The sequence below is a fragment of the Halomonas sp. Y3 genome (genome assembly GCF_024137965.1).
In the GTDB taxonomy this organism is placed as follows: domain Bacteria; phylum Pseudomonadota; class Gammaproteobacteria; order Pseudomonadales; family Halomonadaceae; genus Halomonas; species Halomonas mongoliensis.
The window spans coordinates 3,993,643-4,087,866 of sequence record NZ_CP099975.1; the positions used below are offsets into that span (position 1 = coordinate 3,993,643).

General features: G+C 66.1%; 90 protein-coding genes and 1 tRNA gene. 28 read left to right on the forward strand and 63 right to left on the reverse strand.

Translation table 11 applies throughout. The annotated features are described in order from the left end of the window. Window positions 1-83: 83 nt before the first annotated feature. From NHL60_RS18930 to NHL60_RS18945, 4 genes are all read right to left on the reverse strand, one after another. Complete coding sequence (locus tag NHL60_RS18930; protein WP_367399339.1) at window positions 84-2,189, reverse strand: TonB-dependent receptor family protein; 2,106 nt, start codon at window positions 2,187-2,189, stop codon at window positions 84-86. A gap of 66 nt (window positions 2,190-2,255) precedes the next feature. Further along, window positions 2,256-4,355: a PQQ-dependent dehydrogenase, methanol/ethanol family gene (locus tag NHL60_RS18935; protein WP_253447082.1), complete on the reverse strand. Its 2,100-nt coding sequence runs from the start codon at window positions 4,353-4,355 to the stop codon at window positions 2,256-2,258. Window positions 4,356-4,408: 53 nt separating this feature from the next. After that, the gene (locus NHL60_RS18940; protein WP_253447085.1) at window positions 4,409-5,308 is read right to left on the reverse strand and encodes a transporter; all 900 of its coding nucleotides are present in this window, start codon (window positions 5,306-5,308) and stop codon (window positions 4,409-4,411) included. A 60-nt stretch (window positions 5,309-5,368) separates the two neighbouring features. Next, window positions 5,369-6,853 (reverse strand): aldehyde dehydrogenase, encoded by a 1,485-nt coding sequence (locus tag NHL60_RS18945; RefSeq protein ID WP_253447088.1) that lies wholly within the window; start codon window positions 6,851-6,853, stop codon window positions 5,369-5,371. Window positions 6,854-7,081: 228 nt separating this feature from the next. On the opposite strand from NHL60_RS18945, the gene NHL60_RS18950 reads away from it, so the two are divergent. Beyond that, on the forward strand, window positions 7,082-9,025 hold the full coding sequence (locus NHL60_RS18950) for a sigma-54-dependent Fis family transcriptional regulator (RefSeq protein WP_253447091.1): 1,944 nt from the start codon (window positions 7,082-7,084) through the stop codon (window positions 9,023-9,025). 85 nt (window positions 9,026-9,110) lie between these two features. Here NHL60_RS18950 and NHL60_RS18955 read toward each other — a convergent pair. Beyond that, a tRNA-Arg gene (locus tag NHL60_RS18955) sits at window positions 9,111-9,187 on the reverse strand. Between the two features lie 241 nt (window positions 9,188-9,428). On the opposite strand from NHL60_RS18955, the gene NHL60_RS18960 reads away from it, so the two are divergent. Next, on the forward strand, window positions 9,429-10,280 hold the full coding sequence (locus NHL60_RS18960; protein ID WP_253447094.1) for a cytochrome c5 family protein: 852 nt from the start codon (window positions 9,429-9,431) through the stop codon (window positions 10,278-10,280). A 145-nt stretch (window positions 10,281-10,425) separates the two neighbouring features. On the opposite strand, the gene rep is transcribed toward NHL60_RS18960, so the two are convergent. From rep to pyrE, 4 genes are all read right to left on the reverse strand, one after another. After that, window positions 10,426-12,489 (reverse strand): DNA helicase Rep, encoded by a 2,064-nt coding sequence (gene rep / locus NHL60_RS18965; protein ID WP_253447098.1) that lies wholly within the window; start codon window positions 12,487-12,489, stop codon window positions 10,426-10,428. Further along, entirely contained in the window at window positions 12,486-12,977 is a 492-nt protein-coding gene (trmL, locus tag NHL60_RS18970) for a tRNA (uridine(34)/cytosine(34)/5-carboxymethylaminomethyluridine(34)-2'-O)-methyltransferase TrmL (RefSeq protein ID WP_253447101.1), read from the reverse strand. Before trmL ends, rep begins: the two co-directional genes overlap by 4 nt. Window positions 12,978-13,062: 85 nt before the next feature. Beyond that, window positions 13,063-13,617 carry a YfaZ family outer membrane protein gene (locus NHL60_RS18975; protein ID WP_253447104.1) on the reverse strand — a complete coding sequence of 185 codons (555 nt, stop codon included), beginning with the start codon at window positions 13,615-13,617 and terminating at the stop codon, window positions 13,063-13,065. A 55-nt stretch (window positions 13,618-13,672) separates the two neighbouring features. Then, entirely contained in the window at window positions 13,673-14,353 is a 681-nt protein-coding gene (pyrE, locus tag NHL60_RS18980; RefSeq protein ID WP_253447107.1) for an orotate phosphoribosyltransferase, read from the reverse strand. 92 nt (window positions 14,354-14,445) lie between these two features. Between pyrE and NHL60_RS18985 the strand changes: the two genes are divergently transcribed. Continuing rightward, on the forward strand, window positions 14,446-15,213 hold the full coding sequence (locus tag NHL60_RS18985) for an exodeoxyribonuclease III (protein ID WP_253447110.1): 768 nt from the start codon (window positions 14,446-14,448) through the stop codon (window positions 15,211-15,213). Window positions 15,214-15,316: 103 nt separating this feature from the next. Here NHL60_RS18985 and rph read toward each other — a convergent pair whose 3' ends face one another. Then, window positions 15,317-16,054 carry a ribonuclease PH gene (gene rph / locus NHL60_RS18990; RefSeq protein WP_253447113.1) on the reverse strand — a complete coding sequence of 246 codons (738 nt, stop codon included), beginning with the start codon at window positions 16,052-16,054 and terminating at the stop codon, window positions 15,317-15,319. Window positions 16,055-16,180: 126 nt separating this feature from the next. On the opposite strand from rph, the gene NHL60_RS18995 reads away from it, so the two are divergent. The 7 genes from NHL60_RS18995 (at window position 16,181) to NHL60_RS19025 (ending at window position 21,880) form a co-directional block, all read left to right on the forward strand. Continuing rightward, window positions 16,181-17,044: a YicC/YloC family endoribonuclease gene (locus NHL60_RS18995; RefSeq protein ID WP_253447116.1), complete on the forward strand. Its 864-nt coding sequence runs from the start codon at window positions 16,181-16,183 to the stop codon at window positions 17,042-17,044. An 89-nt stretch (window positions 17,045-17,133) separates the two neighbouring features. Then, window positions 17,134-17,748 (forward strand): guanylate kinase, encoded by a 615-nt coding sequence (gmk, locus tag NHL60_RS19000; RefSeq protein WP_253447119.1) that lies wholly within the window; start codon window positions 17,134-17,136, stop codon window positions 17,746-17,748. Between the two features lie 138 nt (window positions 17,749-17,886). Next, a complete protein-coding gene (rpoZ, locus tag NHL60_RS19005) occupies window positions 17,887-18,147 on the forward strand; it encodes a DNA-directed RNA polymerase subunit omega (RefSeq protein WP_253447122.1) in 261 nt (86 codons plus the stop codon). A 65-nt stretch (window positions 18,148-18,212) separates the two neighbouring features. Continuing rightward, on the forward strand, window positions 18,213-20,345 hold the full coding sequence (locus NHL60_RS19010) for a bifunctional (p)ppGpp synthetase/guanosine-3',5'-bis(diphosphate) 3'-pyrophosphohydrolase (protein WP_253447125.1): 2,133 nt from the start codon (window positions 18,213-18,215) through the stop codon (window positions 20,343-20,345). 85 nt (window positions 20,346-20,430) lie between these two features. Then, window positions 20,431-20,820, forward strand: a complete 390-nt coding sequence (locus tag NHL60_RS19015; RefSeq protein ID WP_253447128.1) for a RidA family protein — start codon at window positions 20,431-20,433, stop codon at window positions 20,818-20,820. Between the two features lie 7 nt (window positions 20,821-20,827). Further along, window positions 20,828-21,343 carry an RNA 2',3'-cyclic phosphodiesterase gene (gene thpR, locus NHL60_RS19020; RefSeq protein WP_253447129.1) on the forward strand — a complete coding sequence of 172 codons (516 nt, stop codon included), beginning with the start codon at window positions 20,828-20,830 and terminating at the stop codon, window positions 21,341-21,343. Between the two features lie 27 nt (window positions 21,344-21,370). After that, complete coding sequence (locus tag NHL60_RS19025; protein WP_253447130.1) at window positions 21,371-21,880, forward strand: acyloxyacyl hydrolase; 510 nt, start codon at window positions 21,371-21,373, stop codon at window positions 21,878-21,880. A gap of 104 nt (window positions 21,881-21,984) precedes the next feature. On the opposite strand, the gene NHL60_RS19030 is transcribed toward NHL60_RS19025, so the two are convergent. Beyond that, on the reverse strand, window positions 21,985-22,857 hold the full coding sequence (locus tag NHL60_RS19030; protein WP_253447131.1) for an NAD-dependent epimerase/dehydratase family protein: 873 nt from the start codon (window positions 22,855-22,857) through the stop codon (window positions 21,985-21,987). A 67-nt stretch (window positions 22,858-22,924) separates the two neighbouring features. Here NHL60_RS19030 and NHL60_RS19035 point away from each other — a divergent pair, with 67 nt between their 5' ends. Both NHL60_RS19035 and recG read left to right on the forward strand, forming a co-directional pair. Further along, entirely contained in the window at window positions 22,925-23,845 is a 921-nt protein-coding gene (locus NHL60_RS19035; protein ID WP_253447132.1) for a hydrogen peroxide-inducible genes activator, read from the forward strand. Then, window positions 23,842-25,923 (forward strand): ATP-dependent DNA helicase RecG, encoded by a 2,082-nt coding sequence (gene recG, locus NHL60_RS19040; RefSeq protein ID WP_253447133.1) that lies wholly within the window; start codon window positions 23,842-23,844, stop codon window positions 25,921-25,923. Before NHL60_RS19035 ends, recG begins: the two co-directional genes overlap by 4 nt. A 61-nt stretch (window positions 25,924-25,984) precedes the next feature. Here recG and NHL60_RS19045 read toward each other — a convergent pair whose 3' ends face one another. The 3 genes from NHL60_RS19045 to NHL60_RS19055 all read right to left on the reverse strand — a co-directional run bounded on the left by NHL60_RS19045 (window position 25,985) and on the right by NHL60_RS19055 (window position 27,920). Next, entirely contained in the window at window positions 25,985-26,341 is a 357-nt protein-coding gene (locus tag NHL60_RS19045; RefSeq protein WP_253447134.1) for a hypothetical protein, read from the reverse strand. Between the two features lie 79 nt (window positions 26,342-26,420). Then, window positions 26,421-26,696 carry an HU family DNA-binding protein gene (locus NHL60_RS19050; protein WP_110069428.1) on the reverse strand — a complete coding sequence of 92 codons (276 nt, stop codon included), beginning with the start codon at window positions 26,694-26,696 and terminating at the stop codon, window positions 26,421-26,423. Window positions 26,697-26,759: 63 nt separating this feature from the next. Further along, entirely contained in the window at window positions 26,760-27,920 is a 1,161-nt protein-coding gene (locus tag NHL60_RS19055) for an FAD-dependent oxidoreductase (RefSeq protein WP_253447135.1), read from the reverse strand. Between the two features lie 83 nt (window positions 27,921-28,003). Between NHL60_RS19055 and NHL60_RS19060 the strand changes: the two genes are divergently transcribed. From NHL60_RS19060 to phoR, 4 genes are all read left to right on the forward strand, one after another. Then, the gene (locus NHL60_RS19060) at window positions 28,004-28,543 is read left to right on the forward strand and encodes a chorismate lyase (RefSeq protein WP_253452301.1); all 540 of its coding nucleotides are present in this window, start codon (window positions 28,004-28,006) and stop codon (window positions 28,541-28,543) included. Between the two features lie 44 nt (window positions 28,544-28,587). After that, window positions 28,588-29,481, forward strand: a complete 894-nt coding sequence (gene ubiA / locus NHL60_RS19065) for a 4-hydroxybenzoate octaprenyltransferase (protein ID WP_253447136.1) — start codon at window positions 28,588-28,590, stop codon at window positions 29,479-29,481. Window positions 29,482-29,575: 94 nt separating this feature from the next. Continuing rightward, the gene (gene phoB, locus NHL60_RS19070) at window positions 29,576-30,265 is read left to right on the forward strand and encodes a phosphate regulon transcriptional regulator PhoB (RefSeq protein ID WP_253447137.1); all 690 of its coding nucleotides are present in this window, start codon (window positions 29,576-29,578) and stop codon (window positions 30,263-30,265) included. A gap of 1 nt (window position 30,266) precedes the next feature. Continuing rightward, window positions 30,267-31,571: a phosphate regulon sensor histidine kinase PhoR gene (gene phoR, locus NHL60_RS19075; protein ID WP_253447138.1), complete on the forward strand. Its 1,305-nt coding sequence runs from the start codon at window positions 30,267-30,269 to the stop codon at window positions 31,569-31,571. Window positions 31,572-31,595: 24 nt separating this feature from the next. Here the strand turns inward: phoR and NHL60_RS19080 are convergent, their stop codons facing one another. From NHL60_RS19080 to NHL60_RS19110, 7 genes are all read right to left on the reverse strand, one after another. Continuing rightward, on the reverse strand, window positions 31,596-32,084 hold the full coding sequence (locus tag NHL60_RS19080) for a copper chaperone PCu(A)C (protein WP_253447140.1): 489 nt from the start codon (window positions 32,082-32,084) through the stop codon (window positions 31,596-31,598). Window positions 32,085-32,144: 60 nt separating this feature from the next. Then, window positions 32,145-32,876: a sulfate transporter CysZ gene (gene cysZ / locus NHL60_RS19085; RefSeq protein ID WP_253447142.1), complete on the reverse strand. Its 732-nt coding sequence runs from the start codon at window positions 32,874-32,876 to the stop codon at window positions 32,145-32,147. Window positions 32,877-32,889: 13 nt separating this feature from the next. After that, on the reverse strand, window positions 32,890-33,618 hold the full coding sequence (phoU, locus tag NHL60_RS19090; protein WP_253447144.1) for a phosphate signaling complex protein PhoU: 729 nt from the start codon (window positions 33,616-33,618) through the stop codon (window positions 32,890-32,892). 45 nt (window positions 33,619-33,663) lie between these two features. Further along, window positions 33,664-34,479 carry a phosphate ABC transporter ATP-binding protein PstB gene (pstB, locus tag NHL60_RS19095; RefSeq protein ID WP_253447146.1) on the reverse strand — a complete coding sequence of 272 codons (816 nt, stop codon included), beginning with the start codon at window positions 34,477-34,479 and terminating at the stop codon, window positions 33,664-33,666. Window positions 34,480-34,507: 28 nt separating this feature from the next. Continuing rightward, window positions 34,508-36,043, reverse strand: coding sequence for a phosphate ABC transporter permease PstA (gene pstA, locus NHL60_RS19100; protein ID WP_253452304.1), 1,536 nt, complete (start codon window positions 36,041-36,043; stop codon window positions 34,508-34,510). After that, entirely contained in the window at window positions 36,043-37,230 is a 1,188-nt protein-coding gene (locus NHL60_RS19105; RefSeq protein WP_253447148.1) for an ABC transporter permease subunit, read from the reverse strand. The genes pstA and NHL60_RS19105 overlap by 1 nt, the downstream gene beginning before the upstream one ends. Window positions 37,231-37,317: 87 nt before the next feature. Next, entirely contained in the window at window positions 37,318-38,226 is a 909-nt protein-coding gene (locus NHL60_RS19110; protein WP_253452307.1) for a PstS family phosphate ABC transporter substrate-binding protein, read from the reverse strand. 194 nt (window positions 38,227-38,420) lie between these two features. On the opposite strand from NHL60_RS19110, the gene NHL60_RS19115 reads away from it, so the two are divergent. After that, window positions 38,421-38,822 carry an acyl-CoA thioesterase gene (locus tag NHL60_RS19115; RefSeq protein ID WP_253447150.1) on the forward strand — a complete coding sequence of 134 codons (402 nt, stop codon included), beginning with the start codon at window positions 38,421-38,423 and terminating at the stop codon, window positions 38,820-38,822. An 83-nt stretch (window positions 38,823-38,905) separates the two neighbouring features. On the opposite strand, the gene NHL60_RS19120 is transcribed toward NHL60_RS19115, so the two are convergent. The 3 genes from NHL60_RS19120 to hexR all read right to left on the reverse strand — a co-directional run bounded on the left by NHL60_RS19120 (window position 38,906) and on the right by hexR (window position 43,294). Then, a complete protein-coding gene (locus NHL60_RS19120; protein WP_253447152.1) occupies window positions 38,906-39,994 on the reverse strand; it encodes a TRAP transporter substrate-binding protein in 1,089 nt (362 codons plus the stop codon). Window positions 39,995-40,154: 160 nt separating this feature from the next. Continuing rightward, a complete protein-coding gene (uvrD, locus tag NHL60_RS19125) occupies window positions 40,155-42,356 on the reverse strand; it encodes a DNA helicase II (RefSeq protein ID WP_253447154.1) in 2,202 nt (733 codons plus the stop codon). A gap of 80 nt (window positions 42,357-42,436) precedes the next feature. Further along, window positions 42,437-43,294 (reverse strand): transcriptional regulator HexR, encoded by an 858-nt coding sequence (gene hexR / locus NHL60_RS19130; RefSeq protein ID WP_253447155.1) that lies wholly within the window; start codon window positions 43,292-43,294, stop codon window positions 42,437-42,439. A gap of 246 nt (window positions 43,295-43,540) precedes the next feature. Between hexR and NHL60_RS19135 the strand changes: the two genes are divergently transcribed. Further along, window positions 43,541-43,750: a PA3496 family putative envelope integrity protein gene (locus NHL60_RS19135; protein WP_253447157.1), complete on the forward strand. Its 210-nt coding sequence runs from the start codon at window positions 43,541-43,543 to the stop codon at window positions 43,748-43,750. A 93-nt stretch (window positions 43,751-43,843) separates the two neighbouring features. On the opposite strand, the gene NHL60_RS19140 is transcribed toward NHL60_RS19135, so the two are convergent. From NHL60_RS19140 to argC, 25 genes are all read right to left on the reverse strand, one after another. Continuing rightward, window positions 43,844-45,187 (reverse strand): sodium-dependent transporter, encoded by a 1,344-nt coding sequence (locus tag NHL60_RS19140; RefSeq protein ID WP_253447160.1) that lies wholly within the window; start codon window positions 45,185-45,187, stop codon window positions 43,844-43,846. A 347-nt stretch (window positions 45,188-45,534) separates the two neighbouring features. Then, window positions 45,535-46,356, reverse strand: coding sequence for a DUF72 domain-containing protein (locus NHL60_RS19145; RefSeq protein WP_253452310.1), 822 nt, complete (start codon window positions 46,354-46,356; stop codon window positions 45,535-45,537). A gap of 41 nt (window positions 46,357-46,397) precedes the next feature. After that, complete coding sequence (gene glmS, locus NHL60_RS19150) at window positions 46,398-48,233, reverse strand: glutamine--fructose-6-phosphate transaminase (isomerizing) (protein ID WP_253447163.1); 1,836 nt, start codon at window positions 48,231-48,233, stop codon at window positions 46,398-46,400. 11 nt (window positions 48,234-48,244) lie between these two features. Beyond that, complete coding sequence (gene glmU / locus NHL60_RS19155; RefSeq protein WP_253447166.1) at window positions 48,245-49,642, reverse strand: bifunctional UDP-N-acetylglucosamine diphosphorylase/glucosamine-1-phosphate N-acetyltransferase GlmU; 1,398 nt, start codon at window positions 49,640-49,642, stop codon at window positions 48,245-48,247. After that, window positions 49,632-50,756 carry an FAD:protein FMN transferase gene (locus tag NHL60_RS19160; protein WP_253447169.1) on the reverse strand — a complete coding sequence of 375 codons (1,125 nt, stop codon included), beginning with the start codon at window positions 50,754-50,756 and terminating at the stop codon, window positions 49,632-49,634. The genes glmU and NHL60_RS19160 overlap by 11 nt, the downstream gene beginning before the upstream one ends. A gap of 37 nt (window positions 50,757-50,793) precedes the next feature. After that, window positions 50,794-51,594 (reverse strand): undecaprenyl-diphosphate phosphatase, encoded by an 801-nt coding sequence (locus tag NHL60_RS19165; protein WP_253447172.1) that lies wholly within the window; start codon window positions 51,592-51,594, stop codon window positions 50,794-50,796. Between the two features lie 118 nt (window positions 51,595-51,712). Next, window positions 51,713-53,086: a magnesium transporter gene (gene mgtE / locus NHL60_RS19170; protein WP_253447175.1), complete on the reverse strand. Its 1,374-nt coding sequence runs from the start codon at window positions 53,084-53,086 to the stop codon at window positions 51,713-51,715. An 82-nt stretch (window positions 53,087-53,168) separates the two neighbouring features. Beyond that, window positions 53,169-53,597, reverse strand: coding sequence for a F0F1 ATP synthase subunit epsilon (locus NHL60_RS19175; protein ID WP_253447178.1), 429 nt, complete (start codon window positions 53,595-53,597; stop codon window positions 53,169-53,171). Between the two features lie 24 nt (window positions 53,598-53,621). Beyond that, complete coding sequence (gene atpD, locus NHL60_RS19180; protein WP_253447181.1) at window positions 53,622-54,998, reverse strand: F0F1 ATP synthase subunit beta; 1,377 nt, start codon at window positions 54,996-54,998, stop codon at window positions 53,622-53,624. Between the two features lie 66 nt (window positions 54,999-55,064). Continuing rightward, complete coding sequence (gene atpG, locus NHL60_RS19185; protein WP_253447184.1) at window positions 55,065-55,946, reverse strand: F0F1 ATP synthase subunit gamma; 882 nt, start codon at window positions 55,944-55,946, stop codon at window positions 55,065-55,067. Between the two features lie 68 nt (window positions 55,947-56,014). After that, window positions 56,015-57,559 (reverse strand): F0F1 ATP synthase subunit alpha, encoded by a 1,545-nt coding sequence (gene atpA, locus NHL60_RS19190; protein WP_253447187.1) that lies wholly within the window; start codon window positions 57,557-57,559, stop codon window positions 56,015-56,017. 16 nt (window positions 57,560-57,575) lie between these two features. Next, window positions 57,576-58,112 carry a F0F1 ATP synthase subunit delta gene (locus NHL60_RS19195; protein WP_253447190.1) on the reverse strand — a complete coding sequence of 179 codons (537 nt, stop codon included), beginning with the start codon at window positions 58,110-58,112 and terminating at the stop codon, window positions 57,576-57,578. 11 nt (window positions 58,113-58,123) lie between these two features. Then, window positions 58,124-58,594, reverse strand: coding sequence for a F0F1 ATP synthase subunit B (locus NHL60_RS19200; RefSeq protein ID WP_253447193.1), 471 nt, complete (start codon window positions 58,592-58,594; stop codon window positions 58,124-58,126). 72 nt (window positions 58,595-58,666) lie between these two features. After that, entirely contained in the window at window positions 58,667-58,894 is a 228-nt protein-coding gene (gene atpE / locus NHL60_RS19205; protein ID WP_195861500.1) for a F0F1 ATP synthase subunit C, read from the reverse strand. Window positions 58,895-58,962: 68 nt separating this feature from the next. Then, window positions 58,963-59,790, reverse strand: a complete 828-nt coding sequence (gene atpB / locus NHL60_RS19210; RefSeq protein WP_253447197.1) for a F0F1 ATP synthase subunit A — start codon at window positions 59,788-59,790, stop codon at window positions 58,963-58,965. Between the two features lie 15 nt (window positions 59,791-59,805). Next, the gene (locus tag NHL60_RS19215) at window positions 59,806-60,243 is read right to left on the reverse strand and encodes an ATP synthase subunit I (protein ID WP_253447200.1); all 438 of its coding nucleotides are present in this window, start codon (window positions 60,241-60,243) and stop codon (window positions 59,806-59,808) included. A gap of 163 nt (window positions 60,244-60,406) precedes the next feature. Beyond that, on the reverse strand, window positions 60,407-61,315 hold the full coding sequence (locus NHL60_RS19220; RefSeq protein WP_253447203.1) for a ParB/RepB/Spo0J family partition protein: 909 nt from the start codon (window positions 61,313-61,315) through the stop codon (window positions 60,407-60,409). A 36-nt stretch (window positions 61,316-61,351) separates the two neighbouring features. Next, entirely contained in the window at window positions 61,352-62,122 is a 771-nt protein-coding gene (locus NHL60_RS19225) for a ParA family protein (RefSeq protein ID WP_253447206.1), read from the reverse strand. 31 nt (window positions 62,123-62,153) lie between these two features. Further along, window positions 62,154-62,804 carry a 16S rRNA (guanine(527)-N(7))-methyltransferase RsmG gene (gene rsmG / locus NHL60_RS19230; RefSeq protein WP_253447209.1) on the reverse strand — a complete coding sequence of 217 codons (651 nt, stop codon included), beginning with the start codon at window positions 62,802-62,804 and terminating at the stop codon, window positions 62,154-62,156. Next, window positions 62,801-64,705 (reverse strand): tRNA uridine-5-carboxymethylaminomethyl(34) synthesis enzyme MnmG, encoded by a 1,905-nt coding sequence (gene mnmG, locus NHL60_RS19235; RefSeq protein WP_253447212.1) that lies wholly within the window; start codon window positions 64,703-64,705, stop codon window positions 62,801-62,803. The genes rsmG and mnmG overlap by 4 nt, the downstream gene beginning before the upstream one ends. A 544-nt stretch (window positions 64,706-65,249) precedes the next feature. Continuing rightward, window positions 65,250-66,017, reverse strand: coding sequence for an amino acid ABC transporter ATP-binding protein (locus NHL60_RS19240; RefSeq protein ID WP_301271080.1), 768 nt, complete (start codon window positions 66,015-66,017; stop codon window positions 65,250-65,252). Between the two features lie 13 nt (window positions 66,018-66,030). Then, entirely contained in the window at window positions 66,031-66,702 is a 672-nt protein-coding gene (locus NHL60_RS19245; protein ID WP_253447215.1) for an amino acid ABC transporter permease, read from the reverse strand. 111 nt (window positions 66,703-66,813) lie between these two features. Next, window positions 66,814-67,602, reverse strand: coding sequence for a transporter substrate-binding domain-containing protein (locus NHL60_RS19250; RefSeq protein ID WP_253447218.1), 789 nt, complete (start codon window positions 67,600-67,602; stop codon window positions 66,814-66,816). Between the two features lie 117 nt (window positions 67,603-67,719). Beyond that, a complete protein-coding gene (gene erpA, locus NHL60_RS19255) occupies window positions 67,720-68,073 on the reverse strand; it encodes an iron-sulfur cluster insertion protein ErpA (protein ID WP_253447221.1) in 354 nt (117 codons plus the stop codon). A 102-nt stretch (window positions 68,074-68,175) separates the two neighbouring features. Continuing rightward, window positions 68,176-69,210, reverse strand: a complete 1,035-nt coding sequence (gene argC, locus NHL60_RS19260) for an N-acetyl-gamma-glutamyl-phosphate reductase (protein WP_253447225.1) — start codon at window positions 69,208-69,210, stop codon at window positions 68,176-68,178. 113 nt (window positions 69,211-69,323) lie between these two features. Between argC and NHL60_RS19265 the strand changes: the two genes are divergently transcribed. The 6 genes from NHL60_RS19265 (at window position 69,324) to NHL60_RS19290 (ending at window position 75,554) form a co-directional block, all read left to right on the forward strand. Then, complete coding sequence (locus NHL60_RS19265) at window positions 69,324-71,102, forward strand: chloride channel protein (protein ID WP_253447227.1); 1,779 nt, start codon at window positions 69,324-69,326, stop codon at window positions 71,100-71,102. A gap of 55 nt (window positions 71,103-71,157) precedes the next feature. Continuing rightward, window positions 71,158-71,589, forward strand: coding sequence for a protoporphyrinogen oxidase HemJ (gene hemJ / locus NHL60_RS19270; protein WP_253447231.1), 432 nt, complete (start codon window positions 71,158-71,160; stop codon window positions 71,587-71,589). Beyond that, the gene (locus tag NHL60_RS19275; protein WP_253447234.1) at window positions 71,589-72,443 is read left to right on the forward strand and encodes a hydroxymethylpyrimidine/phosphomethylpyrimidine kinase; all 855 of its coding nucleotides are present in this window, start codon (window positions 71,589-71,591) and stop codon (window positions 72,441-72,443) included. The genes hemJ and NHL60_RS19275 overlap by 1 nt, the downstream gene beginning before the upstream one ends. 108 nt (window positions 72,444-72,551) lie before the next feature. Further along, the gene (hemL, locus tag NHL60_RS19280) at window positions 72,552-73,841 is read left to right on the forward strand and encodes a glutamate-1-semialdehyde 2,1-aminomutase (protein WP_253447237.1); all 1,290 of its coding nucleotides are present in this window, start codon (window positions 72,552-72,554) and stop codon (window positions 73,839-73,841) included. Window positions 73,842-73,887: 46 nt separating this feature from the next. Further along, entirely contained in the window at window positions 73,888-75,150 is a 1,263-nt protein-coding gene (locus NHL60_RS19285; protein WP_253447240.1) for a bifunctional aminoglycoside phosphotransferase/ATP-binding protein, read from the forward strand. Window positions 75,151-75,191: 41 nt separating this feature from the next. Beyond that, window positions 75,192-75,554, forward strand: a complete 363-nt coding sequence (locus NHL60_RS19290) for a hypothetical protein (RefSeq protein WP_253447243.1) — start codon at window positions 75,192-75,194, stop codon at window positions 75,552-75,554. On the opposite strand, the gene NHL60_RS19295 is transcribed toward NHL60_RS19290, so the two are convergent. From NHL60_RS19295 to NHL60_RS19340, 10 genes are all read right to left on the reverse strand, one after another. Continuing rightward, window positions 75,499-75,867 carry a hypothetical protein gene (locus NHL60_RS19295; protein WP_253447246.1) on the reverse strand — a complete coding sequence of 123 codons (369 nt, stop codon included), beginning with the start codon at window positions 75,865-75,867 and terminating at the stop codon, window positions 75,499-75,501. The genes NHL60_RS19290 and NHL60_RS19295 overlap by 56 nt on opposite strands. Beyond that, window positions 75,857-77,107, reverse strand: coding sequence for a poly-beta-1,6-N-acetyl-D-glucosamine synthase (pgaC, locus tag NHL60_RS19300; RefSeq protein ID WP_253447249.1), 1,251 nt, complete (start codon window positions 77,105-77,107; stop codon window positions 75,857-75,859). The genes NHL60_RS19295 and pgaC overlap by 11 nt, the downstream gene beginning before the upstream one ends. Then, complete coding sequence (gene pgaB, locus NHL60_RS19305) at window positions 77,104-79,062, reverse strand: poly-beta-1,6-N-acetyl-D-glucosamine N-deacetylase PgaB (RefSeq protein WP_253447252.1); 1,959 nt, start codon at window positions 79,060-79,062, stop codon at window positions 77,104-77,106. The genes pgaC and pgaB overlap by 4 nt, the downstream gene beginning before the upstream one ends. Then, on the reverse strand, window positions 79,059-81,479 hold the full coding sequence (gene pgaA / locus NHL60_RS19310; protein ID WP_253447255.1) for a poly-beta-1,6 N-acetyl-D-glucosamine export porin PgaA: 2,421 nt from the start codon (window positions 81,477-81,479) through the stop codon (window positions 79,059-79,061). Before pgaA ends, pgaB begins: the two co-directional genes overlap by 4 nt. 100 nt (window positions 81,480-81,579) lie before the next feature. Beyond that, window positions 81,580-82,461 (reverse strand): hypothetical protein, encoded by an 882-nt coding sequence (locus NHL60_RS19315; protein WP_253447257.1) that lies wholly within the window; start codon window positions 82,459-82,461, stop codon window positions 81,580-81,582. A 158-nt stretch (window positions 82,462-82,619) separates the two neighbouring features. Beyond that, entirely contained in the window at window positions 82,620-83,126 is a 507-nt protein-coding gene (locus NHL60_RS19320) for a hypothetical protein (RefSeq protein WP_253447260.1), read from the reverse strand. A gap of 351 nt (window positions 83,127-83,477) precedes the next feature. Then, a complete protein-coding gene (locus tag NHL60_RS19325) occupies window positions 83,478-84,317 on the reverse strand; it encodes a CsgG/HfaB family protein (protein WP_253447263.1) in 840 nt (279 codons plus the stop codon). A 46-nt stretch (window positions 84,318-84,363) separates the two neighbouring features. Then, on the reverse strand, window positions 84,364-84,783 hold the full coding sequence (locus NHL60_RS19330; RefSeq protein ID WP_253447266.1) for a curli assembly protein CsgF: 420 nt from the start codon (window positions 84,781-84,783) through the stop codon (window positions 84,364-84,366). Window positions 84,784-84,847: 64 nt separating this feature from the next. After that, window positions 84,848-85,342 (reverse strand): curli production assembly/transport protein CsgE, encoded by a 495-nt coding sequence (locus NHL60_RS19335; RefSeq protein WP_253447269.1) that lies wholly within the window; start codon window positions 85,340-85,342, stop codon window positions 84,848-84,850. A 1-nt stretch (window position 85,343) separates the two neighbouring features. Beyond that, window positions 85,344-86,042, reverse strand: coding sequence for a response regulator transcription factor (locus NHL60_RS19340; protein WP_253447272.1), 699 nt, complete (start codon window positions 86,040-86,042; stop codon window positions 85,344-85,346). Window positions 86,043-86,350: 308 nt separating this feature from the next. Here NHL60_RS19340 and rdgB point away from each other — a divergent pair, with 308 nt between their 5' ends. The 4 genes from rdgB (at window position 86,351) to NHL60_RS19360 (ending at window position 89,845) form a co-directional block, all read left to right on the forward strand. After that, window positions 86,351-86,959, forward strand: a complete 609-nt coding sequence (gene rdgB, locus NHL60_RS19345) for an RdgB/HAM1 family non-canonical purine NTP pyrophosphatase (RefSeq protein WP_253452316.1) — start codon at window positions 86,351-86,353, stop codon at window positions 86,957-86,959. Continuing rightward, entirely contained in the window at window positions 86,956-88,131 is a 1,176-nt protein-coding gene (hemW, locus tag NHL60_RS19350; RefSeq protein WP_253447275.1) for a radical SAM family heme chaperone HemW, read from the forward strand. The genes rdgB and hemW overlap by 4 nt, the downstream gene beginning before the upstream one ends. A gap of 95 nt (window positions 88,132-88,226) precedes the next feature. Beyond that, window positions 88,227-88,904 (forward strand): OmpA family protein, encoded by a 678-nt coding sequence (locus NHL60_RS19355; protein WP_253447278.1) that lies wholly within the window; start codon window positions 88,227-88,229, stop codon window positions 88,902-88,904. A gap of 92 nt (window positions 88,905-88,996) precedes the next feature. Then, window positions 88,997-89,845, forward strand: coding sequence for a 23S rRNA (adenine(2030)-N(6))-methyltransferase RlmJ (locus tag NHL60_RS19360; protein ID WP_253447281.1), 849 nt, complete (start codon window positions 88,997-88,999; stop codon window positions 89,843-89,845). 16 nt (window positions 89,846-89,861) lie between these two features. Here the strand turns inward: NHL60_RS19360 and mnmE are convergent, their stop codons facing one another. The 4 genes from mnmE to rpmH form a co-directional block, all read right to left on the reverse strand. Continuing rightward, window positions 89,862-91,229 (reverse strand): tRNA uridine-5-carboxymethylaminomethyl(34) synthesis GTPase MnmE, encoded by a 1,368-nt coding sequence (gene mnmE / locus NHL60_RS19365; RefSeq protein WP_253447284.1) that lies wholly within the window; start codon window positions 91,227-91,229, stop codon window positions 89,862-89,864. Window positions 91,230-91,331: 102 nt separating this feature from the next. Next, window positions 91,332-93,020 (reverse strand): membrane protein insertase YidC, encoded by a 1,689-nt coding sequence (yidC, locus tag NHL60_RS19370; RefSeq protein ID WP_253447287.1) that lies wholly within the window; start codon window positions 93,018-93,020, stop codon window positions 91,332-91,334. Between the two features lie 180 nt (window positions 93,021-93,200). Next, on the reverse strand, window positions 93,201-93,620 hold the full coding sequence (gene rnpA / locus NHL60_RS19375) for a ribonuclease P protein component (protein WP_253447290.1): 420 nt from the start codon (window positions 93,618-93,620) through the stop codon (window positions 93,201-93,203). A 13-nt stretch (window positions 93,621-93,633) separates the two neighbouring features. Continuing rightward, entirely contained in the window at window positions 93,634-93,768 is a 135-nt protein-coding gene (rpmH, locus tag NHL60_RS19380) for a 50S ribosomal protein L34 (RefSeq protein ID WP_010626003.1), read from the reverse strand. Window positions 93,769-94,224 lie beyond the last annotated feature (456 nt).

A 94,224-nucleotide genomic window follows, 5' to 3' on the forward strand; every position in this document is an offset into this window, starting at 1 on the left:
AGCGTTCTACCGACCTTGAGACCGGCATCAAGCGACGCCTCCGTGTCGTCACAGGGGCAGGCGAGACGCTAGCAGGCCTGTACTCAAAATCTCACTTCCAGCCCGGCGTAGATGGTTCGGCCGGCGGCGGGCTCGAAGAAGCGTCCGCCGTTGGCGTTGATGCGTACGTTGGCGAAATGCGCCTCGTCCAGCAGGTTGCGCACCCCCAGGTGGGCTCCCAGCCGAGTGCCGCCGTTCAACGTCCAGCCCTCGCCAGCCCGCAGGTTGACCAGCCAGTGGCTCTCCACGGGCACTTGGCTGGCGTTGTCGGCGTAATACCCTCCCGTGTAGAGCGCCTCGGCGCTGGCGAATCGCTCGCCGCTGCCGTACCAGGTGAGACGGTTGTTCCATTGGCGGCGCGGCAGGCCCGGTAGGCGATTGCCTGCCAGATCGGCGTCGCCGTCGCGGAAGCGCTCGAAGCGATAGTCGGCCAGAGTCAACGCGCTGGCCACCCGCCAGGACAGTACTGGGCTCCAGTCCAGCTCCAGTTCGATCCCGTCTCGGGAGGTGCGCCCAGCGTTCTCGAAGAAGGTGCGGCCGTCGGTGGCCTCGAAGGGTACCAGCTCGTCATCCACCCGCACCGAGAAGGCGGCGAGGTCGTAGCGCAGCCCGTGGGCGAGGCGGCCGCGCAGTCCCAGTTCGCGATTAAGCGCCCACTGGGGCGCCACCTCGGGGTTGAAGCCGCCACCACCGTCCGGGCGGGCGAACTCGGTGAAGGTGGGAGTCTCGAAAGCGGTACCGAGGTTGGCGTAGAGCTGGTGGTCCTCGTGGTAGCGGTAGCTGCCCCCGAGGCTGCCGGTCCACTCCCTGAAAGTGCGCTCGCCGCTGTTGTCCCGCCCATCAGCAAGAAAGCGGTCATCGATGGTCAGCCGCACCCGATCGTGGCGCACGCCGGCAGTGAGGTCGAGGGTCTCGGTGAGGGCGAGCTCGCCGAGCAGGAAGACGCCAGCGGTGGTGGCGTTCTGCTGCTCGTCGGCGGTCTCGGCAGTGACCACCCCCTGGGGAGTCACCGAGCGTCGCCCGCGGTCGTCCTCCTGGCGCCCCACCTCGATGCCGCCGACATAGCGAAGCGGCCGCCCGCTCAGAATCTTGTAGCGTGTGTAGTCGACGCTGCCGCCATAGTAGCGGCGATCGTAGTCCACCAGACTATTGCCGGGAAAGGGCAACTGCTGCTCGAAGTCGCGGCGGCTGGCGAAACCGCGCAGATTGAGTTCGCCACCTGCGGCGCCAAGGTCCTGATAGTGCAGGCCCAGCAACTGTTGTTCCACCCGCTGACCCGCGTCGAGCGGGGTAGCAGCAGGAGCCGCCTGGCGGCGGTTCGCGGCAACCTCCTCGGCGGTTAGCCCGCCGGGGTCCTGGGCGGTGGACAGGTCGAGCACGTTGAGCAGAGCCGAGAGGGTGCGCTCATCGTCCAGACGGTAACCGAGCCGCGCATTGAGCAGCCGCTTCTCCACGGCGCTCTGCTCACGGTAGCCATCGAAGTCCAGCGCCGAGAGGCTGACACTGTGAATCCAGTTGTCGCGTTCACCGCCGGCCCTCACGGCCAGCTTGGTGTAACCATGGCTGCCCCCCTGGAGACGCACCACCGGCGAGCGACGGAGGTCGCTGCCATCGCCGGTGGTGATGTCCAGTACGCCACCGGCGGCGTTGCCGTAGAGCACCGAGGCGGGACCGCGGATCACCTCGATGCGCTCGGCACTGTCCAAATCCACGGCATCGACCTGGGCCTGGCCATCGGGCAGGGTGTAGGGGATACCATCGACGCGGATATGGATGCCGCGGATGCCGAAGGGGGCCCGAGCACCAAAGCCGCGGCTGGCGATACGCTGCCCCTGGGCGAAGTTGTCGCGATTTTGCAGGAAGAGACCCGGCACAGGCGCGAGAGCCTCGTCCAGGCGAACACGCTGCTGGGCTTGCTGGATCTCCGCGCGGTTCACCGCCGATACCGCCGCGGGGGTATCGTAAAGGCTGCGGGCCAGGCGCGGAGCGCTGATCGTGATCGCAGGGAGTGCGGCCTCATTCCGCGCGGATATGTCTGGCTCCACACTTGATGACGTAGCAGCGTGTATGGTTCCAGGCCTGAGAAGTGTGCTCAGCAGCAGCACCCCTAGAAGAGTCGGCAGTCGCTTCATGTCAGTCTCATTATCCATTCCGTCACACGTGACAAGGCCTTGGATTCGATGTGTACCCAAGGCCTTGTCGCGACTTTCTATTATTCAGTTGCCGTTAGCGGGACGAATGGCATCAGCCGTACCTAGGATAAAGGCCTTGATCTCATCCACCTCGTCTTTCGTGAGGCGACCTGTGAAATCTGGCATGCCCTGCTCGGTAAACGGACCACCCAGGACGAACCGCTCAAGATGCTCGATCACGGCGGCATTCGAGTAGCCTAGGTTGGGGATATTGCCGCCCCGGTCGACGCCCGGAACACCATGACAAAACACACAGTTGCTAATATAATGTGCTGTCCCGGCTTCGATATCACCCGGGTCATAGTCGACACCCGAGACCAGTGCTCCCAACTGATACTGTGTGAAATCCGGCAGCGGCGCTTCCCCCTCTAGTGAGAAGGTATAGACAGTACCAGGGATGTTCTTCTCTGATCCCCGCTGGAAGAGGCCATAGACGCCGCCCCAGCCCACAGCGATGGAGATGAACTGCCTGCCATCCACTTCGTAAGTCACTGGTGCGGCAATGACGCCTGTGCCCAGGGGGGATTCCCATAGTTTTTCCCCCGTGGTGGCGTTGAAGGCGATGAAGCGTGCATCAGCGGTGCCTTGGAACACTAGGTTGCCAGCAGTGACCAGGGTGCCACCATTCCAGGGCGAGACATACTCGTGGCGCCATGCTTCCTGCTGGGAAACAGGATCCCAGGCGACCAACCGGCCGAATGGCACCTCGGAGGGTGGCACCGGATTGACGTGCATGCCTAGGTTCCACCCTGTCCCGGACATAGGCTGCCCCGGGGTGACTTCTTCATACGACCAGTTGGCATCGGGCTGCAGGGAAATCGGGATATGCTGGGCAGGAAAATAGGCTAACCCAGTGGCTGGGCTATATGACATAGCGTGCCAGTTATGGGCGCCAAAGGGGCCGGGGATGGCATCGAAGGGCTCTTCTCCACGCGCCTCGGGCACCTCGATCGGTCGCCCGTTGTCATCGTAGCCGGTGGCCCAGTTGACCTCGACGAAGTTCTCGGCCGACAGGAACTCCCCCGACTCACGATCAACGACGAAGAAGAAGCCGTTCTTTGGCGCATGCAGCAGCACCTTACGCAGTTCTCCCTCGAGCTCGATATCCGCCAGGATGATGTCCTGGGTCGAGGTGTAGTCCCAGTTGTCGCCGGGTGTCTGCTGGTAGTGCCAGACGTACTCGCCGGTATCGGGATTCAGCGCGACGATGGAAGCCAGGAAGAGGTTGTCTCCTCCCGCGGGGCTGCGGAGCCGGTGCGCCCAGGGCGAACCGTTGCCGGTGCCCACATACAGTAGGTTCAGCTCGCGATCGAAGACCATTGAGTGCCAGGCGGTTCCGCCACCACCGACTTCCCAGTAGCGTCCGCTGGGGTCCCAGGTCTCGGCGGCCATGGCCATGGCCTCGTTCTCGAAGGGTTCGGAGGGGTCGCCCGGTACGGTGAACCAGCGCCACGCCTCGTCTCCCGTGTCGACGTCATAGGCGGTGATATAGCCCCGCACCCCATATTCGGCACCGCCATTGCCGATGATTACCTTTCCATTGACAACGCGCGGCGCGCCGGTGATGGTGTAGGGCCGTGAGCGATCAATGAGAGTGTCGACCTCCCATACGCGCTCACCACTCCTAGCATCAAGGGCGATCAACCGGCCATCGAAGGAGCCCACGAACACCTTGCTCCCATAGACGGCTACTCCACGATTGACGACGTCACAGCAGCCTTTTTCGCCATAGTTCCGAGGAACTTCGGGATCGTAGACCCAACGCTTTTCTCCGGTGCGCACATCGATGGCATGAACGACGCTCCACGGCGCCGTCACATACATCACGCCATCGACGACGATAGGAGTGGCCTCAACGCCTCGCGTTGACTCCAGGCTGTAGGACCACTCGAGGCCCAGCCCCTGCACATTGCTAGCGTTCACCTGATCCAAGGGGCTGAAACGTGTGCCCGCATCATCGAAGCCATGAGCCGGCCAATCCTTGCCCGTCTCGCGATTCTCGGCGATCGAGGCATTGTCGATATTAGCGAAGCTGGCATCTTCCGCATTGGACAGGGCCACGCCGGCCGATACCAAGCCCAGTATCACTCCGGTCGCTACCACTCTAAGACTTGTTATTTTCATCGTTCTTTTCCTGGCATTGTCTCTTTCTGGCGTTACGCATTGATCCCACGGCCTCAGAACACCTTCAACAGTCGCAGATTGACGCGATGCTCTTCCCGGAATCCGTTCTCCACCGAGAGGTCCTGGCCGTAGTTGGCGAGCACCTGCACGGTCGGGGTGATAAAATAGCCCGTCCCGATGGTGGCACTAAGCGTTTCGGTCTTGTCGTCCTGCCGCTGGCCATCGACCTTGGTTTCGCCACCGTAGGTATAGGACAGCCCGCCACGAACATCCCAAGTCTGGGTGAGGTTATGTCGGAGATAGCCCTGAAATTGATACAGGGGGTCCTGCTTGAGATCGGCGCTCTCGGCCCCGAAGTCGGAATTCTTGCCGTGCAGAGTGACATCGGCCGCCAGGTCAAGGGCTAGGGTCTCCGTCAGCCCCCGAATATAACCCGTCTGAAGCGAGAATGCCCAGCGATTTTCACCGAGATTAAGAGCCCGCTTGTTGTCATAGCTGCCGACGGGAACTTGCAGAAATGGAGTAATCCCGAGGTAATGATTGTTTTCGGGATCATTGACCAACCATACCGTGGCTGCAAGGATAGGGTCTGCGATGCCACTCGTGCTGCCCAACGGTGCCAGATCACCCTTGGCCTCGACCTGGCCGAAAGGAAGGAGGATTTGCGGATCAACTATATAACCTCCAACCTCCATGAAGTGTACGTACCGGAAGATGCCTATGTTAGTATCGAGCCCTGCATTCTCTGGCGCCCGCTCGCCGTTGGCGTAAAGCCTGTCATTGGTAGCATACTGGTAATAGAGCATGGCAAGGTTAGTGCCAGCTGGAAGAGCCGTGTAATCTCCCGGGTCGATATCGATGGCATGGGTAGTAGTGGCCGATGTAAAGCCCAGTGCCACCACCAAGGTTCTCAGTGAGTTCCTTGTTGGTTTGGCAAAGAAGAAGCACTTCATTTTGTTATCCTTTTTGTAGGCTAAGGTGGATTATATCTGTCGGCTGTTGAAGGCTTTGTTTCAAACGATCATCACGACCGACTTCTGCTCCGTGTAATGCTCGATCAGGGAGTCGCTGAGCTCGCGACCGATACCCGACTGCTTGAAGCCGCCGAAGGGCATGCAGGCGTCCAGCAGGTTATGGCCGTTGACCCAGACGCTCCCGGCCTCGATTTCCGGCACCAGGCGGTTGACCGCGGAGAGATCGTTGGACCAGAGGCTGGCGGCCAGGCCGTAGGGAGAGTCGTTGGCCAGCGTCACCAGCTCGTCCAGTTCGCGGAAGGTCTGCACCACCACCACCGGGCCGAAGATCTCCTCCTGAACGCAGCGGCTTGACTGGGCAAGGCCGGTAATCACGGTGGGTTCGACGAAGTAGCCGGTATCACTGCCCTTGCCGCCGCCGGTAACGATGATGCCGCCATCGCGGCGTGCCTGCTCGATGTAGTCAAGCACCCGACTCTGCTGCTTGGCGGAAACCAGCGGGCCCAGGGTGGTGGTGGGTTCCCAGCCCGGCGCCAGGGTCAGGCCGCGGGCCTGCTCGGCGAGCCGGGCGACGAAGGCGTCATGGATCGACTCGTGGACATAGATCCGTGAACCGGCGGTGCAGACCTGCCCCTGGTTGAAGAAGATCGCCTGAGCCGCGCCCGCGGCGGCGGCCTCGACATCCGCGTCGGCCAGCACCATCACCGGTGATTTGCCGCCCAGCTCCAGGGTGGTACGGGTCATGTTCTCCATGGCGGCGTGGCCGATCAGCTTGCCCACCGGGGTGGAGCCGGTGAAGGCCACCTTGTTGATGCCGGGATGGGCAGCCAATGCGGCACCGGCGGTGTGGCCCAGGCCGGTGACTACGTTGAGGGTGCCGGCGGGAAAGCCCACCTGCTCGACCAGCTCGGCCAGCAGCAGGGCGGTCAGGGGAGTATCCTCGGCGGGCTTGAGCACGATGCTGCAGCCGGCGGCGAGCGCCGGGGCCACCTTCCACGCCGCCATCAGCAGCGGGAAGTTCCAGGGGATGATGGCGCCCACCACGCCGATGGGTTCGCGGCGGGTATAGGCCACGATCTGCTTGTCCTCGGGCACGAAGGGCATGGAGGGGGTCATGCTGCGCCCTTCGACCTTGGTGGCCCAGCCGGCGGTGTAGCGAATGAAGTCGATGGCCAGGGCCACGTCCATATGCCGCGAGAAGGTGACCGGCTTGCCGTTGTCCAGGGTCTCGAGCAGGGCGAAGTCGTCGGCGCGGGCCTCCAGGGCATCGGCCAGGTCCAGCAGCAGCTTTTCGCGCCGGACCGGACGCGACTTGCGCCAGGTGTGGAAGGCCTCCCTAGCGGCGTCGACGGCGGCATCGATATCGGCGGCGTCTCCCGCCGGGACTCGGCTGATGACCTCGGCGGTAGCGGGGTTGTATACGTCCAGGGTCTCGCCGCTGGCAGCAGAGCGCCACTGTCCCCCGACGAAGAGGGCATGGCTCTTGTCCAGCCAGGACTGAATGGCGGCGGAGGGTTGCGTCATGGTTGTGCTCCTGTGGGGCTGATTTATGATTGTCGGGAGACCGCGCCTGGCGCCGCACGGCCCTGGAACTCTAACTGCAAGCCCCATGCCAGCCAGGCCGAGACATAATAATCACAACGATATCAGCATGTTGGTGAGCACCCCGATTCCTGCAACAGCCTTGTCGCGTCGCCAGACACGACGGCTGTCGCATCCTGGGACAATTCGCCAGCTTCGCTGGGAGGCCCCATGATCACCAGAGCCGCGCTGAGAACCCCCGACGTGATCCGCCAGGCCCGCGAGCATCTGCGCCGAGGCCAACTGCCGATGGAGCTGCTCGATGCCAGCATCGGCCGGTCCTGGCAGCGCTGCATGGAATACGGCCTACAGCTCGATACCAGACCCGAGCTGCCGCGGCTCGAGAGTAGCGAGCTCCGTCAGCAGCGCGAGACTCACCGCCGCCTGCTCGAACTGGCCGACCCGTTGGTCAGCCGGGTGGCCGCAGACCTGCACGGTTGCCAGTTGCTGCTGGCCACCCCGGATGCCACCGTCCTCAAGAGCTACGGTCGGAACTTCGTGCTCGCTGACCGTTTTAAAATCGAAGCTGGCATCAACCTGGACGAGCGCTGGTTTGGCACCAATGCGCCAGCCCTGGCGCTCATCGAGCGGGCACCAGTTTTGGTCAAGTCGTGTGAGCATCTGTTGTTCCCCGACAACCCAGTTTCCTGCGTGGCCGCCCCGCTGTTCGATCTCGACGGCGACTGTCTGGGCTTGATCGACCTCACCTTCGATGCCGATCACCCCCGGCCCGAGATCTTCCTGCGCCGAGTGCAACAGCTAACTGGCGCCCTGGAGCAACAGCTATTCCGCCAGCACTACCAGCAGCGCTGGGTGCTCCAGATGCACGCCTCACTGGCCGAATTGGATGGCGTGGCCTGCGGTCTGGTGGCCATCAACGACGCCGGTCTGATCCTGGCGGTGGACCCCCAGGCTACCCAATGGCTGGGGCACGCCCCAGCGTCACTGATCGGCCAGCACATAGAAGCGTTATTGGGTAATTCCTGGACGGAGATTCGTCGCCAGTGCGAGGGGCGCTCGGCCCTGCTGGGGCTGCCGCTCGCCGGCGGCCACCTGGTGGGGCGGCTCAACCCTCCCGAAGCGTGGCAACCATCGACACTCGACGGCGAAGCTACCGTCATGCCGATTTCTTCGCCGAAGCCCGCACGCTCCCGTGACCTGGAGACGCTGGTGGAGGGCTGGCCGATGGCACTGGCCAGGGAAGCACGGCGGGCCAGCCAAGCGCTTGAGGCGGGGCTACCGGTGCTGCTGCAAGGCGAGACCGGTACCGGCAAGGAACAGCTGGCTCGTGCCCTGCACGCCAGCCTTAACGAGCAGAGCCCCTTCGTTGCGCTCAACTGCGCGGCACTGCCCGAAAGCCTGATCGAGGCGGAGCTTTTCGGCTACGGAGAAGGCGCCTTTACCGGCGCCCGCAAGGGTGGCTACAGCGGGCGCCTGGTGCAGGCCAATGGAGGTACCCTGCTGCTCGACGAGATAGGCGACATGCCGCCGGCACTTCAGGCGAGGCTGCTCCGGGTGCTGCAGGAGCGAGTGGTGACACCCCTGGGCGACCACCGGGAGGTACCCATTGACTGCCGGGTGATCGCCGCCAGCCACCGAGACCTGGAAGACCTGGTGACAGCAGGTAACTTCCGAGAGGACCTCTTCTATCGCCTGGCCGGAGTCATCGTGGTACTCCCCTCTTTAAACGAGCAGACCAACCTCGAGGACCGCATTCGCGAACGCTGGGCATCGCTATGTCGCCGTCACAGCCGGAGCTTAACCTTGGACGATGCCTTGCTCGAACGCCTCGCTTCCTACCCATGGCCCGGCAACTGGCGAGAGATGGAGCACTGCCTCGAGGCAGCTCTGGTAGGAACGGAGCCTGAGTGTCAAAAGCTGACACTGGAGGGGCTCTCACCTCGCTGGCAGCGTAGGCTATGTGGAAGTGTGGCTGGCTACCCAACCAGGTTACGACAGGGCATGGCTGGCGAGCCCAAAGCGGAGCCACAAGAGCTGAGGCAACTCGAACAGATTCATATGGAGCGCGTCTTGCAGGAGCATGACGGAAACATGACCGCCGCAGCCCGCGCACTGGGAATCAGCCGCTCGACGCTGTATCGGCGATTAAGCTAGAAGGAGGCACTGGAGCCGAAGGCGCCCATCAGATAAACCTTCCAGAAAAAAGGGCCCGCGAGAGTGTCGCAGGCCCTTGAATTCGTGGCGCGCCCAGCAGGATTCGAACCTGCGACCCCTGCCTTCGGAGGGCAGTACTCTATCCAGCTGAGCTATGGGCGCGCATGCCTGGCGGTAACATCAGGCGGCCCACATCCTAAACCGCAAGGCGTCGCCTGTCCAGCGCCGACCGGCTCCACCATTCCCGGCTCTCATGCCAATGGCGGGGGGTGTTGCATTTTCCTGCCGTCGGGGATGTCGGTATACTAGCGCCCATTATGCGCGTCATGGCGTCACCCGGCCGCGCTGCCGCTCAGCCCGCGCCGCACATAACTTCCTACAGGACCGTCAAGAGGTGGTGAGAGTGAAATCCAGCAAGCTGATCATGGGGTGCCTGGCCACCCTCGGCATGACCGCCGGCGTGGCTACCGCCCAGGCCAATGTCGACCGTGACGCCATCGCCGAGCGTCTGAAGCCGTCAGGTACGCTCTGCCTCGTGGGCGACGACTGTGGCACTGCCGCTCCTTCCAACGGGGGGCAGGAAGTGGCAAGCAACGGAGCCAGCGATATCGACGGCGGCGCTATCTATAACCGCATCTGTATGGCCTGCCACGAGACCGGCGCCGCCGGCGCGCCGATCCGTGGCGATGAGGGCGCCTGGAGCGCCCGCATCGAGCAGGGCTGGGATACCCTCCTCGACCACTCCATCAACGGTTTCAATGCCATGCCGGCCCGTGGCGGCAACCCCAACCTCTCCGACGAGGAAGTCGCCGCCTCTACCGCCTACCTGCTCGAGCCGGTGATGGACGTGCCGGAGCTTGGCGGCGCCGCGGAAGAGGCACCGGCCGAGGAAGCCCCGGTTGAAGAGGCGCCGACCGAGGAGGCACCTGCAGAGGAAGAGGTCGCCAGCGACGACGCCACCGAGGAAGCTGCCGCCGAGGAAGCCGCCGATGGCGATGCTCCCTCCCATGCGGGCATCGACGGCGAGCCCATCTACAACCAGGCCTGCATGGCCTGTCACATGACCGGTGCCGCCGGCGCCCCGATCAAGGGCGATGCCGCCGCCTGGGGCTCGCGCCTGGAGCAGGGCATGGAGACGCTCTATGACCACTCCATCAACGGCATCGGCGCCATGCCACCCAAGGGTGGCTTTGCCAACCTCAGCGACGACGAGGTGAAGGCTGCCGTGGACTTCATGATCGACGCGCTGGACTGAGTCGACCGGATGACCCGACAGCCAAGCGGGGCGCCCAAGGGCGCCCCGCTTGCGTTTGTGCGTCTGCCTGCTCCAGCCAGCAGAGCCCTCAGCCCAGTAAAGAGCCCTCAGCCCAGTAAAGAGCTCTCAGCTCAGTAAAGAGCCCTCAGCCCAATAAAGAGCGCAGCCCGGCGATGGCATCCTTGCCGCGGGCCTGCTTCTTCTCCGGGTCCTCCCGGTCCGGGCGCCCCTCCCACTCCAGGTCCTCCGCCGGCAGCTCGTCCAGGAAGCGGCTCGGCGCGCAGTCCATCAGCTCGCCATAGGCCTTGCGCTGGCGGGCCAGGGTCAGGGTCAGGGTGCGCCGCGCCCGGGTGATGCCCACATAGGCCAGGCGGCGCTCCTCCTCCACGGTGCCCGCTTCGATGGCGTTGCGGTGAGGCAGCAGCTCCTCCTCGAGCCCCATCAGGTAGACGTGGGGGAACTCCAGCCCCTTGGAGGCGTGCATGGTGAGCAGCTGGACCCGGTCGGAGTCATCCTCCTCCGCCTGCTGCTCGAGGATGTCGCGCAGCACCAGCCGGGAGATGGCCGCCTCCACGCTGTCGGTCTCGGTCTCCTCGGAGGCGCTGCTCTCCTCCGGGTCCGCCTGCATCGACTTCTCGAGCTGGTCGATCAGGATCCAGACGTTGGCCATGCGCCGCTCGGCGATGGTGGGAGCGCTGGCGTTCTGGTAGAGCCAGGCCTCGTAGTCCATCTCGCGCAGCATGTCGCGGATGGCGGCGATGGCGTCGCCCTGGTCCATGCGCCGCCGTACCCCGTCGATAAAGTGGGTAAATCTCCCTAACCTTTCGACAGCCCTGACCGGCAGCTGCTCGGCCAGGCCCAGCTCGTGGCAGGCGGCAAACAGCGAGATGCCGCGTTCGGTGGCATAGTTGGCCAGCTTCTCCAGGGTGCCGGGGCCGATCTCCCGGCGCGGCACGTTGACGATGCGCAGGAAGGCGTTGTCGTCCGCCGGGTTGATCAGCAGTCGCAGGTAGGCCATGGCGTCCTTGATCTCATTGCGCGAGAAGAAGGAGGTGCCGCCGGAGAGCTTGTAGGGCACCTGATAGTGCTGCAGCTTGAGCTCCAGCAGCCGGGCCTGGAAGTTGCCGCGGTAGAGCACCGCGAAGTCGCGCCACTCGGCGCGCTCCTTGATGCGCCGGGTGAGGATCTCGCTGGCCACCCGCTCCGCCTCGGCCTCCTCATGGCGGTTGACCACCACCCGGATCGGCGCCCCCTCGCCCATCTCCGACCAGAGGGTCTTCTCGTAGACGTGGGGGTTGTTGCTGATCAGGGTATTGGCGGCGCGCAGGATGGTGCCGGTGGAGCGGTAGTTCTGCTCCAGCTTGACCACCTGCAGGCGCGGGAAGTCCTCGCCCAGGGTCACCAGGTTCTCGGGCCGCGCGCCCCGCCAGGCGTAGATCGACTGGTCGTCGTCGCCCACCACGGTAAAGGTCTGGCGCTCACCCATCAGCAGCTGCACCAGCTGGTACTGGCTGACGTTGGTGTCCTGGTACTCGTCCACCAGCATGTAGTGGATGCGCTTGCGCCAGCGGACCAGGGCCTCGGGGTCGTCGCGCAGCAGCACCACCGGCAGCAGGATCAGGTCGTCGAAGTCCACCGCATTGTAGGCCTTGAGGTGGCGGTTGTAGGCCTCATAGACCCGGGCGGCGAAGAGTTCGTCATCGTCCGCGGCGTGGGACATCGCCTGGCCGGGCAGGATCAGGTCGTTCTTCCAGGCCGAGATCTGCTGCTGCACCGAGTTGATCGCCTCGGCGTCCACCTGGGCATCCTTCTGCATCAGGTCGCGCAGCAGCGCCTTGGCGTCCTCGGGGTCGAAGAGCGAGAAGCCAGGCTTGTAGCCCAGCGCCTGGAGTTCGCGGCGGATGATATTGAGCCCCAGGGTATGAAAGGTAGAGACGGTCAGCCCGTGCCCCTCGCGACCCTTGAGCATCTGGCCCACCCGCTCCTTCATCTCCCGGGCGGCCTTGTTGGTAAAGGTCACTGCGGCGATGCGCCGGGCGCTCATCCCGCAGGCCTGCACCAGGTAGGCGATCTTGGTGGTGATCACGCTGGTCTTGCCGGAGCCGGCGCCGGCCAGCACCAGGCAGGGGCCGTCGATATAGCGCACCGCCTCCTGCTGGCGGGGGTTGAGCCGGCTCAGGCGCTGCTGGATAGTGGCAGGGGTATTCATCGCGCGAGCCTCGCAGGGTCCACCGCGGCCGCGCCGGGAAAGCCGAGCTGCCGCCAGGCCTCATAGACCAGCACCGCACAGGCGTTGGAGAGATTCAGGCTGCGGCTCTCCTCGCGCATGGGGATGCGCAGCCGCTGCGATTCGGGCAGAGCGTCGAGCAGCGCCTGGGGCAGGCCGCGAGTCTCGGGGCCGAAGACCAGGGCGTCGCCCTCACCGTAGGCCGGCTCATGATAGCCGGTGCGCCCCCGGGTCGACACGGCAAACACCCGAGCCGGTGCCGCCGCCTCCAGGTAGGCCTCCCAGCTGGGGTGAACCCGCACCGCCGCCCACTCGTGGTAGTCGAGCCCGGCCCGGCGCAAGCGCCTGTCGTCCAGCACGAAGCCCAGCGGCTCGATCAGGTGCAGGCGAAAGCCGGTGTTGGCGCAGAGCCGGATCAGGTTGCCGGTATTGGGCGGGATCTCGGGCTGGTAGAGAACAACATCGAGCATGGCGGCTCCAGTGGCGGCGGTAGAACGCAGGCGGGCCCCTTGACGGGGCCCGCTGGGCATCGGCGACGAGGCTGCGCCGGGGCGATCAGAAGCGCAGGCGCACGCCGACCTGGGCGCCACGGTCCAGGGTGCGAGTGCCGGTGTCGTTGTCGAAGTCGGCACCCAGCTGGCGCAGGCCGAGATAGCCGTCCACGTTGGGGGCGAAAGCGTAGCGGGCGCGCAGGCCGATCTCGTAGCCGTCGTCGAGGTCGCGGGTCGCGGCAACGCCGGGGGTATAGAAACCGTAGCCTCCCAGGGAGACCTCGGGCAGATTCGGCAGGTAGACATAACCGTAGCCGCCCAGGCCCAGGCCGCCCCCCTTGCCGTAATCGGTGTCGTACTGGGTCCAGCGTGCGCCGACACCCACCTCATGGTCGCGCGTGCGATTGGTCCCCATCAGCTGAGCGTGGAAGACGGTAGCATCCTCGCGATATTCGCTGTGCACTATCCCGCCGCCGAGGCTGATGCCGTCAACGATCTCTCCGGCCGCCTCGAACTGCACCGCATCCGGCCCCAGGTTGAGGTCCAGGCTGCCTCCCTGGGCCATACCTGTAGCGCCCAGCAGGGTCAGACCGGTCAGCACTGCCAGTGTGGATTTCATCTCGCTCTCCTTGTCATCGGCTCCCGTGGCGAACCCCGTTTCCATGAGGCCAGCGTCAGGCGCTGGCCACGCCGTAGCGGATGCGGTAGTCGCGAATGGCCTCGGCATGGCCGCGCAGCGCCTCGCCAGCATGCTCTTCAAGATAGGCCAGGACCATGTCCAGCGTCACGATACTGATGACCGGCATGCCGTAGGCCGCCTCGACCTCCTGGATGGCGCTCTGGGCGCCGCTGCCGCGCTCCTGGCGGTCCAGGGCGATCACCACGCCGGCGGCGCGAGCGCCGGCGGCCTCGATCAGGCCCATCACCTCGCGGATGGCGGTGCCGGCGGTGATGACGTCGTCGATGATCAGTATATCACCGGAAAGCGAAGCACCGACGATATTGCCGCCCTCGCCGTGGGCCTTGGCCTCCTTGCGGTTGAAGGCATAGGGCAGGTCGCGGCCGTGATGGTCGGCCAGGGCGACCGCGGCGGTGGCGGCCAGAGGAATCCCCTTGTAGGCGGGGCCGAAGAGCACGTCGAAGCCGGGGGCGCGGTCGACGATGGCCCGGGCGTAGAAACGCCCCAGACGGGCCAGGGCACCGCCGGTGCGAAACAGCCCGGCATTGAAGAAGTAGGGGCTGACCCGGCCCGATTTCAGGGTGAACTCGCCGAAGCGCAGTACGCCCTGCTCGATGGCGAACTCGATGAATTCACGCTGGTAGTCCTGCAGCGCAGGCGTGCCGGAATGCTCCACTTCAGGCTCCTATCATCTTTATTGGCGCGGGCCATTTACCCAAACGTCGAAACGTCGGGTATCATACACGCGCGACGGTAAAGGGACCACGTATGAAAATTGCCACCATCAATGTCAACGGCATCCGCGAGGCGGTCGGTCGAGGCTTTCTCGACTGGCTGGCCGGCCAGGATGCCGATGTCGTCTGCGTCCAGAACCTCAAGGCCAAGAGCTTCGAGCTGGACGACAGCATTCTCTATCCGGAAGGCTACGAGGGCTACTTCCTCGACGCCGAGCAGGACGGCTTCTCCGGAGTCGGGATCTACTGCCGCAAGATCCCCAAGGCCATCATGTACGGGCTGGGCTTCCCCCAGTGCGACCATGAGGCGCGCTTCCTGCAGGCGGACTACGACCGCTTCAGCATCGCCAGCTTCCTGATGCCCGATGGCAGCGACCTCGCCGCCAAGCAGGCCTTCATGGCCCAGTATCAGGAGTACCTGAGCAAGATGGCCCGCAAGCGCCGCGAGTACATCATCTGCGGTACCTGGCACATCGCCCACAAGACCATCGACCTGGAGAACTGGGCCGACAACCAGGACACCCCCGGCTTCAAGCCCGAGGAGCGCGCCTGGATGGACCAGGTCTTCGGCCCCACCGGCTTCATCGACTGCTTCCGGGAGATCAACCGCGACGCCGGCGAGTACACCTGGTGGCCCAAGCTTGACCAGGAGGTGCCGCGCTCACGCCAGGAGGGCTGGCGCATCGACTACCAGGTGGTGGGCCCCAACTTCCGGCGCCACGTGGTGGACGCCTGGATCGACTACGACGCCAACTTCTCCGAGTTCGCGCCGCTGATCGTCGAGTACGACCTGCCGATCTGACCCCCTCTCCGTCGCCGTTCCGGCCCTCCGGAACGCATCACGCCGGCCTTGATGGCCGGCGTGATGCGTTGGGGGAGCCTGCTCGGCGCCCTTCGCCTTCTGCTCAGCGCGGAATGCCCAGGGCCTCGCGCTGGTGGTCGAAGAGCTGGGCACCGGCATTCTCGGCCAGCTCCAGCATGGCGTTGAGCTCGGCGCGGCTGAAGGAGCCCTTCTCGGCGGTCCCCTGCACCTCGATCAGGCTGCCGTTCTCGGCCATCACCACGTTCATGTCGGTATCGGCCCCGCTATCCTCCGGATAGTCCAGGTCCACCACCGGCACCCCCTTGAAGAGCCCCACCGACACCGAGCTCACCAGCTGCTGGAAGGGGTCGCCCTTGATCAGCTTGTTGCGCTGCAAATAGCGGATGGCGTCCACCAGGGCCACGCAGCCGCCGGTGATGGAGGCGGTGCGGGTGCCGCCGTCGGCCTGGATGACGTCGCAGTCCACGGTAATGGTGAACTCGCCGAGCTTCTTGAGGTTCACCGACGCCCGCAGGGAGCGGCCGATCAGCCGCTGGATCTCCAGGGTGCGGCCGCCCTGCTTGCCGCGGGTCGCCTCGCGGCCCCCGCGGGTGTGGGTGGCCCGGGGCAGCATGCCATACTCGGCGGTCACCCAGCCCTGGCCCTTGCCGCGCAGCCAGCGCGGCACGCCGGGCTCGACGCTGGCGTTGCACAGCACCTTGGTGTCGCCGAACTCCACCAGCACCGACCCCTCGGCGTGACGGGTGTAGTCGCGGGTCAGGCGGATCTCGCGGGGCTGTTCGGGCGCGCGCCCGCTGGGGCGACGGAACTGAGTAGACATAACACCTCGTGGGCTTGGGTTCAGGAATCGATGGGGCCTCATTCTACACCCTCGGGCCGCCCTCCCGGCGAATCGGGTACACTGCTGGCCCGTTCGATTCTCAGCGCCACCTCAGGAGTCCTCGCCATGGTGCACAGCATGACCGCCTTCACCCGCCAGGAGCACGCCGCCGCCTGGGGCAGCCTGCAGCTCGAGCTGCGCTCGGTGAACCAGCGCTACCTGGAGCCCCACTTCCGCCTGCCGGAGAGCCTGCGCGACCTGGAACCGGCCTTCCGCGAGGCGCTCCGCGCCCGACTGGCCCGAGGCAAGGTGGAGGTGAGCCTTCGCTATGAGCCAGCCGGCAGCGCCTCCGGCCTCGCCGTGAACCCGGCGCGGCTGGCCGAGCTCGCCGGCGCCCTGGCCGAGGTGCGCCAGACCGTGGCCGACGCCACGCCCCCCGACGCCCTGGCGCTGCTCGACTACCCCGGCGTGCTGGAGAGCTCCGGCCCCGACCCGGAGGCGGTCAAGGCCGCGGCACTCGCCCTGTTTCAGGCCGCCCTGGACGACCTGGCCGCCGGCCGCGCCCGGGAGGGCGAGAAGCTCGCCGCCCTGATCCGCGAGCGGCTCGTCGCCATCCAGGCCCAGGTGAGCCAGGTGCGCGCCCTGCTGCCGGAGATCCTCGAGCGCCAGCGCGCCCAGCTGCTGGAGCGGCTGGCGAGCGTCAGGGCCGAGCTCGACCCCCAGCGCCTGGAGGCCGAGCTGACCCTGCTCGCCCAGAAGGCCGACGTGGACGAGGAGCTCGACCGCCTGGCTACCCATGTGGCCGAGGTGGAGCGCCAGCTGACCCAGAAGGGACCAGTGGGCCGGCGCCTGGACTTCCTGATGCAGGAACTCAACCGCGAGGCCAACACCCTCTCCTCCAAGTCGGTGGTGGCCAGCACCACCCGCTGCGCGGTGGAGCTCAAGGTGCTGATCGAGCAGATGAGGGAGCAGATCCAGAACATCGAGTAGGCCTGCAGTGCGCCGCGATTTCATGCGATACTTCGCGCTCTGCGACGGCCCATGCCGCTTCATCCAGCTGCCATACAGGGATGCCGACCATGCCACAGGGTACCCTCTTCATCGTTTCCGCCCCCTCAGGCGCCGGCAAGACCAGCCTGGTGCGCGAGCTGATCGAGAGCCTCGACGGCATCCAGGTGTCGGTATCGCACACCACCCGAGCCATGCGCCCCGGCGAGGTGGACGGCGTCAACTACCACTTCGTGGATGTGCCCGCCTTTGAGGCGATGATCGAGCGCGGCGAGTTCTTCGAGCACGCCCGGGTCTTCGACAACTACTACGGGACCTCCCGCCCGGCGGTACAGGCGGCGCTGGATGCGGGCCAGGATGTCATCCTGGAGATCGACTGGCAGGGGGCCCGCCAGGTGCGCAGCCAGATGCCCGACGCGGTCTCCATCTTTATCCTGCCCCCCTCCCGGGATGAGCTGGAGCGCCGCCTGGCCAGCCGCGGCACCGACGAGCACGCGGTGATCGAACGGCGCATGCGCGACGCGGTGAGCGAGATGTCCCACCACGACGAGTACGACTACCTGGTGGTCAACGACGACTTCACCACCGCCCTGCGCGAGCTGCAGGCCCTGGTGGTCGCCCAGCGGCTGAGCCGCGACCGCGCCAGCCAGTCCTACGCTCCCCTGCTCACGGCGCTGCTGGCCTGAATCCCCGGCGCTGCACCGCAGCGCTTGTCACGGCAAGCGGCGGTCGAGTAATCTATCAGGTCTATCCATAGGTGGAACCCGCCCACGCCCACGGCGTGATCGCAGCCGGGTTCCCGCAAGCTTTTCAGGAAGGCATCCATGGCGCGAGTCACAGTCGAAGATTGTCTGGAAAACGTCGAGAACCGCTTCAAGCTGGTGATGATCTCCACCCAGCGCGCCCGCCAGCTGGCACGCGGCTCCCGCGACGCCCAGCTGCCCTGGGAGAACGACAAGCCCACGGTGATGGCCCTGCGCGAGATCGCCGCCGGCCTGGTCGATTCGAGCGTGCTCGACGAGCCCGTCGAGGCAGCGGTGCGCCCGGTGCGTGAACCTCACTACGGCAGCCTCGCCGAGGAGTGATCCCGACGGCGCCCAGGCGCCGTCTTCCTTCTCAGGACACTCAGGCAGAATCAGGGGCGCGCCGCATGTTCACCATCGATGACCTCGCCGACCGACTCGGCGGCTACCTTCCTCAGGACGAGATCCGGCAGGTCAAGCGCGCCTTCTACTACGCCGAGCAGGCCCACGACGGCCAGCGCCGGCGCTCCGGCGAGCCCTACGTCACCCACCCCCTGGCCGTGGCCAATATCCTCGCCAACATGCACATGGACCATCAGAGCCTGATGGCGGCCATGCTGCATGACGTCATCGAGGATACCGGCGTCAGCAAGGAGGCCCTGGCCGAGCAGTTCGGCAAGCCGGTGGCGGAGCTCGTCGACGGCGTCTCCAAGCTGACCCAGATCGCCTTCGAGGACAAGGCGGTCGCCCAGGCCGAGAACTTCCAGAAGATGGTGCTGGCGATGTCCCGGGATATCCGGGTCATCATCGTCAAGCTCGCCGACCGGCTGCACAACATGCGCACCCTGGGCGCCCTGCGCCCCGAGAAGAAGCGCCGCATCGCCCGGGAGACCCTGGAGATCTACGCCCGCATCGCCAGCCGGCTGGGCATCAACACCATCCGCATCGAGCTGGAGGACCTCTCCTTCCAGGCCCTGCACCCCATGCGCGCCGAGCGCATCAAGCGCGCCGTCTCCAGCGCCCGGGGCCATCGCCGCTCGGCGATTCGCCAGATCCAGGACAACCTGCAGCGAACCCTCGACGACGAGGCGCTTCCGGGCACCGTGGTGGGCCGCCAGAAGCACCTGCTGTCGATCTACAAGAAGATGCGCGACCAGCGCAAGTCGTTCAACGAGATCATGGACGTCTTCGCCTTCCGCATCATCACCGAGGATGTGGACAGCTGCTACCGGATACTGGGCATGGTGCACAACCTCTACAAGCCGGTGCCGGGGCGCTTCAAGGACTATATCGCCATCCCCAAGGCCAACGGCTACCAGAGCCTGCATACCACCCTGTTCGGCGCCGGGGGCATGCCCATCGAGGTGCAGATCCGCACCCGGGAGATGGAGGCCATGGCCAACAACGGCATCGCCGCCCACTGGCTCTACAAGGCGGGCCAGACCCAGCACCCCATCGCCGAGGGCAGCCACGCCCGGGCCCGCTCCTGGATCAAGGGGCTGCTGGAGATGCAGCGCCACGCCGGGGACTCCCTGGAGTTCATCGAGCACGTCAAGAACGACCTCTTCCCGGACGATATCTACGTGTTCACGCCCAAGGGCGACATCATGGAGCTGCCCCAGGGCGCCACGGTGATCGACTTCGCCTACAGCGTGCACACCGATATCGGTAACAGCACCATCGCCTGCCGCATCGACCGCCACCTGGCCCCGCTCTCCACCCGGCTGGAGAGCGGCCAGACCCTGGAGATCATCACCGCCCCGGGGGCGCGCCCCAACCTCACCTGGCTCAACTTCGTGGCCACCGCCAAGGCGCGCTCGGCCATTCGCCACGCCCTCAAGCACCAGCAGCATACCGAGGCGGTCCAGCTGGGCCGGCGGCTGCTCAACAAGTCACTGGCGGAGTTCGAGACCAGCCTCGAGGAGCTGCCCGGCGAACCGCTGGCCTCCCTGCTGAAGGAGCTGGGCCTGAAGAACGAGGATGCACTGCTGGAGTCCATCGGACTGGGCGGCCGGGTGGCCCACGTGGTGGCCCGCCGCCTGCTCGACCTGCAGCATGGCGAAGCCGCCCCGGGCAAGGGCGAAGCGCGCGCCCATGGCCCCATCGTGATCAGCGGTGCCGAGGGGATGGTGATCAAGTTCGCCCGCTGCTGCCATCCGCTGCCCGGGGACCCGGTGCTTGGCCACCTCTCGGTGGGCAAGGGCATCGTGGTGCACCGCGCCGAGTGCCGCAACCTGGCCGAGCTGAAGGGCGACCCCGACAAGCTGTTCGCCCTGGAGTGGTCCGAGGAGATCGACGAGGACTTTCCGGTGGCGCTGCGCCTGGAGGTGGAGAGCCGCCGCGGCCTGGTGGCCGAGCTGGCCGGCCTGGTCACCGATGCCGACGCCAATATCGAGCGCATCGGCATCGAGGAGCGCGACGCGCGCCTGGCCACCGTCAACCTGACCCTGTCGGTACGCAGCCGCGTGCACCTGGCGCGCATCATCAAGCGGCTGCGCAACCTTTCCCACGTCGGGCGTATCACCCGCCTCGGCAACTGATTCCCCCACCGGCCCGGCCCTGCCCCCAGTGGGCCGCCGGGCCGCTTTTCGTCATCTCGCACCGCAACTCACGACGGAGCACACCATGAGCAACAAGGCCGTGATCAACACCGAGCTGGCGCCCGCCGCCATCGGCCCCTACTCCCAGGCCATCAAGGCCGGCAACACCGTCTATCTCTCCGGCCAGATCCCCCTGGATCCGGCCACCATGGAGATCGTCTCCGAGGACTTCGAGGCCCAGGCACGCCAGGTCTTCACCAACCTCAAGGCCGTCTGCGAGGAGGCCGCCGGCTCCCTGGGCGAGATCGTCAAGCTCAACCTCTATCTGGTGGACCTGGAGAACTTCGCCCTGGTCAACAAGGTGATGGAGGAGTTCTTCGAGAAGCCCTACCCGGCTCGCGCCGCCGTGGGCGTGAAGGCGCTGCCCAAGGGCGCCCAGTTCGAGGCGGAAGCCGTGATGGTCATCGGCGACTGATAGGGGCATGCGGCTCTTCCTGGCGCTGATGCCGCCGCCCTCGCTGCGCGGGCGGCTCGGCGCGCTGGCCGATGCGGCACAGGCCCGCTGCGGCGGGCGGCGCATGCCGGATGAGAGCCTGCACCTGACCCTGGCCTTCCTCGGCGAGGTGGATGATAAGCGGGCCGCCGCGCTGGTCGACTGGGTGAGCCGCCTGGCGGTGCCAGCCGGCGAGTGGCGGCTCAACGCCTGGGGCCGCTTCCAGCGCCCGGGGATCGTCTGGGTGGGCGGCCAGGCGCCGGATCCGGCCCTGGTCGCCCTGCACTGTCGTCTATGGGACGAGCTCGAGAACCAGGGGCTCCAGGGTCGCCCCTCGCGCTACGTACCCCACGTCACCCTGCTGCGCCGCGCCGAGCGGCTCGAGACCGAAGGGCTGCCGGTGCCGGCGCTGACCTGGCGCTATAATCGGTTCGAACTGATACAGTCAATTACCGACGCTCGGGGCAGCCGCTACGTCAGCCTGGCGCACTCTCCCGAACGCTGATTCTTCATCGCTAAGCGGGAGCAGGGAATGTCTCGTTCCAGGTGCCGAGCCATCACCCTCGGTCTTGCCTTGGCCGCCGCCTTCACGGCCCCTTCGGCAGCCGCCGATCTCACCCTTGCCGCCGGCGCCACCAGCGAATCCACCGCGGCCGTCCAGGTCACGCTGGATCGCCAGCTGCCTCTGGAGCGCTGGCATGAGCGGCTGTCGCTGCGGCTCGGCGGCGGCCTGCTGCTGCTATCGAGCGAAGAGACGGACGGCAACGCCGCCCTGACCCTGGCACCGGCGCTGCGCTGGACGTTCGCGGGCGACCGGGGGCTGTTCCTTGAAGGCGGCGTCGGCGCGGCCCTCTTCCTCAAGACCCGGGTGGAGGCGCGCCATCTCTCCACCGCCTTCCAGTTCGAGGATCGCCTGGCGGCAGGCGTGCCCTGGGCCAGCGGGGAGCTCTCCCTGGCATTGACCCACTACTCCAACGCCGGGATCAAGAGACCGAATGACGGCTTCGAGACCCTGACGCTGGGCTACCGCTTCGCGTTGTGAGCCCGCGGCGCCCAAGGGATCAAGAGACCGCTCTCAAGTCGGCGGCTTCGAGACCCTGATGCTGGGCTACCGCTTCGGGCTCTGATCCGATACACCCGTGGCGGTCAGGCCTTCTCGGGGAGGAAACCGCCCTCCCTGAGCACCTGGGCGTAACCCTCGCGGTAGCTGGGATAGCGGAACGCGTAGCCGCTGGCCAGCAGGCGGGCGTTGCTGCAGCGCTTGCTGGCACGCCGCCGCAGGGGAGACTGGATGATCTCTGTGGCTTCCACCTTGAGCTGCCTGGCCAACCAGCTCATCACCTCATGCAGCGGGGCCGGCTCGCAGTCGCTGGCCAGGTAGAGCGCCTCGACCTCCTCACCGCCCAGCTCCCGCTCGACCAGGTGGGCCAGCACCCCGACGCAGTCGTCCCGGTGGATGCGGTTGCTGTACATGGCGGGGCTCTCCGGGGCGATGCGCCCCTCGCTGACCTGGCGGATCAGGCGGTCGCGGCCGGGGCCGTAGATGCCCGAGAAGCGCACCGCCGTGCCCGGCAGGACGTGGTCGAAGAGCGCCTGCTCCGCCTCGCGGATCAGCATCCCGGCGAAGCCGGTGGGTTCGGCAGGGCTCGCCTCGTCCACCTCCTCACCGGCCTGCTGGGGGTAGACGCTGGTGGAGGAGACGAAGAAGACCCGCCTTGGCGCCTTCTTGCGGGCGCCGAACTCGGCAAGCACCGCCCTGAGCCCCTCGGCATAGACGGCCCGGTAGGCCTCCTCCTCGAAGCGGTCGGCGCTGGCCACATAGATCAGCACGTCGGCGTCCGGCAGGGCCGTGAGGGTGGCGGGGTCGGTGAGGTCCGCCGCCGCCGCCTCCAGCCCGCTGTCGGCCAGTGCCTGGACGTTGCGGCGCACGCCCACCACCCGCTGGCCCACCGACTTGAGCCGCTGGCCCAGCCCGATACCGATATCCCCACAGCCCAGAATCAGCGTTGTTGTCTTCACCTTTTCCCTGCCCCCTGATAAAAAGTCCCTATTGGATTTTCAAGAGGATGCCTGCAAGGCAACCAAGATGACTCTAACAGAACTGCGCTATATCGTGACACTCGCTCAGGAACGCCACTTCGGGCGCGCCGCAGAACGCTGCTTCGTCTCCCAGCCAACCCTGTCGGTGGCGGTAAAAAAACTCGAGGAGGAGCTGGGTGTTGCCCTGTTCGAGCGCTCCAAGTCCACCGTCCAGGTCACCCCCCTGGGGGAGAAGATCGTCGAGCAGGCCCAGCGGGTGCTGGAACAGACCAGCGTCATCAAGGAGCTGGCCAGCGCCGGCAAGGACCAGCTGGCCAGCCCCCTGCGGCTGGGTGCCATCTACACCATCGGCCCCTACCTCTTCCCACACCTGGTGCCCGAACTGCGCCGCGGTGCCCCCCAGATGCCCCTCTACATCGAGGAGGGGTTCACCGGCAGCCTGCGCCGCAAGCTGCGCAGCGGCGAGCTGGACGCCATCATAGTGGCGCTGCCCTTCACCGAAACCGACGTGCTCACCAAGGCGCTCTACGAGGAGGAGTTCGAGGTGCTGCTGCCGGCGGACCACCCCATGGCCGGGCGCGAGACGATCCACAAGGAGGAGCTGCTCAAGGAGCGGCTGCTGCTGCTGGGCGAGGGTCACTGCTTCCGTGACCAGATCCTCGAGGCCTGCCCGGCCATCAGCCAGAAGCTGGCCAGCCCCACCAATACGCTGACCGCCGAGGGCGGGTCCCTGGAGACCATCCGCCATATGGTCGCCTCCAAGCTCGGCATCACGGTGCTGCCGCGCTCGGCCATCGGCACCAGCCACTACGAGAGCGGCCTGCTGACCAGCGTGCCCTTCGCGCCGCCGGCCCCCACCCGCACCGTAGCCATCGCCTGGCGCGCCAGCTTCCCGCGCCCCAAGGCGATCGATGCGGTCACCGACGCCATCGCCCGCTGCCGCGAGGCGAGACCCGAGCCGGCATGAACGCACTCGATGCGCCGGTCACGTCGCTCAAGGGGGTCGGCGAAGCGCTGGCGCTGAAGCTCGCCCGGCTGCGCATCGAGAGCGTGGCCGACCTGCTCTTCCATCTGCCGCTGCGCTACCAGGACCGCACCCGCATCACCCCCATCGGCACCCTGCGCGCCGGCCACGAGGCGGTGGTGGAAGGAGAGGTGGTGGCCGCCGAGGTGGTTCGCGGTCGTCGGCGCAGCCTGCTGGTGCGCCTGCGTGACGGCTCGGGGCTGCTCAGCCTGCGCTTCTTCCACTTCTCTCCGGCCCAGCAGCAGCAGTTCCAGCCGGGCGGCTGGCTGCGCTGCTTCGGCGAGGCCCGGGCCGGCGCCACCGGGCTGGAGCTCTACCACCCGGAGTATCGGCTGCTCAAGGCGGATGCGCCCCCGGTGGAGGACCATCTGACCCCCATCTACCCGGCCACGGAGGGGCTCCACCAGAGCCGCCTGCGGGCGCTGATCGAGCAGGCCCTGGGGCTGCTCGACGCCCATCCCGAGGCGCTGCCCGACTGGATCACAGAGGACCTGCGCGGCCGCTTTCGCCTGCCCGAGCTGCACCACTGCCTGCACCTGCTCCATCAGCCCACCCCGGACGTGGACCCCGCCCAGCTCGCCAGCGGCCGGCACCCGGCCAGCCGCCGCCTGGCTCTGGAGGAGCTGCTGGCCCACCGCCTCAGCCTCCAGGAGGTCCGCCTGCGCATCCAGGAGGACGGTGCGCCGGCGCTGCCCAGCGGGCGCAGCCTCCAGGCGCGCTTCCTCACCCAGCTGCCCTTCTCGCTGACCGCCGCCCAGCGCCGCGTGCTCGACGAGATCGGCGCCGACCTGGCTCGGGAGGTGCCCATGCTGCGCCTGGTCCAGGGCGACGTGGGCTCCGGCAAGACGGTGGTGGCCGCCATGGCGGCGCTGGCCGCCATCGCCGGCGACTGCCAGGCGGCGATGATGGCCCCCACCGAGATCCTGGCCGAGCAGCACTACCGCGCCTTTCGCTCCTGGTTCGCGCCGCTGGGCATCGAGGTGGCCTGGCTCTCCGGCAAGCTCAAGGGCAAGACGCGCCTGGATACCAAGGCGGCCATCCTTGATGGTCGCGCCCGCATGGTGGTAGGCACCCACGCTCTCTTCCAGGGCGACGTGCACTTCCAGCGCCTGGGGCTCGCCATCGTCGACGAGCAGCACCGCTTCGGCGTGCATCAGCGCCTGGCGCTGCGCGAGAAGGGCGAGGCCGGCGGCCTGACGCCCCATCAGCTGGTGATGACCGCCACCCCCATCCCCCGCACCCTGGCCATGAGCGCCTATGCCGACCTGGACGTCTCGGTGATCGACGAGCTGCCCCCGGGGCGCACCCCGGTCAAGACGGTGGCGATGCCCGACGAGCGCCGCCCCGAGGTGGTGGAGCGCATCCGCCACGCCTGCGCCGAGGGGCGCCAGGCCTACTGGGTCTGCACCCTGATCGAGGAGTCGGAGGCGCTGGAGTGCCAGGCCGCCGAGGCGACCCGGGACGAGCTCACCGAGGCGCTGCCCGGGCTCGCCGTCGGCCTGGTGCACGGACGCATGAAGGCCGCCGAGAAGGCCGCGGTAATGGACGCCTTCAAGGCCGGCGAGCTCGACCTGCTGGTGGCCACCACGGTGATCGAGGTGGGGGTCGACGTGCCCAATGCCAGCCTGATGATCATCGAGAACCCGGAGCGGCTCGGCCTCTCCCAGCTGCATCAGCTGCGCGGCCGGGTCGGCCGGGGCTCCACCGAGAGCTTCTGCGTGCTGCTCTATCACCCGCCGCTGTCGGCCCACTCCAAGGAGCGCCTGGCGGTGATGCGGGAGACCAACGACGGCTTTCGTATCGCCGAGAAGGACCTGGAGCTGCGCGGCCCCGGGGAGGTGCTGGGGACCCGTCAGACGGGCCTGGCCCAGATGAAGATCGCCGACCTGGAGCGGGACGCGGACCTGCTGGAGCGGGTCGCCCCCCTGGCCCAGGCGCTGCTGGCCCTCCATCCGGAGGCGAGCCGGCCGCTGATCCGCCGCTGGCTGGGCGAGGAGGCGGGCCGCTACGGGCAAGTTTAGCGATAAGCCGTAAGCCGTAAGCCAGGAAGGCTTATCGCTTAAAGCTCCGGGCGAAGCCCGGTCAGAGGTGCCTGAGCAGCCTCTGCAGCTTCTGGAGATCGGCGGAGTCACCGACCAGGCGCACGCTGCCTGCCATCATGCCGTCCAGGAAGGCCTGCTGGGTGGGCTTCTTGAGCACCCTGAGCGCGGTGGCCTCGTCCTCGAAGCGCAGCTCCAGGTCGAGGTCCACCGGCAGGCCGCGACCGCTCTGGATGCCCCGCGGTGACATCCGGTAGTGGCGAGCCACGGAGAGATCCTCGGTGGCGATGCCCCAGTCGAGGCCGCGCATCTCGGTCAGCAGCTCACGAAAGCGCGCCTTGCGGCGCAGGGCGCGCTTGAGCAGAAGGGCCAGCAGCCAGAGCATCAGTCGCAGCTTCATGTCGTTGTCGCCACCGCATCCAGGGAGGAGAAAGCATCGCGGCCTGCCGGAGCAGGCCGCAGCTGTGGTAGCCGTGGGCCTACTTGGCCACGGCGTCCTTGAGCCCCTTGCCGGGCTTGAAGGCCACCGTCTTGCTGGCCGGGATGGTCAGCGGCTGGCCGGTCTGGGGGTTCTTGCCGGTACGCGCCGCACGCTCGCGCACGGTGAAGGTGCCGAAACCGATCAGCGACACGTCCTGGCCCTGGGCGACGCTTCCGGTGATCTCGTCGAGGATGACGTTGAGCACCTGGCTCGCCTTGTCCTTGGAAAGATCGGCACGCTCGGCAATCGCCGCGGCGAGTTCTGGCTTACGCATACTGCCCTCCTGGTGTTGGCATTCTCCCCGGGCGCCTGTCGCCGGGGGCTTGTTGTCGAAGATCTAGCCTAGCAATGGCGGCGCAGCCCGCGCCAGCTCAACTTTCCGACGGACACAGGCCCCTGTCAACGCAAATCCGATCAAACGTCCGTCCTCCGCCTCGGCCAGGGCGGTGAAATCCCCCGCCTCCCCCTCGATACGCCAGCGTGCCGGCGGGCGGGTCGGGGGCAGCGCCACCACCGGCAGCAGCGGCGTCTTCACCACCACCGGCCAGGCGCCATAGCTGACCGGCGTGGGCGTGCCGCCCAGGGTCCGGGCCAGGGCCTTGGCACTGGCCTGCAGCGGCTGCACGTACATGGCGTTCACGCCATCGACGCAGGCCACATCGCCCAGGGCGTAGACCCCCGGCGCCGAGGCGGCCAGCCAGCGGTCGACGTGGATCCCGGCGGCGCTGACCGCCAGGCCCGCCGCCTCGGCCAGGGCGGTGCGCGGCGCCAGGCCGGTGGCCACCAGCACCAGGTCGGCATCGAGCCGGCTGCCGTCGTCCAGGGCCAGGCCCACCGCGTTCCCGGCCGCCTCCAGGGCGGTCACCCCGACCTCCAGCGCCAGCGCCATGCCGGCCTCCTCGAAGGCCACCCCCAGGGCGCGCCCCAGGGGTTCCGGCAGCAGCCGCGGCAGCGGCGCGGCCTCGGGGGCCACCAGGCTTACTTCGTGGCCGCCGGCCAGCAGGTCGTTGGCAAACTCGCAGCCCACCAGGCCGGCGCCGACGATGGCGATGCGGCCGGGCCGCCCCAGGGCCGCCAGGGCCGCGTGGAAGTCGCGATAGTCGTCCAGGTCGTTGATGGTGAAGACCCGTCCGGCCACGGCCTCGGGTACCGGAAAGGGAATCGCCGGTGCGGCGCCGGTGGCCAGCACCAGCTCGCTCCAGGGCAGCGTCTCCCGACCCACCGTCAGGGTCCGCGACGCGGTATCGATGGCGTCGACCCGGGTATGGGTGCGCGTCACGGCATGGAGCTGCTCGGCCACCTGGAGGGCGCTGCGCGCCGCCAGCCGCTCCGGGGGCAGGCGCTTGGCGAAGCCGGTGGAGAGCAGCGGCTTCGAGTAGTCATCGCCGCTGTCGGCGGTGATCAGGGTGATGGGGCGCTCGGCATCCTGGGCGCGCAGGGCGCGCAGCAGGCCGATGCCCGCCATGCCGGAGCCGATGATGGTCAGGGGAGCGCTCATGGATCTCCTCGGATCAGGAAGGGAGTGCCCCGCATGTTACACTAGCCGCCCCTGAATCGACGCGGAGCCCGACGGTGTCCGACCTGCCGACTTCCGAGACCCGCGCCCCGACGCGCTGGCTGCCCCTGGCCGAGGCCCGCCTCGCCATGAGCCCCGCCTGGCAGCGCTGGGTCGGCTCCCGGGACTCCCTCACCCTGCGTCTCACCGAGGCCGGCGCGCCGCGCCCCTTCCGCGTGCGGCTGCTCGACCAGCGTCTGGACGCGCCGCGCCCGGATGAGGCCCGCGCCCTGGGCATCGCCCCCGGCCAGCGCGCCTGGCTGCGCGAGGTGGCGCTCTGCCTGGGCGAGCGCCCCTGGGTGGTGGCCCGTTCGGTGGCGCCGCTTACGGGCCTGCCCGAGCAGGAGCTGGCCCACCTCGGCGAGCGCTCCCTGGGCTCCTGGCTCTTCCGCCAACCGGACCTGGAACGCGGCGAGATCGAGGCGACCACCGCCCCCGCCGGCTTCCACGAGGCCAGCGGCCCCTGGGGACGCCGCTCGGTGTTCCGCCGCGGCGACTTCCGGGTGCTGGTGCAGGAGTGGTTCCTGGACGCCATGGCGGATGACCTCGGCCTCCCTTCGCGCTAGGCTCTGGGCCTCGTGCCGATAATGAAAACCTTCACGAGGTAGAGATGGACCGTTCCCTGATGCGCCCCAAGGGCCTGGCCCGGGTGCCCGACTTCCTGCAGCTGATGCGCCTCGACCGCCCCATCGGCACCTGGCTGCTGATGTGGCCGACGCTCTGGGCGCTGTGGATCGCCGCCGAAGGCATTCCGGGCCGCGATGTGCTGCTGATCTTCGTTGCCGGCGTCTACGTGATGCGCGCCGCCGGCTGCGTGGTCAACGACTACGCCGACCGCCACTTCGACGGCCACGTCAAGCGCACCCTTAACCGCCCCCTGGCCACCGGCCGGATCAGCGAGGGCGAGGCCCAGGGGCTCTTCGCGATCCTGGTCATGGTCGCCTTCGTGCTGGTGCTGTTCACCAACCTCTTTACCATCCTGCTCTCCATCGGCGGCGTCGTGCTGGCCTTCATCTACCCCTTTATGAAGCGCTACACCCACCTGCCCCAGCTCTTCCTGGGCGCCGCCTTCTCCTGGGCCATCCCCATGGCCTTCGGCGCGGTGCTCGGCCGGGTGCCCTTCGAGGCCTGGCTGCTGTTTGCCGCTAACGTCGCCTGGACCGTGGCCTACGACACCCAGTACGCCATGGTCGACCGGGACGACGACCTCAAGATCGGCATCAAGTCCACCGCGGTGCTGTTCGGCCGCGCCGACCGGCTGATGATCGGCCTGCTCCAGGGGCTGACCCTGCTGCTGCTGGTCTGGGCCGGTCTCCGCCTGGGGCTGGGCGGCTTCTTCTGGCTGGGCCTGGCCGCCATGGCCGCCACCTTCGTCTGGCAGCAGTGGCTGATCCGCACCCGCGAGCGGGATCCCTGCTTCCGCGCCTTCCTCAACAACCACTGGTCGGGGCTGCTGGTCTTCGCCGGCATCGCCCTGACCCTGTGGCCGGAGCTTGGCGCCTGAGGGCCGTCCGCCGCGTCCGAGCGCGACTGTCACGCCAGTGTCATACTGGCATGGTGAGATCGTCACCGATTCGTCACTGTGCCGAGGCTACCGGATGACCGCCAAGACCGTTCTTATCGTCGATGATGAGGCGCCGATCCGCGAGATGATCGCGGTAGCGCTGGAGATGGCCGACTATCATGTGCTCGAGGCGGACAGCGCCCAGAGCGCCCACGCCCTGATCGTCGACCACCAGCCCGACCTGGTACTGCTGGACTGGATGATGCCCGGCACCAGCGGCATCGAGCTGGCCCGACGCCTCAAGCGCGAGCCCACCACCGCCGAGCTGCCGATCATCATGCTCACCGCCAAGGGCGAGGAGGACAACAAGATCCAGGGGCTCGAGGCCGGCGCCGACGACTACATCACCAAGCCCTTCTCCCCCCGGGAGCTGGTGGCCCGCCTCAAGGCGGTGCTGCGCCGCACGACTCCCCAGGGGGTCGAGGAAGCGGTGGAGGTGGACGGCCTGCTGCTCGACCCGGTCAGCCACCGGGTCAGCGCCAACGGCCGCGCCGTGGAGATGGGGCCCACCGAGTATCGCCTGCTGCAGTTCTTCATGACCCACCAGGAGCGCGCCTACACCCGCAGCCAGCTGCTGGACCAGGTGTGGGGGGGCAACGTCTACGTGGAGGAGCGCACCGTGGACGTGCATATCCGCCGCCTGCGCAAGGCGCTGGGCGAGCGCCACCAGCATCTGGTCCAGACGGTGCGCGGCACCGGCTACCGGTTCTCCGCCAAGGGCTGACGTGGGCCTCTGGAAGCGGGAAGCGTGGCGACTGCTGCTGCTGGCCGGCAGCGGCCTGGCGGTAGGATGGCTGCTGTCCCATGCCTGGGCCGGCCTGGCCCTGGGACTCGGCGCCTGTCTCGCCTTCCACCTGCACCAGCTGCGTCGCCTCCACCGCTGGCTGACCCTGACGCCCCAGGCCGAGCCCCCCGCCACCACCGGCATCTGGGGCGACCTCCTCGACCGTCTCTACCGCTACCAGAAGGGCCAGCGCCATACCCAGGAGCGCCTTCTCGGCATCATCAAGCGGGTCCAGGAGTCTTCGGAGGCGATGCGCGACAGCGTGGTGATGCTCGACGGCCATGGCGACATGGAGTGGTGGAACAGCGCCGCCGAACGCATGCTGGGCCTGCGCGCCGCCCACGACCGCGGTCACCACATCACCAACCTGGTGCGGGATCCCCGCTTCATCGACTACTTCCACGCCCGGGATTACCGGGAGCCGCTGACGCTCCCCTCGCCCATCGACGAGCAGATGGTGCTGCAGTTCCAGATCACCCTCTACGGCGACGACGAGCGCCTGCTGATGGCCCGGGACATCACCCGCCTGCACCGCCTGGAGGAGATGCGCCGGGACTTCGTGGCCAACGTCTCCCACGAGCTGCGCACCCCCCTCACCGTGCTGGCCGGCTACCTGGAGACCTACGCCACCTACGCCGACCAGCTGCCGCCGCGCTTCGCCCGGGGAGTCGGTCGGATGCAGGAGCAGACCGTGCGCATGCAGAGCCTGGTCAGCGACCTGCTGCTGCTGTCCAAGCTGGAGATCGAGCGCGGCGGCGCAGACCATGCCCCCCTGGCGATGAGCGCGCTGCTGGCCAGCGTACAGCGGGACGCCGAGGCGCTCAGCGGCGGGCGACACACTCTGGAGGTGGAGCAGAGCGAGGCCCGGGCACTGGTCGGCAGCGAGCAGGAGATCCGTAGCGCCCTCTCCAACCTGGCCTTCAACGCGGTGCGCTATACCCCCGAAGGGAGCCACATCGTGCTGCGCTGGCGGCCCCAGGGCGACGGTGCCTGCCTGGAGGTGGAGGATAACGGCGAGGGCATCGACCCGGTGCACCTGCCGCGGCTGACCGAGCGCTTCTACCGGGTCGACAAGGGGCGCAGCGCCGCCACCGGCGGCACCGGGCTTGGCCTGGCCATCGTCAAGCATGTGCTGCTGCGCCACGATGCCCGCCTGGAGATCGACTCCCGGCCCGGCCAGGGAGCCCGCTTCCGCTGCCTCTTCCCGGCCTCCCGCCTGCTGGAGCCCCAGCTCGTCGAGCAGTGAGCCCGCCTCCGCGCGCAGGCCGATTCACCTGAGGTCATGGTGGTGGCCGTCGGCGGCCCGGCTGCCCCGTTCGGCGCTCTGCACCCAGACCTCCACCTCGACCTCGCCGCGCTCGGCGAACTCCAGCGTCATGGGAAAGCGCTCCCCCAGCCCCAGGGGGGCCACCAGCCCCTCGAGCATCAGATGGTAGCCGCCCTCCGGCCGCATGAGCTGGGTGATGCCCGCCGGCACCTCGATGCGCTCGAGGCGACGCCTCTCCGGCTCGCCCTCTTCGCGCCGCGTCTCGTAGAGCCCCACCGACTCGCTGGCCGGCGTCCTGGCACCGATCAGCACGGCGGGAGTCTCCCCCTCCACCCGGATATCCACATAGGCGGCGGCATGGGGCACCCCGGGCGGTGCCGGGGTGGCGAAAGGATGCACCAGGACGAGATCCTCAAGGACATATTCGTGGGCCTGGGCCAGGCCCGGAAGGGCGAGGCCGGCGGCCAGCAGCAGGGTAACGGACAGGCGCATGGCGGTTGGCTCCTTGTCGGGGTGTCTTCCGAGCATAGCAGCCGTCCCGCGGGGCCCCGTTCAACGCGCCACGGGGCTCTCCAGATCGCGATAGTGCTCGGCCCACATCAGCACCGCGCCGGACACCGCGCCGGGCAGCAGGAAGAGGTTGGCCAGGGGAATCCAGGTTACCAGGGTCACGCAGCCGCCGTAGCTGAGGCTCGGCCACCAGCGTGCCGCCAGCCGCCGTCGCATCTCGGCGAAGCTCACCTTGTTGTTGTCCATGGGGTAGTCCAGGTAGGCGATCGCCATCACCCAGGCCGAGAAGAGCGCCCAGAGCAGCGGGGCGGCGAGGTTCACGCCGGGAATCCAGCTGATCAGGAAGAGCAGCAGGGCCCTGGGCAGGATATAGGCCAGCTTGACCAGCTCGCGCCCCAGGGCGTCCACGGCGGTCCGGGCCAGGCCGCGATCATCCAGCGGCGGTCGCCCGGTGGCCACCCGCTCCACCTTGGCCGCCAGGAAGCCGTAGAAGGGAGCGGCGATCAGGTGGGTCACCAGGGTAAAGGTGAAGAAGACGATCACCACCAGGCTGACCAGGAAGAGCGGCCAGATCAGCCACTCCAGCCAGCCAAGCCATCCCGGCACCATGGCCATCCAGCCCTCCAGCCAGCCGCCGAAGTTGGCCAGCACATAGCGCAGCATGGCGGCGTAGACCAGCAGGTTGATGACGATGGGCACGAAGACATAGCGGCGCAGGCCGCGGGAGTAGGCCAGGCGGGTGCCCCGAGCCAGGGCGGTCACGGCATCGAGCATGGGGCTATCGCGCTCACTCCTTGCGGGTGATCGCCCGCTCGTCCAGGTCGTCGGGGTCGGTGTGGCGGATATCCAGCCCCTTGACCAGATAGACCACGTACTCCGCCAGGTTGTTGGCGTGGTCGCCGATACGCTCCAGGGAGCGCAGGATCCACATCAGGCTGAGGATCGGCGAGATCGAGCGGGCATCCTCCATCATGAAGGTCATCAAGGAGCGCATGGCGGTGCGGTACTCCTCGTCCACCTCCTCGTCCTCGTGGACCAGCTTCAACGCCAGCTCGGTATCGAAGCGGGCGAAGGAGGTCAGGGCATCGCGCACCATGCGCCGCACATGCTCGCTGATCATGCGCACCTCGACGAAGCCGCGGCTGCCGTTGTTGCCCTCGATCAGGTCGGCGGCGTTGCGGGCGATCTTGCTGGCCTCGTCGCCGATGCGCTCCAGGTCCGAGGCGGCGCGGATCACCGCCAGCACCAGGCGCAGGTCCGAGGCGGCGGGCTGGCGGCGGGCCAGCACCTGGGTGCACTCGCCGTCGATCTTGATCTGCATGTCGTTGACCGCCCGGTCGTTCTCCACCACCCGGCGGGCCAGGTCGGAGTCGCCGTCGAGCAGCGCCACCACCGCTTCCTGGATCTGCTTCTCCACCAGGCCACCCATGGCCATCAGGTGGGTCTTGAGCTCCTCGAGCTCCTGGTTGAACTGCCGCGAGATATGGCGGCTATGGATATCGCTGGTGATGTCCATGGGGACTCCTCTAGGGGGAACAGGCCTCGGGCCCTGGACCTGCGGTCAGCCCATGCGCCCGGTGATGTAGTTCTCGGTGCGCACGAGGCGCGGGTTGGTGAACAGGCTGTCGGTGGGGCCGTACTCCACCAGCTCGCCCTCCTGCAGGAAGGCGGTGTAGTCCGAGACTCGCGCCGCCTGCTGCATGTTGTGGGTGACCAGCACCAGGGTCAGCTGCGACTTCAGGTTGCGGATCAGCTCTTCGATCTTCAGCGTCGAGATCGGGTCCAGCGCCGAGGCCGGCTCGTCGAGCAGCAGCACCTCGGGGCGCACCGCCAGGGTGCGGGCGATCACCAGGCGCTGCTGCTGACCGCCGGAGAGCGTCCAGGCCGAGCTGCCGAGCCGCTCCTTCACCTCGTCCCAGAGCGCCGCCGACTGCAGCGCCCATTCGACGATGTCGTCCATCTGCCGCTTGCGGATGCCGCCCTGCAGCCGCAATCCGAAGGCCACGTTGTCGTAGATCGACATCGGGAAGGGGTTGGGCGCCTGAAACACCATCCCCACCCGCCGGCGCAGCTCCGCCACCTCCACCTCGGGGGCATGAATATCCTGCCCCTCGAGCAGAATCCGACCGCTCAGCCGCACCTCGTCGTTGAGGTCGTGGAGCCGATTGAGAGCCCTCAGCAGCGTCGACTTGCCGCAGCCGGAGGGGCCGATAAAGGCCGTGACCCGCTGGCGCGGCACCCGCAGCGAGAGGTCGCGCAGGGCCAGTGTCTCGCCGTAGGCAAGGCTCAGGCCCTCGACCTCCAGGCAGCTGGCGGCCGGCTCGAAGTCGATGATCGGTCCGCCGGCGGCAGGCCGCGGCGACGGGAAGACAGACATCGGGCTCACACTCCTTCGGGCGCTGCCGCTAGCGACGCGGCAGCACCCCGTGACGCGCCCTCAGATGGTGGCGCAGAAATATTGCAGTCAGGTTAAGCACCAGGATCACCAGCACCAGCAGCAGCGCCGTGGCATAGACCAGCGGCAGCGCCGCCTCCACGTCGCCGCCGTGAAAGGCCACGTCGTAGATGTGATAGCCCAGGTGCATGAACTTCTGTTCAAGATGCAGGAAGGGAAACTCACCGTCCACCGGCACCTGAGGCGCCAGCTTGGCGACCCCCACCAGCATCAGCGGCGCCACCTCGCCGGCGGCCCGGGCGATGGCCAGGATCACCCCGGTCAGCATCGCCGGGGTGGTCATCGGCAGCACCACCCGGGTCAGCATCTCCACCCGGGTGGCCCCCAGGGCCAGGGCCCCCTCCCGCTGGTGGTCCGGCACCCGGGCCAGCCCCTCCTCGGTGGCCACGATCACCACCGGCAGGGTCAGCAGCGCCAGGGTCAGGGAGGCCCACAGCAGCCCCCCGGTGCCGAAGGTGGGCGAAGGGAGCCGGTCGGCGAAGAACCACTCGTCCAGGGTGCCGCCGATGCCGTAGACGAAGACCCCGAGCCCGAAGACCCCGTAGACGATGGAGGGCACCCCGGCCAGGTTGCGCACGGCGATGCGTACCAGCCGGGTGAAGCGTCCCTGATGGGCCACCTCGTTGAGATAGATGCCGGCCAGCACGCCGAAGGGGGTCACCACCACCGACATCAGCAGCACCATCAGCACGGTGCCGAAGATCGCCGGCCAGACGCCGCCAGCCGTGTTGGCGGCCCGGGGCCCCTCGGAGAGGAAGCGCCACACGCCCTGCCCCCAGGCGGCCAGCTTCTGAGGCGTCGACATGGCATTGGGCCGCCAGGCGCGCAGCACCTGCTCCAGGGGCTGCTCCAGCTGCCGGCCGTCGACGCTCTCCAGCAGCAGGCGAGTGCCCCCCATGCGCGCCTGGAGCTCGCGGATGCGGGCGTTGGCGGCGCCGAGCTCGGCGACCAGGGCCTCGCTCGTCTCCCGCTCGAGGCGGCGCACCAGCGGCACGACCACCTGGTCACGCAGGCGCTCCCGGCGCAGCGCCTGCAGCTCGTCGAGGCGCGCCTCGAGGGCCTGCCAGGCCGCCTCCCCCTCCACCCGGCCACGCTCCTCCTCCAGCGCCAGAAGGCGCCCCTGGAAGCTGCCCCAGCGCGTGCGCTCCAGCACCACCAGATCCCGGGGGCGGCTCTCGGCGGCGATCTCCTCCAGGTCTACCCAGGTCCAGATGGCACCGTCCAGGTCGCGGTTGGCGGTCAGGTAGAGGCGCTCACGCCCGGCCCCGTCCGCGCGGCGCTCCTCGCGCACCGCCTGGCCCGCCAGCAGGCGACCATCCTCCAGGGCCACCAGGCTGAGCGGCGCCGGCCAGAAGTGCCCCAGGCCGCGCACCGCCAGCAGCAGCACGAGGCCACTGAACATCAGCAGCGACAGGGCCACGCTGCCGGCGGCCAGCCAGGGCCAGGGCCCCTCGCCCCGGGGCAGGCGCGCCCATCCGGCGCGCATCATGAGGCCGCCCCCAGGCGGCGATAGCGCCGCCGCAGCCGCGACCGCACCAGCTCCGCCAGGGTATTGACCAGGAAGGTAAAGGCGAACAGTGCCAGGGCGGCCAGGAAGAGCAGCCGGTAGTGGACACCGCCCGGCACCGCCTCGGGCAGCTCGATGGCGATGGTGGCCGACATGGAGCGCATCCCCTCCAGGGGGCTCAGGGTCATCAGCGCGGTGTTGCCGCTGGCCATCAGCACGATCATGGTCTCACCCACGGCGCGGCCGGCGCCGATCATCACCGCGCTGAAGACCCCGGGCGCCGCCGCCGGCAGCACCACCCTCCAGAGGCTCTGCCAGCGGGTGGCGCCCAGTGCCTGGGCGCCCTCACCGAGGCTCGCCGGCACGCCGGTGAGGGCGTCCTCGGCCAGGGCGTAGATGCCGGGAATCACCGCAAAGCCCATGGCCAGGCCGACGATCAGCGCATTGCGGGCGGCATAGTCGAGCCCGAAGCGCGCATCCAGCCAGTGGCGCAGGTCACCGCCGAACAGCAGCGCCTCGAGGGCGGGGGAGAGCCACAGCGACAGCGCGGCCAGCAGCGCCAGCCAGGGCATCAGCCAGAGCCCGGCCCAGCCCGGCGCCAGGCGGCGCCGCAGGCCCGGAGGCAGCCAGGTCCAGGCCAGGCCGGCCAGCAGCATGCCGGCGGGCAGCAGCAGCGCCAAGGCCAGGGCGCCGGCCAGGTGGCGCTCCACCCAGGGGGCCAGCACCAGGCCGGCCACGAAGCCCACCACCACCCCGGGCATCGCCTCCATCATCTCCAGGGTCGGCTTGAGGCGGCTGCGCAGCCGCGGCGGCATGTAGAGCGCCGAGTGGATGGCGGCGCCCAGGGCCAGAGGAATGGCAAACAGCAGCGCCCAGAAGGCCGCCTTCAGGGTGCCCCAGGCCAGGGGCAGCATGCCGTAGGCGGGGGCTTCGCCGGGCAGGGTGCCGGGCTGCCAGCGCCCCTGCCACAGCTCCCGCCAGCCGACCGAGGCCTCGGCGCCCAGAAAGAGCGGCGCGACCTCCAGGGCCAGGAAGACCCCGATGGCAAGCACCGCCACGACCACGCCAACGCCCCCCGCGGTGATCAGCAGGGTCGCCAGGCGATCGCGCAGGCGCCGGTACCACTGGCGGCGGGGTTCGGGCCTGGGCGGCAGGGGTTCGATCATGGCCGCTCCCGATGGCTCATCGACATGGCTCTTGAAAGGGGGCAGAAGCCCAGATTACGACATCCCGGTGACAGTTGGGTGACAGCATTACGCCTCGGGTCCGCGCGCCAGCAGGTCCAGCTGCCGCTGCCGGAGGGCTTCCGGCAGCGACACAAAGCCCAGCTCCTCCACGATCGACTGTCCCTCGGGCGAGAGCACCAGCTCGAGGAAGGCCCGCTCCGGCCCGGGCAGGGGCTCCCCCGGTCGTCGGTTGACGTAGAGATAGAGGCTCCGCGCCAGGGGGTAGTCGCCGCTGACCACGGTGGTGGGGCCAGGCGGATGGAGCTCGCCGCTCTCCCCGTCGCGTCGAGGTATCACCCGCACCGAGGGAGTCAGGTGGTTGAGGCCGGCAAAGCCGATCGCCGCCGGCTCCGCCGCCACGGCGGCCACCACGGCGGCGGAGCCGGGGTGCTCGTTGACGTTCAGCCGAAAGCGGCCGCCGCAGAGCCCGTGCAGACGCACCAGGTCGTGGGTCCCGGAGGCCACGTTGCGCCCGTGCAGCACGATGCGTCCGGTGGGCGACGCCAGGCCGAGCTGGGACCAGTCGCTGATGGCCCGCTCGGCTCCACAGCGGCGGTTCTGAGAGAAGATGGCATCCAGCTCGGCCAGGGTCAGGCTCTCCAGAGGGTTATGGCGATGCACGATGACCGCCAGGGCGTCCCGGGCCACCTCGAGCTCCAGGGGCGGATAGCCGTGGCGGGCCGTGAACGCCGCCCGCTCGCTCTCGCTCATGGCCCGGGACATGGGCCCCAGCCGGGTGGTACCGGCGATCAGCGCCGTGGGGGCGCTGGCCGACCCGCTGGCCTGCAGCTGCAGCCGCACGGCGGGATAGCGCTCGGTGAGCGCCTCCCCCCAGCGCAGCATCAGCCCCGCCAGGGTATCGGACCCCACCGCCCCCAGGGTACCCACCACCTCGTCGCTGGCGGCCTGGAGGTTTGCCGGCAGGAGCAGCGCCATCACCAGTGCGGCGCCAAACCGCACCAGTCGCCGGCCCAGTGCACCGGGCGGCCGACGCCCGGGCGGACTGTCGCAGCCCGCGGCGCGGCGCTGGTGAGCAGCGGCGACTGCATATACCATGGCCTCCGATTCAGACATCCGTTTGCCTCTTGTCGCATACGGCCACAATAACAAGCCAGGATGATGACAACTTCATGACAGACCTCGATGATATTCCCGCCCCCCAGGGGGAGCTGACCCTCAAGCTGCTGGCCAGCCGGCAGGATACCAACCTTCACGGCGATATCGCCGGCGGCTGGCTGGTCGCCCATATGGACCAGGCCGCCGAGCTCGCCGCCGGTCGCGAGGCCCGGGGCCGCACCGCCACCGTGGCCATCGAGTCCATGGACTTCCTCTGCCCGGTTCGGGTGGGCGCCATGGTCAATATCTACACCGCCGTGCGCGAGATCGGCCACAGCTCGATCCGCATCGACGTCGAGGTGTGGATTCGCCAGCCCCAGGAGCGCGACCCCAGGGAGCTGCACAAGGTCACCGAGGCCAGCTTCGTGATGGTGGCCCTGGACGACAAGGGCCGCATCCGCGCCGTTCACCAGTAGGCCCGACTCTCTCCCGGGGCACCGCCCAGAACGCATCGGGGGCGCCAGCCGGCGCCCCCGATGCGTCGCGTCAGGCGCCTGGATCAGGCACCGACGGCGTCGCGACTCTTGAGGTAGGCGTACTCGCCGATATCGCTGAAGGGCCGCACCAGCTTCTGGAAGGCCAGGTAGGACTCGTACACCCTGGCGGATTCCGGGTCGCCGTCCACCTGGGCCTGGACCACCTCCATGGAGGCCTCATAGAGGGCCTGCATGACGTCCTCCGGGAAGGTGCGCAGTTGGACACCGTGCTCCTCGACCAGGGTCTCCAGGGCCTGGGCGTTGCGGTAGGCAAACTCGCTGATCATGGAGAGGTTGGAGGCCTTGGCCGCCTCGCGCACCACCGCCTTGAGGTCGTCGGGCAGGGCGTTCCAGGCATCCAGGTTGACGGTGCCCTCGAGCACCGCGCTGGGCTCGTTCCACACCGAGGTGTAGTAGTAGTCGGTCACCTGGTGCAGGCCAAGAGCCATGTCGTTGTAGGGGCCCACCCAGTCGGCGGCGTCCAGCACCCCGGTCTGCAGGGAGGTGAAGATTTCAGAGGCCGGCATGTTCACCGTGGTGACGCCGATGCGATTCATCGCCTCGCCGGCCAGGCCCGGCAGGCGCAGGCGGATGCCCTGCATATCGGAGAGGGAGTTGATCTCCTTCTTGAACCAGCCCGCCATCTGGGTGCCGGTGTTGCCCACGGCGAAGGGCTTGAGGTTGTGCTTGGCGTAGATCTCGTCCCACAGCTCCTGGCCGCCACCGTGGTAGAGCCAGGCGTTGGTCTCGGTGGTGTTCATGCCGAAGGGGACCGCGGTAAAGAACTGGGAGGCCGCCACCTTGCCGCGCCAGTAGTAGGCGGCGGAGTGGCCCATCTCGGCGGTGCCGGCGGCCACGGCGTCGAAGACCTCCATGGCCGGTACCAGCTCGCCGGCACCGTGAACGCGGATGCGCATGCGCCCGCCGGAGAGCGCCTCGACGCGCTGGGCAAACTCGTTGGCGCCGGTGCCCAGCGCCGGGAAGTTGCGCGGCCAGGAGGTGACCATGTCCCAGGTGATGGTCTCCTGGGCCTTGGCGGTGGAGACGAAGGGGGCGGCGGCGACGCCGGCGGCGCCGGCACCCAGGGTCTTCAGAAAGTTGCGGCGTTGCATGCGGCATGACTCCGAAAGCTTGTTATAGGACCACGGCGCTAGGTTCGGCCGTGGCAGTGTCCATCCGAAAGTATGCGTCAAGGGCAATTTGGCCGGCAAGCCGCGACATTGACGGGTACGTCAAAGGGAGTTGGCACCGCCGCCCTACGCTACAGCGGGGCTACAGCGGGGTCAGCTTGGCGAAGCCCAGCACCAGCCACTTGTCGCCCTCGCCCTCGAAGCTGACCTGCACCCGGGCCCGGGGCCCCTCCCCCTCGGCGTTGAGGATCACCCCCTCGCCGAACACCGGGTGGCGCACCCGCTGGCCCAGGGAGAGCGACGGCAGATCGTCGCCGCCGCTCACCTCGGTCTGGCGCAGGCCCCCGGGGCGCGAGGCGGTCACCGGCCGGCTGACCTGGCCGCGCAGGCGCACCTCCTCGAGGTACTCCTCGGGGATCTCGCGCAGGAAGCGCGAGGCGCGCTGGAAGGTCTCCTTGCCGTGAAGCCGGCGGATCTCGGCGTGGGTCAGGTAGAGCTTGTGCATGGCGCGGGTCAGGCCCACGTAGCAGAGCCGGCGCTCCTCCTCCAGGCGCCCCGGCTCCTCCGCCGACATGCGGTGGGGGAAGAGCCCCTCCTCCACCCCGGCGATGAAGACCACCGGAAACTCCAGCCCCTTGGCGGAGTGCAGGGTCATCAGCTGCACGCTGTCCTCGAACTCGTCCGCCTCGTGGTCGCCGGCGTTGAGCGCCGCCTCGGAGAGGAAGGCCTCCAGCGCCGCGCCCCCTTCGCCGGCCTCCGGCGGGTCGAAGGACTCCCCCTGGGTGAAGGCCCGGGCGGCCGTGACCAGCTCCTCCAGGTTCTCGACCCGGGCCTGGCCCTTCTCGCCCTTCTCGCTGCGGTGGTGCTCCACCAGACCCGAGCGCTCGATCACGTGGTCGATGATTTCATGGAGGGCGAGGCCCGCGGTGTCGTGGTCGAGCCGTTCGATCAGCTCGGCGAAGGCCTGGACGGCGTTGCCGGCGCGCCCCTTGAGGGAGCCGTCGCTCACGCCGTCATGCAGCGCCTGCCACAGCGAGACGCCGCGCTCCCGGGCGCCGGTACGCAGCAGCTCCACGGTGCGGGTACCGATGCCCCGGGCCGGCACGTTGATCACCCGCTCCAGGGAGGCATCGTCGTCGCGGTTGAGCAGCAGGCGCAGGTAGGCCAGGGCGTTCTTGATCTCCAGGCGCTCGTAGAAGCGGTGCCCGCCGTAGATGCGGTAGGGCACCCCCTGGCGAATCAGGGTCTCCTCGATCACCCGGGACTGGGCGTTGGAGCGGTAGAGGATGGCGATATCTCGACGCCGCACGCCCTCCTCGACCCGCTCGCGCAGGGTGTCGACGATAAAGCGCGCCTCGTCCAGGTCGTTGAAGCCCGCGTAGACGGAGATGGGCTCGCCCCGGGCGCCGTCGGTCCAGAGCTCCTTGCCCATGCGCTCGGTATTGTGGCTGATCAGGGCGTTGGCGGCTTCGAGGATGGCGCTGGTGGAGCGGTAGTTCTGCTCCAGCCGCACCGTCTTCGTCTGCGGGAACTCCCGCTCGAAGCGGCGGATGTTCTCCACCCGGGCGCCGCGCCAGCCGTAGATCGACTGGTCGTCGTCGCCCACCACCGTCATCGGCGTGCGCATGCCGGAGAGCAGCTTGAGCCAGGCGTACTGCAGGGTGTTGGTGTCCTGGAACTCATCCACCAGCAGGTGGGCGAAGCGCTCCTGATAGTGGGCCAGCAGGGCGGGGGTGTCGCGCAAAAGCTCCAGGCTCCTGAGCAGCAGCTCGCCGAAGTCCACCAGGCCGCCGCGCTCGCAGGTGAGCTGGTAGCGCTCGTAGAGCTCCACCATCTGCCCCAGGTAGGCGTCGCCGTGGACGTCGACCTGGTGGGGGCGCAGCCCCTCCTCCTTGCAGCCGGAGATGAAGGAGTGCACCTGGCGCGGCGGGAAGCGCTCGTCGTCGACATTATGCTCCTTGATCAGCCGCTTGATCAGGCGCAGCTGGTCATCGGCGTCGATGATCTGGAAGTGCTGAGGCAGCCGCGCCTCCTGCCAGTGGGTGCGCAGCAGGCGGTGGGCGATGGAGTGGAAGGTGCCCACCCAGACGTGGCGCAGGGAGAGGCCCAGCAGCGCCTCCAGGCGGGTGCGCATCTCCCGGGCCGCCTTGTTGGTGAAGGTCACGGCGAGCACGGCATAGGGGGAGAGCCCCTCGGCCTGCATCAGCCAGGCGATGCGGTGGACCAGCACCCGGGTCTTGCCGGAGCCGGCCCCGGCCAGCACCAGCATATTGCCTTGGGGGGCGCTGACCGCCTCGCGCTGGGCGGTGTTCAGGTGGTCGAGAATCGCCGTGACGTCGTCCATGGAGAGGGCATCGCTGCTCGGAAAATGGGCGCACAGCTTAGCATATCGCCCGCCACTCCTCCTCGGCCTGCCTCGCCGCGCTAGGCCTCTTCCTCGGGGTAGCGCAGGGGGATCAGGCTCTTCTTCACCGACTTGAGCTGCTCGGCAAGCTTGGGACCGCGGGTCTTGGCCACGCCCACCGCCAGCACGTCGACCAGCACCAGATGGGCGATGCGCGAGCTCATGGGGGTGTAGATCTCGGTGTCCTCGTGGACATCGATATAGAGCGGCAGGGTGACCTCCTCGGCCAGGGGCGAGCCGCTGGGGCAGAGCCCGATCACGGTGGCCCCGGCCTCCTTGGCCAGGCGCACGCTGGCCACCAGGGCCCGGGTGCGGCCGGTCTGGGAGATCGCCACCACCACGTCGCCCTCCTTGAGGGTCACCGCCGACATGTTCTGCATATGGGGGTCGGCGTAGGCGGCGGTGGAGATCTGCAGGCGGAAGAACTTGTGCTGGGCGTCGAAGGCCACCGCACCGGAGGCACCGAAGCCGTAGAACTCCACCCGGTTGGCCATGGCCAGGGCGTTGATCGCCTGGCTCAGCGCCTCGTTATCGAGGCGGTCGCGCACCGAGAGCAGGGTGCCCACGGTGGAGTCGAAGATGCTCTGGGAGAATTCCGCCACCGAGTCGCTGTCGTTCATGGAGAACTGGGCGAACTGGCTGCCGGTCGCCAGCATCTGCGCCAGCTTGAGCTTGAAGTCCTGGAAGCCGTTGCAGCCCAGGGCGCGGCAGAAGCGCACCACCGTGGGTTCGCTGACCTTGGCCTCGGTGGCCAGGTCGACGATGCGCATGTGGATCACTTCCTCGGGGTTGCGCAGCACGAAACGCGCCACCTTCTGCTCGGAGCGGCGGAAGTGCTCCATGCGGCGTCTCATCTCATCGAACAGGGCGCTGCTCACGGGAACTCCTTGGCTTGGGTATCACCGTCGGGCGAGGAACGGTGCGTTGAAAGGATACTGCCTACAGTATGCCCCAAGCGGGCCTCTGTTGTGCAACGCAAGATGTGCGGCAGGGCAGGCGACGCCAAGCGTTGGAATAGCGTTTTTGCTCTGCAGCATGAGCCGTCATCATTCTGAAAGCTGCGTTATAGTAGGAATGTGATGGCTGGAATGACAGTGTCGCAACGTGACACAGGAGAGTCGATCATGCGAAATGTCGAACGGTTAACCTCCCTGAAGAGCGAGCTCCTCGATATCTTCATGAGCATGGAAGTCGTCGAGCACGAGCAGCGCTCCCGCACCGCCGCCCAGCGCAGCCTGAGGGCGCGCCGAGGCATCGAGCTCCACGAGGAGTTCAAGCAGCTCTCCCGGGATATCGCCGAGCTGCCCGAGGACGAGCTCGACGAGATGCACTGAAGCGCCCTCGAGGCAGGACGCTTCCCGGCCCGAACGACGCGAGCCCCGCCGGGGCGGGGCTCGCAGGGGGTATCGTGCTTCCCGCCTAGCGGCCTAGAGCAGGCCGGTGACGAACACCACGATCACCCCGATGGGCGCCACATAGCGCGCCACGACGTGCCACAGCTGCTCCTTGCCGCCGGTCAGGTTGAGTTCGCTGGCCACGCTCTGGCGCTCCAGGCACCAGGCCACGAAGAGGATCGCCCCGAGGCCGGTCAGCGGCAGCAGCACCTTGCTGGTGAAGGTATCCAGCAGGTCGAAGATGTTCAGGCCGAAGATCAGCACGCTATCCCAGACGTTGAAGGACATCAGCGCCGCGATACCCAGCGCCCAGACCGCCACGCCGCTGATCAGGGTCGCCGCGACCCGGGTCAGAGGGGTGCGCTCCTCCACCAGCTCCACCACCGGCTCGAGCAGCGAGATCGCCGAGGTGAGCGCCGCGAAGGTGAGCAGCAGGAAGAACATCAGACCCAGGATGGCACCGCCGGTCATGTTGCCGAAGGCCACCGGCAGGTTGACGAAGATCAGCCCGGGCCCATCGGCGGGGCTCATGCCGTTGGCGAAGACGATGGGGAAGATCGCCATGCCCGCCAGCAGGGCGATCACGGTATCGAGGATGATCACGGTCCGGGCGGTGCCGACCAGGTTGACGTCCTCGCCCAGGTAGGAGCCGTAGGCCATCATGATGCCCATGCCGAGGGAGAGGGTGAAGAAGGCCTGCCCCATGGCGGCCAGCACCACGCCGCCGGTCACCGCGCTCCAGTCGGGACGGAACATGAAGGCCAGCGCCTCGCCGAAGTGCCCGGTGGTCATGCCGTAGCCGACCAGCACGATCAGCAGCAGCACCAGCCCCGGCATCAGGGTCCGCACGGCGCCCTCGAGCCCCTTGGTGACGCCGCGGGCGACGATGAAGATCACCAGCGCCATGAAGGCGGTGTGCCACAGGGTCAGGATGCCCGGGCTGCCCAGCAGGCCACCGAAGAGGGCGCCGATGCCGTCGGCATCCTGGCCGGTGAAGCGGCCGGTGACGGAACCCAGGGTGTAGGAGAGCGACCAGCCCCCGATCACGCTGTAGAAGGAGAGGATCAGGAAGGCAGCCAGCACGCCGCTGGCGCCAACCAGCGCCCAGGCCGGCAGGCGGCCGTTCTGGCGGGCCAGATCCGCCATGGCGTTGATGGGGTTCTCCTGGCCGCGCCGACCGATCAGCCATTCGGCCACCAGGATCGGCAGGCCCACCAGGGCCACGCAGGCCAGGTAGATGAGCACGAAGGCCGCGCCCCCGCTGTCGCCCACCATGTAGGAAAAACGCCAGATATTGCCCAGTCCCACCGCGGAGCCCGCGGCGGCGAGCACGAAGGTCATCTTCGATGACCACTGCGCATGCACGAGTTTAGACATGATTCACCCTGAGTGTACGTGTCGCCATCGGCCGGTCTGGCGCGATGACGGCTTGTGCTTGTCATTGCCACGTCCAGGACGCCATGGATCGCACGGCGTCTTCCAGAGCATGACAGGATCCAGGCAGGATCACTGCCGTGCCGCCCGTCTCCGTCCGGCGAGTTGTTGCACCGAAAGGAGAAGGGACCGTGCGGCGGATACTGGCAGGAATCACGTCTTTACGCGGGAGATCCGGTCAATATCCATGGGGTATGCCGCACAGGGGAATAAAACTATCCGATCAAACGCTCGATGGCCAGCGGCGGCCGGCTCATGAAAACAATTTGCTGCGGTGGGTCATTGCCGGCCTAGAACAGGACCGCCTGGGCCTCGCCCGGAAAGTCCGCCAGGGGCGCCAGGGAGAGGGCCTCGGCGAGCCGCGCATAGAGGGATCTTGCCAGCTCAGGCGCCTGGCGGTTATCCGGAGTATGCACCATGAGATAAGGGGTTTTCCCCTGTTTTATCCACAGGGCGAGACGCTGAATCCAGGGCGCAAAGTAGCGCTCGTTGATCGCCGGATCGAGGTGGCCGATAAAGCGCACCAGGGGACGATCCGCCGTGGAAAGCACGTGTAAAGGGCGTCTTGGCTTTTCTCCCTGGGCCTTCAGCAGCCCGGGATGGCCGCTGGCCGGCGTCGAGAAGAGCGGGCGCACGTCGAGCATCACCCGGTCGACGCCGCGACTTATCAACAATCTGTTGAGGGCGATCTCGGCCGCCCCCTTGTGGAAAAACTCGGGGTGGCGCACCTCCACCGCGCAGGGGACCTCTGCCGGCCAGCGGGCCAACAGGGCCTCGAGGCTGGGGAGCTCATCCGCGCCGAAGTCCCGGGGCAGCTGGACCATCATCGGCCCCAGCCGATCATGGAGCGGGGCGAGCGCCGCGAGGAAGGCGTCGAACTCGGCCTCGATGCCTGCCAGGCGGCGCTCGTGGGTCAGCGCCGCCGGCAGCTTGAAGCAGAAGCGAAACTCCGCTGGCGCCTGGCGGGCCCAGGCGGCCACCGTCTCCGCCCGGGGGGCACCGCTGTAGAAGGTGGTATTGCCCTCCACGCTTCCGAACACCCGGGCGTACTCCTCGAGGCCGCCACCGTGGGGCGGATAGAGGCTGCCGCGCCAGTCGGGGTTGGCCCACATGGGCAGCCCCAGGTAGAGGCGCGGCGGCTCGACGATCGAGTTCACTCCACCGTCACGCTCTTGGCCAGGTTGCGGGGCTGGTCCACATCGGTGCCCTTGAGCACCGCCACGTGGTAGCTGAGCAGCTGCAGCGGCAGGGTGTAGAGGATCGGCGCCAGGGCCTCGTGCACCTGGGGCAGGCGCAGCACCCGGACCCCCTCCTCCTCGGTCAGCGCTACCCCCTCGTCGGCGAAGACGAAGAGCTCGCCGCCACGGGCCCGCACCTCCTGGAGGTTCGACTTGAGCTTGTCGAGCAGCTCGTCGTTGGGGGCCACGGAGATGACCGGCATCTCGCTGTCCACCAGTGCCAGGGGGCCATGCTTGAGCTCACCCGCCGGATAGGCCTCGGCGTGGATATAGGAGATCTCCTTGAGCTTGAGCGCCCCCTCCAGGGCAATGGGGAAGTGCGCCCCGCGGCCCAGGAAGAGGGCGTGATGCTTCTCGGCGAAGGCCATGGAGAGCGCCTCGATCTCCGGATCCAGCGCCAGCACCCGCTCCACCAGCCGCGGCAGGCCGCGCAGGGCCGCCACCAGCTCGGCCTGGACCGCCTCGTCGAGCCCCTTGACCCGCCCCAGCGCCAGGGTGAAGAGCATCAGGGCGGTGAGCTGGGTGGTGAAGGCCTTGGTGGAGGCCACGCCGATCTCGGGGCCGGCCTGGGTCATCAGGGTCAGGTCCGACTCCCGCACCAGGGAGCTGCCCGGCACGTTGCAGATCGCCAGGCTGGCCAGGTAGCCGCGCTCCCGGGCGAAGCGCAGCGCCGCCAGGGTATCGGCGGTCTCGCCGGACTGGGAGAGGGTGACGAAGAGGGTGTCGTCGGGCACCACCACCTGGCGGTAGCGGTACTCCGAGGCGACCTCCACCTGCACCGGCACCCCGGCAAAGCGCTCCAGCCAGTAGCGGGCCACCATGCCGGCGTGATAGCTGGTGCCGCAGGCGATGATATGGATCTGGCGCACCCGGGCGAAGAGCGCCTCGGCGTCGGGGCCGAAGCTCTCCACCAGCGCCGAGCGCTCGCCCAGGCGGCCTTCCAGCGCCGCGGCGATCACCGCCGGCTGCTCATGGATCTCCTTGAGCATGAAGTGGCGGTACTCACCCTTGCTGGCTGCGCCGTCGCCGTGCTCGAAGGTCTGCACTTCGCGCTCCACGGGCCGGCCGGCGCCATCGAAGACCTCGATGCGCCCGCCGGCCGAGAGGCGCACCAAGTCGCCCTCCTCCAGGTAGATGAAGCGGTCGGTGACCTGCAGCAGCGCCAGCGGGTCGGAGCCCAGGAAGGCCTCGCCGATGCCCACGCCCACCACCAGCGGGCTGCCCTTGCGGGCGCCGACGATCACATCGGGCTCCGCCGCGCTGACCACGCCCAGCGCATAGGCGCCCTCGAGCCGAGCCAGCACCCGGCGCACGGCGGCCAGCAGGTCGCCGCCCTCGCGGCTCTCCTGATCGAGCAGGTGGGCCACCACCTCGGTATCGGTCTCGGAGGTGAAGGCGTAGCCGGCCGCCGCCAGCTCCTGGCGCAGGGCCTCATGGTTCTCGATGATGCCATTATGCACCACCGCGAGGCGCTCGCCGGACTGGTGGGGATGGGCGTTGGCCTCGCTGGGGCGGCCGTGGGTCGCCCAGCGGGTGTGGGCGATGCCGCAGCGCCCCGGCAGCGGCTCGGCCGCCAGACGCTCGGCCAGGGCCGCCACCTTGCCCACCGCCCGGCGGCGCGAGAGCGCCCCTTCCGGCGAGAGCACCGCCATGCCGGCGGAGTCATAGCCGCGGTATTCCAGGCGCTTCAGGCCCTCGAGCAGGATGCCTTCCACGTTGCGCTCGGCAACGGCACCGACGATGCCACACATGCGATCTCTCCCTAGCTTTTCTTGATGGAACCGCTTTCCTTGGTCGGCCGGGGCCAGTCGGCCCTGCTGACCTGACGCGCCCGGGTGACGGCCAGGGCGTTGTCGGCCACGTCCTTGCTGATGGTGGAACCGGCGCCCACGGTGGCGCCCTGGCCGATGCTGACCGGTGCCACCAGGGCACTGTTGGAGCCGATGAAGGCGCCGTCGCCGATCTCGGTGCGATGCTTGTGGGCGCCGTCATAGTTGCAGGTGATGGTGCCGGCACCGACGTTGACGTCGCGGCCCAGGCGGGCATCGCCCACATAGCTCAGGTGGTTGATCTTGCTGCCCTCGCCCACCTCGACGTTCTTGGTCTCGACGAAGTTGCCCACCTTGGCGCCCACCGCCAGCCGAGTCCCCGGACGCAGCCGGGCGAAGGGGCCGATGGTGCCGCGACCGGCGATGACCGCTCCCTCGATGACGCTGTGGGGCTCGATCACGGTGCCGGCGCCGATATGGCTGTCGCGGATCACGCAGTGGGCACCGATGCGCACCCCCTCGCCGAGCTCCACCTCGCCCTCGAAGACGCAGCCCACGTCGATCTCCACGTCGTGGCCGCAGCGCAGGCTGCCGCGCACGTCGAGTCGGCTCGGATCGGTCAGCGCCACCCCCTCGGTCATCAGCCCCTCGGCGATGGCCAGCTGGTGGGCACGCTCCAGGCGCGCCATCTGCAGGCGGTTGTTGACCCCCTCCACCTCCAGCGGCTCGGCGGGCTGGGTGGTGACGATCTTCACCCCTTCGGCGGCCGCCATGGCGATGATATCGGTGAGGTAGTACTCGCCCTGGGCGTTGTCCGCGGAGAGGCTGGGCAGCCAGCGACGCAGCTGGGCCGCGGTCATGGCCATGATCCCGGTGTTGCACTCGCGGATCGCCCGCTCGGCCTCGCTGGCGTCCTTGTGCTCGACAATGGCCACCGGCTCGCCGTCGGCGTTGCGCAGGATCCGCCCATAGCCAGTGGGGTCATCGAGGGTCACGGTCAGCAGCCCCAGGTGGTGGTCGTCGACCCCCTTCAGCAGCGCCTCCAGGGTCTCCCGGCGAATCAACGGCACGTCGCCGTAGAGCACCAGCACGCGGCCATTGCCCAGCCCCTCCAGGGCCTGGGCCACGGCATGACCGGTGCCCTTCTGCTCCGCCTGCAGCGCAAAGCGCACCCGGCAGTCGGCCAGGGCCTCGCGCACCTTGTCGGCACCGTGCCCCACCACCACGTGGGTGCGCTCGGCGGCAAGCCCCGCGGCGGTATCGATCACGTGGCGCACCATGGCCTTGCCGGCCAGCCGGTGCAGCACCTTGGGTAGGGTCGAGCGCATCCGGGTGCCCTGCCCCGCGGCCAGTATCACGACATCGAGCTGTGTGGTTGGATCAAGCGTCATCAATGACTCCAGTGGACTCCATCTGTGGACTGTCGAACTCGGCTTCCAGGCCGAGCTCCTCGACCAGCGATTCGCCGAAGTATGCCACGAAGGCGGGACTGACGCGGCTCTGCCACTCGTCGCCGTCGCGCACGATCATCATCACCTTGAGGTCCTGCTCCAGGGCCAGGGCCATGCCCGCCTCGTCGCCCAGCACCATCAGCGCCGTGGCCCAGGCGTCGGCCCAGGCGTTGGAGGGGTGCAGCACGCTCACCGAGGCCAGGCGGTGGTCGATGGGACGGCCGCTGCGCGGGTCGATGGTGTGGGAGAAGCGCTGCCCCGCCTCCACGAAGTAGTTGCGATAGTCTCCCGAGGTGGCCAGGGAGACATCGCCGATGGGCAGCACATACTGGGCCTCCTGGCGGTCATCCAGCGGCGCCTCGATGCCGATGCGCCAGCGCTCCGCCTCGTCGTCGCCCGCCTCCCTGGCGTTGCGATAGCCCCGGGCGATCAGGTCGCCCCCCAGGTTGACCAGATAGTGCTTGATGCCCTCGCGGTCCAGGAAGGCGGCGACCCGATCCACCGCGTGCCCCTTGGCCACCCCCCCCAGGTCGACCTGAACGTCCCGGGTACGGCTCGCCTGCATGGCAGCGAGGTCCAGGGTCACCGCATCGAAACCCACCACCTGGAGGCGCTCGGCCAGGCTGGCCTCGTCAGGTACCTCCCGGGGTCGCGCCTCGGCGCCGAAGCTCCAGAGATTGACCAGCCCTCCCACCGTGGGGTCAAAGGCGCCATCGCTCTTCTCCGCCACCGCCTGGCTGATCGCCAGCACTTCCATCAGCTCATCGGAGAGCGGCTGCCACTCGTCCAGCGGCGCCTGGTTGAAGACCGAGAGCTCGGAGTCCTCGATATAGATCGACATGGAGACGTCCACCGCCTCGAGCACCTCGAGGATGCCCTCCTCCAGCTCCCGAGCCTCGCCCTGGGTCAGCGGATCGGCGATGGTCACCTGATAGAAGCTGCCGTAGACGCCGCCCTCGAAGCGCACCGGTGAATCGAGGGGCCGGTCGCGCTCCGAGCAGCCGGTCAGCAGCAGCGCAAGCAGGAGAAAGGGAAGGGAAGCCAGGGCTTTCATGATTCGAGCACGCTCCATGAGTGAAGGGGATACGGGACTACCAGAACAGCCACAGCAGCCAGCCGCCCAGCAGCAGACGATAGACCACGAAGGGCTGCATGCCGACCCGTTTGATAAAGGCCAGGAAGAAGTGGATGCAGAGGTAGGCGCTGATGCCGGAGAGGATGGCACCGACAAGCACCGCCGGCCAGTCCACCTGGTGGGCTTCGCGGATCAGGCCAACGACCTCCAGGCCGCCGGCAAGGGCGATCACCGGAATCGAGAGCAGGAAGGAGAAGCGCGCCGCCCCCTCCCGGCTCATGCCCAGCAGCAGCGCGGCGGTGATGGTGATGCCGGAGCGCGAGGTGCCGGGGATCAGCGCCAGGGCCTGGGCGCCACCGATCAGCAGCACGTCCCTGAGCCCGAGCTGGTACTCGCTGCGCCCGCCCCGGCGGCGGCGCCAGTCGGCATAGCCCAGCAGCAGGCCGAAGCCGATCAGACTCACGCCGATGATCAGCGGCGAGCGCATGCCCAGCGCGACGGCATCCCGGAAGGCGAAGCCGATGATACAGACCGGCAGGGTGGCCAGCAGCACCCACCAGGCCAGCCGGGCATCCTCGTTCACGCCTCTGCCGCCCAGGGAACCGACCCAGCTTGCGGTCATGCGCACGAGCTCATGGCGGAAGTAGAGCACCACCGCCGCCAGGCTGCCGATGTGAAGGGCGACGTCGAAGGCGAGGCCCTGGTCTTCCCAGTCGGTGAGCACCGGCACCAGAATCAGGTGGGCGGAGCTGGAGATCGGCAGGAACTCGGTGAGTCCCTGCACGATGGAAAGCAGGAAGACCTGCAGCCAATCCATGAGCGGTTCCTTGAAAAGCGGGTAAAGGGTCGGGTCAGCAGGCCCGGCACAGCGGGACGGCCAGAGCCCGCCTCAGGATGCCAGGACAAGATGACGATTGGAGAAACGGCCCCTCCGCCTAGAGCCCGGTCAGGATCGCCGTGGCGATGCTGAAGTAGATCACCACCCCCGAGGCGTCGATCAGGGTGGTCACCAGGGGCGCCGAGGCGGTGGCCGGATCCCAGCCCAGCCGGTTGAGCACGAAGGGCAGGCACATGCCGAGCAGGCTGCCGAACAGCACGATGGTCACCATGCTCATGGCCACCACCATGGCCACCGCCTCGCCGCCTCGCATCACCCCGATGGGCGCCACCGCCAGGGCCATGGTCAGGCCCAGGGAGCCGGCCACCAGCAGTTCGCGGCCGAGCAGAGTGCTCCAGTCCTTGACGCCCACGTCGCCGGTGGCCATGCCGCGAACCATCAGGGTCGCGGCCTGGGCGCCCGCGTTGCCGCCGCTGCCGATCAGCAGCGGCAGGAAGAACACCAGGGCCACCTGGGCGGCGATGGTGTCCTCGAAGTAGGCGATGCCGGCGCCAGAGAAGAGGTTGGCAAAGACCAGCAGTACCAGCCAGGTCACCCGCTTGCGGTAGAGACTCCACAGCGGCACCCGGCTGACGCCGTCTTCCAGCTGACCGATGGACATCCCCTTATGAAAGTCCTCGGTGGCCTCCTCCTCGGCCACGTCCATGGCGTCATCGTGGGTGACGATGCCCACCAGCCGCTCGTCGGCGTCGAGCACCGGCAGCGCCAGCAGGTCGTAGCGGGCCACCACCCGGGCGACCTCCTCCTGCAGCTCGTCGACCGGAATGCTGATCACATCCCGAATCATGATGTCGTCGACCCGGGCCCCCGGCCGCGCCACCATCAGCTGGCGCAGGGAGAGGGTGCCGGCAAGCCGGCCATCCGGGTCGATGACATAGAGCTGATAGACCGTCTCGGCGTCGGGGGCGGTCTGGCGCACCCGCATCATCGCCTGGGAGACGGTCATGCCGCCGGGAATGGCCACGTAGTCGGTGGTCATGATCGCCCCGGCGGTGCCCTCCTCATAGCTGGAGAGCCGCTTGAGCTCTTCGCGCTCCTGGCGCGCCATGCGCCTCAGAAGCAGCTCGCGGCGGTCTTCATCGAGCAGGTTGAAGAGGTCGGCGCGCTCGTCGGAGCCCATCTCCTCCAGCACCGCGAGCAGCGTTTCGTCGGACATGGCCGTGCTGATCTCGACCTGCTCCTCGCCGGGCAGGTAGCCCAGCACATTGGCGCGCCGCTCCAGGGGCAGGCTGTCGAGCAGCCCCATGGCGACCGGCAGATCGTCGTCCTCCTCGAGGATCTCCTCGAGAATCTCGGCAATGTCCGCGGAACGCAGCTCCGGCAGCATCTCGTCGAGGCGTTCACGGGCCTCATCGGCCAGCGCCGCCACCAGCGCTTCCTTCTGCACCTGCAGGGTCTCGTTCAGTGACATGGCATCCTCCTCACAGACAAAAACGCCCCCCGAACCCGGTATTGCACGGGATCGGAGGGCGACTAGAAGGCGCAGCCGGGGATCAGCCCTTACCGGCCTTCTTGCGCAGCTGCTGGATGGTACGCAGCTGTGCCACGGCCTCAGCGAGCTCGGCGGCGGCGCGGGTGTAGTCCAGCTCCGCCGACTTGTCGTTGAATGCCTTCAGCGCATGCTGACGGGCCTCCTCCGCGGAGGCCTCGTCGAGGTCACGAGCGCGGGATGCGGCGTCGGCCAGGATGGTCACCACGTCCGGCTGCACTTCGAGGAAGCCGCCGGAAACGTAGAAGTTCTCTTCCTGTCCACCGTCGTGGATCACGCGAATCGGCCCGGGCTGAAGCTCGGTCAGCAGCGGGGCGTGCCCGGGCAGGATGCCCAGGTCCCCCATGATCCCGGACGCGACGAGCTGCTCGATCTCGCCCGAGAAGATGGCCGCCTCGGCGCTGACGATTTCGCACTTGAAGCTGTTCGCCATAGCGAATCCCCCTGATGGACGGGATTACTTCATCTGGTTGGCTTTCTCGACGGCTTCGTCGATGGAACCGACCATGTAGAAGGCCTGCTCAGGCAGCTCGTCGTACTCGCCGTTGAGGATGCCCTGGAAGCCGCGGATGGTGTCCTTGAGGGACACGTACTTGCCGGGCGACCCGGTGAACACCTCGGCCACGAAGAACGGCTGCGACAGGAAGCGCTGGATCTTACGCGCCCGGGCCACGGTCTGCTTGTCCTCGTCGGACAGCTCGTCCATGCCCAGAATCGCGATGATGTCCTTGAGCTCCTTGTAGCGCTGCAGCACGTTCTGCACGCCGCGAGCGGTGTTGTAGTGCTCCTCACCGACCACCAGCGGGTCCAGCTGACGGGAGGTGGAGTCCAGCGGATCGATGGCCGGATAGATACCCAGCTCGGCGATGGAACGCGCCAGTACCACGGTAGCGTCCAGGTGCGAGAAGGTGGTCGCCGGGGACGGGTCGGTCAGGTCATCCGCGGGCACGTAGACGGCCTGCACGGAGGTGATCGAGCCGGTCTTGGTGGAGGTGATGCGCTCCTGGAGCACACCCATCTCCTCGGCCAGGGTCGGCTGGTAACCCACCGCGGAGGGCATGCGGCCCAGCAGTGCGGAGACCTCGGTACCGGCCAGGGTGTAGCGGTAGATGTTGTCGACGAACAGCAGCACGTCGCGGCCTTCATCGCGGAACTTCTCGGCGATGGTCAGGCCGGTCAGGGCCACGCGCAGGCGGTTGCCGGGCGGCTCGTTCATCTGACCGTAGACCAGCGATACCTTGTCGATAACGTTGGATTCGGTCATCTCGTGGTAGAAGTCGTTACCCTCACGGGTACGCTCACCCACGCCCGCAAACACCGAGTAGCCGCTGTGCTCGGTGGCGATGTTGCGGATCAGCTCCATCATGTTGACGGTCTTGCCCACGCCGGCGCCGCCGAACAGGCCGACCTTGCCGCCCTTGGCGAACGGGCAGACCAGGTCGATGACCTTGATGCCGGTCTCGAGCAGCTCGTTGGAGGCCGACTGGTCCGCGTAGCTCGGGGCCTTGCGGTGGATCGGCATGCGCTCCTGCTCGCCGATGTCGCCGGCCTCGTCGATGGGGCGGCCCAGGACGTCCATGATGCGGCCCAGGGTCTCCTTGCCCACCGGCACGGAGATGGCAGCACCGGTGTTGATGGTTTCCATGCCGCGCTTCAGGCCCTCGGTGGAGCCCATGGCGATGGTGCGCACCACGCCGTCGCCCAGCTGCTGCTGGACCTCGAGCACGGTCTCGGAGTTCGAGACGTTCAGCGCGTCGTAGACCTTGGGAACGTCGTCCCGCGGAAACTCTACGTCAATCACCGCGCCGATGATTTGTACGATACGTCCGCTCATCTTGCGATCCTCAAAAAAACCTGCAAATGAAGCCTGTGTGCCGGGAGGGCCTCGCCCTCCCCGGCGCTATACGGCGGCGGCGCCCCCGACGATCTCGGAGATCTCCTGGGTGATGGCGGCCTGGCGGGCCTTGTTGTAGACCATCTCCAGGTCGTCGATCAGGCCGCCGGCGTTGTCGGTGGCGTTCTTCATGGCGATCATTCGCGCCGCCTGCTCGCAGGCCGCGTTCTCGACCACCGCCTGGTACACCTGGGATTCGATGAAGCGAACCAGCAGGCTGTCCAGCAGCGCCTTGGCATCCGGCTCATACAGGTAGTCCCAGCTACCGGGACGCTTGTTCTCTTCGTCATGCGTATCCGTGCCCATGTCCGGGGACAGGGGCAGGAGCTGACGGACCACCGGCTTCTGGGTCATGGTGTTGACGAACTCGTTGTACACCACGTACAGGCGGTCCAGGCGCCCCTCGTCATACGCATCCAGCATGACTTTCACGCTACCGATCAGATCCTCGACCTCGGGCGACTCGCCCAGGCCGCTCTTCGCCGCCACGAGGTTGCCCCCGTAGCTGCGGAAGAAGCCGCCGGCCTTGGAGCCGAGCGCACAGAAGTCCAGCTCGGCGCCCTGGTCGCGCTTCTCCATCGAGTCCTTGAGCACGGCCTTGAACAGGTTGACGTTCAGGCCGCCGCACAGGCCGCGATCGGTGGAGACCACGATGTAGCCCACCCGCTTGACCTCGCGATCGACCATGTAGTCGTGCTTGTACTCGGGGTTGGCATCGGCGATATGGGCAACGACGTTGCGGATCTGACGCGCATAGGGCTGGCTGGCCTTCATCAGGTCCTGAGCCTTGCGCATCTTCGACGCAGCGACCATTTCCATGGCGCTGGTGATCTTCTGCGTGTTCTTGATGCTCCCGATCTGGGTGCGAATCTCTTTTGCAGCTGCCATAGCGATCTACTCCGTTCGTGGCCCTCAGACAGTTCCGGGGCCCGCCCGAGGCGGGCGGGCCGCCAGGCTTACCAGCTCTGAGTGGCCTTGAACTTCTCGAGACCCGCCTTGAGGCCGTTCTGGATCTCGTCGTTGTAGTCGCCGGTCTGGTTGATCTTGTCGAGCAGCTCGGCATGCTCGGACTTCATGTACTCGTGCAGGGCACGCTCGAAGTCCAGCACCTTGCTGACGTCAACGTCATCCAGATGGCCCTCGTTGGCCGCGTAGAGCGACACGCCCATCTCGGCGACCGAGAGCGGCGAGTACTGCTTCTGCTTCATCAGCTCGGTCACGCGCTGACCGTGCTCCAGCTGCTTGCGGGTCGCTTCGTCCAGGTCGGAGGCGAACTGGGAGAAGGCCGCCAGCTCACGGTACTGGGCGAGCGCCAGGCGCACGCCGCCGCCGAGCTTCTTGATGATCTTGGTCTGGGCCGAACCACCCACGCGGGAGACCGACAGGCCGGCGTTGATGGCCGGACGGATGCCCGAGTTGAACAGGTCGGTCTCCAGGAAGATCTGACCGTCGGTGATGGAGATCACGTTGGTCGGAACGAAGGCGGAGACGTCGCCGCCCTGGGTCTCGATGATCGGCAGCGCGGTCAGCGAGCCGGTCTGGCCCTTCACTTCACCGTTGGTGAACTTCTCGACGTACTCGGCGTTGACACGCGCGGCACGCTCCAGCAGGCGAGAGTGGAGGTAGAAGACGTCACCCGGGTAGGCTTCACGGCCCGGCGGACGACGCAGCAGCAGGGAGACCTGACGGTAGGCCCAGGCCTGCTTGGTGAGGTCGTCATAGACGATCAGGGCGTCTTCGCCGCGGTCGCGGAAGTATTCGCCCATGGTGCAGCCGGCATAGGGAGCCAGGAACTGCATCGGAGCCGGGTCGGCAGCGCCGGCGGCGACCACGATGGTGTGCTCCATGGCGCCATGCTCTTCCAGCTTGCGGACCACGTTGGCGATGGTGGACTGCTTCTGGCCAATGGCGACGTAGATACAGGTGACGCCCTTGCCCTTCTGGTTGATGATGGCATCGATGGCGATCGCCGACTTACCGATCTGGCGGTCACCGATGATCAGCTCACGCTGGCCGCGGCCGATCGGCACCATGGCGTCGATGGACTTGAAGCCGGTCTGGATCGGCTGGTCCACCGACTGACGGGTGATGACGCCCGGGGCGACCTTTTCCACCGCGTCGGTGAGCTTGGCGTTGATGTCGCCCTTGCCGTCGATGGGGTTGCCCAGGGCATCCACCACGCGACCCTTCAGCTCGGGGCCCACCGGCACCTCGAGGATGCGGCCAGTACAGCTGGCGGTCATGCCCTCTTCCAGCTGCAGGTAGTCACCCAGCACCACCGCGCCCACGGAGTCGCGCTCGAGGTTGAGCACCATGCCGTAGATGCCGCCGGGGAATTCGATCATCTCACCGAACATCGCATCCTCGAGCCCGTGGATCTTCACGATGCCGTCGGAGACGCTGACGATGGTGCCCTGGTTACGGGCTTCGGATGCGACGTCAAGCTTTTCGATACGCTGCTTGATGATGTCGCTGATCTCGGAAGGATTCAGTTGCTGCATGCCATGTCCCTCAGACTCAGGCGGTAAGGGCTTCGGCGAGGCGAGTCAATCGACCGCGCACCGAACCGTCGATGACGGTGTCGCCGGCGCGCAGGATCACGCCACCGAGAAGCCTGGGATCCACCTGAGTGGTAATGGAGATTTCGCGATTCAGGCGCTTCTTGAGCGCGCCGGCGAGCTTCTGCTGCTGCTTGGCGTCGAGTTCGAAGGCCGATACCACGGTCACGTCGACGCGCTTCTCGTGGTCGGCACGCAGCCGCTCGTACTGGCCGGCAATGGCGGCCAGCGCAGGCAGGCGGCGCTTTTCGGCCAGCTCATCGAGGAAGCGACGCGCCGCGTCGTCCACCTTGATGTCGGCCACTTCGACCAGCAGCGCCACCTTGCGCTCGCTGGAAAGCTTGGGGCTGGCAACGAGCGCCTGGACGTCCCGGCTGGCCATGACCTGGCCCAGGGTGCCCAGCATCTCGGACCAGGCATCCAGCACCTGGTGATCGCGTGCGTACTCGAACGCCGCCTTGGCATAGGGCCGCGCGACGGTAGACAGTTCCGCCATGGATCACCTCCTCACAGTTCGGCCGCAAGCTTGTCGAGCAGCTTGCGATGTGCCTTCTCGTCGATGGAGGCTTCCAGGACACGCTCGGCGCCAGTGACCGCGAGGGTCGAGACCTGGGCGCGAAGCTCTTCCTTGGCGCGATTGATTTCCTGCTCGATCTCGGCACGGGCGCTGGCGACCAGGCGCTCGCCTTCGGCGCGGGCCTGCTCGCGGGCTTCCTCGACCATCTGGGAAGAGCGCTTGTGGGCCTGCTCGAGAATCTGGGAGGCCTGCTCCTTGGTCTCGCGAAGGGTCTGAGCGGCCTGTTCCTGAGCGAGCTCGAGGTCACGAGAGGCACGGCTTGCCGCGTCGAGGCCATCGGCGATCTTCTTCTGGCGCTCATGGAGCGCGGAACTGATCGGCGGCCACACGTACTTTATGCAGAACCAGACAAAGATCGCGAAGGCGATCGTCTGCCCGATCAGCGTCATGTTGATATTCACAGGACTGTACCTCTGACAGGTTCGTGGCGACCGGTAACAAGCAAACCGAGCGCTGAGCGCTCGGTGCTGTCGTTAACCGGCGACGACGAAGATCAGGTACATCGCGATACCAACGCCGATCATGGGCACGGCGTCGAGGAGACCTGCCATGATGAAGGTACGGGTCTGCAGCTGGTCACCCAGCTCCGGCTGGCGAGCGGTGGACTCGAGCAGCTTGCCGCCCAGCAGGGCGAAGCCGAGGCCGGTAGCCAGGGCGCTGACGCTGATGATGATGGCAGCAGCAATGTAGACGATTTCCATGGTAGTACTCCTGGTAGGTTGAGTTGCAAGGGTTAGTGGATGGTTGAGTTACAAGCGTTGCTCGGGTCTCAGTGATGCTCGTGCGCGGCGCTCAGATACACGATGGACAGCGTCGTGAAGATGAAGGCCTGCAGAGTCACCACCAGGATGTGGAAGATCGCCCACGGCACATCCAGCAGCCAGATGGCCCAGAAGGGCAGCAGCGCGATCAGGATGAAGATCACCTCGCCGGCGAACATGTTGCCGAAGAGACGCAGACCGAGACTGATCGGCTTGACGATGAGGCCGACCACCTCGAGGATCAGGTTGAACGGGATCAGCGACCAGTGGTTGAAGGGGGTCAGCGAGAGCTCCTTGGCGAAACCGCCCACGCCCTTGACCTTGCAGCTGTAGTAGACGATCAGCAGGAAGACACCGAAGGCCATGCCCAGGGTGGCATTGACGTCGGTGGTCGGCACTATCTTCATGTACTCGAAGCCCAGCTTGCCGAACATCTCGGGGAAGTAGTCCACCGGGATGATCTTGAGGCTGTTCATCAGCAGGATCCACATGAACAGCGTCAGCGCCAGGGGCGCGATGCTGGCGTTCTTGCCGTGGAAGGTGGAGCGGGTCAGGTTCTCGATGAACTCGATGACCATCTCGACGCCGTTCTGCAGCCCGCCGGGGACCCCGGTGGTGGCCATCTTGCCGGCCTTGCGGAACAGCCACAGGAACAGCACGCCCATGGCGATGGACCAGCCCATGGTATCCAGGTGGATCGCCCAGAAACCCATCTCCACCGCCTCGGCAGAGGTGCTGGCCAGGGACCAGCCGTTCTGCGGATGGTAGCCGAAGGTCAGGTTCTGGAGGTGGTGCTGTATGTAATAGATGGCCGATATTTCGTTATCTGCTGCCATACTGCTTCCTCAGGTTCAGGGGGTCGACCGCTCGCGCGCCAGCCAGGGTGTCAGCCAGTGCATGAGTTGGGCCGCCACATATGCGACAAAGAATAAAGCCGGGTTTGAGGGGGGCGCTGCGACGAACACCACCACGAACAGTGCCACCGTCAAACCGAACTTGCCCATTGCCGCCTGGTAGAGATTGAGCACGTTGACGCGTACTCGCTTGCCTCCCCGGCTACGCAGCCCTCGCCAGACGAAGTAGAGCGACGGCACCAGGCTGACCAGACCACCCAGCAGGGCCGATGCCGCTCCTCCCGGGCCCGCCTGCCAGAGCCCCAGCAGGGCTATCAGCAGGGTTGCCAGCCCCTGGGCCATGAACAGCCGCGTGAAATCCAGCTGTCGGCGTCCTGCAGCGGTTGAGGCTCTGCGCATCGTGTCGACATCCTGACGCTCCGCGGAGCGAGTCATCCTTGCCGCTGCTGCCACGCCCGACATTGAGGCAAACACCGGCGGATTATAGGGAAGGGCTATCGGGGCTTCAACAGAGCGGCTATGGAATTTCCCGCTATCTCGCCTCGCTTGCGACCAAAGATGCAGGAATTGTCGACATCCTGGCGGTCGGCCCGGGATTCTAGCGAATATGCTCGAGAATGCCGTCCAGCTCGTCGAGGCTCGCGTAGCGAATGGTGAGCCGCCCCTTTCCGCCACGGCCGTGCTGGATCTTTACCGGGGCGCCCAGCAGCTCACCCAGACGCGTCTCCAGGCGGGCCACGTCGGGACTCTCCGCGGGCTTCTCGGCCCGCTTTGGCTCGCCGGCGACGAGTCGCTTCACCAGCGCCTCGGTATCGCGCACGGTGAGGTCCTTGTTGACCACCTCATGGGCCGCCTTGCGCTGCTTGGCGCCGGAGAGCCCCAGCAGGGCCCGGGCATGGCCCATGTCGAGGTCACCGCGCTCCAGCAGGGTCTGCACCTCGGGGTCGAGCGCCAGCAGGCGCAGCAGGTTGGCGACCTGGGCCCGGGACTTGCCCACGGCGTCGGCGACCTGCTGCTGGGTCAGCTCGAACTCCTCCAGCAGCCGCTTCAGCGCCAGCGCCTCTTCCACCGGGTTGAGGTTCTCGCGCTGGATGTTCTCGATCAGGGCCAGGGCCAGGGCGACCTCGTCGCTCACCTCGCGGATCACCGCGGGGATGGTATCCAGTTCGGCGAGCTGGGCGGCGCGCCAGCGCCGCTCACCGGCGATGATCTCGTAGCGCTCCTCGCCCACGGGGCGCACCACGATGGGCTGCATCACCCCCTGGGCACGAATCGAGTCCGCCAGCTCCTCCAGCGCTTCGGGCTGGATATCCCGACGCGGCTGGTACTTGCCCCGGGTCAGCTGACCCAGCGGCAGGCGCTCGAGGCGCTCCTCCGCCTCCGGCGCGGTCGCGGGCGGGGCCGCCATCTCGCCCCCCGCCTCAGGCAGGTCGAGGCTCTCGCGGCGGCGGGCGCCGGCCCCGATCAGGGCATCCAATCCACGTCCCAGGGCGCGTTTACGCGTCATCGACTCTCCCTCATTGCAGGCATTACCGAACAGGGGTTACAGCGACAGGCGCCGAATCAGTTCCTTGGCCAATACCCGATGGGCCTGGCTGCCCCGCGAGAAGCGGGCGTACTTGGTCACCGGCAGGCCGTGGCTGGGCGCCTCGGCGACCCGCACGTTGCGCGGAATGGTGGCCTTGAGCAGGGTGTCGCCGAAGTAGTCGCGCAGCTGCTTGGTGACGTCCCGGGTCAAGCTGTTGCGGGCATCGAACATGGTGCGCAGGATCCCGTAGACCTCGAGCCCGGGGTTCACGCTGTCCTTGATCTGCTCCACGGTATCCAGCAGCGCCGAGAGCCCCTCCAGGGCATAGAACTCGCACTGCAGCGGGATCAGCACGCCGTCCGCGGCGGTCAGGCCGTTGACGGTGAGCATGTTGAGCGACGGCGGACAGTCGATCAGCACCACGTCGTACTCCCCGGCCACATCGGTCAGGGCCTTCTCCAGGCAGCGCTCCCGGCCGGCCTCGCGATCGAGCAGCGCCACCTCGGCAGCGGTCAGGTCGCCATTGCCGGGCAGCAGCGCATAGCCCGCCTCGGGGCAGTCCAGGATCACCTCGGTGGCGCCGCGGTCGCCGAGCAGCACATCCAGCACGCTGCCGTCGAGCTCATGCTTGTCCACGCCGCTGCCCATGGTGGCATGGCCCTGGGGGTCGAGGTCCACCAGCAGCACGCGGCGATCCAGGGCCGCCAGGCTGGCGGCGAGATTGACCGCGGTGGTGGTCTTGCCGACGCCACCCTTCTGGTTGGTCAAGGCGATGATCTTGGTCACGGGCAACTCCGTTGCGGGAAAACGCGGGTTGTCATGGGGCCGACCCGGCGGGCTGTCGCTCCAGCACCACCAGCAGGCGACTGCCGACCTCGAAGGGAACCTCCAGGGCGTGGTGGGCCACCGGCACCACCCCGTCCGGCACCCCGGCCAGCTCCTCCTCCACCGCCGGCCCCTTCATGGCCAGCCACTGCCCACCGGGTGCCACCAGCGGCAGGGTCAGGGAGACGAAATCGCCGAGACTGGCGAAGGCCCGGGAGATCACCTGATCGAAGCGTTCCTCAAAGGCCTCGACCCGCGCCTGCACCGGCGTCACGTTGGTCAGCCCCAGCTCCATGACCGCCTGGCGCTGGAAACGCACCTTCTTGCCGTTGCTGTCGAGCAGGCTGACGGCAAGCTCGGGCCTGAGAATCGCCAGTACCAGGCCGGGAAAGCCAGGTCCGGCGCCCACATCGAGCAGGGTCGGCCCCGTCACGAAGGGCAGCACGGCGGCGCTGTCGAGCAGGTGGCGAGAGACCATCTCCTCGGGAGAGCGTATCGCGGTGAGGTTATAGGCGCGGTTCCACTTGTGCAACAGGCCCACCAGCCCGAGCAGCTGGCGGCGCTGCTCGGCATCCACCGCGATCCCCAGGCGTTCGAGCCCCTGGTCGAGGCTCACCTCCACCGCCGTATCGGATACCGTCATGCGCTGGCCGCCCTGTGGTCGTCGAGCAGGCGGCGCTTCTTCAGATGGATCAGCAGGATAGAGACCGCTGCCGGGGTGACCCCGGAAATACGCGAGGCCTGGGCCAGGGTAGCCGGTTTCGCCTCGGCCAGCTTCTGGCGGATCTCATGGGAGAGCCCCTCGACCCGGGAGTAGTCGAGATCCTCCGGCAGCGGCGTCGCCTCGTGGCGCTTGAGCCGGTCGATCTCTTCCTGCTGGCGGTCGATATAGCCCTGGTACTTGGCCTGGATCTGCACCTGCTCCGCCACGGACTCGTCCGTCACCGACTCGCCGTCGATGCCGGGCAGATCGGCCAGGTCCCGATAGCCGAGCTCCGGGCGCTTGAGCAGGTCCATCAGGCTGTACTCCCGGGAGAGCGGCTTGCCGGTCTTCGTCTCGACCGCCATCGCCGCCGTGGTGCCGGGCTGCACCCAGCAGGCACGGAGCCTAGCGCTCTCGCGCTCGATGGCCTCGCGCTTCTCGCCGAAGGCGGCCCAGCGGGTATCGTTCACCAGCCCCAGCTCGCGGCCCGCTTCGGTGAGGCGCAGATCGGCGTTGTCCTCGCGCAGCAGCAGCCGATATTCGGCCCGGGAGGTGAACATCCGGTAGGGCTCCCGGGTGCCCAGGGTGATCAGGTCATCCACCAGCACGCCCAGGTAGGCCTCGTCGCGGCGCGGCCACCACGCCTCCAGCCCCTTGGCTCGGCGGGCGGCATTGAGCCCGGCCAGCAGGCCCTGGGCCCCGGCCTCCTCGTAGCCGGTGGTGCCGTTGATCTGCCCCGCGAAGAAGAGGTTGTGGATAAATTTCGTCTCCAGGGAGTGCTTCAGGTCCCTGGGATCGAAGAAGTCGTACTCGATGGCGTAGCCGGGCCGGGTGATATGGGCGTTCTCCAGCCCCTTGATGGAGCGCACTACCTCGAGCTGCACGTCGAAGGGCAGCGAGGTGGAGATGCCGTTGGGGTAGAGCTCATGGGTGTCCAGCCCTTCCGGCTCGATAAAGACCTGGTGGCTCGACTTGTCCGCGAAGCGGTGCACCTTGTCCTCGATGGAGGGGCAGTAGCGCGGCCCGATCCCTTCGATCACGCCGGAGTACATCGGCGAGCGGTCGAGGTTGGCGTGAATGATCTCGTGGGTGCGCTCGTTGGTATGGGCGATATGGCAACTCACCTGGCGAGGATGCTGCTCGCGCTTTCCCATGAACGACATCACCGGCGTCGGGGTATCGCCTGGCTGCTCCTCGAGCTGCGAAAAGTCGAGGCTTCTCGCATCCAGCCTCGGGGGCGTGCCTGTCTTGAGGCGATCGACCCTGAACGGCAGGGCGCGCAGGCGCTCGGCGAGACGATTGGCGGGCGGGTCACCCGCGCGGCCGCCGCGGCTCTGCTCGAGGCCGATATGGATCACGCCGCCGAGGAAGGTGCCGGTACACAGAACCACCGTCTCGCTCAGAAAGCGAATGCCGGTTTCGGTCGTCACGCCGCGGACCGAGTCCTGCTCCACGATCAGGTCGCCGGCAGCCTGCTGGAAGAGGGTCAGGTTGGGCTGATTCTCCAGCATGCCGCGGATGGCGGCCTTGTAGCGAACGCGGTCGGCCTGGGCACGGGTTGCTCTCACTGCCGGACCCTTGCGGGCATTGAGCGTGCGGAACTGGATACCGCCCAGATCGGTAGCAACGCCCATGGCACCGCCCAGGGCATCGATCTCCTTGACCAGATGGCTCTTGCCGATCCCGCCAATGGCGGGATTGCAGGACATCTGGCCCAGGGTCTCGATGTTGTGGGTCAAAAGCAGGGTCTGACAGCCCATGCGAGCGGAGGCCAGGGCGGCTTCGGTTCCCGCATGGCCACCGCCGATGACGATGACGTCAAAGCGGTCGGGATAATCCAAGGTGCACCTCGTTGGCGCCGTGGCGCCGTCTTGCAGACAGGGGATGGAATCAGCCCGGCAGTATAACGCCCCTGTGGGTAATCGTCAGGGTTTTCCACACCCCGAGCGAGCGGCGAAGCATCACTCTTCCCCTCTTAAATAGAAATAAAGAAGTATAAAGAGAAGTTCTGTTATGGTTGTAACTACTGGTGTGGATAAAAATCGTGGAAAACCAAACTTAACCATTTAAAATCAATTACTTATTGTGTTGAAGAAAAAGGGGATAAAGGGCAGGCAGGCTGCGTATACCCTGAAGCGAGGCTGTGGACAGAATGGCGACTTGCCCACAGCGTGACTTTCCAACGGGTTGTCCACCGGCGGCTACCGCCCTTGTGCCCGCGCCTGTGAACAACCGGGCACCTTATCCACGAGCCCTGCGGTGACGGGGCCGGCAGCGGGAATTGGCGCTTCACGAAAATTTTCTATCCACAGGCGAAAAAAAGCCCCTATCGGCGTCGACAGGGGCTTTTTTCGCTTGGGGGGCGAGCGTTTCGGACACAAGGGATCAGTGCTTGAGCACCCTGGCCAGAAAGCTGCGGGTACGCTCGTCGGCGGGCCGGTCGAAGATCTTCTCCGGTGGCGCCTGCTCCGCGATCTCCCCCTTGTGGATGTAGATCACCCGGTCGGCGACCTCCCGGGCGAAGCCCATTTCGTGGGTGACGATGATCATCGTCATGCCCTCCCGGGCCAGCTCGCGCATGGCATCGAGAACCTCGCCGATCATCTCTGGGTCGAGTGCCGAGGTGGGCTCATCGAAGAGCATCAGGCGCGGCTCCATGGCCAGGGCGCGGGCCAGGGCCACGCGCTGCTGCTGGCCGCCGGAGAGCTGGCTGGGATACTTCCTGGCCTGGTCGCTGATGCCGACCCGCTCCAGCAGGCGTTCGGCGGTCTCCACGGCGTCTGCGCGGCTCCAGCCGCGCACCTTCATCGGAGCGAGGATGACGTTTTCCAGCACGCTGATATGGGGAAAGAGATTGAACTGCTGGAAGACCATGCCGACCTCGGTGCGGATGCGCTGCAGGGCGCGACCGCTCTTGCCGTCGGGCAGCAGCTCGTTGCCGTCCACCTCGATATGGCCCGACTGAAACTCTTCCAGGCCGTTGATGCAGCGAATCAGCGTCGACTTGCCGGAGCCGCTCGCCCCGATGATCACGACGACTTCGCCGGGGGTGACCGCAAGGTCGATCTCCTTGAGCACGTGCAGGCTGCCGAAGTGCTTGTTGACCTTCTCCATGCGCACGATGGGAGCGGTTGCGTTGGTGTTCTGTGTCATGAATGGGCTCCCTTTATTGACCGACCAGGCCGCGCTTTTCGAGCTGGCGAAGCAGCAGCGACAGGCTCCAGGTGATGGCCAGATACATCAGGGCCACCATGAAGTAGACCTCCAGGGCGGTGAAGGTGGTGGCGATATAGATCTGCCCCTGGCGAACCAGCTCGCCGACGCCGATCACCGAGAACAGCGAGGTGTCCTTGATGCTGATGATGCCCTGGTTGCCCAGGGGCGGAATCATGCGCCGGAAGGCCTGGGGCCAGATCACGTAGCGGAAGGCCTGGGTGCGGGAGAGGCCCAGCGACAGCGCCGCCTCACGCTGGCCGCGCTCGATGGACTGCACGCCGCCGCGTACTACCTCGGAGATGTAGGCGCCGGAGTTGACCGCGATGGCGGCGATGCCGGCGGTGAGGGCGTTGATGGGACCGCCGAGCAGCTGGGGCAGGCCGTAGAAGATGAAGAGCACCTGAACCAGGATGGGGGTGCCGCGGAATACCTCGATATAGAGGATGGCCGGCAGGCGCAGCAGGCGCGACGGGCTGATGCGCATCAGTCCGAAGACGATGCCGATGACAAAGCCGATGGCCAGCCCGCCGAAGGAGATCAGCAGGGTCCAGGGAATGCCCGGCAGCAGGTGGGGTATCGAGCGGAATGCCGCCGCCCAGTCGAATTGAAAGGTCACGTCCACGGGCGTTTCTCCGGGATGGCTGGGAACGAGGCGGGGCCGGGAGGTGCTACCGCCCGGCCCCGCTGGTCAGCTCGCCGCTGGCAGGCGGCGAGGAGTCAGGTCAAGGGCGCTTCACTCCTCGGAGGGCGCCTCGCCGAACCACTTCTCGTAGATCTCGGCATAGGTGCCATCCTCGTGCATCTCGGCCAGGGCCTCGTTGACCGGCTCGACCCTCTGGCTTCCCTTGTGGAAGACGATGCCGTACTGCTGGCCCTCGTAGAGCGGACCGACCACCTTGGTACGCCCTTCGCCGCGGGTCTGGGAGAAGTAGGCGACGTTGGGGGCATCGTAGAAGGCCGCATCCACGTTGCGGCCGAGCAGCGCCATGTACATGTCGCTGTTGCCCGGGTAGGGGGTGATGTCGGCGCGATCGCCGAGCTGCTCCTGGAGGAAGTCGTAGCTGGTGGAGCCGATGCGGGTGGCGATGGACATGCCCTCGAGATCCTCGAGGGTCTCGACGCTGTCGTTGTCGGCGCGCACGATGATCTGCAGGCCGGAGTCGTAGTAGGGGTCCGAGAAGTCGACGATCTGGGCGCGCTCCTCGGTGATGGTCACGCCGGCGATGGCGATCTCCTGACTGCCGGTCTGCACGGCGGGAATGATGCCGGCGAACTCCATGGTGGTCAGGTTGATCTCGAAGCCGGCGCGCTCGGCCACCTCGTTGATGATGTCCATGTCGAAGCCGATCATCTCGCCGGTCTCGGGATCCATCATCTCGAAGGGCACGAAGCTTGGGTCGGTGACCACGTTGACGCGGGGCGTATCGGCCAGCGCCGAACCGGCCGCGCCAAGGCCCAGCGCCAGGGCGGCAGCCAGTGCAGTTTGCTTCAGGAAGGGTGATGCACAAGCGGATCTTTTCATGAGATTCCCCGTTATTGAGTCTTTATCTGGTGGGTCTCGCCTCTTCAACCTTGGCGAGAATGCCCCAGAGCGTCAAGTCGGGGGATTTCACGGTTCTCGGCAGCCCGCGGGGCGTCCCTAGACCATGAAGGAGGCGCCGCAGCCGCAGGTGGTGGTGGCATTGGGGTTCTGGACCAGGAAGCGGGCGCCGGCCAGGCCCTCCTCGAAGTCCACGGTGGAACCCACCAGGTACTGGTAGGAGAGCGGGTCCACCACCAGGGCGACGTCGCCGAACTCGATGACGGTATCGTCTTCGGCGACCTCCTCGGCGAAGTCGAAGCCGTACTGGAAGCCGGAGCAGCCGCCACCGGTGACGTAGACGCGCAGCTTGAGCTGGCTGTTGCCCTCCTCCTCGACCAGCGACCGGAGCCTTGCCCGGGCACTGTCGGAGAGCAGCAGGGGGGTGGGAACAAAGGATTCGGCACCGCTCATGGAGAGCTCCCTCGAGGGAAATGGAGAAGTCGACCCGTCATTATCCCCAATCCCCAGCAAAAGGGTCAACTTTTGCCGGGGAGGCGCCCTGTCGAACTGGCCTCAGGGCATCAGCGCTGGAGCCTCGAGGCCGGCGTTCTCGGCGAAGCCGAACATCAGGTTGAGGTTCTGGATCGCCTGGCCGGAGGCGCCCTTGACCAGGTTATCGATCACCGCGAGCACCACCACGGTGTCGCCGTTGCCCGGGCGGTGCACGGCGATGCGGCAGAGATTCGCCCCCTTGACGCTGCGGGTCTCCGGGTGGCTGCCGGCGGGCATGACGTCGACGAAGGGCTCCTCGGCGAAGCGCTGCTCGAAGAGCGCCTGGAGGTCTCCCGGCTCGCCGACGAGACGCCCGTAGAGAGTGGCGTGGATGCCGCGGATCATCGGCGTCAGGTGGGGGACGAAGGTGAGCCCCACCGGCGCGCCGGCGGCATCGCCGAGGCCCTGGCGGATCTCCGGCAGGTGGCGGTGGCCGGCGGCGCCGTAGGCCTTCATGGACTCGCTGGCCTCGGCCATCAGCGAAGGCACCTTGGCGCCGCGACCTGCCCCGGTCACCCCGGACTTGCAGTCGGCGATGATATGCCCGGCATCGATCAGCCCCGCCTCCAGCAGCGGCAGCAGGCCGAGCTGCACGGCGGTGGGGTAGCAGCCGGGTACGGCGATCAGCCGCGCCTGGCGGATCCTGTCGCGGTTGACCTCGGGCAGGCCGTAGACCGCCTCCTCCAGCAGGGCCGGGGCGCCATGGGGCTGGCCGTACCACTCGGCCCACTCCTCGGCGTCGCGCAGGCGGAAGTCCGCGGAGAGGTCGATCACCCGGGTGCCGCGCTCGAGCAGATCAAAGGCCAGGGCGTGGGCCACGCCGTGGGGGGTGGCGAAGAAGACGGCGTCGCAGGCGCCCAGGCGTTCGGCATCGGGCTCGCTGAAGGCCAGGGTGTCGTAGTGGCCGCGCAGGTTGGGGTAGAGGTCACAGACGCGCACGCCCGCCTCGGAGCGGGAGGTGATGGCCTCCACCTCGACTTCGGGGTGCTGGGCCAGCAGCCTGAGCAGTTCGACGCCGGTATATCCGGTGCCGCCGACGATTCCGACCTTGATCACGTTGACCTCCTTCCGCTTGGCTCTGGGCTGGGCTCGGTTATGACGAATATGATACACAAGAAGGCGGGGGCCGACCCAGCCGGCTCCGTCACTGGTCGAACAGGAATTTCGCCGTGCCGCGTTTCTCACTGCCGGACCTCAGCCTGGAGGGCTTCCGCCAGCGCCTGGCCAGCGTCGATGCCCTGCCCCAGCTCTGCGTGCTGGGCGTGGTGTCGGGGCTGATCACCGGTGGCTTCATGGTCGGCTTCCGGCTGCTGATCGATCTTGGCGCCCTGGCCTTCATGCCCGGCGGCGACCCCGAGGCCTTCGAGGGGCTCTCGCCCCAGGTGCGCTCGGCCCTGCCGATCCTGGCGGTCATCATCGTCGGTATCTTCCTGTGGCGTCAGCCGGAGAAGGCCCGCAAGCTGGGCGTCGGCCATGTGATGGAGCGTCTGACCTACCACCAGGGACGCTTTCCCCTGCGCAATTGGCTCAATCAGTGGTGGGTCGGCGTGGTCACGGTGCTGGGCGGGCTCTCCGCCGGCCGCGAGGGCCCGGCGATCCACCTGGGGGCGGCCGCCTCCAGCGGCCTCGGCCAGCAGCTGCGCCTCCCCCACAACAGCCTGCGGGTGCTGGTGGCCTGCGGCACCGCCGCCGGCATCTCCGCCTCCTTCAACACGCCCATCGCCGGGGTCATCTTCGCCATGGAAGTGGTGATGATGGAGTACACCATCGCCGGCTTCATGCCGGTGATTCTGGCCTCCACCATGGGGGCGGTGGTGGCCCAGCTGGTCTACGGCTCTGAGCCGGCCTTCCAGGTGCCCACGGTGAGTCTGGGTTCCCTTTCCAACCTGCCCTGGCTGGTGGTATCGGCGCTGGTGATCGGCCTGCTGGCGGGACTCTTCATCCATCTGGCCCGCAGCGACTGGATTCGCCGGCTGCCGGTCGCGCTGCGGCTGGCGCTGGTGGCGGTGGCGACCGCCGGGGTGGCCTGGTGGTACCCGGAGGTGCAGGGGATCGGCTATGACAGCCTGGAAGCCTCGCTGACCGGCGACCTGGCGGTGGACGTGCTGCTGGCGCTGGTGGCGGCCAAGCTGCTGCTCACGGCGATCACCGTGGCCAGCGGCATTCCCATCGGCATCATCGGCCCGGTGCTGGTGATCGGGGCCGCGGCGGGGGCGCTGATGGGGCTGCTGGGCGGCTGGATCTGGCCCGGGCAGGGCGCCGAGCCGGGCGTCTACGCCATGCTCGGCATGGCGGCGATGATGGGGGCGGTGCTGCAGGCACCGCTGGCGGCGCTGATGGCCCTGCTGGAGCTGACCCATAACCCCAACATCATCCTCCCCGGCATGCTGGCGGTGGTGGTCTCCTGTCTCACCTCGCGCCAGCTCTGCCGCTGCGATGGCTTCTTTATCAGCGCGACCCGCCAGGGCCTGCACCCGCTGCAGCAGCCGCTGATGCAGGCGCTCTCCCGGGTGTCGGTGCCGGCGGTGATGGAGCGCAGCCTGGAGCGCACGCCGCGCATGGTGACCCGGGAGCGCGCTCGGGCCCTCCTGGCGCGCAACCCGATCTGGATCCTTATCGAGCGCTCCAGCGATGACAAGCCGGCACTGGCGCTCAAGGCGGCGGACCTGGCGCGCTGGCTGATGGAGGTCGAGTCGGCGCCGCCGTCGGATGAGGCCGGCGGCGAGGGCGAAGACGCGGAACTCATCGACCTGCTGGAGATCCCCGGCCTGCGCCTGGAACTGGCGCCCATTCACCTGCAGGCGACCCTCTCCGAGGCCTTCGAGCGGCTCAATGACCAGGCGGTGGATGCCCTCTACGTCGAGCATGGCAACCGCCCGAAACAGAAGCGGATTTCCGGTATCATCACGCGGGGCGCCATCGAGCGGTACTATCGCTTCAGCGAGTGACCCTTGCCGCGGCCCCGCCCCCTGTTCTCAGCCACTCTTCCTGCCAGGAGCGTTCATGTATCTCTGGATCAAGGCACTGCACCTGATTGCCATGGTGACCTGGTTCGCCGCCCTCTTCTATCTGCCGCGCCTCTACGTCTACCACGCCATGGCGCGGGATCGCGGCGAGCAGCAGGCCATCGATCACTTCCTGGTCATGGAGCGCAAGCTCTACCGGGGGATCATGACACCCTCGATGATCGCCGTGCTGCTCTTCGGTGGCTGGATGCTCTACCTGATGCCCTTCTGGCTGAGCCAGGGCTGGCTGCATGCCAAGCTGCTGCTGGTGGCGCTGCTGGTGGCCTACCATCATGTCTGCCTGATCTACCTCAAGCAGCTGCGCGACGGCCGCTGCACCAAGAGCCACGTCTTCTTCCGCTGGTTCAATGAGCTCCCGGTGATTGCCCTGCTGATCATCATCTTCCTCGCCGTGCTCAAGCCCTTCTGATGGCGATGGCCGACGAGGTGTCCCCGCATCTGCCGGCGGTGCTGGTCATGGCGGGTCACGACCCCACCGGCGGTGCCGGCCTGGTCGCCGATGCCGAGGCGATCGCCGCCTGCGGCGGCTGGGCGCTGACCATTCCCACCGCGCTGACGGTGCAGAGCTGTCGTGATGTCCAGCGGGTGGTGCCCTGCGATCCCGATACCATGCGGGCCGCCGCCGAGGCGCTGGACGAGTTCGAGATCGCCGCCATCAAGGTGGGGCTGGTGGCCGACCTGGCGACCCTGGATGCGGTAAGCGATATCGTGCGCCGTTTTCCCGGGGTGCCGCTGGTGGTGGATCCGGTGCTGAAGGCCGGCGGTGGGCGAGAGTTATCCACAGCCGAGCTGGTGGATGGTTTTCGGGAGCGGCTGCTACCCCTTGTGGATATCCTGACCCCCAACCGGACCGAGCTGGCGCGTCTCTCCAGCCTTCCCGGCGAGGATACCGAGCGGGCCGTGGAGCTGATGTCCCTGGGCTGCCAGGCGGTGCTGGTGACCGGGACCGACAGCCCGGCCGCGGGTACGCCGGCCGATCGCGTGGCCCACACCCTGCACACCCCGGATCAGAGCCGCCAGTGGAGCTGGCCACGCCTGGAAGGGCGCTTTCACGGCTCCGGCTGCACCCTGGCCTCCGCCCTGGCGGCGCGGCTGGCGGCCGGGGAGTCCCTGGTAGCGGCCTGCGAGCAGGCCCAGGCCTTTACCTGGCAGACCCTGGCCCACGGCTGGCGCCCCGGCGAGGCCCAGTCGCTGCCGCGTCGACTCTGGCGCCTGCCCATGACCCCGGTCACGTCGTCCGGGAAGCAAGAGGCTGCCGACTGAGCGGGAAGCTGGCCATCGCCACTCCCAGCACCGAGAATAGGGGCATCGGGGTGCCCATCAAATGGTTATCCAGAGAATTATCCACAGCTTGTAAGGACGGAAGACGCCATGACGACATCCGCTGAACTCTTCGAACGGGCCTGCCGCCATATTCCCGGCGGCGTCAACTCACCGGTACGCGCCTTCAAGGGCATGCAGCGTCCCCCGGTCTTCATGGAGCGCGCCCAGGGCGCCTACCTGTTCGACGTGGAGGGCAAGCGCTACGTCGACTATGTGGGGTCCTGGGGACCGATGATCACCGGCCACGCCGACCCGGAGGTGCTGAATGCCGTGCGCGAGCGCCTCGATAGCGGACTCTCCTTCGGCACGCCGACGGCCATCGAGACCACCATGGCCGACCTGATCTGCGAGATGATCCCTTCCATCGAGATGGTGCGCATGACCAGCTCCGGCACCGAGGCCACCATGTCGGCGATTCGACTGGCCCGAGGGGTGACCGGACGCGACAAGATCGTCAAGTTCGAGGGTAACTACCACGGCCACTCCGACTCGCTGCTGGTCAAGGCGGGCTCCGGTGCCCTGACCCACGGCGAGCCGAGCTCCCCCGGCGTGCCGGCCTCCCTGGCCGAGCACACCGTGACGCTCTCCTACAACGATATCGATGCCGTGGAGCAGTGCTTCGAGGAGATCGGTGACCAGATCGCTTGCATCATCGTCGAGCCGGTGGCCGGCAACATGAATTGCATCCCGCCCCAGCCGGGCTTCCTGGAGTGCCTGCGCCGGGTCTGCGATGCCAACGACAGCGTGCTGATCTTCGACGAGGTGATGACAGGCTTCCGGGTGGCCATGGGCGGTGCCCAGGCCCACTATGGCATCCGTCCGGATCTCACCTGCCTGGGCAAGATCGTCGGCGGCGGCATGCCGGTGGGCGCCTTCGGCGGCAGCGAGACGATCATGTCCAACATCTCGCCGCTGGGGCCGGTCTACCAGGCAGGGACGCTGTCCGGCAATCCGCTGGCCATGTCGGCGGGCATCGCCCTGCTGACCAAGCTGCGCCAGCCCGGCTTCCATGACGCCCTGGCCCAGCGGGTCGAGACCCTCTGCCATGGCCTGAAGGAGCGTGCCGATGCGGCCGGCGTCGAGATGATCACCCAGCATGCGGGCGGCATGTTCGGCCTCTTCTTCACCGGCCAGAGCCGCGTCGACAACTTCGCCCAGGCCACCGCCTGCGATGCCGACGCCTTCCGGCGCTTCTTCGCTGCCATGCTGGACGAAGGGGTCTACCTGGCTCCCTCCGCCTACGAGGCGGGCTTCATGTCCAGCGCCCATACGCCGGAGGATATCCAGCTCACCCTGGACGCCGCCGAAAAGGCCTTCGTGGTCATGCAGCGGGCCTGAGTCCCCTGCTTAGCCACCCACGCCACCCACCACCGGGAGACTCGCGATGACGCACCCTGCCGCTGTGCCTGACCGGGCCTGTGACACCAACGAGAGCCTGGAGTCACTGGTCGACTCCCTGGCGGCCTATCACGGGACGGCCCGAGCCGATGACGAGTCGGCCGTCGATCCCTGTGACACCCTGGAGCAGATGGTGCGTGAAGAGCTGGCGGCCATTGGCGAGGGAATACTCGACGAGGAGGAGCGCGGCCGGCTCGACCATCTCGGCGAGTGGCTGCGCCAGGATCTGGTGCGCCTCCAGCCGCTGCTCGACGACCGGCGGGCGCGTCAGCGGAAGAGCTGGGCTCTCGCTCATCCGGCGAGCCGCCTGTGCCACGAGGGGCGCACCCTGCTGGTCAACGCCATCGGGCGCGACCCGGCGGCGCCCGGCTTTGCGCTGCCGGCGGATCCGGCCAGCGATCTTGCCGCCCTGCTGGTAGGGCTCGAGGCAAGGGGGGAGTCGGCGCTGACGCGCCGGGCCCTAGATCGCTACCTGCGCCTGACCGGCGACTACTCCCAGGCGCGTCTGCTGTCGCTCTATGGCACCTGCCACGCCCTGAGCGGTGCCCGGCGAGCCCTGCAGCGGCGCCCGGCGCCCGGCCAGGATCCCGAGCATCCGGCGCGCCTGGCCGAGAGCATGGCCGAGTGTCGTCGTTTCCTGGCGCTGGCGGAGCGTATCGCCGAGTTCCGCTTCCCGCCGCTGGTGATTGCCGTGGGCGTCTCGGGCAGCGGCAAGAGCCGCTTCACCTCGGGGCTGGTGGCGCAACTGGGGGCGATCCGGGTCTGCTCGGATGCGGAGCGCCGCCGGCTGCATGGGCTGTCGCCAGAGTCGAACCATCCACAGGGGGTGGCGCCGGACCCTGCTGTGGATATCTTCAGTGAGTCTTCCACTGACCGCACCTATCAGCGCCTGGCCAGCTGCGCGGGTACCCTGCTGGATGCCGGCATCCCGGCCTGCGTCGATGCCACCTGCCTGAAGCGCTGGCAGCGCGACCTGCTGCGCCAGCAGGCCGAGGCGCGGGGGTTGCCCTGCCTGATGGTCAGCTTCGAAGCGGATGAGGCGACGCTTCGGCGCCGCATCGAGAAGCGTGCCGATCGCCAGGGCATCGAGGCCGAGAAGAGCCTGGCGGTACTCGACCGCCAGCAGGCCGAGCGGGAGGCCTTCGGCGACGAGGAGCGATTGCATCTGGTGCATCTGGACACCACGGCCGATAATGCAGCTGAGACGCTGGTGTCGCTGGTGCATGAGCATGTCAGGCTGACTCGCTGACGGCGCTCGGCAACGGCCCGCCGAAGTGATGGAGGTGCCAGATGCAAGGCTGGATGATGGTTGGGGCACTGGCCCTGCTGCTCGGTGCAGGGGCCTATACCGGTGGAGGATCACGGATGCAGGCGGCAGAGACAATGGCCGATGATATCAAGGTCATCATCGATGGTGATCCGGGGACCCGCTTCACTGCAACGCTGAACCTGCTTCGAGATGAAGGCGAGGTGGTTCACCGTTTGGAGGAAGAGGTACCGTATCGGCTGGGCCTATCGGGGCACGGTATCGACATCGCGGTACGTCAGACAAGCGCGCGGGGGGCGCTGTCCGTCGAGGTGCGCAAGGGGGGAAACGTCAGCCGTTCACGGACCCAGGGCCCTGGAAGCGAGATTCGCCTGAGGTTGCGCTAGCCAGCGACATTGGCACCGGTGCAGAGGTGGTCTGCGTTCCGGCTTGCCGCCAGTGGAGCCAGCGGTTGTAGATGGCCCAGGCATGAAACACTGCCAGCGTCACGCAGAAGCTCGTGGCGAGAAGTTTCAGCATCACCATGGAAGCATGGTCCGAGGTGATATTGGGTAACGAGGCCAGGAAAAGATAGAGCCTGGTCATGCATAGTGACCAGATCAGCAGCGTTGCCAGCGAAATCAGGGTGTCACGCAGCATATACCCGGCGCTCATGTTGCGCGGATTCTCGATCACGATATGTCCCAGCTTATTTTTCATGGAAGAGCTCTCCTCGGTCTGGGCTTTTCCAGGTGGCATTGCAGCCTTTCTGTCGCATTATGGCTCGTGGAAAGGCAATGATCACGGTGGCAAGGTTCAGTATCCAGTAAACAAAGGGGTACCAGATGCACCAGTAGGTGCAGCGAAATATCTCCCTGTCATAGCGGCTATCGATGGAGAAGCTGACGACAAACTGCAGGAAGCTTACAGCCACCAGAGTGCTGCCAAAATAATGAAGAAAACTATCTGAAAGGCTCCAGGCCCCATTCGAAAACAGGACGCCTAAAGCCCACCAGCCGAGCAGAAGAAGAACCGAATAGCACCAGATAACGCTCAGCAAGTAATCTCCCATCAGAATCCAGAAGCGGCGATTTTCCCACTTAAGTGATGCGGTGAAGTAGCGTAGAAAGACCTCCCCACCGCCTTGAGCCCACCTCAGCCGCTGCCGGAAAAGGCCCCTCACGGTCTCGGGCATCAGCACCCAGCAGAGTGCCCGCGGTTCGTAGCGCACCTGGCCGCCGGCCAGCTGCATCCGCCAGCTGATATCGATATCCTCGGTTACCATGTCGGTGTTCCAGCCTCCGATGGCTTCCAGTGCGCTTTTCCGGAAGGCGCAAACGACGCCGGATATCGTGAAAACCATGCCGTAGATGCGCTGGGCACGCTTGATCAGCCCAATGATGGAAGAAAACTCGCCTGTCTGTATCTTGCCGATGATCGTGGATCGCGTCCTGACCCTTGGGTTACCGGTCACTCCGCTGACCCTGGGGCTGCCGAGAAAATGCCCCACCATATAGCCGATGGCGTCATAGTCCAGGACGGCATCTCCATCAATGCCCACGATGATCTCACCGGAGGCGTACTTTAATCCGTTATTGAGAGCGCTGGCCTTACCCTGATTGGTTTGGTGAAGCACCTTGAGCTCTGGAAAGGAAAGCTGGAGTGCTTCGAGCTTTTCGGCCGTATTGTCGGTGCTTCCGTCATTGATAGCAATGACCTCCAGGCAGGGGTAGTTTTGCTTGAATAGGTGCCCTACCGTTTCGTCGATATTGCCACTTTCATTGAAGCATGGAAGAAGGATGGTAACCTTGGGAGCATCGCCCCCCCAGGAGTATGTGGCCGGCCAGGGCTGCTTTCTTTCCCAGTGAACATAGAAGTAGATACCGCCACATATCCAGATGGTGGCCATGGTGATGGGGTAGCCAAATGTGAAGATGGCGAGAAGGTCCGGAATACTCATCTCTTGACTCCAAAGCGACGACCTAGGGAGAAGTGAGGGCCAATTCTGGAGGTGTCAGGGTGATTGGAAAGAAAGTCGTCGGGGTAGTAGCCGATGTGCTGGATTCCTGCGTTGCGAACCCGGTCTATCCAGTCGATAAGTACGGCGTCCGGGATGGGAGACTGATCTCTCCAGTCGCGAGTCTGAAGCTCGAAAAGCAGCTGTTCGGCAGGCACTCGGGCGAGCGCCTTTATGGCCAGTTCATTCAGCCAGGCACCGGAATCATCCGCGCCCTCCATATAGGGCATCGCCATGACTGCGACATAGTCATAGGCACCGGAAAAGCTCTCCGGGCTCTGGGAAAGCCATCGCTTGCTGCTGGGATCCATCAAGGTAATGGCATAGAGGTTCCTTGACGTCGTAAATGTCATGTTGTCCGCCTGACGGTAGCGGTTGGCGGCTTCGGCAAGCGTCAGGGTAAAGTGAGTCAGGAATTCGGTCTTGTCGCTTGCCCAGCGCTCGAAAAGCTCAGGGTCGCGCCGAATGGAGAATATATCCGATGGCATCGACCACTGATTCTGGTACCAGTCCATTGCCGCCTTACCGGCATCTTCGTAGTCGGTCAGGAAAGCGTCATCATGGAATAGCAGGCCGTCAAACTTGGCATGCCTTCCCAGGTCTTCATAGATCTCCAGAATCACTTCACGGTTGCGAATGACATAGGGTGAGAGTCGCAGGTAGTGCTCCTCGGCGATGGCATTCGTTCTGGCATCAGTGACATAGACGTATTCGCCTCCCAGGTCGAAGGCAAGGACCGGCATCCAGGCATACACCTTGACGTTGGCACGCTTCTTCAGCTGCCAGGCCACGCGGTTGAAGAGGTCCGCTTTCACCGGAAGATGGCGGTTTTCAAAGTAGAGCGCTTCGGCAACGCCGGTACCGTTCTGGTCGGCGAAGGCCTGAAGGTAGACGGTGGTGATACCGAAGCGATAGATGCGATCGACAAGCGCATCCAGGTTGCGTTCCTGCTGTATCGGGTCGGGGTCGTAAACATAGTCAAGGTCGACATGTACCACTCGAAGGTCGTCGCGCTCCCAGGTACGGTTGCTCAGAATTTCCTTGAAGGTTTGCAGACTGGTTTCCTGGTCGACCAGGTAGCGTCCCATGGCGCGGCCGTTAACGCCCACGATGTTTGGCTGGCTTAGCAGGCTGAAGCCGTGTCGCATGCCGTAGTGGGCGGCAATTTCCAGCGTCGCTTCGCTGTAGGCACCATAGGGCCATATCATCAGTCTCGGACCCTCTCCCAGGCGCTCCTGCAGCTGGCGGCTGGCCTGCTCCATGTCTCGATGGAGCCTCTCAAGGTACTCCCCTTCAGACTCGTAGCGATCGCCTAGCCAGCGGCTGGTCACGGCGGCTGCCTGCTCGTTGCCCTGAGGGTTGCCGATGACGCCGTGATGCATGTCGTAGGTGTGCGAGGCGATCTCCACCAGGGGATCCGCATGCAGCTCCTTCATCTGCGGCCAGCTCAGGAACTGTTCTCTGGGAATAGTGGTATCACCATAGGGCACCTCGCTGCCTGCTTCGGCGTCCAGCCAGCTGCCCACCACGGCAGCAACGGCAGGAAAATCATACAGTTTCAGCAGAGGATAGACGATGTCATAGAAGCTGCGGTACCCATCATCGAACGTCAGCATGACGGCCCTGCCGGGAAGCGGGCGTATACCGGACTCGGCGTCCAGAATCTGCTGGAAGCTGATGGGCTGGTAACCATAGGCCTTGATCAGATTAAAGTGCTCGATCAACCTGTCACGAGTTATCGTCTGTGGGAAGTAATGGCGCTCTCCGGGCGAGCTTTCATCGACGATATCGTGATAGCTGATCACCACAAAATCACCCGGCTGCCTCTCCGCCGCTGCCGTGGATATCAGGCCAGCTCCCATGAGGATCAGCAGGATGTTAAGCAACAGGCGAGTCATGGAAACCTCCAGGTGACAGCTGCGGTCACGGCCGTGTCGTACTCCGCCTGACCATCGAAGCGTGAACGCTCTCGGCCTATCCCGTATTCCAGCATCAGGGTGGGTGAAAACTCCCAGCGGTGACGGTAACCAAGCTCCCAGGTTGTTCCGTCGCTGAACTCCTGCTGGTGGTAGCGTCCTGCCCCCAGCAGGGCCTGCTGAGAAAAGGTTTTCCTGTAGCCCAGCGGAAGATCATGACTCAGGCCCAGCCGGCCATTCAGGTGAAGGTCGCGACGAGGATTGAAGTAGCGGGTATCGATATCACTGTTTCTGGAGCCCGAAAGCGAGAGCGTCGACGCCAGCTGCCAGGCGTCGTGCCGGAGCAGCCTTTCATCCCAGTAGCCATAGGCGCTTCGCCTGAGGTTGCCGTCGTCGAAGTCCTCGATGCTCAGCCCGCCGCCCAGCGTGCGCCTTTCATCACGCCGATAGGTAAGCTCTCCGTGATAGCGGTTGCTGTCGATACCGTCATCAAGCGCGCGAAGGGGCGTCGACAGGCTGTTGAACTCGGCCCCTGCCGAGACGTTCAGCTGGTCGCTGGTGTCATGGTGCAGTCTGATGCCCAGAAAGGGAGCATCATGGAGGTGGTCCCCGTGTCCGATCGAAAGGTCGAGCAGCGAAGGGTGAAGATTCCATTCGTAGCCCACCAGGCTGACGCCGGCACGCAGGGAAGCGGTATCGAACTTTCCGTATCGATCCAGCCGCCTGGCGTAGAAGCGCGAGCCGTTGTCATCTCGAGGCGCCTTGAAAACAACATCATTGATCCACTCGCGAGAGGCCTCGGTGGTGGAGCCGGTGCCGCTGCTCCGTTCCGTTGTGATCGTGAGTTCTGCAGCACGCTGCTCTCGCCACTCCCTGGCCAGGGTGTCGCGGGTGACGTCGGGCTTGGTCTCGCGCAGTGCCTGGCGTATCTGAGGTACGGCAACACGCCAGTCGCCCTGCTGAAGTCTCGCAAGCAGCTCGCCGTGGTGAGCAAGCTTCTGCTGCTCCGGAGAGAGCAGACGGGCGGCGTGCTCGTAGTCTTCCCTGGCTTGTCTGGGCCAGCCGCGCCAACGGCTGATATCACCTCGCATCAGCCACAGGTAAGGATTGGCGGGCGCCTCGGCCAGATAGGCATCGACCCGTGCATGCGCATCATGTTCGCTGCCGCGCCAGGCCTGCAGCAGGGCTTCCATAATCAACACCTTCTGCAGATTGGGGTTGTCGATCTGCACGGTGCCGGTGAAGTCCCAGCGGTAGTCGGGTTCAAGCGCACGCCACTCCTCCAGCAGGCGCTGGGCATCGCGAAACTGCCTGGCATCGGTATAGCTGTAGAAAAGGCTTTCATAGAGAGGATCATCAAGGTCGGCGCCGCGCTCGGGCGCGTCGTCGAGGAGGTGCCGATAGATACCGATGGCCGACTCCGGCTTGCCCAGGCCTGCCAGCGCCTGGGCTCTGGCCCGCAGCACGTAGGCGGGCAGCCGGCCCTGCTCCGCGAGTATCCGCTGGCTGAGTGACTCCGCCTCCGCAAAGCGCCTGAGGTAGGAGAGGGCCACCACCTGGTCCTGTTTGGCCATCAGCTTCAGTTCAGGCGGCAAAGAGGGGGTACCAAGCACGCTGTCGAGTTGGTCGAGCCCCCGCTGAACGCTACGGTGATCCTCGATATGGATGCCCAGACGGATATGGGTAACGGCATCGTGATAGGTCAGCCAGGTTCGGTCACTGGCGGTAAAGCGCTCGGGGTGGCGTTCGAGAAGTCGCCTGGCCGCCTGACTGGCGCCAAGCTCCGTGGAGAGACGATAGAGCGCCTGGAATTCGGTCTCATTGTCGGGGTGCTGCTCGACGATGGCCTGGCGAATGAGCAGCTCCTCCATGATGTCGCCCCTTTTTGCTGCCAGATACCCCTGCGCCTCCAACCCGGCCCCGGTGATGCCGGCCAGGGCGCGATAGCGCTCCAGATAGGCTGTCGCCTGCGGATAGCGTTCCAGGTCGGTGCTGGCCAGTGTCATACCGAGCCAGGCATCCGCGCTGCCTGCGTCACGGCGTGTCAGCTCACCGAAGAAGGCGATAGCGCGATCGGGTTGATCAGCCGCACGCGCTGCACCGCCCAGGTTCAGCAGCTCGCTTTGCGAATAGCTCGACAGCGGGCACTTCGGGCAGACGGACAGGGCGTCCTCGGGGCGTCCCGCGCGAACCAGCAGCGCGATCCAGTCGTCTCGCACCCGTGGATCCCCGGTCCGCTCATGCAGTCGCCGCAGCCCCTGAAGCGCCTGCTCCATCTCACCGACTTCGGCCTGAGCCACCAGTGCCTCTCTTCGGGCGTCAACGGTCTGAGCCTGAGCGGGGAGGGCGACACATAGCCATCCCAGTAGAATGAGAAGTTGCCAGGGCGTCGGCAGCATGGGAGTTTCCCCGGTTTCCAGGGTGAAGGGGCCGCTAGGGCCGCATCATCGAGTTGTAAAAAGCCCCGCCGCAGCGGGGCTCCCGTGGCATCATGCGTGCTCAGTGCTGGAAGACGTTGGCACTGTTGCCGCCGCCCTGCTGGACAATGCTTGATACGTTGTAGCTGCCAAGCTGGGTGACATGCGCGGTGTTGGCTGCATACGAGCCGGAGTAGCCCCAGCCGCCCAGGGCAGATTGCGTCACGCTGGATTTATGGCCTTTGCCGGACTGATAGATATCGGCCAGATCGTTGAAGCCGCTCTGGCTGATGTCGGAGTTATTCCACTGGCCCAGCTGTACGGATTTAGCCTGGTTGCTGCTTCCGCTTTGCATAACATTGGAGTAGTTGTACTGACCATTCTGATAGATATCAGCTAAATTATTGTATCCTGACTGATTGACATCCGATTTGTTGTGAGATCCTTCCTGAAAGACATGTGCTTCATTGTAGCTTCCGCTCTGTTTGGTGTTGGCAGTATTATAGCTCCCTTTTTGCGTGATGCCGGAATGATTTTTAATTCCTGTCTGAGTGGATTCGGCATAGTTCTTTGTGCCTTTTTGATAAATGTCGGAGCTTAGTTCAGTTCCGTTCTGGCTCGCTTTTGCCACATTGCTAATGCCTTCTTGTACATTTTTTGATGTGTTGTGCCAGCCTTTTTGTAGGTGTGTAGAGTTGTTGTTAAATCCATCTTGGTAGGTGTTGGCACTATTCCCCCAACCTTCCTGATCGATGATTGATTTGTTGCTGGTGTTTAGTTGCGTGACAGTAGCGTCATTGTTACTACCTTGGGTAGTCACGCTGGAGTAATTGCTGTAACCGACCTGATATACTTCGGCATCATTGTTGAAGCCGCTCTGATCAATCACGGATTCGTTATTGCTGGCCATGGCGGCACCTGAGAACGCGACAGCGGCAGCGAGGGCAGTAATCTTGAGTTTCATTTCCATTCCCCTTCATGATGATTCCCTGATAATATTTCTCTAAAACTTGTTTGGGTTGAAATATCCAGGGAGTTTGTCAAGAAGCCTCGATGGCTATCGAGTCTTCCCCGAACATCTTGGTTATCAAGCGACCCGATTCTGGCAACTATCACCGGAAGTCAGTGCTGATATACCTGAACCACAGCTGAGCCATGCGAAATCTGGGTGATCGAAACCGGGGTCGCATGATAATTACCCAGCTGCTGAATGTTGGCACTGCCATAGGCTCCGTGCTGAATTATCTCGGCTTCCTTGCCGAAACCGCTCTGAGTGATGCTGGCTGTATGCATGTGCCCATGCTGAATGATACTGGCATCCAGGTAGTCACCACTCTGAAGAACTCTCGCATCATGGGCGCTTCCCGACTGGGAAATGTTGCCACGGTTTCCGGCACCCGTCTGGAGAATTCTGCTTATGTTGTAGCTTCCGCTCTGATAAGTGTTCGCGAAATTTTCATTTCCCGTCTGCTCAATCATGGCGTACTGCGAACCGCTTGTCCCGATCAAGCTTATCTCAAATCTTTCCGAAAGGTCGCTGGCGGCCAGAGCCCCTCCTGAAGAGATCAACAGGCTCCCTGCAACAAGAAGGGCTGAGTATGTTGCTCGAATCGAAGTGAGTGGTTGCATCGTTTTATCCTTCCCGGTGATGCCTGGGATACTCGCTGGAGAAACTCTTTTGCTCTTTCGATTACAGTCTCGTCACAAAACTTCACGTCATCCATAGTGATTCAGAATGAAACGCGGGGTGATATATTTGATGAAAAACAGCGCTGGATTGTGTCGGATAGTCAGGTTCTGAGTATGAGGTTTATCATCCATGACAGCCCTCGGATAAAACATGCGCGAGCTGCTACCCATAGAGTTGCAAGGGCTTATATGTGATGAAGCTTTCGATGCAGTATGGAAAAGAAGGCGGGGTGCCATTAGGCACCCCGATAAGAGCCGTTGAGGGGGACGGCCGATACTTTTCTCGCCTGGTTACAGAAGCATCGGGGAAGTTGCGCTTCTGTAGGCCTGAAGCACTTCGTTGTTTCTGTCCTCAGGGTTCTGTAGGTTCCACAGGTTACGGTCTACGCCATCAGCTATCAGGTGAACGACGGCAGACTCGATGGCCGACATGACGGCCATCTGGACCGGCTCGTTGTGCGTATAGCCGGCCTCTGCCTCCAGCAGGCGACGGAAGCTCACAAAGCGGTAGACGCCGGCACGCACCTCATGGGAATAGATGGTCTTGCTGGTTGTCACATTGGCCAGCACCTCGCCCGTGGCGATGTCGACGGCGCGCAGGTTCACGGTCACCTGGTCAACCTGATACTGCGTCGAGGCCCCGATTCCGAAGTACTCTGCCCCCACGCCACCTGTCTTCATATTGGTGTCGTAGGCGATGATGCCGCCCTCCATGAGCACCCTGGCGGCACTGAGCGATTCGAGCTCGCTCTCTCTTCCAAAGCGCTCGAGGTTGGCTCGAATGATACGCCGTTCGGTAAGCAGGTTCTGGAGTCCGATACGCTCAAGAGGAATGAACCATCCGGACTCTGCCAGCGCAGCGCTCAGCATGGCGGCCCCCCCCTGTGTCACGGCGGTGGAAAAGGTGCTGGCCGGCTGTGGTCGATACTGGCCGGTCTGATCGCGGAAGTCGTAGACGGCGGTATAGATGGGAGCGCTAGGCCTGGGCAGGGCCACCAGGTCCTTGTAGGTACTGGTTCGCGGCATCAGAGTGGCAGGGGCGCCCTCCAGGTGGTCGTAGGAGGTGACGACGCTGGCACAGCCGCTCAGGGTCAGCATGCCGGCGGTCAGGCATGTGGCAATTAGTTTCATGGCTCAGTTCCTCGATAATCCCTTGCGTCTTATGGCCTGTTATGGCCTAGAACTGCTGGCCAAAGCTGATGTCAGTAATTTCTCCTGTTGTCTTGTCGGTTATTCTCAAGTTGAACCCAGCGCCAGTTGTGCTTGGTATCAGCATGATATCGAGTGTTGTAGAGCGAATGGTTGTCGGACTGGCATCTCCTTGAAGCGCTTGTGCAAGAGCACTGTTAAGAATCCCTGAGCGTAGTTCTTGAATGAAAAGATCAGTCTGGTTTAAATTCCGGAAATCTGGGGCATTGGGGTCTCTTCTGGTATCCTGTGCCTGGGCCTTGTTGAGTAGGTACCCTCCTCTTAGTGGGTCCCCTCCAAAGGATGGATTGAGTGGGCGGTATACCAGTTCGCCGGCTAGGGCCGAGGCGGAAGTCACTGACAGAAGACCTCCAGCGACAAGGGGAAGCAGCTGCTTGCGCTTGATCATGGCAAGACTCCTTGATAGTTGGTTTTGATATTCATAGAAGTGTTATTTTCCAGTGCTTGGCGACCTATATTTCCTCATCTGCCAGGTCAGGATCATTACCTATGGCACGAATAATTGCGTCCTGAACCAGAATTCTCTGAACCTGCTCAAGGGCGGCCTCTGCATAGGCCTCGATATCACTTATTCTGGGGGGGAGTGTGGCCTGAAAAAGTATACTGTTATTTCTCGATATCCATACTTGACTTCCCCAGCGCGCATCAGGTCTCTCATGGACGGAGAGGCTGGTTTCCGAGACGATGATGCTGTCAAGGCTTTTCTGGGTGAACTGTCTGTAGAACTCTCTCCCCTGCAGGGTGACGGTCCTATCGGTCACTATGCCGGACAGGCCTGGCTCCCCGAGATAAAACTGTCGATTTAACTCTTCCGTGGCGCTTCCCTCTTCGATGGATACTGTGTCGTCCTCCTCCGAACCTGTTTCAGGAGGGGGGGACACTTGGGCAAAAGCGCTTAAGTATCCTCCGAGAAGGAGAAGCGCCGCGACTATTTTTGGAGAGGTCATATCACTTCCCCTGGAGCCTTCTGATTTCAAGTTTCTGGTTGCGCAGCGCTGCCAGGGGCGGAGGGGCTCCCAGGTGCTGCCTGGCCCAGTTCGCGGCCTGTGTTCTGTTATGAACATCAATCTTTCTGAAGATGTTGTAGATATGAGACTTCACGGTATATTCGCTGAGAAAAAGCTGGCCGGCGATTTCACCGTTCGATGAGCCTGAACTGACTAGGCAGAGAATCTCCATCTCCCTCTGGGTCAGGCCGCAGCTGGGCCGAAACGCATTAAGTTGCTGTTTCCTGAAGAATTCGATAAGACGCGTCATCAAGGCCCGGGACATCCAGAGGTGGCCGGCGAATAGCGAGTCGATCCCCTTGCAGATACGGTCGAGCGGGTCGCTGCGGTAGAAGACGCCGCGCAGATGCAGGAAGGTGAGCAGCTCGGCGGCGTGATCTTCATCCTGCAGGTTGAAGGCGGTCAGCTGCGTCGAGGTGGTGTCCACGACGCGGTTGTGCCACTCCTGCATGGTCGCTTCGTCCACGTGGTCGGCGTCGAGCAGGATGACGGTGGCATTCTCCTGACCGGCGGCCTGATAGTCGTATGGCGCTACGGCGTCGACGGGCCGAGTCAGCTTCTGGGTGATGAACTCGACAAAGATGCTCGTCTGAGGGTTCATGTCGGTAACCAGTAGAACCCTCTCCCTCTCCTTGTGCATGATATTCGCTCCAGTGCGCTGATGATGGTCGGCCTCAGAAGGTGCCCTGCCTGCTCGTTCAGAAGCATGGTCCAAAACCTTCATATAGTAAAGTTGTGTTACAACATGTTTTTACTGCGTCACAAAGCACGAGATTTCTCATGCCGAGGCGCCGCTGCGGCCCCTGCTTGCTGCGGGCTTCGTCCTGTGGCCAGGTCGACCCCTCGCCGGTTACTATCTGGCGCATTGCGGACGCGTCCGACAGATCGAGCGGGCGGCAATAGCTCGCTACATTCGTATATAAAGGAATATTGACCTTGGATTTCTCTATGTCACCGGCCCCGCTGGTACTCGCCAGCGGTAACGCCGGCAAGCTGCGGGAGTTTCATGAGCTGCTGGCGCCGCTGGGCTTCGATGTTCGGCCCCAGGCGGAGTTTGCCGTGCCCGAGGTGGAGGAGACCGGCCTCACCTTCGTCGAGAACGCCCTGCTCAAGGCGCGAGAGGCCAGCCGCGTCAGCGGCCTGCCGGCACTGGCGGACGACTCCGGCCTGGAAGTCGATGCCCTGAACGGTGCCCCGGGTATCTACTCCGCGCGCTTTGCCGGTGAACCGAAGAGCGACGAGCGCAACAACGCCCTGCTGCTCGAACGCCTTGCCGAGGTGCCGGAGGGTGGTCGCCGCGGCCGCTACTGGTGCGTGCTGGTCTATCTGCGCCATGCCGAGGACCCCGTGCCGCTGATCGTGCAGCGCAGCTGGGAAGGCGAGATCCTGGCGCATCCGCGCGGTGAAGGCGGCTTCGGCTATGATCCGCTGTTCTGGCTGACCGACCAGGCCATGAGCGTGGCGGAACTGCCGGCCGCCGAGAAGAACCGCCTGAGCCACCGCGGCCGCGCCCTCCAGGCGCTGGTCGAGGCGCTGGGCAGGGCCCAAGGGGCGTGATGATCGCGCTGCCCCCCCTCTCGCTCTATGTGCATGTCCCCTGGTGCGTACGCAAGTGCCCCTACTGCGACTTCAACTCCCATGGCGTCGGCCGCGATGCCGAGCTTCCGGAGGTCGACTACCTGGCCGCGCTGCTGGCCGACCTCGAGGCCGACCTGCCGCTGGCTGCCGGCCGGACGCTGGGCAGCATCTTTATCGGCGGGGGGACGCCGAGCCTGATGTCGGCGGCCTTCTATCGAGACCTGCTGGCCGGGATCGCGGCTCGCCTGCCCATGGCGCGTGATATCGAGATCACCCTGGAGGCCAATCCGGGGACCCTGGAGCGAGGGCGCTTCCACGGCTACCGTGAGGCGGGGATCAACCGCCTGTCGCTGGGGGTGCAGAGCTTCCGGGAGGCTCAGCTGCAGGCCCTGGGCAGGATCCACTCCGGTGATGATGCGATCACCGCGGTGGCCGAGGCCAGGGACGCCGGCTTCGATAACCTCAACCTCGATCTGATGCATGGCCTGCCGGATCAGACGCCGACACTGGCCCTTGAGGATCTGGAGCGGGCCCTCGAGCTCGCCCCCGAGCATCTATCCTGGTATCAGCTCACCCTGGAGCCCAATACCGAGTTCCATTCCCGGCCACCCCGGCTGCCCGAGGAGGAGGTGCTGTGGGATATCCAGGACCTGGGGCACGAGCGCCTCGAGGCGGCAGGCCTTCGCCGCTACGAGATCTCCGCCTATGCGCTTGCCGGGCGCCGCTCCCGTCACAACCTCAACTACTGGAGTTTCGGGGACTATCTCGGCATCGGAGCGGGAGCCCATGGCAAGCTGAGCGCCGCCGGGGAACCGGGGAGGGCGCTGGCCATCGAGCGGCGCTGGAAGGTCCGCCAGCCGAACTCCTACCTGCGCCGGCGGCATGACCCGCGAGGCTTTGTGGCGGGCCACAGTCGCGTGGAGGAGAGCGAGCTGCCGCTGGAGTTCGCCATGAATGCGCTGCGCCTGGTCGATGGCGTTCCCATGGAGGCCTGGCGCCAGACTACCGGCCTGCCGCCGGAGAGTCTGGCGCCGCGGCTGGCGGAGGCGCGTAAAAAAGGACTTCTCGTGGAAGATACCCAGCGGCTTCAGGCAAGCCCTCAGGGTCTACTATTCTTGAATGAACTGCTGGCGCTGATCGGTCTGGAGTGACCGATTCACAAGACTCATCGCAGCCGTGACACCGATGAACTGCCCGGCAGGGATGCCTACCGGGTCGACCGATGACCGACAGGAGATCTAACCTTATGATCAAACCCATTCGCTTCCTTGTACCGCTTGCCGCCGCCGCCCTGCTGGTGGGCTGCGCCACTACCGATCCCTACAGCGGCCAGACCCAGCGCAGCCAGACCGCCACCGGTGCCGGCATCGGGGCGGCGGTGGGGGCAGCCGCTGGCGCCCTCTCCGGAAGCGGCAGCACCAGCCGCCGCGATCGCGCGCTGGTCGGTGCTGCCGTGGGTGCCGCCGCCGGTGCCGGTATCGGCGCCTATATGGATCGCCAGGAGCAGCAGCTCCGCCAGAGCACCCAGGGTACCGGTATCGAGGTCGATCGCCGCGGTGACGATATCGTGCTCAACATGCCGAGCAGCGTGACCTTCGGCTTCGACTCCAGCGAACTGACCATGAGCGCTCGCAACGCCCTCAATGATGTGGCGTCGATCCTCAATCAGTACACCGATACCCGGGTCAATATCGCCGGCCATACCGACAGCACCGGCAATGCCGACTACAACCAGCGTCTCTCCGAGCGGCGTGCCGAGTCCGTCGGCAACTATCTGGCCCAGTCTGGCGTCTCCCGCAACCGCCTCTATATGACCGGCTATGGCCAGACCCAGCCCGTGGCCAGCAATGCTACCGAGGAGGGCCGCGCTCAGAACCGTCGCGTCGAGATCACGCTGTCCCCCATCGAGAGCCAGTTCCAGTAGGCCTGAGGTTACCGCCACGTGCCAGAATGGGGCCTGCCGCCAGAAGCGGCAGGCCCCTTTTCCTTTCCTTGCCGAGCCAGCAGCCCCCGTCCATGCTTTCCTATCAGCACGCCTACCATGCCGGCAACTTTGCCGATGTCCACAAGCACCTGACCCTCCATGCGGTCATCGATCACTTATTACGTAAGAAATCACCCATTACGTATATTGATACCCATGCGGGTCGAGGCCTCTATCCCCTGGATGCCGCCGAGACCACCCGGCTGCAGGAGTACCGGGAAGGGGTCGCACCGCTATGGTCCGCCCGGGAAACCCGTGAAGGGGGGACGCTGCTGGTGGAGTGGCTGACGGCCCTGGCGGCGGCTCAGCCCGACCCTCGGCGCCTGACCCACTACCCCGGCTCGCCCTGGTGGATGGGGCAGCGGCTGAGGGCCCAGGACCAGCAGTGGCTCTTCGAGCTGCACCCGGGGGAGCATGAGCATCTCAGTCAGCAGCCTTTTCCTGCGGCAGTTCAGCGGATCCATGGCGATGGCTTCAAGGGCCTGCGTGAGCGGTTGCCGGTCAGGACGCCGCGACTCTGCGTGCTGATCGACCCCAGCTACGAGCGCAAGGAGGAGTATCTCGAGGTGGCCGAGACGGTGCTGGCGGCGATGTGCAAGGTGCGCCATGCGGTGGTGCTGGTCTGGTATCCGCTGCTGCCGGCGGGCCGCCACCGGGAGCTGCTCGAGGCGCTGCGCGACGGGGGGCTGCGCAAGGTCTGGTACGGGGAGTTCAGCCGCCGCACGCCGGCCCAGGAGGAGCGGGGGATGTACGGCAGCGGCATGCTGGTGGTCAACCCGCCCTGGGGTCTCGACGAGCGCCTGGCGGAAGCGATGGCCCCGGTAGTGGCGCGTCTCGGCTCACCGGGGAGCTACCGCAGCGGCTGGTGGGTGGAGGAGTAGCCGAAGGAGGGCACGGCTATTTCCCGATGCAGAAGCTGCCGAAGATCTCGCCCAGAAGATCATCGGCGCTGAATTCCCCGGTGATCTCGCCCAGGGCCTGCTGGGCGTCGCGCAGGTCCTCGGCGAGCAGCTCGCCGGCACCGAAACCGGTCAGTTGGGCCTCGCCGTTCTCCAGGGCTTGGCGGGCACGGTCCAGGGCATCGAGGTGGCGGCGTCGTGCCGAGAAGCGCCCCTCGGTGGTCCCGGTATAGCCCATCACCTCCTTGAGGTGCGCCTTGAGGTTATCCACACCCTCCCCGGTATGGGCGGAGAGCCGCACCACCGGGGTGGCTGTGGATAACTCGCTTCCGGCGGGCTCACGGCTGGCGTCGATCTTGTTGCGCACCAGGGTCAGCCGGGAGGGGTCCGGCAGTCGGGCCACGAACTCCGGCCAGATCGCCATGGGGTCGGTGGAGGTGGTGGTCGCGGCGTCCACCAGCAGCAGCACCCGGTCGGCCTTCTCGATCTCTGCCCAGGCGCGAGCCACGCCGATCTGCTCCACGGCGTCCGGAGTGTCGCGAAGTCCCGCGGTGTCGATCACATGCAGCGGCATGCCGTCGATATGGATGTGCTCGCGCAGCACGTCTCGGGTGGTGCCGGCGATGTCAGTGACGATGGCGGTCTCCTGCTCGGTAAGGGCGTTGAGCAGGCTCGACTTGCCCGCATTGGGACGCCCGGCGATCACCACGTTCATCCCCTCGCGCATCAGCGCCCCCTGGCCGGCAGCGGCGCGCACCTCGGCAAGCTCCGCCATGACGCCGGCGAGCCGCTCGGCCACCTTGCCATCGGCCAGGAAGTCAATCTCCTCCTCGGGAAAGTCGATGGCCGCCTCCACATAGACCCTCAGCTCGATGAGCCGCTCCACCAGCGCCTCGACTCGCCGCGAGAAGTCCCCCTGCAGGGAGCGCAGGGCGTTCTCGGCGGCGGCCCGGGAGCTGGCCTCGATCAGGTCGGCGATCGCCTCGGCCTGGGCCAGGTCGAGCTTGTCGTTGAGGAAGGCACGCTCGGAGAACTCGCCCGGGCGGGCCAGGCGGGCGCCCAGCTCGACGCAGCGCTCCAGCAGCAGGTCCATGATCACGGGGCCACCGTGGCCCTGCAGCTCCAGCACGTCCTCGCCGGTGAAGGAGCGGGGGCCGGGGAACCAGAGGGCGATGCCCTCGTCGATCACGTCCTCCCTGCCCAGGAAGGGGCCGTAGTGGGCGTGGCGGGGCGCGGGGCAATGGCCCACCACCGCCTCGGCGATCGCCGCGCACAGCGGCCCGGAGAGGCGAATGATGCCGACGCCTCCGCGCCCGGGTGGCGTGGCGAGGGCGGCGATGGTGTCCTGGTCGTGGAGGCTGGCCATGGAAATCTCCTGGTGGTGGCGCTGCCATTGTCCGCATCGGGCCCTGTAAACGCCAGACCCCCGCACGGGGCGGGGGTCCGGAGTGGCTGGGGCGGGTGAAGGCTACTTGGTCTTCATGCCCTTGCCGACGGTGGGGTCATTCTCGATCTTGCGCGTGATGGCGTACTGCTGGGCGATGGAGATGATGTTGTTCACCACCCAGTAGATCACCAGACCGGCCGGGAACCACAGGAAGAAGAAGGTGAAGACGATGGGCAGCATGCGCATGATCTTCGCCTGCATCGGGTCCGGAGGCGTCGGGTTGAGCAGCTGCTGCACGAACATGGAGGCGCCCATCAGGATCGGCAGGATGAAGAAGGGATCCTTCACCGAGAGATCCTGGATCCAGAACATGAAGGGCGCGTGGCGCAGCTCCACGGATTCCAGCAGCATCCAGTAGAGGGCGATGAAGACCGGCATCTGCACCAGGATCGGCAGGCAGCCGCCCAGAGGATTGATCTTCTCCTTCTGGTAGAACTTCATCATCTCCTGGGACATCTTCTGGCGGTCGTCGCCGTACTGCTCCTTCAGGCGCTGCATCTCGGGGCCGAGCTTGCGCATGCGGGCCATGGACTTGTAGGCCTTGGCGGAGAGCGGCCAGAGGGCCAGCTTGACCACGATGGTCAGCAGCACGATGGACCAGCCCCAGTTGCCGATCAGGCTGTGGATCTGGTCGAGCAGCCAGAACAGCGGGTTGGCGATGAACCAGAGCCAGCCGAAGTCCACGGTCAGGCGCAGGTTGGGCGCCACGGCTTCCAGGTAGTCCTGGACCTTGGGGCCCACGAAGAGAGTCGCGCCCAGCCGCGCCTCGCCCTCGGCGGCGATGGTGGTCACCGGGCCGGCGAAGGCCGCCACGTTGCGATTGCGCGAGTCGGTGGTGGCATAGAAGAGGTTCTGCTGGTTCTGGGGCGGCGCCCAGGCCGAGACGAAGTAGTGCTGGATGATCGCCACCCAGCCGCCCTGGGCGTCGACGTTGTCGAAGCGGCCGCGCTGGATATCGTCGAAGTCGACCTTCTCGTAGCGGCTCTCCGGGGTGGAGAAGGCCGCGCCGAGGAAGGAGCTCATGCCCAGGGCCACGCCGCTGGAGGGGTCGGGGCTGTTATCCCGTGCCAGCTGGCCGATGAAGCGGGCAGAGACCGGCTCCTCGGTGTTGTTGGCCAGGTAGTAGTGAACGTCAACCGCGTAGCTGCCGCGCTCGAAGCTGAAGCGCTTGATCACGTCGATGCCGTTCACCTCGGCGGTGAGGTCGACCTCGAGACGGCTGTCACCCTCGGCCAGGCGGTACTCGGTGCGCTCCGGTGTGAAGGCGATACGTCCTGCCTGGCCGTCCAGCTGGAGCCCGGAGCGCGCGACGTAGCTGCGCGTCTCGTTGTCGGAGAGCAGCACATAGGGGCGGTCGGAGTTCAGGGTCAGGCGATGCTGGGGCAGGGCCGCGTAGACGATATCGCCGCCCTGGGGGTCGATGCGCAGGTCGAGCACATCGGTCACTACGGCAATCAGGTCGCGGCTGCCGGTGGGGGAATCGGCGCTGCCTGGCATCGCCTGGCTGACGTCGTCCGCCGCGCTGGGCGATGCCGGTACGGCAAGGCCATCCGGGTCGGCGGGCTGGGCCTGGCCATTGTCTGAGCTGCTGGTAAAGGAGGGGGCCTCAGGCTCAGGAGCCACCTGGCCATAGTCCTGATTCCACTGCACGACGATCAGGTAAGCGAGCACCGCCAGGGGGATCAGCAATAGGAGTCGTTTTACGTCCATGAGGGTTCTGCCCGATGGGTGGTGAACTTGCCAGGGGCGGGATGGAAAGTACCCGCCCGAGATAGACAAAAGCCTGCCAGAGGCAGGCTCGATGCCGAACACGGACTGTCGGCGGTGGAATCGGCCGGGGCGAGTGTCGCCATGGCAAGCAGGTGCAGCATGGCAATACCGCCGGTCCGCTCATCCGCTCTGACTGGCGTTTGCACTGGTCGTCCCGTTCTGCGGCTGATCGTCACGCTTCCACCTGGCAGCATCTCGCGCCAGGCGTCGCCACATGCCGTGCAGCTGGCGATGCAGGGTGGCGTTATCCAACTCTCCTACGCCTCGCCTGGCCAGGACCACGATGTCCAGGGCAGGGATCTGCTGTTGCTGGAGACGGATGGACTCACGAACGAGCCGCTTGAGGCGGTTACGGTCGACGGCACGGCGAAGGTTCTTCTTGCTGACCACCAGGCCGAGACGCGGATGTCCCAGCTCATTGGGTATGGCCAGGGCCATGAGCCCCTTGCCGTGAACCTTGAACGCCGCGGCCTCGAAGACCTGACGGTAGTCCCCGGCCGTCAGCAGGCGCAGACGGCGGGGAAATGCCTGACGGGACACCAGGAGTCCGTGATCAGGCGCTCAGGCGCTTGCGACCCTTGGCGCGACGACGGGCCAGGACGGCACGGCCGTTCTTGGTGGCCATGCGAGCACGGAAGCCGTGCACACGCTTACGCTTCAGAACGCTGGGCTGAAAGGTACGTTTCATAACTCATTATTCCCACGTGGTTTTTAGGACGATTGGACAGCTTGGAGGCGTCCGGATCCCGTTCGGGGCCCGGTGATATTCGGCTCAAGACCGGAAATTGTAGTGATATCGCGCTCCGGGTGCAATTTTTCCGTTGCCGGATCCGGGCAACGGCCTCGGTGCCCCCGAGCCTCGCTGCCGGGACAGCGGGAGACTCTGGCCTGCCTTCTACCCTCAGGACGCAACAGTAACTATTTATAGTTCTTTTATAAAACCTGTTATTAATGCTGGGGACAGTTACTGTGGATAACTTGACTTTCCATTTCCAGGACAAGGGGATATACAGGTTGAAAGTGTGTGGACGAGCGCTGGAGGCAGCATGGACAGCCTGTGCAGTGAGGGTGGACAAATATTGCTCTGGTCCACAGGCTCCGGGTATCCCCAGAGCTCAAGTGCAGCAGTCCCGAGGACCCGCCC

Excerpts from the sequence above, each read along its gene's own strand:
- NHL60_RS18930 (WP_367399339.1), bottom strand. The coding sequence starts at position 2,189 with ATGGATAATGAGACTGACATGAAGCGACTGCCGACTCTTCTAGGGGTG.
- NHL60_RS18935 (WP_253447082.1), bottom strand. The coding sequence starts at position 4,355 with ATGAAAATAACAAGTCTTAGAGTGGTAGCGACCGGAGTGATACTGGGC.
- NHL60_RS18940 (WP_253447085.1), bottom strand. The coding sequence starts at position 5,308 with ATGAAGTGCTTCTTCTTTGCCAAACCAACAAGGAACTCACTGAGAACC.
- NHL60_RS18945 (WP_253447088.1), bottom strand. The coding sequence starts at position 6,853 with ATGACGCAACCCTCCGCCGCCATTCAGTCCTGGCTGGACAAGAGCCAT.
- NHL60_RS18950 (WP_253447091.1), top strand. The coding sequence starts at position 7,082 with ATGATCACCAGAGCCGCGCTGAGAACCCCCGACGTGATCCGCCAGGCC.
- rep (WP_253447098.1), bottom strand. The coding sequence starts at position 12,489 with ATGAATACCCCTGCCACTATCCAGCAGCGCCTGAGCCGGCTCAACCCC.
- trmL (WP_253447101.1), bottom strand. The coding sequence starts at position 12,977 with ATGCTCGATGTTGTTCTCTACCAGCCCGAGATCCCGCCCAATACCGGC.
- NHL60_RS18975 (WP_253447104.1), bottom strand. The coding sequence starts at position 13,617 with ATGAAATCCACACTGGCAGTGCTGACCGGTCTGACCCTGCTGGGCGCT.
- NHL60_RS18985 (WP_253447110.1), top strand. The coding sequence starts at position 14,446 with ATGAAAATTGCCACCATCAATGTCAACGGCATCCGCGAGGCGGTCGGT.
- rph (WP_253447113.1), bottom strand. The coding sequence starts at position 16,054 with ATGTCTACTCAGTTCCGTCGCCCCAGCGGGCGCGCGCCCGAACAGCCC.
- NHL60_RS18995 (WP_253447116.1), top strand. The coding sequence starts at position 16,181 with ATGGTGCACAGCATGACCGCCTTCACCCGCCAGGAGCACGCCGCCGCC.
- gmk (WP_253447119.1), top strand. The coding sequence starts at position 17,134 with ATGCCACAGGGTACCCTCTTCATCGTTTCCGCCCCCTCAGGCGCCGGC.
- rpoZ (WP_253447122.1), top strand. The coding sequence starts at position 17,887 with ATGGCGCGAGTCACAGTCGAAGATTGTCTGGAAAACGTCGAGAACCGC.
- NHL60_RS19010 (WP_253447125.1), top strand. The coding sequence starts at position 18,213 with ATGTTCACCATCGATGACCTCGCCGACCGACTCGGCGGCTACCTTCCT.
- NHL60_RS19015 (WP_253447128.1), top strand. The coding sequence starts at position 20,431 with ATGAGCAACAAGGCCGTGATCAACACCGAGCTGGCGCCCGCCGCCATC.
- thpR (WP_253447129.1), top strand. The coding sequence starts at position 20,828 with ATGCGGCTCTTCCTGGCGCTGATGCCGCCGCCCTCGCTGCGCGGGCGG.
- NHL60_RS19025 (WP_253447130.1), top strand. The coding sequence starts at position 21,371 with ATGTCTCGTTCCAGGTGCCGAGCCATCACCCTCGGTCTTGCCTTGGCC.
- NHL60_RS19035 (WP_253447132.1), top strand. The coding sequence starts at position 22,925 with ATGACTCTAACAGAACTGCGCTATATCGTGACACTCGCTCAGGAACGC.
- recG (WP_253447133.1), top strand. The coding sequence starts at position 23,842 with ATGAACGCACTCGATGCGCCGGTCACGTCGCTCAAGGGGGTCGGCGAA.
- NHL60_RS19045 (WP_253447134.1), bottom strand. The coding sequence starts at position 26,341 with ATGAAGCTGCGACTGATGCTCTGGCTGCTGGCCCTTCTGCTCAAGCGC.
- NHL60_RS19050 (WP_110069428.1), bottom strand. The coding sequence starts at position 26,696 with ATGCGTAAGCCAGAACTCGCCGCGGCGATTGCCGAGCGTGCCGATCTT.
- NHL60_RS19055 (WP_253447135.1), bottom strand. The coding sequence starts at position 27,920 with ATGAGCGCTCCCCTGACCATCATCGGCTCCGGCATGGCGGGCATCGGC.
- ubiA (WP_253447136.1), top strand. The coding sequence starts at position 28,588 with ATGGACCGTTCCCTGATGCGCCCCAAGGGCCTGGCCCGGGTGCCCGAC.
- phoB (WP_253447137.1), top strand. The coding sequence starts at position 29,576 with ATGACCGCCAAGACCGTTCTTATCGTCGATGATGAGGCGCCGATCCGC.
- NHL60_RS19080 (WP_253447140.1), bottom strand. The coding sequence starts at position 32,084 with ATGCGCCTGTCCGTTACCCTGCTGCTGGCCGCCGGCCTCGCCCTTCCG.
- cysZ (WP_253447142.1), bottom strand. The coding sequence starts at position 32,876 with ATGCTCGATGCCGTGACCGCCCTGGCTCGGGGCACCCGCCTGGCCTAC.
- phoU (WP_253447144.1), bottom strand. The coding sequence starts at position 33,618 with ATGGACATCACCAGCGATATCCATAGCCGCCATATCTCGCGGCAGTTC.
- pstB (WP_253447146.1), bottom strand. The coding sequence starts at position 34,479 with ATGTCTGTCTTCCCGTCGCCGCGGCCTGCCGCCGGCGGACCGATCATC.
- pstA (WP_253452304.1), bottom strand. The coding sequence starts at position 36,043 with ATGCGCGCCGGATGGGCGCGCCTGCCCCGGGGCGAGGGGCCCTGGCCC.
- NHL60_RS19105 (WP_253447148.1), bottom strand. The coding sequence starts at position 37,230 with ATGATCGAACCCCTGCCGCCCAGGCCCGAACCCCGCCGCCAGTGGTAC.
- NHL60_RS19110 (WP_253452307.1), bottom strand. The coding sequence starts at position 38,226 with ATGGCGCTGCTCCTGCCGGCAAACCTCCAGGCCGCCAGCGACGAGGTG.
- NHL60_RS19115 (WP_253447150.1), top strand. The coding sequence starts at position 38,421 with ATGACAGACCTCGATGATATTCCCGCCCCCCAGGGGGAGCTGACCCTC.
- NHL60_RS19120 (WP_253447152.1), bottom strand. The coding sequence starts at position 39,994 with ATGCAACGCCGCAACTTTCTGAAGACCCTGGGTGCCGGCGCCGCCGGC.
- uvrD (WP_253447154.1), bottom strand. The coding sequence starts at position 42,356 with ATGGACGACGTCACGGCGATTCTCGACCACCTGAACACCGCCCAGCGC.
- NHL60_RS19135 (WP_253447157.1), top strand. The coding sequence starts at position 43,541 with ATGCGAAATGTCGAACGGTTAACCTCCCTGAAGAGCGAGCTCCTCGAT.
- NHL60_RS19140 (WP_253447160.1), bottom strand. The coding sequence starts at position 45,187 with ATGTCTAAACTCGTGCATGCGCAGTGGTCATCGAAGATGACCTTCGTG.
- NHL60_RS19145 (WP_253452310.1), bottom strand. The coding sequence starts at position 46,356 with ATGTGGGCCAACCCCGACTGGCGCGGCAGCCTCTATCCGCCCCACGGT.
- glmS (WP_253447163.1), bottom strand. The coding sequence starts at position 48,233 with ATGTGTGGCATCGTCGGTGCCGTTGCCGAGCGCAACGTGGAAGGCATC.
- glmU (WP_253447166.1), bottom strand. The coding sequence starts at position 49,642 with ATGACGCTTGATCCAACCACACAGCTCGATGTCGTGATACTGGCCGCG.
- NHL60_RS19160 (WP_253447169.1), bottom strand. The coding sequence starts at position 50,756 with ATGAAAGCCCTGGCTTCCCTTCCCTTTCTCCTGCTTGCGCTGCTGCTG.
- NHL60_RS19165 (WP_253447172.1), bottom strand. The coding sequence starts at position 51,594 with ATGGATTGGCTGCAGGTCTTCCTGCTTTCCATCGTGCAGGGACTCACC.
- mgtE (WP_253447175.1), bottom strand. The coding sequence starts at position 53,086 with ATGTCACTGAACGAGACCCTGCAGGTGCAGAAGGAAGCGCTGGTGGCG.
- NHL60_RS19175 (WP_253447178.1), bottom strand. The coding sequence starts at position 53,597 with ATGGCGAACAGCTTCAAGTGCGAAATCGTCAGCGCCGAGGCGGCCATC.
- atpD (WP_253447181.1), bottom strand. The coding sequence starts at position 54,998 with ATGAGCGGACGTATCGTACAAATCATCGGCGCGGTGATTGACGTAGAG.
- atpG (WP_253447184.1), bottom strand. The coding sequence starts at position 55,946 with ATGGCAGCTGCAAAAGAGATTCGCACCCAGATCGGGAGCATCAAGAAC.
- atpA (WP_253447187.1), bottom strand. The coding sequence starts at position 57,559 with ATGCAGCAACTGAATCCTTCCGAGATCAGCGACATCATCAAGCAGCGT.
- NHL60_RS19195 (WP_253447190.1), bottom strand. The coding sequence starts at position 58,112 with ATGGCGGAACTGTCTACCGTCGCGCGGCCCTATGCCAAGGCGGCGTTC.
- atpE (WP_195861500.1), bottom strand. The coding sequence starts at position 58,894 with ATGGAAATCGTCTACATTGCTGCTGCCATCATCATCAGCGTCAGCGCC.
- atpB (WP_253447197.1), bottom strand. The coding sequence starts at position 59,790 with ATGGCAGCAGATAACGAAATATCGGCCATCTATTACATACAGCACCAC.
- NHL60_RS19215 (WP_253447200.1), bottom strand. The coding sequence starts at position 60,243 with ATGACTCGCTCCGCGGAGCGTCAGGATGTCGACACGATGCGCAGAGCC.
- NHL60_RS19220 (WP_253447203.1), bottom strand. The coding sequence starts at position 61,315 with ATGACGCGTAAACGCGCCCTGGGACGTGGATTGGATGCCCTGATCGGG.
- rsmG (WP_253447209.1), bottom strand. The coding sequence starts at position 62,804 with ATGACGGTATCCGATACGGCGGTGGAGGTGAGCCTCGACCAGGGGCTC.
- NHL60_RS19240 (WP_301271080.1), bottom strand. The coding sequence starts at position 66,017 with ATGACACAGAACACCAACGCAACCGCTCCCATCGTGCGCATGGAGAAG.
- NHL60_RS19250 (WP_253447218.1), bottom strand. The coding sequence starts at position 67,602 with ATGAAAAGATCCGCTTGTGCATCACCCTTCCTGAAGCAAACTGCACTG.
- erpA (WP_253447221.1), bottom strand. The coding sequence starts at position 68,073 with ATGAGCGGTGCCGAATCCTTTGTTCCCACCCCCCTGCTGCTCTCCGAC.
- hemJ (WP_253447231.1), top strand. The coding sequence starts at position 71,158 with ATGTATCTCTGGATCAAGGCACTGCACCTGATTGCCATGGTGACCTGG.
- NHL60_RS19275 (WP_253447234.1), top strand. The coding sequence starts at position 71,589 with ATGGCGATGGCCGACGAGGTGTCCCCGCATCTGCCGGCGGTGCTGGTC.
- hemL (WP_253447237.1), top strand. The coding sequence starts at position 72,552 with ATGACGACATCCGCTGAACTCTTCGAACGGGCCTGCCGCCATATTCCC.
- NHL60_RS19285 (WP_253447240.1), top strand. The coding sequence starts at position 73,888 with ATGACGCACCCTGCCGCTGTGCCTGACCGGGCCTGTGACACCAACGAG.
- NHL60_RS19290 (WP_253447243.1), top strand. The coding sequence starts at position 75,192 with ATGCAAGGCTGGATGATGGTTGGGGCACTGGCCCTGCTGCTCGGTGCA.
- NHL60_RS19295 (WP_253447246.1), bottom strand. The coding sequence starts at position 75,867 with ATGAAAAATAAGCTGGGACATATCGTGATCGAGAATCCGCGCAACATG.
- pgaC (WP_253447249.1), bottom strand. The coding sequence starts at position 77,107 with ATGAGTATTCCGGACCTTCTCGCCATCTTCACATTTGGCTACCCCATC.
- pgaB (WP_253447252.1), bottom strand. The coding sequence starts at position 79,062 with ATGACTCGCCTGTTGCTTAACATCCTGCTGATCCTCATGGGAGCTGGC.
- pgaA (WP_253447255.1), bottom strand. The coding sequence starts at position 81,479 with ATGCTGCCGACGCCCTGGCAACTTCTCATTCTACTGGGATGGCTATGT.
- NHL60_RS19315 (WP_253447257.1), bottom strand. The coding sequence starts at position 82,461 with ATGAAACTCAAGATTACTGCCCTCGCTGCCGCTGTCGCGTTCTCAGGT.
- NHL60_RS19320 (WP_253447260.1), bottom strand. The coding sequence starts at position 83,126 with ATGCAACCACTCACTTCGATTCGAGCAACATACTCAGCCCTTCTTGTT.
- NHL60_RS19325 (WP_253447263.1), bottom strand. The coding sequence starts at position 84,317 with ATGAAACTAATTGCCACATGCCTGACCGCCGGCATGCTGACCCTGAGC.
- NHL60_RS19330 (WP_253447266.1), bottom strand. The coding sequence starts at position 84,783 with ATGATCAAGCGCAAGCAGCTGCTTCCCCTTGTCGCTGGAGGTCTTCTG.
- NHL60_RS19335 (WP_253447269.1), bottom strand. The coding sequence starts at position 85,342 with ATGACCTCTCCAAAAATAGTCGCGGCGCTTCTCCTTCTCGGAGGATAC.
- NHL60_RS19340 (WP_253447272.1), bottom strand. The coding sequence starts at position 86,042 with ATGCACAAGGAGAGGGAGAGGGTTCTACTGGTTACCGACATGAACCCT.
- rdgB (WP_253452316.1), top strand. The coding sequence starts at position 86,351 with ATGTCACCGGCCCCGCTGGTACTCGCCAGCGGTAACGCCGGCAAGCTG.
- NHL60_RS19355 (WP_253447278.1), top strand. The coding sequence starts at position 88,227 with ATGATCAAACCCATTCGCTTCCTTGTACCGCTTGCCGCCGCCGCCCTG.
- NHL60_RS19360 (WP_253447281.1), top strand. The coding sequence starts at position 88,997 with ATGCTTTCCTATCAGCACGCCTACCATGCCGGCAACTTTGCCGATGTC.
- mnmE (WP_253447284.1), bottom strand. The coding sequence starts at position 91,229 with ATGGCCAGCCTCCACGACCAGGACACCATCGCCGCCCTCGCCACGCCA.
- yidC (WP_253447287.1), bottom strand. The coding sequence starts at position 93,020 with ATGGACGTAAAACGACTCCTATTGCTGATCCCCCTGGCGGTGCTCGCT.
- rpmH (WP_010626003.1), bottom strand. The coding sequence starts at position 93,768 with ATGAAACGTACCTTTCAGCCCAGCGTTCTGAAGCGTAAGCGTGTGCAC.